The sequence below is a fragment of the Nocardia sp. JCM 34519.1 genome, from assembly GCF_020361265.1.
Lineage (GTDB): Bacteria > Actinomycetota > Actinomycetes > Mycobacteriales > Mycobacteriaceae > Nocardia > Nocardia arthritidis_A.
In genome coordinates this window covers 115,344-230,686 of record NZ_JAIRBR010000008.1, presented here as the reverse complement: position 1 = coordinate 230,686, position 115,343 = coordinate 115,344, and the positions used below count along the sequence as shown (strand labels likewise).

107 protein-coding genes (2 of these 107 cut by a window edge) are annotated in these 115,343 nt (G+C 66.8%); 53 read left to right on the top strand and 54 right to left on the bottom strand.

The window, feature by feature from the left end:
• The 4 genes from atpE to LGY53_RS21575 form a co-directional block, all read left to right on the top strand.
• Positions 1-216 carry the 3' portion of an ATP synthase F0 subunit C gene (gene atpE, locus LGY53_RS21590; protein WP_167479065.1) on the top strand. The gene continues 45 nt to the left of window position 1, outside the view, so 216 of the gene's 261 nt are visible here — the last part of the coding sequence; the start codon falls outside the window, past its left edge; it ends in the stop codon at positions 214-216.
• A gap of 4 nt (positions 217-220) precedes the next feature.
• Positions 221-673, top strand: a complete 453-nt coding sequence (locus LGY53_RS21585) for a F0F1 ATP synthase subunit B (protein ID WP_225728503.1) — start codon at positions 221-223, stop codon at positions 671-673.
• Entirely contained in the window at positions 670-1,224 is a 555-nt protein-coding gene (locus LGY53_RS21580) for a hypothetical protein (RefSeq protein ID WP_225728502.1), read from the top strand. The genes LGY53_RS21585 and LGY53_RS21580 overlap by 4 nt, the downstream gene beginning before the upstream one ends.
• Before the next feature lie 109 nt (positions 1,225-1,333).
• A complete protein-coding gene (locus tag LGY53_RS21575; protein WP_225728501.1) occupies positions 1,334-2,041 on the top strand; it encodes a histidine phosphatase family protein in 708 nt (235 codons plus the stop codon).
• On the opposite strand, the gene LGY53_RS21570 is transcribed toward LGY53_RS21575, so the two are convergent.
• Positions 2,038-2,523, bottom strand: coding sequence for a transglycosylase SLT domain-containing protein (locus LGY53_RS21570; protein ID WP_225728500.1), 486 nt, complete (start codon positions 2,521-2,523; stop codon positions 2,038-2,040). The two genes, LGY53_RS21575 and LGY53_RS21570, sit on opposite strands and share 4 nt — an antisense overlap.
• 128 nt (positions 2,524-2,651) lie before the next feature.
• On the opposite strand from LGY53_RS21570, the gene LGY53_RS21565 reads away from it, so the two are divergent.
• Complete coding sequence (locus LGY53_RS21565; protein ID WP_225728499.1) at positions 2,652-3,215, top strand: phospholipase D-like domain-containing protein; 564 nt, start codon at positions 2,652-2,654, stop codon at positions 3,213-3,215.
• 4 nt (positions 3,216-3,219) lie between these two features.
• Here LGY53_RS21565 and LGY53_RS21560 read toward each other — a convergent pair whose 3' ends face one another.
• A complete protein-coding gene (locus LGY53_RS21560) occupies positions 3,220-4,464 on the bottom strand; it encodes a CdaR family transcriptional regulator (RefSeq protein WP_225728498.1) in 1,245 nt (414 codons plus the stop codon).
• Between the two features lie 341 nt (positions 4,465-4,805).
• Between LGY53_RS21560 and LGY53_RS21555 the strand changes: the two genes are divergently transcribed.
• From LGY53_RS21555 to LGY53_RS21540, 4 genes are all read left to right on the top strand, one after another.
• Positions 4,806-5,879: a triacylglycerol lipase gene (locus tag LGY53_RS21555; RefSeq protein ID WP_225728497.1), complete on the top strand. Its 1,074-nt coding sequence runs from the start codon at positions 4,806-4,808 to the stop codon at positions 5,877-5,879.
• A 97-nt stretch (positions 5,880-5,976) separates the two neighbouring features.
• Positions 5,977-7,290 carry a lipase family protein gene (locus LGY53_RS21550; protein WP_225728496.1) on the top strand — a complete coding sequence of 438 codons (1,314 nt, stop codon included), beginning with the start codon at positions 5,977-5,979 and terminating at the stop codon, positions 7,288-7,290.
• 153 nt (positions 7,291-7,443) lie between these two features.
• Entirely contained in the window at positions 7,444-7,872 is a 429-nt protein-coding gene (locus LGY53_RS21545) for a hypothetical protein (RefSeq protein WP_225728495.1), read from the top strand.
• Positions 7,873-7,923: 51 nt separating this feature from the next.
• Complete coding sequence (locus LGY53_RS21540) at positions 7,924-8,415, top strand: hypothetical protein (RefSeq protein ID WP_225728494.1); 492 nt, start codon at positions 7,924-7,926, stop codon at positions 8,413-8,415.
• Here LGY53_RS21540 and LGY53_RS21535 read toward each other — a convergent pair.
• On the bottom strand, positions 8,408-9,856 hold the full coding sequence (locus LGY53_RS21535) for a cytosine permease (protein WP_225728493.1): 1,449 nt from the start codon (positions 9,854-9,856) through the stop codon (positions 8,408-8,410). The two genes, LGY53_RS21540 and LGY53_RS21535, sit on opposite strands and share 8 nt — an antisense overlap.
• A gap of 184 nt (positions 9,857-10,040) precedes the next feature.
• Here LGY53_RS21535 and hutC point away from each other — a divergent pair, with 184 nt between their 5' ends.
• Both hutC and LGY53_RS21525 read left to right on the top strand, forming a co-directional pair.
• The gene (hutC, locus tag LGY53_RS21530; RefSeq protein WP_225728492.1) at positions 10,041-10,781 is read left to right on the top strand and encodes a histidine utilization repressor; all 741 of its coding nucleotides are present in this window, start codon (positions 10,041-10,043) and stop codon (positions 10,779-10,781) included.
• Between the two features lie 49 nt (positions 10,782-10,830).
• Positions 10,831-11,952 (top strand): hypothetical protein, encoded by a 1,122-nt coding sequence (locus LGY53_RS21525; RefSeq protein ID WP_225728491.1) that lies wholly within the window; start codon positions 10,831-10,833, stop codon positions 11,950-11,952.
• Between the two features lie 61 nt (positions 11,953-12,013).
• Here the strand turns inward: LGY53_RS21525 and LGY53_RS21520 are convergent, their stop codons facing one another.
• From LGY53_RS21520 to LGY53_RS21485, 8 genes are all read right to left on the bottom strand, one after another.
• Positions 12,014-12,427 (bottom strand): SCP2 sterol-binding domain-containing protein, encoded by a 414-nt coding sequence (locus tag LGY53_RS21520; protein ID WP_225728490.1) that lies wholly within the window; start codon positions 12,425-12,427, stop codon positions 12,014-12,016.
• Positions 12,424-13,293 carry an SDR family oxidoreductase gene (locus LGY53_RS21515; RefSeq protein ID WP_225728489.1) on the bottom strand — a complete coding sequence of 290 codons (870 nt, stop codon included), beginning with the start codon at positions 13,291-13,293 and terminating at the stop codon, positions 12,424-12,426. The genes LGY53_RS21520 and LGY53_RS21515 overlap by 4 nt, the downstream gene beginning before the upstream one ends.
• Positions 13,290-14,639 (bottom strand): cytochrome P450, encoded by a 1,350-nt coding sequence (locus LGY53_RS21510; RefSeq protein WP_225728488.1) that lies wholly within the window; start codon positions 14,637-14,639, stop codon positions 13,290-13,292. Before LGY53_RS21510 ends, LGY53_RS21515 begins: the two co-directional genes overlap by 4 nt.
• A 14-nt stretch (positions 14,640-14,653) precedes the next feature.
• Positions 14,654-17,323, bottom strand: a complete 2,670-nt coding sequence (locus tag LGY53_RS21505) for an aminotransferase class III-fold pyridoxal phosphate-dependent enzyme (protein ID WP_225728487.1) — start codon at positions 17,321-17,323, stop codon at positions 14,654-14,656.
• 30 nt (positions 17,324-17,353) lie between these two features.
• Positions 17,354-18,235, bottom strand: a complete 882-nt coding sequence (locus tag LGY53_RS21500; RefSeq protein WP_225728486.1) for a hypothetical protein — start codon at positions 18,233-18,235, stop codon at positions 17,354-17,356.
• A 2-nt stretch (positions 18,236-18,237) separates the two neighbouring features.
• Positions 18,238-19,302, bottom strand: coding sequence for a 3-oxoacyl-ACP synthase III family protein (locus LGY53_RS21495; RefSeq protein WP_225728485.1), 1,065 nt, complete (start codon positions 19,300-19,302; stop codon positions 18,238-18,240).
• Between the two features lie 282 nt (positions 19,303-19,584).
• On the bottom strand, positions 19,585-20,424 hold the full coding sequence (locus LGY53_RS21490) for a ParB N-terminal domain-containing protein (RefSeq protein ID WP_225728484.1): 840 nt from the start codon (positions 20,422-20,424) through the stop codon (positions 19,585-19,587).
• A 359-nt stretch (positions 20,425-20,783) separates the two neighbouring features.
• On the bottom strand, positions 20,784-23,057 hold the full coding sequence (locus LGY53_RS21485) for an MMPL family transporter (protein ID WP_225728483.1): 2,274 nt from the start codon (positions 23,055-23,057) through the stop codon (positions 20,784-20,786).
• Positions 23,058-23,169: 112 nt separating this feature from the next.
• On the opposite strand from LGY53_RS21485, the gene LGY53_RS21480 reads away from it, so the two are divergent.
• The 5 genes from LGY53_RS21480 (at position 23,170) to LGY53_RS21460 (ending at position 27,102) form a co-directional block, all read left to right on the top strand.
• Entirely contained in the window at positions 23,170-23,853 is a 684-nt protein-coding gene (locus tag LGY53_RS21480; protein WP_225728482.1) for a TetR/AcrR family transcriptional regulator, read from the top strand.
• 82 nt (positions 23,854-23,935) lie between these two features.
• Positions 23,936-24,454 carry a universal stress protein gene (locus LGY53_RS21475; protein WP_225728481.1) on the top strand — a complete coding sequence of 173 codons (519 nt, stop codon included), beginning with the start codon at positions 23,936-23,938 and terminating at the stop codon, positions 24,452-24,454.
• Positions 24,451-25,662, top strand: coding sequence for a saccharopine dehydrogenase family protein (locus LGY53_RS21470; RefSeq protein WP_225728480.1), 1,212 nt, complete (start codon positions 24,451-24,453; stop codon positions 25,660-25,662). The genes LGY53_RS21475 and LGY53_RS21470 overlap by 4 nt, the downstream gene beginning before the upstream one ends.
• A gap of 105 nt (positions 25,663-25,767) precedes the next feature.
• Positions 25,768-26,325, top strand: coding sequence for a Uma2 family endonuclease (locus tag LGY53_RS21465; RefSeq protein WP_225728479.1), 558 nt, complete (start codon positions 25,768-25,770; stop codon positions 26,323-26,325).
• A gap of 138 nt (positions 26,326-26,463) precedes the next feature.
• On the top strand, positions 26,464-27,102 hold the full coding sequence (locus LGY53_RS21460; RefSeq protein ID WP_225728478.1) for a hypothetical protein: 639 nt from the start codon (positions 26,464-26,466) through the stop codon (positions 27,100-27,102).
• A gap of 49 nt (positions 27,103-27,151) precedes the next feature.
• Here the strand turns inward: LGY53_RS21460 and LGY53_RS21455 are convergent, their stop codons facing one another.
• The 3 genes from LGY53_RS21455 to LGY53_RS21445 all read right to left on the bottom strand — a co-directional run bounded on the left by LGY53_RS21455 (position 27,152) and on the right by LGY53_RS21445 (position 31,293).
• Positions 27,152-28,834 (bottom strand): glycerol-3-phosphate dehydrogenase/oxidase, encoded by a 1,683-nt coding sequence (locus LGY53_RS21455; protein ID WP_225728477.1) that lies wholly within the window; start codon positions 28,832-28,834, stop codon positions 27,152-27,154.
• A 98-nt stretch (positions 28,835-28,932) separates the two neighbouring features.
• Complete coding sequence (gene glpK / locus LGY53_RS21450) at positions 28,933-30,453, bottom strand: glycerol kinase GlpK (protein ID WP_225728476.1); 1,521 nt, start codon at positions 30,451-30,453, stop codon at positions 28,933-28,935.
• A 42-nt stretch (positions 30,454-30,495) separates the two neighbouring features.
• On the bottom strand, positions 30,496-31,293 hold the full coding sequence (locus LGY53_RS21445) for an MIP/aquaporin family protein (RefSeq protein ID WP_225728475.1): 798 nt from the start codon (positions 31,291-31,293) through the stop codon (positions 30,496-30,498).
• A gap of 313 nt (positions 31,294-31,606) precedes the next feature.
• Here LGY53_RS21445 and LGY53_RS21440 point away from each other — a divergent pair, with 313 nt between their 5' ends.
• The 8 genes from LGY53_RS21440 (at position 31,607) to LGY53_RS21405 (ending at position 39,636) form a co-directional block, all read left to right on the top strand.
• Positions 31,607-32,371 carry an IclR family transcriptional regulator gene (locus LGY53_RS21440; protein ID WP_225728474.1) on the top strand — a complete coding sequence of 255 codons (765 nt, stop codon included), beginning with the start codon at positions 31,607-31,609 and terminating at the stop codon, positions 32,369-32,371.
• A gap of 271 nt (positions 32,372-32,642) precedes the next feature.
• Positions 32,643-34,151, top strand: coding sequence for a glycerol kinase GlpK (gene glpK, locus LGY53_RS21435; protein ID WP_225728473.1), 1,509 nt, complete (start codon positions 32,643-32,645; stop codon positions 34,149-34,151).
• A 203-nt stretch (positions 34,152-34,354) separates the two neighbouring features.
• The gene (locus LGY53_RS21430) at positions 34,355-35,722 is read left to right on the top strand and encodes a sensor histidine kinase KdpD (RefSeq protein ID WP_225728472.1); all 1,368 of its coding nucleotides are present in this window, start codon (positions 34,355-34,357) and stop codon (positions 35,720-35,722) included.
• On the top strand, positions 35,719-36,135 hold the full coding sequence (locus tag LGY53_RS21425; RefSeq protein WP_225728471.1) for a roadblock/LC7 domain-containing protein: 417 nt from the start codon (positions 35,719-35,721) through the stop codon (positions 36,133-36,135). The genes LGY53_RS21430 and LGY53_RS21425 overlap by 4 nt, the downstream gene beginning before the upstream one ends.
• 13 nt (positions 36,136-36,148) lie before the next feature.
• A complete protein-coding gene (locus LGY53_RS21420; protein ID WP_167472680.1) occupies positions 36,149-36,526 on the top strand; it encodes a DUF742 domain-containing protein in 378 nt (125 codons plus the stop codon).
• Complete coding sequence (locus LGY53_RS21415; protein ID WP_225728470.1) at positions 36,507-37,127, top strand: ATP/GTP-binding protein; 621 nt, start codon at positions 36,507-36,509, stop codon at positions 37,125-37,127. Before LGY53_RS21420 ends, LGY53_RS21415 begins: the two co-directional genes overlap by 20 nt.
• The gene (locus tag LGY53_RS21410) at positions 37,124-38,404 is read left to right on the top strand and encodes a cytochrome P450 (RefSeq protein WP_225728469.1); all 1,281 of its coding nucleotides are present in this window, start codon (positions 37,124-37,126) and stop codon (positions 38,402-38,404) included. The genes LGY53_RS21415 and LGY53_RS21410 overlap by 4 nt, the downstream gene beginning before the upstream one ends.
• A gap of 41 nt (positions 38,405-38,445) precedes the next feature.
• Positions 38,446-39,636 carry a cytochrome P450 gene (locus LGY53_RS21405; protein ID WP_225728468.1) on the top strand — a complete coding sequence of 397 codons (1,191 nt, stop codon included), beginning with the start codon at positions 38,446-38,448 and terminating at the stop codon, positions 39,634-39,636.
• Positions 39,637-39,697: 61 nt separating this feature from the next.
• Here the strand turns inward: LGY53_RS21405 and LGY53_RS21400 are convergent, their stop codons facing one another.
• A complete protein-coding gene (locus tag LGY53_RS21400; protein ID WP_225728467.1) occupies positions 39,698-40,408 on the bottom strand; it encodes a Mut7-C ubiquitin/RNAse domain-containing protein in 711 nt (236 codons plus the stop codon).
• A 128-nt stretch (positions 40,409-40,536) separates the two neighbouring features.
• Between LGY53_RS21400 and LGY53_RS21395 the strand changes: the two genes are divergently transcribed.
• Positions 40,537-41,919: an amidase gene (locus LGY53_RS21395; RefSeq protein WP_225728466.1), complete on the top strand. Its 1,383-nt coding sequence runs from the start codon at positions 40,537-40,539 to the stop codon at positions 41,917-41,919.
• A gap of 4 nt (positions 41,920-41,923) precedes the next feature.
• Here the strand turns inward: LGY53_RS21395 and LGY53_RS21390 are convergent, their stop codons facing one another.
• Together LGY53_RS21390 and LGY53_RS21385 are read right to left on the bottom strand one after the other, a co-directional pair.
• Positions 41,924-43,237: a hypothetical protein gene (locus LGY53_RS21390; RefSeq protein ID WP_225728465.1), complete on the bottom strand. Its 1,314-nt coding sequence runs from the start codon at positions 43,235-43,237 to the stop codon at positions 41,924-41,926.
• 175 nt (positions 43,238-43,412) lie between these two features.
• Positions 43,413-44,162, bottom strand: a complete 750-nt coding sequence (locus LGY53_RS21385) for a hypothetical protein (protein ID WP_225728464.1) — start codon at positions 44,160-44,162, stop codon at positions 43,413-43,415.
• Between the two features lie 242 nt (positions 44,163-44,404).
• On the opposite strand from LGY53_RS21385, the gene LGY53_RS21380 reads away from it, so the two are divergent.
• Both LGY53_RS21380 and LGY53_RS21375 read left to right on the top strand, forming a co-directional pair.
• On the top strand, positions 44,405-45,010 hold the full coding sequence (locus LGY53_RS21380) for a ClpP family protease (protein ID WP_225728463.1): 606 nt from the start codon (positions 44,405-44,407) through the stop codon (positions 45,008-45,010).
• On the top strand, positions 45,007-45,603 hold the full coding sequence (locus LGY53_RS21375; protein ID WP_225728462.1) for a ClpP family protease: 597 nt from the start codon (positions 45,007-45,009) through the stop codon (positions 45,601-45,603). Before LGY53_RS21380 ends, LGY53_RS21375 begins: the two co-directional genes overlap by 4 nt.
• 40 nt (positions 45,604-45,643) lie before the next feature.
• Here the strand turns inward: LGY53_RS21375 and LGY53_RS21370 are convergent, their stop codons facing one another.
• Positions 45,644-46,057, bottom strand: coding sequence for a helix-turn-helix domain-containing protein (locus LGY53_RS21370; protein ID WP_225728461.1), 414 nt, complete (start codon positions 46,055-46,057; stop codon positions 45,644-45,646).
• Positions 46,058-46,228: 171 nt separating this feature from the next.
• On the opposite strand from LGY53_RS21370, the gene LGY53_RS21365 reads away from it, so the two are divergent.
• A complete protein-coding gene (locus tag LGY53_RS21365) occupies positions 46,229-47,722 on the top strand; it encodes an NAD(P)/FAD-dependent oxidoreductase (protein WP_225728460.1) in 1,494 nt (497 codons plus the stop codon).
• Positions 47,723-47,921: 199 nt separating this feature from the next.
• Here the strand turns inward: LGY53_RS21365 and LGY53_RS21360 are convergent, their stop codons facing one another.
• The gene (locus LGY53_RS21360; RefSeq protein ID WP_225728459.1) at positions 47,922-48,518 is read right to left on the bottom strand and encodes a TetR family transcriptional regulator; all 597 of its coding nucleotides are present in this window, start codon (positions 48,516-48,518) and stop codon (positions 47,922-47,924) included.
• A 77-nt stretch (positions 48,519-48,595) separates the two neighbouring features.
• Here LGY53_RS21360 and LGY53_RS21355 point away from each other — a divergent pair, with 77 nt between their 5' ends.
• Positions 48,596-49,789, top strand: coding sequence for an amidohydrolase family protein (locus tag LGY53_RS21355; protein WP_225728458.1), 1,194 nt, complete (start codon positions 48,596-48,598; stop codon positions 49,787-49,789).
• 26 nt (positions 49,790-49,815) lie between these two features.
• On the opposite strand, the gene LGY53_RS21350 is transcribed toward LGY53_RS21355, so the two are convergent.
• Positions 49,816-50,505 (bottom strand): Uma2 family endonuclease, encoded by a 690-nt coding sequence (locus LGY53_RS21350; RefSeq protein ID WP_308102949.1) that lies wholly within the window; start codon positions 50,503-50,505, stop codon positions 49,816-49,818.
• A gap of 47 nt (positions 50,506-50,552) precedes the next feature.
• Here LGY53_RS21350 and LGY53_RS21345 point away from each other — a divergent pair, with 47 nt between their 5' ends.
• On the top strand, positions 50,553-51,356 hold the full coding sequence (locus LGY53_RS21345) for an MBL fold metallo-hydrolase (RefSeq protein ID WP_225728457.1): 804 nt from the start codon (positions 50,553-50,555) through the stop codon (positions 51,354-51,356).
• 3 nt (positions 51,357-51,359) lie between these two features.
• On the opposite strand, the gene LGY53_RS21340 is transcribed toward LGY53_RS21345, so the two are convergent.
• Positions 51,360-52,280: an LLM class flavin-dependent oxidoreductase gene (locus tag LGY53_RS21340; RefSeq protein WP_225728456.1), complete on the bottom strand. Its 921-nt coding sequence runs from the start codon at positions 52,278-52,280 to the stop codon at positions 51,360-51,362.
• Between the two features lie 237 nt (positions 52,281-52,517).
• On the opposite strand from LGY53_RS21340, the gene LGY53_RS21335 reads away from it, so the two are divergent.
• Positions 52,518-53,825, top strand: coding sequence for a PHB depolymerase family esterase (locus LGY53_RS21335; RefSeq protein WP_225728455.1), 1,308 nt, complete (start codon positions 52,518-52,520; stop codon positions 53,823-53,825).
• A 47-nt stretch (positions 53,826-53,872) separates the two neighbouring features.
• On the opposite strand, the gene LGY53_RS21330 is transcribed toward LGY53_RS21335, so the two are convergent.
• Positions 53,873-55,219 (bottom strand): tannase/feruloyl esterase family alpha/beta hydrolase, encoded by a 1,347-nt coding sequence (locus LGY53_RS21330; RefSeq protein WP_225728454.1) that lies wholly within the window; start codon positions 55,217-55,219, stop codon positions 53,873-53,875.
• A 271-nt stretch (positions 55,220-55,490) separates the two neighbouring features.
• Here LGY53_RS21330 and LGY53_RS21325 point away from each other — a divergent pair, with 271 nt between their 5' ends.
• A complete protein-coding gene (locus LGY53_RS21325; RefSeq protein WP_225728453.1) occupies positions 55,491-57,452 on the top strand; it encodes a helix-turn-helix domain-containing protein in 1,962 nt (653 codons plus the stop codon).
• A gap of 60 nt (positions 57,453-57,512) precedes the next feature.
• The gene (locus tag LGY53_RS21320) at positions 57,513-59,096 is read left to right on the top strand and encodes a carboxylesterase/lipase family protein (protein WP_225728607.1); all 1,584 of its coding nucleotides are present in this window, start codon (positions 57,513-57,515) and stop codon (positions 59,094-59,096) included.
• 143 nt (positions 59,097-59,239) lie between these two features.
• Here LGY53_RS21320 and LGY53_RS21315 read toward each other — a convergent pair whose 3' ends face one another.
• The gene (locus LGY53_RS21315; protein WP_225728452.1) at positions 59,240-60,430 is read right to left on the bottom strand and encodes a S1C family serine protease; all 1,191 of its coding nucleotides are present in this window, start codon (positions 60,428-60,430) and stop codon (positions 59,240-59,242) included.
• Positions 60,431-60,496: 66 nt separating this feature from the next.
• Entirely contained in the window at positions 60,497-61,333 is an 837-nt protein-coding gene (locus tag LGY53_RS21310; RefSeq protein ID WP_225728451.1) for a phosphatidylinositol-specific phospholipase C domain-containing protein, read from the bottom strand.
• 262 nt (positions 61,334-61,595) lie between these two features.
• Here LGY53_RS21310 and LGY53_RS21305 point away from each other — a divergent pair, with 262 nt between their 5' ends.
• From LGY53_RS21305 to LGY53_RS21295, 3 genes are all read left to right on the top strand, one after another.
• Positions 61,596-62,054, top strand: a complete 459-nt coding sequence (locus LGY53_RS21305) for a DUF2231 domain-containing protein (RefSeq protein ID WP_225728450.1) — start codon at positions 61,596-61,598, stop codon at positions 62,052-62,054.
• Between the two features lie 67 nt (positions 62,055-62,121).
• Complete coding sequence (locus LGY53_RS21300; RefSeq protein ID WP_225728449.1) at positions 62,122-62,556, top strand: MarR family winged helix-turn-helix transcriptional regulator; 435 nt, start codon at positions 62,122-62,124, stop codon at positions 62,554-62,556.
• Between the two features lie 14 nt (positions 62,557-62,570).
• On the top strand, positions 62,571-63,548 hold the full coding sequence (locus LGY53_RS21295; protein WP_225728448.1) for a zinc-binding dehydrogenase: 978 nt from the start codon (positions 62,571-62,573) through the stop codon (positions 63,546-63,548).
• Here LGY53_RS21295 and LGY53_RS21290 read toward each other — a convergent pair.
• The 3 genes from LGY53_RS21290 to LGY53_RS21280 form a co-directional block, all read right to left on the bottom strand.
• Complete coding sequence (locus LGY53_RS21290; protein ID WP_225728447.1) at positions 63,545-64,624, bottom strand: S9 family peptidase; 1,080 nt, start codon at positions 64,622-64,624, stop codon at positions 63,545-63,547. The genes LGY53_RS21295 and LGY53_RS21290 overlap by 4 nt on opposite strands.
• A gap of 222 nt (positions 64,625-64,846) precedes the next feature.
• The gene (locus tag LGY53_RS21285; protein ID WP_225728446.1) at positions 64,847-65,593 is read right to left on the bottom strand and encodes an LGFP repeat-containing protein; all 747 of its coding nucleotides are present in this window, start codon (positions 65,591-65,593) and stop codon (positions 64,847-64,849) included.
• 127 nt (positions 65,594-65,720) lie between these two features.
• Positions 65,721-65,990: a hypothetical protein gene (locus LGY53_RS21280; RefSeq protein ID WP_225728445.1), complete on the bottom strand. Its 270-nt coding sequence runs from the start codon at positions 65,988-65,990 to the stop codon at positions 65,721-65,723.
• Positions 65,991-66,214: 224 nt separating this feature from the next.
• Between LGY53_RS21280 and LGY53_RS21275 the strand changes: the two genes are divergently transcribed.
• Complete coding sequence (locus LGY53_RS21275; protein ID WP_225728444.1) at positions 66,215-66,475, top strand: hypothetical protein; 261 nt, start codon at positions 66,215-66,217, stop codon at positions 66,473-66,475.
• Between the two features lie 724 nt (positions 66,476-67,199).
• Here LGY53_RS21275 and LGY53_RS21270 read toward each other — a convergent pair.
• From LGY53_RS21270 to LGY53_RS21240, 7 genes are all read right to left on the bottom strand, one after another.
• Positions 67,200-69,953, bottom strand: coding sequence for a DUF5682 family protein (locus LGY53_RS21270; protein WP_225728443.1), 2,754 nt, complete (start codon positions 69,951-69,953; stop codon positions 67,200-67,202).
• Complete coding sequence (locus LGY53_RS21265; protein ID WP_225728442.1) at positions 69,950-71,062, bottom strand: AAA family ATPase; 1,113 nt, start codon at positions 71,060-71,062, stop codon at positions 69,950-69,952. The genes LGY53_RS21270 and LGY53_RS21265 overlap by 4 nt, the downstream gene beginning before the upstream one ends.
• 10 nt (positions 71,063-71,072) lie before the next feature.
• On the bottom strand, positions 71,073-72,401 hold the full coding sequence (locus tag LGY53_RS21260) for a VWA domain-containing protein (protein WP_225728441.1): 1,329 nt from the start codon (positions 72,399-72,401) through the stop codon (positions 71,073-71,075).
• Complete coding sequence (locus tag LGY53_RS21255; RefSeq protein WP_225728440.1) at positions 72,398-73,780, bottom strand: hypothetical protein; 1,383 nt, start codon at positions 73,778-73,780, stop codon at positions 72,398-72,400. The genes LGY53_RS21260 and LGY53_RS21255 overlap by 4 nt, the downstream gene beginning before the upstream one ends.
• Positions 73,780-74,283: a hypothetical protein gene (locus LGY53_RS21250; RefSeq protein WP_167472708.1), complete on the bottom strand. Its 504-nt coding sequence runs from the start codon at positions 74,281-74,283 to the stop codon at positions 73,780-73,782. The genes LGY53_RS21255 and LGY53_RS21250 overlap by 1 nt, the downstream gene beginning before the upstream one ends.
• A 68-nt stretch (positions 74,284-74,351) precedes the next feature.
• A complete protein-coding gene (locus LGY53_RS21245; protein WP_225728439.1) occupies positions 74,352-74,951 on the bottom strand; it encodes a VC0807 family protein in 600 nt (199 codons plus the stop codon).
• A complete protein-coding gene (locus LGY53_RS21240; RefSeq protein WP_225728438.1) occupies positions 74,948-75,448 on the bottom strand; it encodes an agmatine deiminase family protein in 501 nt (166 codons plus the stop codon). The genes LGY53_RS21245 and LGY53_RS21240 overlap by 4 nt, the downstream gene beginning before the upstream one ends.
• 113 nt (positions 75,449-75,561) lie before the next feature.
• Between LGY53_RS21240 and LGY53_RS21235 the strand changes: the two genes are divergently transcribed.
• Positions 75,562-76,122 carry a TetR/AcrR family transcriptional regulator gene (locus tag LGY53_RS21235; RefSeq protein ID WP_225728437.1) on the top strand — a complete coding sequence of 187 codons (561 nt, stop codon included), beginning with the start codon at positions 75,562-75,564 and terminating at the stop codon, positions 76,120-76,122.
• Positions 76,123-76,128: 6 nt separating this feature from the next.
• Here LGY53_RS21235 and LGY53_RS21230 read toward each other — a convergent pair whose 3' ends face one another.
• Entirely contained in the window at positions 76,129-77,388 is a 1,260-nt protein-coding gene (locus tag LGY53_RS21230; RefSeq protein WP_225728436.1) for a helix-turn-helix domain-containing protein, read from the bottom strand.
• Positions 77,389-77,590: 202 nt separating this feature from the next.
• Between LGY53_RS21230 and LGY53_RS21225 the strand changes: the two genes are divergently transcribed.
• The gene (locus LGY53_RS21225; protein ID WP_225728435.1) at positions 77,591-78,586 is read left to right on the top strand and encodes a DMT family transporter; all 996 of its coding nucleotides are present in this window, start codon (positions 77,591-77,593) and stop codon (positions 78,584-78,586) included.
• A 9-nt stretch (positions 78,587-78,595) separates the two neighbouring features.
• On the opposite strand, the gene LGY53_RS21220 is transcribed toward LGY53_RS21225, so the two are convergent.
• Positions 78,596-79,597 (bottom strand): LLM class flavin-dependent oxidoreductase, encoded by a 1,002-nt coding sequence (locus LGY53_RS21220; RefSeq protein WP_225728434.1) that lies wholly within the window; start codon positions 79,595-79,597, stop codon positions 78,596-78,598.
• Between the two features lie 20 nt (positions 79,598-79,617).
• On the opposite strand from LGY53_RS21220, the gene LGY53_RS21215 reads away from it, so the two are divergent.
• A complete protein-coding gene (locus LGY53_RS21215; protein ID WP_225728433.1) occupies positions 79,618-80,280 on the top strand; it encodes a TetR/AcrR family transcriptional regulator in 663 nt (220 codons plus the stop codon).
• Between the two features lie 9 nt (positions 80,281-80,289).
• On the opposite strand, the gene LGY53_RS21210 is transcribed toward LGY53_RS21215, so the two are convergent.
• Both LGY53_RS21210 and LGY53_RS21205 read right to left on the bottom strand, forming a co-directional pair.
• Positions 80,290-80,799 (bottom strand): dihydrofolate reductase, encoded by a 510-nt coding sequence (locus tag LGY53_RS21210; protein WP_225728432.1) that lies wholly within the window; start codon positions 80,797-80,799, stop codon positions 80,290-80,292.
• 154 nt (positions 80,800-80,953) lie between these two features.
• Positions 80,954-81,481 carry a phosphatase PAP2 family protein gene (locus tag LGY53_RS21205; RefSeq protein ID WP_225728431.1) on the bottom strand — a complete coding sequence of 176 codons (528 nt, stop codon included), beginning with the start codon at positions 81,479-81,481 and terminating at the stop codon, positions 80,954-80,956.
• Positions 81,482-81,710: 229 nt separating this feature from the next.
• On the opposite strand from LGY53_RS21205, the gene LGY53_RS21200 reads away from it, so the two are divergent.
• From LGY53_RS21200 to LGY53_RS21175, 6 genes are all read left to right on the top strand, one after another.
• A complete protein-coding gene (locus tag LGY53_RS21200; protein ID WP_225728430.1) occupies positions 81,711-82,664 on the top strand; it encodes an ABC transporter ATP-binding protein in 954 nt (317 codons plus the stop codon).
• Between the two features lie 138 nt (positions 82,665-82,802).
• Positions 82,803-85,211 (top strand): phosphoketolase, encoded by a 2,409-nt coding sequence (locus LGY53_RS21195; protein ID WP_225728429.1) that lies wholly within the window; start codon positions 82,803-82,805, stop codon positions 85,209-85,211.
• A gap of 76 nt (positions 85,212-85,287) precedes the next feature.
• Positions 85,288-85,872: a phosphotransferase gene (locus LGY53_RS21190; protein ID WP_225728428.1), complete on the top strand. Its 585-nt coding sequence runs from the start codon at positions 85,288-85,290 to the stop codon at positions 85,870-85,872.
• A 226-nt stretch (positions 85,873-86,098) separates the two neighbouring features.
• Positions 86,099-86,623 carry an STAS domain-containing protein gene (locus LGY53_RS44455; RefSeq protein ID WP_374111208.1) on the top strand — a complete coding sequence of 175 codons (525 nt, stop codon included), beginning with the start codon at positions 86,099-86,101 and terminating at the stop codon, positions 86,621-86,623.
• Positions 86,624-86,815: 192 nt separating this feature from the next.
• Positions 86,816-87,571, top strand: coding sequence for an ATP-binding protein (locus LGY53_RS21180; protein WP_225728426.1), 756 nt, complete (start codon positions 86,816-86,818; stop codon positions 87,569-87,571).
• A 62-nt stretch (positions 87,572-87,633) separates the two neighbouring features.
• Positions 87,634-88,140, top strand: a complete 507-nt coding sequence (locus LGY53_RS21175) for a hypothetical protein (RefSeq protein ID WP_225728425.1) — start codon at positions 87,634-87,636, stop codon at positions 88,138-88,140.
• A 27-nt stretch (positions 88,141-88,167) separates the two neighbouring features.
• On the opposite strand, the gene LGY53_RS21170 is transcribed toward LGY53_RS21175, so the two are convergent.
• A complete protein-coding gene (locus LGY53_RS21170) occupies positions 88,168-89,418 on the bottom strand; it encodes a YhgE/Pip domain-containing protein (RefSeq protein ID WP_225728424.1) in 1,251 nt (416 codons plus the stop codon).
• Positions 89,419-89,617: 199 nt separating this feature from the next.
• Here LGY53_RS21170 and LGY53_RS21165 point away from each other — a divergent pair, with 199 nt between their 5' ends.
• Positions 89,618-89,911 (top strand): hypothetical protein, encoded by a 294-nt coding sequence (locus LGY53_RS21165; RefSeq protein ID WP_225728423.1) that lies wholly within the window; start codon positions 89,618-89,620, stop codon positions 89,909-89,911.
• Between the two features lie 125 nt (positions 89,912-90,036).
• Here LGY53_RS21165 and LGY53_RS21160 read toward each other — a convergent pair whose 3' ends face one another.
• The gene (locus tag LGY53_RS21160) at positions 90,037-96,432 is read right to left on the bottom strand and encodes a non-ribosomal peptide synthetase (RefSeq protein ID WP_225728422.1); all 6,396 of its coding nucleotides are present in this window, start codon (positions 96,430-96,432) and stop codon (positions 90,037-90,039) included.
• Between the two features lie 169 nt (positions 96,433-96,601).
• Here LGY53_RS21160 and LGY53_RS21155 point away from each other — a divergent pair, with 169 nt between their 5' ends.
• On the top strand, positions 96,602-97,012 hold the full coding sequence (locus tag LGY53_RS21155; RefSeq protein ID WP_167472728.1) for a MerR family transcriptional regulator: 411 nt from the start codon (positions 96,602-96,604) through the stop codon (positions 97,010-97,012).
• Here the strand turns inward: LGY53_RS21155 and asnB are convergent.
• From asnB to LGY53_RS21140, 3 genes are all read right to left on the bottom strand, one after another.
• Positions 96,991-98,814: an asparagine synthase (glutamine-hydrolyzing) gene (gene asnB, locus LGY53_RS21150; protein WP_225728421.1), complete on the bottom strand. Its 1,824-nt coding sequence runs from the start codon at positions 98,812-98,814 to the stop codon at positions 96,991-96,993. The two genes, LGY53_RS21155 and asnB, sit on opposite strands and share 22 nt — an antisense overlap.
• 82 nt (positions 98,815-98,896) lie before the next feature.
• On the bottom strand, positions 98,897-100,906 hold the full coding sequence (locus LGY53_RS21145; protein WP_225728420.1) for a hypothetical protein: 2,010 nt from the start codon (positions 100,904-100,906) through the stop codon (positions 98,897-98,899).
• 34 nt (positions 100,907-100,940) lie between these two features.
• On the bottom strand, positions 100,941-101,414 hold the full coding sequence (locus tag LGY53_RS21140; RefSeq protein WP_225728419.1) for a Dps family protein: 474 nt from the start codon (positions 101,412-101,414) through the stop codon (positions 100,941-100,943).
• 240 nt (positions 101,415-101,654) lie between these two features.
• Between LGY53_RS21140 and LGY53_RS21135 the strand changes: the two genes are divergently transcribed.
• Complete coding sequence (locus tag LGY53_RS21135; protein WP_225728418.1) at positions 101,655-102,539, top strand: triacylglycerol lipase; 885 nt, start codon at positions 101,655-101,657, stop codon at positions 102,537-102,539.
• A 115-nt stretch (positions 102,540-102,654) separates the two neighbouring features.
• Positions 102,655-103,311, top strand: coding sequence for a DUF4189 domain-containing protein (locus tag LGY53_RS21130; protein ID WP_225728417.1), 657 nt, complete (start codon positions 102,655-102,657; stop codon positions 103,309-103,311).
• Between the two features lies 1 nt (position 103,312).
• Here the strand turns inward: LGY53_RS21130 and LGY53_RS21125 are convergent, their stop codons facing one another.
• Positions 103,313-104,767, bottom strand: a complete 1,455-nt coding sequence (locus LGY53_RS21125; RefSeq protein ID WP_225728416.1) for an MFS transporter — start codon at positions 104,765-104,767, stop codon at positions 103,313-103,315.
• A 148-nt stretch (positions 104,768-104,915) separates the two neighbouring features.
• Here LGY53_RS21125 and LGY53_RS21120 point away from each other — a divergent pair, with 148 nt between their 5' ends.
• From LGY53_RS21120 to LGY53_RS21110, 3 genes are all read left to right on the top strand, one after another.
• Complete coding sequence (locus tag LGY53_RS21120) at positions 104,916-105,422, top strand: Rv3235 family protein (protein ID WP_225728415.1); 507 nt, start codon at positions 104,916-104,918, stop codon at positions 105,420-105,422.
• A gap of 27 nt (positions 105,423-105,449) precedes the next feature.
• Positions 105,450-106,277 (top strand): SDR family NAD(P)-dependent oxidoreductase, encoded by an 828-nt coding sequence (locus LGY53_RS21115; protein ID WP_225728414.1) that lies wholly within the window; start codon positions 105,450-105,452, stop codon positions 106,275-106,277.
• A 613-nt stretch (positions 106,278-106,890) separates the two neighbouring features.
• Positions 106,891-108,351: a cytochrome P450 gene (locus tag LGY53_RS21110; RefSeq protein WP_308102943.1), complete on the top strand. Its 1,461-nt coding sequence runs from the start codon at positions 106,891-106,893 to the stop codon at positions 108,349-108,351.
• 41 nt (positions 108,352-108,392) lie between these two features.
• Here the strand turns inward: LGY53_RS21110 and LGY53_RS21105 are convergent, their stop codons facing one another.
• From LGY53_RS21105 to LGY53_RS21060, 10 genes are all read right to left on the bottom strand, one after another.
• Positions 108,393-109,232, bottom strand: coding sequence for an ABC transporter permease (locus tag LGY53_RS21105; RefSeq protein WP_225728413.1), 840 nt, complete (start codon positions 109,230-109,232; stop codon positions 108,393-108,395).
• Complete coding sequence (locus LGY53_RS21100) at positions 109,229-109,927, bottom strand: ABC transporter ATP-binding protein (RefSeq protein WP_225728412.1); 699 nt, start codon at positions 109,925-109,927, stop codon at positions 109,229-109,231. Before LGY53_RS21100 ends, LGY53_RS21105 begins: the two co-directional genes overlap by 4 nt.
• A 54-nt stretch (positions 109,928-109,981) precedes the next feature.
• Positions 109,982-110,464: a hypothetical protein gene (locus LGY53_RS21095; protein ID WP_225728411.1), complete on the bottom strand. Its 483-nt coding sequence runs from the start codon at positions 110,462-110,464 to the stop codon at positions 109,982-109,984.
• Between the two features lie 138 nt (positions 110,465-110,602).
• Entirely contained in the window at positions 110,603-111,373 is a 771-nt protein-coding gene (locus tag LGY53_RS21090) for an SAM-dependent methyltransferase (protein ID WP_225728605.1), read from the bottom strand.
• A 345-nt stretch (positions 111,374-111,718) separates the two neighbouring features.
• Positions 111,719-112,786 (bottom strand): hypothetical protein, encoded by a 1,068-nt coding sequence (locus tag LGY53_RS21085; protein ID WP_225728410.1) that lies wholly within the window; start codon positions 112,784-112,786, stop codon positions 111,719-111,721.
• A 133-nt stretch (positions 112,787-112,919) separates the two neighbouring features.
• Positions 112,920-113,372, bottom strand: a complete 453-nt coding sequence (locus LGY53_RS21080; RefSeq protein ID WP_225728409.1) for a hypothetical protein — start codon at positions 113,370-113,372, stop codon at positions 112,920-112,922.
• 179 nt (positions 113,373-113,551) lie between these two features.
• A complete protein-coding gene (locus LGY53_RS21075; RefSeq protein WP_225728408.1) occupies positions 113,552-114,007 on the bottom strand; it encodes a hypothetical protein in 456 nt (151 codons plus the stop codon).
• Between the two features lie 13 nt (positions 114,008-114,020).
• Positions 114,021-114,371 (bottom strand): hypothetical protein, encoded by a 351-nt coding sequence (locus LGY53_RS21070; RefSeq protein WP_225728407.1) that lies wholly within the window; start codon positions 114,369-114,371, stop codon positions 114,021-114,023.
• 163 nt (positions 114,372-114,534) lie between these two features.
• Positions 114,535-114,993, bottom strand: coding sequence for a hypothetical protein (locus LGY53_RS21065; RefSeq protein WP_225728406.1), 459 nt, complete (start codon positions 114,991-114,993; stop codon positions 114,535-114,537).
• 91 nt (positions 114,994-115,084) lie between these two features.
• Positions 115,085-115,343, bottom strand: partial view of an alpha/beta fold hydrolase gene (locus LGY53_RS21060; RefSeq protein WP_225728405.1) — the 3' end only. 563 nt of this gene lie beyond the right edge of the window; 259 of the gene's 822 nt are visible here — the last part of the coding sequence; its start codon lies off the right edge, out of view — the gene reads right to left on this strand; it ends in the stop codon at positions 115,085-115,087.

The following is a 115,343-nucleotide window of genomic DNA, read 5'->3' as shown; positions in this document are numbered from 1 at the left end:
CTCGCGGGCGGTTTGATGATGGTCGGCGGCGCGATCGGCGCGGGTTTCGGTAACGGCATGGCCGCCTCGGCGCTCATCAACGGCGTTGCGCGGCAACCGGAATCGGAAGGCAAACTGCGCGGCAACTTCCTGATGTCGGTCAGCCTGGTCGACGCCGTGTACTTCATCAACCTGACGTTCATGGCACTGTTCGCTTTCGCGACACCGGGGAAGTAGCGCCATGGCGACGAACAACCTTGCGGGACAGAACTTCCTGATCCCCAACGGGACCATACTCGTCGAGTTGCTGCTCTTCCTGATCGTGCTCGCGGTCATCTGGTTGTTCGTCGTGCCCCCGATCCGCGAGGTGCTCGCGGATCGGGCGGCGCGGGTCGCCGAGACCGCGGCGGACCGGCTGCGGGCCGCGGAATCGGCTGCGGCGGCGCAGGATCGGTACCGGTCCGAGCTGGCGGACGCACGGGTGACGGCGGCCGAGATCGGGCGGCGGGCGCGGCTGGACGGGCAGGCCGCGGTCGCGGCGGCCCGGCAGGCCGCGCAGGCGGAGGCCGACGAGATGGTCGCCCGCACGGTCGTCGAATTGCGGTCGCGGGCAGCGCGATCCGAGGAGGAACTGCATGCCGTGGTCGAACCGTTGGCCCGGCGCCTGGCCGACCGAGTGGTGGCGGACCGATGACCGAACGGCACGGACTCTACGAAATCACCTGGGATTGGCCGGTTTTCCTCAGCCAGCTGTTCGGCTTCGGGGTGATCGTGCTGGCCGTAGTGAAATGGGTGCTGCCGCCCGCACGGGCGGCGATGGCCCGGGCACAGGCGACGATCCGCACCCAATTGACCGAGAGCGAACAGGCCAAGCTCGAATTGGCAAGTGCGGAACGAGCTTTGGCGGAGTCGGCGATCGGGGCGCCCGCGGCGGCCGAGCGGGTGCGGCGGGACGCGCTCGCCGCCGCGGACCGCGTCGCGGCCCGGTTCGCCGCGCAGGCCGCGGATGAGGCGGACCTGGTTCGCCGCCGAGGCCATGACCGGGTGTCGCGCCTGCGTCGTGAGCTGACCCAGGAACTAGAGAGCGCCATGCGGACCGCGGTATTGGACCGCACCGAACACCTCGTCCGTCAGCGCCTCGCCGCACCGTCGGCGAAAGCGGCGAGCATCGACCGGTTCCTGGACACCCTGGATCGCCGTCCGAGCGATAGCGAGGAGGTGCGTGCCGATCTCGTAATGCCGTAAGGCAGCGACCTTTCGCCGCGGTACCTGGCGTGCCGCGGCGAATGCGGTCCGGCAAGTGGTTGCCGCGTAATAGCCTCGGCGGGCGTGCTGGTCGGTTACGGTGAACGACATGCCGATTGCTCGACGATCGCTCCTGGCGCTCGGTGCCGCCGGGGCTTCGACCCTGCTGCTCGACGCCTGTGGGTCGGACAAGAAGAAGAGTCACGACAAGGCGACGCCCGCGCCCGCAGCGCCCCCGGCGCACGGTGGTGCGATGCCGGATACGGTGATGATCATCCGGCACGGCGAGAAACCGACGGGATCCGGTGCGCCGTACGGAATTACCGAGGCGGGGGAGAAGGACGACAAGTCGTTGACGGTCGTCGGCTGGAATCGAGCGGGTGCGCTCGCGGCGCTGTTCGATCCGCGGGCGGCGGACGGTTCTCCCGCCCCGCTGCGGCCGCATTTGTTCCGGCCGGCAACGATTTTCGCGTCCAATGCGAACGGGGACGGAAGTAAACGGCCGTTGGAGACGATCACGCCGCTCGCCGCCGCGCTGGGGCTGACCCCCAACCAGCAGTACACCAAGGGGCAGGAGGCCGAACTCGTCGCCGGGCTGGCCGGCGCGGCGGGCCCGGTCCTGATCAGCTGGCAGCACGAGAAGATCGGGGCGATTCTCGCGCAGCTCGGCCCCGCCGATCCGACGCCACCCGCGAATTGGCCGGACAACCGTTTCGATATGGTATTCGTGCTCACCCGCAATTCACCCGGTGACCGGTGGACCTTCACTCAGGTGCCGCAGTTGCTGCTCGCCGGCGACCTGCCGACGCCCATCTAATACCAGTGGTGCTGCTGCCAGAATTCCCAGGCCGCGTCGGGGCTGCCGTATCGGTGATTCATATAGTCGTATGCCCAGCGGATCTGGGTCAGTGGATTGACCCGCCAATCGGGCCCGTGCGACGCCATCTTCTCCGGCGGTAGGGCCTGGCCGAGGCCATATGCGCCGCTGACCGGGTTGATCGCGAATGTGTTCCAGCCGCTTTCCCTGGTGATGATGTTGTCGAACGACGGAAATTGACTGGCCGGAACCACCAGTCGTGCCATGGCTCGCGGTGCGGCGCCGAAGATCGGTAGGAAATAGCCGGGACCCGGAATATCGGACAGGCCGGGCAATACCGCCGAAAACGCGAGGGTGACCGGGACATCCGGGTCGTCGTCCGCGTTTGCCACGGGCGCGGAGCTGATCGCGAGCGCGCCGAACAGCGCCGTGACGACGGCGATCCTGGCGGATCGTCGGCCGGGCGGTTTCGAGCGCGACATGGATCAATTTGCCTTTCGCGTCATATGGCGGATTTGTCCAATATGCGGAGCGAAAGACAGCAAACCATTAGTTATCGAAAGGTATGGCGAACCCGCCCGGCGTGTCCGCCATCGATTAGCCTGCGCCCATGCCTTTCGTCATCGATGGCTCCGTGACCTGCTATCTCATGCCCGACGACCATGACGAGGCCGAACGGCGATTCCTGGAATTGGTGGCCGCGCCCGGCGAAACGTGGCTCATCGCCTACAGCTTCACCTTGGCGACGGCGGTGGACGAATTGATCGCCGCACATGGGCGCGGGGTGCGGCTGCACCTATATCTGGATCATTCGCAATCGACGGGAACGGCGGAGCATCCGGTTATTTCCCGGCTGGTGGCGGCGGGTATCGAGGTCACCATCGGGACCAGCACCAGCGGCGCCGGATATATCTGCCACAGCAAAGGGCTGGCCGTCGATACCGCGGCGGGCCCGCAATGCTGGGAAGGGTCGGTCAATTTCAGTAGCACCGGCTGGCTACAGGTGAATACCGCCATGAATTTCGCGGCGACCGACTGGCGCGATCACTTCGTCGCCCAGTTCAATACGCTGCGTCGCTACGCCTGGACGCAGGAACGCGACCTGCAACTGATGCCGCAGCCACCCGCGGATCTGAACACCGCCGCCGCGCTGCCGCTGACCGAGACGGAGTGAAGCACTATGCGGGGGCGGCTTCATCCGGAGCCGGATAGATGCGGTGGATCGTCAAAGCCGCGGCCAGCAGCCGGGATTCGCTCGGATCGGTGGGGTCGAGGTCGGTGAGCTCGGCGACGCGGCGCAGTCGGTAGCTGAAAGTATTGGGATGCACATGGATTTCGGCGGCCGCGGTCTTACGGTCGGCGCCGTGGCGCAGATGTGCGTCGAGTGCCTCGATCAGATGCGGGCTGGATAGCAGCGGGGCGATCCGCTCCGCCAACCGGTCCCGGGCCGGTCCCGGCCTGGTGAGCTGGTATTCCAGGAGCAGATCGTCGAGCCGGTAGAGGCCGGCGGGCCGTCCGGCCAGGCGGGCCAGTTCGGCGAGTCCGGCCGCGTCGTGCGCGGTGGCCGGAATGGATTCCCGAGCGACCCAGCGGCTTTCGGCGACGAAGACGTCGACGCCGAAGTGTCCGGTCAGTTCGGCGGCCAATTCGCGGTGGCGGGCGTCGTCGGCATCGGATTCGGCGGCCGCGGGTAGCAGGGCGATGCCGGTCGAACCGTCGAAGGTGGCCAGCGCGGTGGTGCTCGCCAAACCGTCCAGGCAGCGCTGCAGGATCCGGATGCGCCGCCGCGCAATGAGATTGGCGACCGCGCTCGGCTGATCGGTCGGCGCGGTGCGGATCGCGAGCACCGTGTAGCGCTCGGCGAGCGTGGTGTCGGCGCGGGCGGCGAGCTCGTCGGCGGGCAGGCCGCGCAGCAGCGCCGAGCACAGCTCGCGGCGCGCCTCCCGCTCGACGTTGTAGATGGATTGTTCGACGTCGGTATAGGTTTCGACCACGGTGATGGTGATCTGGCGCAGTAGATCGAGCAGCCTGCTGCCGACCGTGACCAGCTCGTCCAGTTCGGCCGGGGTGGCGAGCGCCGCGGCCTCGGCGAGCACCGATTGCGCCGAACCATGAATGGCCTCCAGCAGCAGCGGCAGCGGAATGCGGTCCTCGGCATGCCGTTCGGCCACCGGTACGACGAACGTCGCCACCTCGGCCCTGGTGAGCGTCCGATGCTGGCCGATGGCCTGCAGCACCGCGCGCCCGCAGGCGTAGATCGCGGGCAGCACCTCGGCGGTGAAATGCTCCTGCGGGAGGTCGGCGGTGGGTTGGGTGGTGCCGAGGCCGGCGGCCAGCATCCGCTCGGCGATCTGCGGCCACCGGGTGAGCAAACGAGCGACAAGTGGCGTGTCCTCGGTCAACTGCGGCGGACTGGTGGACATGCTCCGATTGTTTCCGACCACCGGGTGGCGGACAACAATACCGTCGGATCGGCCGAAATCTTGTCGCCGACAACAAGGTTGCGACGGCAAATCACTCTCCGACGTGCAGTGACGATCCGGCAGGCCGCGCAATAGATTCGAGCGGCGGGCCGATATGGCGGCCGTCACATCGGATTCGCGATGTGAGTTGGGAAACATGTTGCGGTACCGGGCTATTCGACACGTTGCCGCAGCACTCGACGGCAAAGGTTGTGAGCGGAATGTTTGCGAAGAGGCGCAGTCGGCGGATTCGTGCGGTCGCCCGGTACGGGGGTATCGGGGCCGCGATGATGCTGATCGCGATGTCCGGCACGGGCTTCGCTACAGCGGATCCGCCTGCCGCGGAAACCGATTCCGTCGCAACGCGACTCGCGGCCGAACTGGACCAGGGCCTGGTCGCGGCGCAGGACGGCAGGCAGCCGAGGGCGATCGTCGACACCGGCAGCGCCGCGACCAGCCGGGCATCCGACGCCATCGGCGAGGGACCCGAGGTGTCGGCCTACCTGGCGGCATTCGGTTACGGCCTGACCCATCCCGACGCCGCGCCGCCGGGCGCGAACCGCTGGGACTGCAAGCCGAGCGCCGAACATCCCCGCCCCGTTGTGCTGCTGCACGGCACGTGGCTGAACGCCTACGACTCGTTCGCCTACCTCTCGCCGCGATTGATGCGCGCCGGATACTGCGTCTTCGCGGTCAATTACGGTCGCTCGGGTCTTTTGGAGGGCGGCGGGATCGGGCCGATCCTGCCGGGCCGCAACGGAGTCGGCCGGATCGAGGATTCGGCGCGCCAGGTCGGCGGCTTCATCGACCGCGTGCTGGCGGCCACCGGTGCGGACGCGGTGGATATCGTCGCGCACTCGCAGGGTGGCACGGTGGCCGATCAGTATCTGAAATTCGAAGGCGGACAGGGGAAGGTGCGCAAGCTGATCAGCTTCGGCGCGACCTTCCACGGCACCACGCTCGACGGCATCGCCACGCTCGACAGGCTCATCAACAACCTGGGTGTCGACATCATGGGCTTCTACCAACCCGTCATCGGCTACGCGAATGTGCAGCAGGCGGTGGGCTCGGAGTTCTACTCGCGATTGAACGCCTTGGGCGACACCGTTTCCGGCGTCGACTACACCTCGGTCGCATCCCGTTTCGACGAGGTGATGAACCCGTACGAGTGGACCTTCCTGCAGGCCGGTCCCGGCGCGACCGTGGACAACGTCACCCTGCAGGACGGATGCGGGCAGGATATGTCCGACCATTTGACGATCATGTACTCGCCGCGATCGGCATCGATCGCGCTACACGCCCTCGACCCGGCGGTGTATCCGGCGCTGGACTGCGCCTTCAACCCGTGGTTCGTCGGTGGTGGCGGGAGCATCTGACGGCAGATTTGTCGCTGCACGCAGCGGAGAACCCGGAACGGGTGAATTGGCTTCGGTGACAATTCCTTTCGCAATGGAGGCCGCGTTGACTCGAAATATGGGCACAGCATCCGAGGTGGCGCCGGTCCCGCCGGTCGAGGAAATCGCGTCCGGGCGGCCGCAATTGCCGGAATTCGACCCCTTCTACTACCCGCCGGCGGGCATCCGGCACCTGCCGCCGGGTACGACGATTCGCGTCCGCCGGGTGCGGGTGGCGCTGTTCGGCCTTGTCGCGCAGCGAATTCCGGCCTGGCAGCTGCTCTACCGCACCTGTGATCTGCACGGTGTGCCCGAGGTATCGGTGACGACGGTACTATTGCCGCCCGGTGCGGATCCGGCCGAGCCGCGACCGCTGGTCTCGTTCCAGTGTGCGATCGATGCCGTTGCGTCCAAATGCTTTCCGTCGTACGCGCTGCGTCGCGGTGCGCGGGCGCTCGGTTCGATCCCGCAGCTGGAGCTGCCGCTGATCGCCAGTGCGCTCGCGCGCGGCTGGGCCGTCTCGGTGCCCGATCACGGCGGGACCGGCGGGCGGTTCGGGGTGCCGAGGGAACCCGGATATCGGGCGCTGGACGGGATCAGGGCCTGCCTGACCTTCGCGCCGCTCGGCCTGAGCGCGACGACATCCGTTGCGCTGTGGGGTTATTCGGGCGGCGGCCTGGCCACGGCGTGGGCGGCGGAGATGGCCGACGAGTACGCGCCGGAACTGCGGATCGTCGGCGCGGTCGCCGCATCGCCGGTGGGGGATCCGGCCGCGGCATTCGTACGGATGAACGGGACGATGTTCGCCGGATTCGCCGCGGTGTTCACCGCAGGGCTGCGCAAGGCGTATCCGGATCTGGACCGCCTGCTGACGGAATCGCTCGACATGCGATACCTGACCTGGTTGCGGGATATCGAATCGGCCGCGACCTTTCCGCTGCTGTACCGGTTCGCGCGCCGGGATATCAACCGGTACAGCAGTTCCGGGCTGGCCGCGCTATTGGCCGAACCGGGCGTGTGCACCATCCTCGACGATATCCGTCCCGGCGGATGCGCACCGAGTATGCCGATGCTCGTCTTGCAGGGGGTGTACGACGAGGTGATCGCCGTCGCCGATGTGGACGCGCACGTCGAGCGGTACCGGGCCGCCGGCGCGCGGGTCCGGTATCTGCGGGACCGGCTCAGCACTCACCTGCTGCTGCAATACCTGGGGCTGCCGGTGATGGTGGATTGGCTCGCGGACCGCTTCGCCGGGCGCCCGCCCGCGCCGCACGGCACCGAGACGGTCTGGTCGGTGACGTTCGGCAGGCGGGCCTTGCTCGGGCAGCTGAGGTTCGCCGGGTTGCTCGCCCGCATGCTGCTCGGGCGGACGATCCGGGTCGCGCGGCCATAAAGCTACGGAGTGTGGGCGTAATTTCGACCGGTTGATCACCGCGATCTGATCGACATCTCGTGGGTTAACCAGTGGTTTCCGTCACTGGAATCCAGGTGTCGCGGATTCTTCATCTACTATTGATCTCAGTAGATGACGAGGCAAAGGGGCCCCATGACGCGACGATTTCCCCGACCCATAACCGCCACGCCACCGCATCCCCGATCCGGCTCGATCCGGACGGCGACCCGCACCGCGGCGGTCGCGCTGCTGCTCGGCGTGCTCACCGCGGGCACGGTCGCCGCCGCGGGCATCTCGGTCGCCGAATCGTCGGGGCGGTCTCATACCTCGAGCACCGATCCGGGGCTCACGGATTGGAGTGCGCACCTGAGCGACCCGATGGGCGTCAATCACGTCGACTCGAATCCGCTGCTCGCACAGGAGCATCGAAATACGCTGCGCGACTACCACATTCGGGAGAACCGGCGACCGCGGGCCGACGTGCTGACGACGAATCCGAACGCGGACAAGACCTGGACGGCCAATACGCGCCCGGACGGTAGTGCCTGGACGGTGTGCCCGGCGCTCGCCAGCTGGTGCTGACTCGCCGCGGCGAAAATCCCTGTCCCGAAGAACGATCAGGAGTAGATGACGATGAAGTCACTTGCGGTCGCCGCGATCGGCGTCGGTGTGCTCGGCTTGGCCGATGGCGTCGCGGTCGCCGAGCCCGACCCGAAATCCGCTGCCGCGAACTGCCTTTGGGCGGGAGCCGGTTACCGCCAGGGCGACACCGTGCGCGCGGGCGGCTGGAACTTCCACTGCGGCACCGATAACGGCGGCCCGTATTGGTTCCAGGGTGAACGGGTGGCCGGTGCGAGTACTGTCCCCAACCCGGGCGCGCGCACCAACCCCGCCGGGCTTTTCAGCCCCGGTGCGCGTCAACCGGGCACCGCCTACACCGACTATTGTGTCGGTGGCCAGCTGATCGCGGGTACCGAGGACGTGTATCAGGCCGTGGCCCACGGTAATTCGATCTACTGGAAGGCCGCGGCGCCCATCGGGCAGTGGACGTTCGACTCCGCCGCCGAACGTCCCGAGCCGACCTGGCGCACCGGGAGCCTGTGCTACGAGGGCAACCTCACCTGAGCCGGATACCCGCTTCGGCAGGCGATTCGGTGACATCCGCCGGATAGATCATCCGGGCGGGCGGGTTAGCGGTGCGCCGGGCGAGCGGGTAGTAGATCGCGGCCGTCACGACGATGCCGACGATCCAGGAGATATCCGCGCCGCCGAGCAGATCGGTGACCGGCCCGGTGTACAACTTCTGCGCCAGGAACGGGATCTGCGCCAGGATGCCGACGACATAGCAGGCCAGGGCGATGTAGTTCCAGCGTCCGTAGCGCGCCTTCGGATCGTAAAGCGCTGGGATGTCGAAGCGTTCGCGGGAGATCAGGTAGTAGTCGATCAGGTTGATCGCACTCCACGGGGTGAACACGGTCAGCAGCACCAGCACGAAATTCTTGAAGTTGTCGAGGAAGTCGGCGCTGGCGGCCAACGCGATGAGCACGGATACGGCGGTGAACCCGACGATGTAGGCGGTGCGGGCCGCGGTGCTGATGCGGGATCGGCCGGTGAACGCGGTGACCGAGGTGAGCATGGACATGAAACCGCCATATGCGTTGAGGCAGTTGATGGTCAGCTTGCCGACCACGATCACCAGGTAGATCAGCAGCGCCACTGTCGCGGGGCCTGCCAGGTCGCCGATGAACCCCACCTGGTTGCCGAGGAATTTCTTTCCGGCGACCGCAGCCACCAGCGCGCCGAGCGACATCGCCCACTGCGATCCGAGCACGCTGCCGGCGAAGGTGGCCCAGAAGGTGGCCCGCTCGCTGGTCGAGCGCGGCAGGTAGCGCGAATAGTCGGCGACATACGGCCCGAACGTGAGTTGCCAACCGGCGCCGAGGGATACGGCCAGCACGAAGGTGACCGCGTCGAAGGATTTCGCGCCGACCACCGCGGTCACGTCGTATTCGACGAACAGCCGGATGGTGAGGTAGGTGAAGCCGAGGATGCCGATCACCGTCGCGATCCGGCCGACGAGGTGGATCAGGCGATAGCCGGTGACCGCGACAATCGCGGTGAGCACGCCGAATACGACGATGCCGACGGTCGCGTTATCGATGTGCAGGATCTTGTTCACCGCCTGCCCGGCCAGCACGGTGCCCGTCGCGGCGAAGCCGAGATACATCACGACGACGAGCAGCAGCGGTAGCACCGCGCCGAGTACGCCGAATTGTGCCCGGCTGGAGATCATTTGGGGCAGGCCGAGGCGCGGCCCCTGCGCCGAATGCAGCGCCATCACGATGCCGCCGAGGACATTGCCGATGAGCAGGCCGATGATCGCCCACAGCGCGTCGGCGCCGAAGACCACCGCGAGCGCGCCGTCGACGATGGCGGTGATCTGCATATTCGCCCCGAACCATAGGGTGAACTGGCTGCGCGGGGTGCCGTGGCGTTCGGCGTCGGGAATGACCTCGATGGTGCGGCGTTCGATGGTGTGGCCCGCGTCGGGCTCGTTGTGCGGCACGGTTTTCCGCCTTCCGTCGAGAGAAGAGCAGCTACGGAAGTGCGGTTTCGCCGAGAGCCCGGCTCTGCGCCCTCGCTTGTGCTCCGGGTCACTGGAACAACCCGAATGCATAGTCCTGTATATACAAGTCGCTGTCAACCGCTAGTCTCGACAGGCGGCACGACACAGGCGAGAGGCGGTTGCCATGGACCGGTGCGCGAGCGATGCGGACCTGGCCGAGCTGTTCGCGGCCGCGGGCCCGGAATCGACGCCCGCGTACGAGCGGATCAAAAGGCTGATCCGCACCCAGATCGGGGCCGGGCGCTGGCTCCCCGGCGATCAGCTGCCCTCCGAACCGCAAATGGTGCGCGCACTCGGCATCTCCCGGATGACCATCAACCGCGCCTTCCGCGAGCTGACCGCCGCGGGCGTCGTGGTGCGGAATATGGGTGTCGGAACGTTCGTCGCACCGGCGAAGGTGACCTCACCGCTGTTCGAGGTGCGCAATATCGCCGACGAGATCCAGCGGCGCGGACACCGGCACCGCACCGAGGTGGTGTTCCTGCGCAGCGAATCCGCCGATGCCGCGCAGTGGCCCACCGATCGCGTATTCCATTCGCTGCTGGTGCATTTCGACGACGAGTCACCCATTCAGCTGGAGGACCGATTGGTGAATCCCGAAGCGGCGCCGGGCTATCTGGACCAGGACTTCACCGCGATCACCCCGAACCGGTACCTCAGCGAGGTCGCGCCGCTGGTCCGGGGCGAGCATGTGGTGGAGGCCGTACCGGGCAGCGCCGAAGAGTGTGCGCTGCTGCGCATCCGGCGCACCGAGCCGTGCCTGCTGATCTGCCGCCGCACCTGGTCCGCGACGGCACTGGTGAGCTCGGCCCGGCTGCTGCACCCGGGTTCGCGCAGCAGGCTGGAGGGCGCGTTCGAGGTGTGAACCCGGCAATTCGGGCCGCAAACCCGTTTCGCTCTGGCACAGTTGGCGGATGGGCCGATCGCTGGCCGTCGTCTGCACGGCGCTGCTCGCATTCCTGACCGCATGCTCGAAGGCGTCGGACGACGGCAGCCCCTGGGCCGAATTACCGCTGCCCGCAAAGGATGCGCGGATACTGGCGTTCACGTCGATCCCCGGCGGACTGCTCGCGCTCGGTTCGGTGCCGGGACCGGACGGTCGTGCGCCCGCGGCGTGGACGACATCCGATGGCCACCAATGGCGTTCGGTCGCGGTGGAGCCGCACAGTCCCTATGCCTTTCAGACCGAGCTGATCTCGGCCGGAATCGGCGATCGGATCACCGTGCTGGGCCAGGCATTCGGCGGTGCGCACAGTAATCCGCGCATGACCGTATGGGGCGGCGATACCACGAAGCTTGTCGAATTCCCGCAGGCCTTCGAGCTTTTCGGTGGACCGCACTCGATCGCGGTGAGCGCCGCGGCGGCGCTGAGCGGTACGGGGCTGCTGGTGGGCCAGTGGGATGGCAGCAGTCACCGGTACGGCGCGGCGGTGTGGACCTCACCCGACAACGCGAACTGGCAGCGTTCGGCCGACGATCCGGCACTGTCCTCGGCGGTGGGCGAGCAGACGGCCGCAGTGGGAGTGGCCACCGGGCCGCCCGGCTTCCTTGTGGTCGGAAACACCCAGCGCAACGGCGAATTCGAGCCATTGGCCTGGACATCGCGGGACGGCGCCACCTGGCAGCGGATCGCGCTCCAAGGCTCCGGCGCGGTCGCGCAGCGGGCAGGCTGTGGCCTCGACCACTGTGTGCTGCTCGGTCAGACATTCGGGGATCGGCCGCATGCACTTTGCTGGCCGACAATGGATTCGGCTCCGGTAGCCGGGTTGGACGGTCCCAGCCTTGATATTTCGCAGGTACTGGTTCCGGATTTCCGGGCCCCGTTACCGGTCGGGCCGGTTGCGGCTGTCATTCGGATCGACGGCACCGCTCACCTGGTCGAGATGAACTACGACTGCACCCATTGGTATGACCTCCGCATTCCGGTGCGGGCCGCGGAGGCCAGGATCGGTGCACTGCTGAGCGGTTCGGTGCTGCTGGCGACGACGGATCAGGCCGCGAGCCGACTGTGGATCCGGCATCCGCCGACGCTGTAGCCGACGGCCCGCCCGGACGCGTTGCACGGAGCAGGAACGCATCCGGGCCGGTACATCGGGCTCAGTCGAACCACCCATCCATCCGCAGCGCGGTGGACATGCTCCCGCGAATCCCCATCCGGCCGGTGGCCAGCAGCTGTAAACCACTGGCCTGCCTGGTGATGACGCGCAGGAAGGAGACATCGTCGATGGTGACCGTGACATCGGGCGGCAGACCCGCCGGACCCGTTGTCGCGGTGCACGTCCCGTGCGAGACGTGCATATCCCAGATATCCGGGGCCGCGCCGATCTGCCAGCGCAGCACCGAATCCACCCGTCTGGTCTTGCGGACATTGACGCTGGCGCACCAGAGTTCGAATATCCGCTCCAGGATCGCCCGGCGTTGCGCCGGATCGACCATCAGCGCGGTCAGTTCGTCATCGGATGCCTTGGCCACGAATTCGACGAATTCGGCTTCCGTTGTCTCGGGGCTCATTTCACCTCCCTGAGGGTGACGCGCGCCGCCTGCCGCGGCGTGCGGATCTCATCGAGCCAGCGCGCGCCGATCGGTCCGACCACCCGCTGATAGGCGGGCCCGAGCAGCCGGTGCGCCAGCTCGAGGAGCCAGGCGTCCCGGCCGATGAGCACCCGGCCGCGTTCCGCGCGGACACCGGCGAGGATGGTCCGCGCGGCCGAAACCGCCGAAACGCCTGGGTCTTTGTCGAAGGACGCCACCAGCGCGTCGACATCGATATCGCGTGCGGCGGTCGAATTCCGGACGATGCCCGTCTTCACCCCGCCGGGTATGACGCAGGTGACCTTGACCGGCCGGTGCTGCTCGCGCAATTCCATCCGCAGCGCCTCGGTGAACCCGCGCACCGCGAATTTCGATGCGGTATAGGCGCTTTGGCCCGGAAATCCGACCAGTCCGAAGACGCTGGAGACGTTGACGACATGTCCGGCGCCGGAGGCGATCAGGTGCGGCAGGAACGCCTTGGTCCCGTTGACAACACCCCAGAAGTTCACGCGCAGCACACGTTCGAAATCGTCGAGATCCGACTCCTCGACCGATCCGGTGAACGTGGTGCCCGCATTGTTGAACACCACGTGCACCGCATCGAACCGGGATCGAACCTCGTTGGCGTAGGCGAACATTCGATTCCGGTCACCGACATCGACGACGTCGCCGTGCACCTGTGCGCCCAATGCCCGCACCTGGCGCACCGTTTCGGTCAGGCCCGGCTGGTCGATATCGGACAGCGCCAGCCGCGCACCGGACGCGGCCAGCTGTCTGGCCAGCGCCTGTCCGATACCCGAACCCGCACCGGTGACCACCACCGTCTTACCGAGGAATTCGGTCATCGCATCGCCCTGTCTATCTCGGCCAGCGGCGGCGCGCTGATCCTGGCCCCGCGGGCCGGCGCGAAGGCGACGTGCTTGGAGCTGGCCGCCTCCGGTTTGCGCCGGTCGGTGGTGATGGCGCGGCGCGAGAGCAGCACGCGCAGCACCTCGACGGCCTCCATCATCGCGAAATTCGCCCCGACGCAGCGGCGTGCGCCACCGCCGAACGGAATCCAGGTGGACGGCGGAATCTCCGGGCCCAGAAAGCGTTCCGGCCGGAATTCGTCCGGCGCCGGATGATTGGCCGGATCGTTCTGCACGATGCCGATCATCGGCATCAGCGTCGCACCCTTGGGCAGCAGGAATCCGGCCAGCTCGACATCCTCGGTCAGTGTCCAGGTGACCTCGAAGATCACCGGATGCAGCCGCAGCGATTCCTTCACCACCGCATCGAGATACGCGGTGTCGTCGGTGAGCGCCGCCCTGGTCGCCTCCTTGGCCACCCGCGGGTTGCGCGCCAATTCGTGCAGCGCCCAAGCCAATCCGGTGGCCGTCGTCTCGTGTCCGGCGATCAGCAGCGTGATCACCTGATCGCGAATCTCCTTGGGGCTCAGCCGATCATCACCCTCGCCCGCGACGAGCAGCCGGGAGAGCACATCGTCGCGCTGTGCGAGATCCGGTACGCCGCGGCGTTCCTCGATCGTCGCGTAGATCAGCACGTCGATGCTGTGCAGCAGCTCCAGCGCGCGCCGCCACGGACCGTAGCGGCGCGCGGCTGGCACGTTGAGGCCCATCAGTACGGCCAGGTCCATGCTGAGCAGCTTGCCGAGCTGTGCGCGCAATTCGTCGAAGATCCGCCCGTCGGCCATTCCGAAGGTGACCCGCGACATGATGTCGAGGGTGAGCTCGCGCATCCGGTCGTGGCTTTCGAAAGTCGTTGCCAGCGGCCAGGTGTCGACCTCTTTCTCGGTGAGCTCCTGCACCGTTTCCAGATAGCCGCGCACCGCGGTCTTGCCGAACAGCGGCGCCATCAGCCTGCGCAGCCGCCGGTGTTCGGCGCCGTCGGCCATGAACACCGATTGCTCGCCCATCACCGGCGACATCACCCGATTGCCTTCTCCGGCATTGAATCTCGACGGCGGCGAGGTGAACATCGCCCCGATGTGCGCGGGATCGTAGAGCAGGATCACCTTGCGCCACGGGTAGATGTCGAGCGCGATCACGTCGCCGTACTTCTCCCGCAGGCTCTTCGCCCACAGATGCCGCCACCAGGTGAAGATCGCGGTCTGCACCGGCCACGGCAGCCACGGCCCCGGCGGGGCGACCAGACCGCGGCCGCCCCCCGGTTCGATTCGTTCCATCAACATATTTCGCTCCGTGCTCAGGCCAGGAACAGCCCGTGCTCTTCCATCTCACCGACACACTTGGCGAAGGCCTCGGCGATGTGATCGAGGTCGGCCGAGGTGTGCGCGGCGTTCAGGAAGAGTCCGTGCAGTTCCGGGAAGTACACGCCGTGCGGGCGCATGTAGTAGGCGAGCGCGATACTCGCCTTGATATTGGTGCCGGCGATCTTGTCCCGCACCAGCTTCGGCGACGCGTAGTCGAAGGCGATGTTGAACATCGAATGCGAACCCTTGATCTTGCAGGCGATACCGCGCTCGTCGGTGGTCGCCTTCAGGTCGGCGATCAGCCTGCGGGTGTTCGCGTCCAGCTCCGCGTAGATTTCGGTATGGCCGCCAAGGTATTCCAGCACCGCGAGGCCGGCGGCGGTGGTGATCGAATTACCGCTCATGGTGCCGCCGACGAAGGCGCGCTCGTCGATATCGGTGAACGGATCGCCGGTGGTCCGGCCGCGCTCCATCACCTCGGGCCGCCCGACCACCGCACCGCACGGCAGCCCGCCGCCGATGATCTTGCCGAGGCAGGTCAGATCCGGCCGCACACCCGCAAGATGTTGTGCCCCACCGAAATGCACCCGGAATCCGGTGACGACCTCGTCGTAGATCAGCACGATGCCGTTGGCGGTGCAGACATCGCGCAGCTGCTGCAGGAACACCGCATCGTATTCGAGGGTGGCGCCCGGCATCGGCTCGATGATCACCGCGGCCAGTTCGTCCGCGTGCTCGGCGATGGTCTCGAACGCCGACGGGTGCCCGTACTGCAGCAGCACGGTGCGATCGGTGACGGCCCGCTGCGCGCCCGCCGAATTGATCGGCCGCGGCTTGTATTTCTCGCCGCTGAACACGAACCACGAACTGACCGTGCCCTGATCGGTGAAGCCGTGGTAGTGGCCCTCGAATTTGGCGATCCGGTCGCGACGGGTGTGCGCCCGCGCCAGCCGCAGCGCGACCTGCACCGACTCGGTGCCGGAGTTGCACAGGATGACGTTGGTCAGCGGGTCGAAGGCGTCCGAAATCAGTTCCGCCAGATCGAGTTCCCCGCGGTTGCCCATCGCGTTGACCGCGCCCTTGGCCGCCGCCTTCTGAATCGCCTCGACCGCGACCTCGGGTGCGTAGCCGAGGATATGCGGTCCGTAACCGCAAGAGAGGTCGATGTATTCGTTGCCGTCGATATCGCGGACCTTGGAACCCTTTGCCTCCTCGATGATCATCGGGAACTGGCTCGGGAATACGTAGCGGTCCAAATGCGTCGGCGCGATGAGCGCGCGCTCCGGGTTGTCCTTGATCGCGATGGACGCCGGGCTCATCGACCCGATCTCCTCCTCGAAGCGGGCCGCGAGGTCCTCGCTCATATAGGGGGAGTAGCGGTCGTTGAAGCGGCGCGCGTTGGCCCAGATATCGATCTGCGGGTCGACGACGGATACGAAACCCTCACCGGTCAGGAAGGCCAGCGAGAGCAGGGTGAACCGGGTGGTCGGCCGGGCGCCGTACTTGTTGAGCAGCGCGATGGCGTCGTCGAAGAACGACATCGTCGACCACTTGTCGGTCTGCTCGAGGAAATACAGCCGCAGGATCCCCGCCATATCCTCGGCGTAGGCGTCCCAGTGCTTGTCGAGATCGCCGCGCTCCTCGAGGAATGCGTTGGTGAACCGCAGTACGGCCTTGTCCCACTCCTCGCGGGTGCAGGCGAAGTAGAACCCGGCCAGCGCCCACTTGTCGTCCTCGTTCAGCTCGCCGACCAGGCCGAAGTCGAGCAGTACGATCTCGCCGCCCTCGCGGAACATGACATTGCCCGGATGCGGGTCGACGTGGAAAAGGCCGTGAAAGTAGGCCATGGTGTCGAAGGCGTCCTGCATGCGGCGGGCCAGATCCGGGCGCAGTTCCGGCGAGATCAGGTCGACGTCCTCACCGGAGATGCCGTCGATGTACTCCATCACCAGCACCCGGTCGGTGGAGAACTCCTCGAGCACCCGCGGCACCCGCAGGTACGGATGTGAGCTGAAGTTCTCCGCGATGGCGCGCTGCCGCTTGGCCTCCGCGCGCATATCGCACTGCCCGGTGACGAAGGGCCGCAGCTCGTTGAAATTCGCTGGGCCGTCGAGCTTTCGGACCGCGGGAATGAGCGCGTGCGCGGTGTTCAGCAGCGCGCCGAGCACCGTGGCGCTGGCCTGAAGTCGTTCCGCCACACCGCGTTTGACCACCTTGATGGCGACGGTCTCACCGGATTTGAGCACCGCGCGATGCACCTGGGCCACCGAGCCGACCGCGACCGGCTGCCAATCGAAGTGTGCGAAAAGCTGATTCACCGGTGCGCGCAGCTGGGTGCGCAGCGTCTCCTCCAGATCCTTGCGGCTCATCGGCGGCAGGTTGGAGAAGAAGGAACGGAATTCCTCGGTGGCGTCGCGGGGGAGCAGGCCGGTCTGGGTGCCGAGCACCTGTCCGGCCTTGATGTACAGCGGACCCATGTTGAGCAGGTAGCCGCGCAGCAGTTTCGCGGCGGTGACCTGGCCGGTCTCGCCCTTCTTGCGGGCGCCGCTCAGCGCGTAGCGCGCGCCGTAGAATCCGGTCCACCAGAGCAGCCTGCCCGCTTCGACGGCGGCGAGGCCCGGCTTGGTCAGCGCGTCGGATAGTTTCCGCGAATCATTCGACATTGTCGTCTATCTCCTGAAAGTTCAAGCGGTTCAAGGGAGTCGGTAGGGGGCGCAGCCTGCGACGGAGTGACCGTCGGCGGCCAGGAACAGCGCGTGTTCCGCGGTGCCGGGGGCGTCCTCGTCGAGCCAGGCGCGGTAGGCGAAGGGCAATGCCGCACTGTGCGGGTTGCCCGGGGTTTCCGGGGTGAAGTAGCGATCGATACCGACAGCGGCGGCAACGGATTTGGCGAAACCGGGCCGGGGCTCGGCGGACAGCAGCACGGTGCGCGCCGGATCGATCCGCTCCTCGGTCAGGCAGCGCTGCGCCGCATCGATCGCGATCTCGAGCCCGCGCTCCATCGCCGACTCCTCGGGCGGGATCACCGTCACCGTCCTGCGGCCCTCCGTGCCCATCGCGGTGAGCGGGATGAAGCCCAGCGGACGTTGCGGCGCAACGGATCTCGCGCGGTACACCCGTCCGAAGCCGGATTCGTCGGTGCTCGGCTTCACCAGTACGGCCGCCGCTGCGGGCAGATAGGGGAAGTAGACGTCCTGCGGGGTGGTGCGGGCCGGATGCCCGTCGCCGGAGACGATGACGCCCACCCCGGCATCCTTGGCGCCGAATGTCGCGGTGGTCACCTCGATGGCGTCCAGGAATCCGCACGGGCCGTTCATCAGATCGAAGGACAGCGCGGGCGCCGGCTGGCCGACATAGGACAGGTTGATGCCCGCGTGCTTCTGGATCAACGCCGAGATGGCCGGCTCCATCAGGTTGTCGTCGCGATAGATGCCGGTGTTCACCAGCAGATCCACCTCGCTCGGGTCGACACCGGCCCTGGCCAGGCACTGGCGCACGGCCAGCGTCGAGCGGTCGATCGAGCCGAGCGCGTCGGATTCGGGGACGACGGCCGAGGCGAATATGGATATGCGCATGATCAGCTCCTCAGTGCGGAGACTCGCAGGGACATGTGGCCGTACACCATCCCGGACGCGGACGGAATGACCAGAATTTTCGAACCCGGCGCGATGGTGCCCCGTTTCAAATGTTCGTGCAGTGCCACGAAATGGGAGGTAGACGCCGTATTGCCGAAGTCCTCCATGACGGTGAGGCTGGTCGGCGCGGGCACGCCGGATTCCCGCTCCAGCAGCGCGTTGATATAGTCCAGCGCCCGGCTGCTGAATTGGTGATGGAGTATGAAGTCGAATTTCTCTTCTTCTATCTTCGTGCCCCGGGCACGCAGGTAATCGAGATACCAGCGAATCCCCTGCAAATAACGCTCCTCGGTGTGCATCGACTTGTTGTCGGTGTACATCGCGACGCCCTCGGTTTTATCGCTGGGTTTGCCGAGGCAGAATTCCGCGTAACCGGATGAGGTCATCAGGTCGACGTAATCGATGATGTCGGCGTCATCGGTCGCGGTATCGATCACCACGCTCGCGCCCGCGTCGCCGACGCTGAGCGAGGCGAACTGCGGATCGTACTGTTCGGTGATCTCCCGCACGGCGGTCTCGGCGATGGGGGTGATCTGCTCACCGCTCACCACCATCCCGGTGCGGGCAAGGCCCTGGCGAATCATCCGGTCCAGCACCATGACCCCGGTGACCATGCCGGCGCAGGCGTTGCCGATATCGAAGGTCGCCGCCTTTTTCGCGCCGATACCGTCGGCGATCAGGCCGGAGAAGGCGGGTTCGATGCTGAACCGGTCCGGACCCCTGCGGCGGGTTATCGAGGTCGAGATCACTACGTCGAGATCCTCGGCGCGGTACCTGGATCGGGTCAGCGCATCCTCGGCGGCGCGGGTGGCCAGTACGAAAGAATCCTCGTAGCCGTCGGCGGAACGGTCGTAGACCCGGCGCTGCCGGACGCCGGTGAGGGCCTCGATCGGCGGCGCGGCGCGGGTCTCGATTTTGTCCAGGAGTTCGGCGGTCGAGACCGAGGTTGCCGGAAGATAGGTTCCGATCGATTCGATCCTGGTGTTCTTTTCTTTTACCGATGGCATCAGTGCAGCTCCATTCCAGGCTTTTCGATGGCCTTCTGGGCAATCGTTCAACGGGCCCGCGAGAACAGTCAACTTTCGATGTGACAAAAGTCCTTTTCATGGTTCTATACGATGGGTATGCGAAAATGCCGTGCCGACCATCGAGAATTTATGGTCCGCGCACGGCGAATTACCGGATCGCGACGATATTCTCCGCGTCGGACCGGAAAAATTACCGAGAGGCGCGGCCGATCATCGATCGGTCGCGCCTTCGATTAATTGATTCCTATGAGCCGGTGGCCCCTATGAGCCGGTGGCCGGCGCGATCGCGCTGAGCCGGGCCTCCAGCCGGTCACCGATCATGGCCGCGAAACCCTGCCAGCTCTGTGCGTTCTGGCGGGCCATCTCGTGAATCAGGTTCAGGCAGTGCTCGGGCAATTGTCCTGCCAGCTCCACGGATTCGGCCTTGCTGCGCGGTGCGGCGTCGAGCCAGCGCAGCACCTGACGCCCGGTCTCGGACAGGCGCAGCGACGGGTCGCGGCGCAGCCGATCGATGAGCGAGGTGGCCGCGGCATCCGCATCGGATTCGGCGCGTGCCCGGCTCGGGTGATGTCCGCCGGCGCGCCGCTGATCCCCAGATCGGGACGCGCTGGCCTCGCGAAGTCGGCGAACCCGTCCGTCGCGGCCCAACCGGGTAGGTGTTTGGGGAATTTCCCCAGCCGCGCGGCGGCGGATGGCGCCGACGGTCTTGTGATCGAGCCCGGTCACCACGCCGATCCTGCGGTCCGACCACGCCGGGTACATCAGCATGATCCGCAGCGAGGCGACTTTACGGTCGCGCAGTGAGAGCGGCAGTCCGTGCGCGATATTCGACTGGACCGCGAGCACGAACGCCGCCTCCGCGCTGCCCTCGAAGAAGCGCACCGGAATCGCGCGCAGTCCCTTGGATTTCGCGGCCTGCAATCGGTGCAGGCCGTCGATGACGTGCATGGTGTCGCGGTGGACGACGATCGGCGGCAATGGTCCATCGGTTTGCGCGAGCAGCTCCGCGTGACCGCTGTCCACCGCGCGTACCCGCAGAAACTCGCTGCTTTCGATTGCCTCGACGGGAACCTCCACCACCTCGTCGGAGATTCCGTTCACGGTAATCGGAACGGTGTTGCCGATCGCTTGACGATAATCGACGACACCAGCATTTATCCGCCCCGCCGGTTGCCGTCCTCCGGTACCGGCTGACTGTCCATTCATGCTGAATCACCCCTGCGCGGGCGCGCGCAAGCCATTTTCGCCACACGCCCCAGTCGTATCTCATCGAGAGATCGAAAAGACCGAGCTCAAGCACAACGTGGGCACCCCGGTGGGCCGAACCGCTCGTCACTCGCTGTCGTGAAGAATTATTGCATGTTGATTACGGCGACGCCAGGAAACGTGCACAAACGTGACAGTCAGCTCAGGATATGCGAAATGCGCTGGACAACGAACCGTTCCGTATGTGAACAAGATCACACGTGCTCGGATTTCCGTTTCAGCAAGACAACTTTCCGGTTAACGGTTCCACTTGGCAAGAAGAATCCTTTTCTCGGCCGTCGCGGTAGCCACCAATTCCATGGGCCGAACAGCCGCAGCAGCGCCGGCACGAGCACCAGCCGGACCAAGACCGCGTCGATCGCGACCGCGACCGCGAGGGAGAAGCCGATCTGCTTGTCCTCCAACACATGTGCGGTCACGAAGCTGCCGAAGACGACGACCATGATGGCGGCGGCGGTGCTGATCGGCCGGGCCGTGTGGGACAGTCCGGCGGCGACGGCGCGCTCGTTGTCCCGGTCCCTGTCCCATATTTCCTTTATGCGCCCTATGAGGAAAACCTCATAATCCATCGACAGCCCGAAGAGTGTCGCGAAAACAACGGTCGGCAGGAATACCTGGATAAATCCGCGGCTGTGGAAATCGAATAGAGATTCGCCGAGACCCCATTGAAATACGGCGACGGTCGTGCCCATGGCCGCGGCGATGGCGATCAAATTCATCACAATGGCCTCGATGGGCAGCAGCGCGCTGCGGAAAACAATGATCAGAAATATCAGTGACATCGCCAGAACCAGTCCGAATACCAGCGGCGTTTTATCGGTGATTTCCGCGCTGAAGTCGACGTATTCGGCGGTCGCGCCGCCGACCCGCAGTGTCGGCCCGTCGTTATCGGCGACCTTCCGTGCGTCGGCGCGCAGTGATTTCACCAGATTCGTGGCGTCCGGGGAATCGAATGCCGGTCGCAGGATGACGGTGGCCACCGTGCGCCCGTCGGCGGTTTCCGGCAGCACCTGGGCGATGCGCGGATCCGTTGACAATTTGTTGAAGAACGCCTGTGCGCGCTGCGCCTGATCGGCGTTCAGCGGGCCGGTGTCGGCGGTGGTCGCGACGATTTGCAGGGGCGCGAGCAGGCCGCTCGCGAATTTCTGCTCGATCACCTGGGTCGCCTTACCCGACGGCTGCTGGGACAGTGCCTGCACGCCCGCGTCCAGGCCGAACTTCACCCCCGTCAGCGGCAGTGCGAGCACCGCGAGCGCGGCCGTCGCGGCCAGGGCGAAGACCACCGGCCGCCGCATGATGCCGTGCGCCCAGCGCTCCCAGCCGCCGCGTGATTTCCCGTCGCGGGTGTCGGGCGGTTGGAAGGCGGCGGGCAGCGAACCCGCGTTGATTCTGTTGCCGAGCGCCGAGAGCACCGCGGGCAGCAGCGTCAGCGCGACGAGCAGCGAGGCGGCCACGGCGGCGGCGACACCGCCCGCGACGGCGCGGAAAATCGGCACCCGCACCACGAACAGCGCGCCGAGCGAGATCATCACGATCAGTCCGGAGGCGAGGATATTGCGGCCCGTCGTATCGATGGTCACCGCGACGGCGTGCGTGATCTTCGCGCGTTTGTCCGCTATCTCGCTGTGCGCCAACTCTTCTCGGAACCGGCTCACCAGGAACATGGAATAGTCGATGCCGACGCCGGTGCCGATCATGGTGGCGACCGCGAGCACCAGGGTGTCGAAGTGCAGCAGCGTGGACAGCAGGAAGATCAGCCCGTACGCGCCCGCGATACCGGCCACCGCGACACCGACCGGCACCACCGCCGCGACCACCGCACCCATCGCGAGCACGAGCAGCAGCAGCGCGACGGGCATGCCGATGGATTCGGCCTTGGTCGTATCCTCGACGCCCACCTCGATCTGATCGTTCTGCTGCGGGGAGTGCCCGGTGAGTCCGACGTAGATCATGCTGGAGCTGTATTTGCGCAATTTCGAGGTCAGCTCCTCGGCGATCTCGCCGCGGCGCGTCTCGTTGCCGTCGAGGCTGACGATGGCGATGGCGGAGCTGTGATCGTCGGCGATCAGATGCAGCGGCGCGCCGTCGAGCGGCCCGATCGCGTCCGAAACCCCGTGTGTGGTGCGGACCGCGGTGAGCACCCTGGTGATCAGCTCGCGATATTCCGGCGTTTCGACCGCGCGGCCGTGCCCGTCGAAGACGATGACGTCCTGCTCGGCGCCGATACTCGGGAAGTGATCGGTCAGAATCGTGCGCGCGGCCGCCGATTCCGCCGTATCGACGGTGAAATCCGGTGCCCGCAGCCGGTTTTCGAGAATGGGAACGCAAATCGCGCAGGCGACCAGCAGCACCGCCCAAATACCAAGCGCCACACGCCAATGTGCCGCGACGAAGGCGCCCCACCGATATCCGAAGCCCAGCCGGCGTGCCGATTCGGCCCGCTCCAGTACCGAATCCAGTTGTGCCATCGCACATCTCCCGCCTGAAAGCGACTCCCAGCTGTCCGCGAGTCTACGAGCGGTCCGCGGAATCCTGCAAGTCACTTTCTGTTTCGCCGGAGCGCTGGGTAAGCTGTGGCAGGTGACCCGTTCAGAGTTGAACGCGCCCACGTCGAAGGCGACCGGTTCGGTGTGGGAGCGCAAGAAATTGCACGCCATGCGCGAGATCCAGCGCGTCGCCCTCGATCTCTTCGACGAGCACGGTTTTCGCAATGTGACGGTGGAGCAGATCGCCACCGCGTCCAATGTGTCCCCCAGCTCGATCTACCGCTACTTCGGCACGAAGGAGGCGCTGATCCTGTGGGACGAATACGATCCGCAATTCATCGAGCTGCTCGCCCAGGAGGGCGGCGAGGTGGTGACGCCGGCGGAGTTCGTCGGCATGATTCGCGCGGCGGTGCCCGCGCTGGTGCAGGAATTGGCCGCTGACGAGGAGCGCATCCGCCGCCGGATGCGATATGTGGTGAGTCAACCCGATGTGCGCGACGGTCTGGCCCGGCAGACCAGGCAGCTGGAGGGGGTGCTGCGCGCGGTGATCGCGCAGCGCATCGGCCGCGGCGCGGGCGATCTGGATGTCCGGCTGCTCGCGGCCATCGCGGCGTGGGGTTTCGACGCCGCGCTCGACTACTGGGGGGAAACGGGTTTCGAACTGCCGCTCGCGGATGCGCTGACCTATGTGATCGAGGCGCTCACCCGCAGTGCCGAGGCGGTCCTGTCGTTTCCGCCGCCCGAACTGGGGCCGAAGGACACTCCCGGACAATCCTGAAAGTCACTTGCAGGTTACGGTGCCGGAGGCGTAGAGTCACCGGTTACGTGATAGTCACTGTCTAAATTTTTGGGGTGGCGGCATGATTTCAGGGGAATCTTCTAACCCGTACCGCACGATCGTCGTCGGGGCCAACGGCTCCGCGAGTTCGTTCGCGGCACTACGGCGGGCAGCGATATTGGCCAGGGTCGCGCGGGCCGAACTGGTCATCGCCTGCGCGTACGACCGGGCATACGGGGCGGATCGACATTCCCCGATCGGATCGTATAAGGAGGCTGAACATCTACTACAGGTCACCGCGGCCGTCGACACCATCCTTCAGTCGGCGGTCGGGCATGCCGAGGCGCTGGGGGTCGAACGGATAACGCCGTTCGCCGTGCCGGGCACACCCCGTGACGGATTGCTCAGTGTGGCAACGGATTACGAGGCGGACCTGATGGTTATCGGAAATAGGGAAGCGGGCCCGAGCGCGGTCTGCGACTGGGTCGGACCGGTCGGTCACGCCGTCGCAAACCACTCCGAGGCCGACGTGCTGCTGGTCCGGCCCCGCGGGCGCCTCGGCTGTTGTTCGCCGCTGGCCGGAAACGAGGTGGCGCGATGACCAGGATCCTGATGCTCGGCGGGGCCGGGCAGATGGGGCAGTCCGCGGCGCAGATACTCGCCGCCGCGCCGGCGGTCGATCGGCTCGTAGTCACCGATCTTTCTGCTCGGCGTGCTGCGGACTTCGCGAAAACCTTGGGCCCCAAGGCTTCCGGCATCGGGCTCGACGTCACCGACGAACTCGCGCTGCGCGCCGCACTGGCCGACTGCGATCTGGTGCTCAACACAGTCGGCCCGTATTTCCGCTTCGGCGAACCGATTCTGGCCGCGACCATCGCCGCCGGACGCAACTACATCGATATCTGCGACGACTGGGAGCCGACGCTGGCCATGCTGGCGATGGACGAAAAGGCTCGTGCGGCAGGTATTTACGCGCTGGTGGGGATGGGTAGCAGTCCGGGCGTCGCCAATATGCTCGCGGTGAGCGCGGCGCGTGAGCTCGACACCGTGGACAGCATCGTCACCGCGTGGAGCGCCGAGGACGCCCGCACGGCGGTCTCCGACGACGGCACGCCCAGCGCCGCCTTCGTGCACGGCATGCACCAGATCAGCGGCAGCATCAGGGTGGTGCGCGACGGTGTACACGTGGATCGCCCTGCGCTGGAACGGATTCGGATCGACTACCCGGGCATCGGGCGCGGAGTGGCATGGAGCTTCGGGCATCCCGAGGCGGTCACCCTCGACCGGGCCTTCCCGGAACTGCGCGGCAACACCAACGCCATCGTCGCCGACAACCTGTTCATCGGCGTATGTCATCTGCTGCGCTGGGCGGTCGGCGCGAAACTGTTCACGGTCGACCGGGCCGCCGCCGTCGCGCATCGCATCGTCCCCCTACTGCCCGCATCGGGTCTCATCAAACCCGGCGCCCTGCCCCCGCTGTTCGCCGTGGCCACCGGTCTAAAGGGTGGTGAAAAAGCCACTGTCGCAACGGCTCTCGCCCAGGCCCCCGGTGCGGGCATGGCCGAGAACACCGGCGTCCCGCTGGCCGTCGCCGCCCTGCTGCTTGCCGACCGAACCGACGCCAAACCAGGCGTCCACACCCCGGAAACCCTCCTCGACCCCAAGGACTTCTTCGCCGGCTTCGCCCCCTACTGCATCGGCAACCCGCCCCCCGACGCCATGACCGCCACCACCCGCTCCTGGGCCACCCCCGAGGAAAACCGCGAAAGCCTCCGCGTCTCCCTACTCACAGCCTTCTTCGCGGCCTGAACGGCGCGGTCGCAGCTCGAGCAGGCACGGTTCGTGCCTGCTCGAGCTATGTTTAGATGGGTCGTCCATATGGGTTGGGAGTGATCGTCCGTGACAGTTCCTGCTATGCACCCGCGCCCCGGCAATCTGCGCGCAGTCGCCGAGCAGATCGAGCGAGCCACGGGATTGCGTGTGGAGGTTCTGGGAGGAACGCTCGTGATGTCGCCAACGCCGCGTGGCAAGCACGCGGGCACGATCCGAAGACTGCGCAGCCAACTCGAAGCAGAAATACCTACTGGCCTGGGCGCTTACGAAGTCTCGTCGATATCCATGCCCGACGACGAGGACGATTACTGCACACCGGACCTGATCGTCCTTCCCGACGACTGGGAAGAGGATGACGAATGGCTAGCGGATCCCGCCGAGGTCGAACTGGCCGTCGAGGTGATTTCCAAGTCCGAGAAGACCAAGCAGATCACCGGCAAAAACGGTTGGTACAGCGTGGCCGGTGTGCGAATGCTACTTGTTATCGATCCGCGCTACGGGAACTGGACGCTCTACACGCATCCCAAGGACGGGATCTATCAGGGCAAGTTGCACGGGACCTATGGTGACCCGATCGAGTTGCCGTCACCGTTCGGGTTCTCTCTCGATACGGGCTGTTTGCCTCGGTACGGGGAATGATCTCGCAAGATCCCATCGGCGGAACCGAACCGGCTGGTTAACGCGGGTTGGGTGGGGGGCGATACCTGAGCACACGAAGGTCGTGCCGGGTGATCGCTGATGCGGTGGGGACAGTCGGAGTTCGACAGGAGTACAGCTGTGGCCACTACACAGGGCGTGGCGGCGGGGAGCGGCACGCTGCAGACGTTCACGTTGGACGATCTCGCGCAGTACACGCGGGAGGGGGAGTTCGGGGCGACGGCCAGCCCGGATTTCCGGGTCTTCTATGTCGGCCGCGACGATGTGCACGGGGTGCTGGTGCACCTGTTCAGCCGGGTGCGGTTGAGCGTGAAGATGAATATGTTCGGCTACGACGATGACGAGCTGAACGATCTGATCTTCGGGCTGGCGCAGGATCCGACGGTGATGGTTCAGGTCACCCTCGACAAGTCACAGGCCAACGGGGTGCACGAGAAACAGATCCTGGCCTCCGATACGGCGAAGGATCCGGCGGCGTTCGCGGCGGATTTCGCGGTGGGACAGTCGGCGACCCATCAGATCAGCCACACCAAAGGCGGTGTGCTGGACGGGATCGTCGCCTTCGAGGGTTCGACGAACTGGTCGAGCTCCGGCGAGGGCATCGGCATCGGCCTCGGCAAGACGAAGCAGGCGCCGGGATTCAAGGCGCAGAACAATACCCTCGCGGTGTACACGAATCCGTATGAGATAGCGAAGTTTTCGGCCAGGCTCGACTACGAGCACGGGATCGCGGCGCATCAACCGCAACCGCAGATCTGACCGGAAACCGGCCCGATCCCGTTGACCACCAACGGGATCGGGCACGGCGTCAGGCTACCGCGACCAAGCGGGCCTGATTCGCGGTGACGTCGTCGGCCGCCTCGTTGGCGGCCAGCTCGGCCTGCACGCGGTCCCGGTAGCGGGTCACCTCGCGCTCGACATCCGCTGCGTCCCAACCGAGATGCGGCGCGATGAGCTCCGCGATCACCGGCGCGGCGGTGAGACCGCGATCGGCCACCTCGATGGAGATGCGGGTGCGCCGGGTCAGCACATCGTCGAGATGCAGTGCGCCCTCGTGTGTCACGGCGTACACGGCCTCGGCGGCGAGGTATTCCTCGGCGCCGGGCAGCGTTTCGGCCAGCGCCCGATCGCCCTCGATGAGCTCGAAGATGTCGGCGATCGCGGAACCGTAACGGCCGAGCAGATGTTCGACGGTGGCCGTTGGCAGTCCGGCGCGCGCGGCGACACCGGCGACGTCCTCGGCCAGTTCCTGGTAGCCGACGGCGCCGAGCAGCGGCAGCTTATCGGTCACCGACGGCGCGACCGCGCGGCCGAAGCCCTTGACGGCGGCGTCGACGACGTCGGCGGCCATCACCCGGTAGGTGGTGTACTTGCCGCCCGCGATCACGAACAGGCCCGGAGCCGGTTCGGCGACAGCGTGTTCCCGCGACAGCTTGGTGGTGTCGCTGGACGAGGCGCCCGAGAGCAGCGGCCGCAGCCCCGCGTAGGTGCCGACGATATCGGCCTCGGTGAGCGGTTCGCGCAGCAGCGAATTCACGTGATCGAGGATGTAGCGGATATCCGCCTGGCTGGCCGACGGGTGGTTCTTGTCCAGCGCCCAGTCGGTGTCGGTGGTGCCGATGATCCAGTGCGCGCCCCACGGGATCACGAACAGCACGCTCTTCTCGGTCCGCATGATCAGGCCGCTGTCGAGGTCGAGGCGCTCGCGCGGCACCAGGATGTGCACGCCCTTGGAAGTGCGCACGTGGAACGGGAATTCGACGCCCGTCATCCGGTTCATCTCATCGGTCCACACGCCGGTCGCGCTGATCACGCTGCGTGCGCGCACGGTGTATTCGCGGCCGGTCTCCAGATCGGTGACCTGCGCGCCGACCACTCGCTCGCCCTCGCGCAGCAGGCCGGTCACCTTGGTGCGGGTGAGTACGGTCGCGCCGTGCCGTGCGGCAGTGCGGGCGATGGTCATGGTGTGGCGCGCGTCGTCGACCTGCGCGTCGTAGTACCGGATCGCGCCGGTGAGCGCGTCGTGCCGCAGCGCGGGCGCCAATTCCAGTGCGCGCGAACGGGTCAGGTGCCGATGCATGGGCAGGGCCCTGGCGCCGCCCATGGTGTCGTACAGCGCGACGCCCGCGCCGATGTACGCGCGCTCCCACACCCGGTGCTGCAGCGGGAACAGGAACGGCACCGGGCGCACCAGGTGCGGGGCCAGCTTGCGCAGCAGCAGGCCGCGCTCCTGCAGCGCCTCCCGGACCAGCCAGAAGTCGAGCTGTTCCAGGTAGCGCAGGCCGCCGTGGATCAGTTTGCTGGAGCGGCTGGACGTGCCCGCCGCGAAATCCCTTGCCTCGACCATGGTTACGGTCAGGCCGCGGGCCGCCGCGTCGAGTGCGGCGCCGGCGCCGACCACGCCGCCGCCGATCACCAGCACATCGATTTCGTTGTCACCCAGCGCGTTCAGCGCCGCGGCGCGGTAAGTGGAGTCCAATCGTGCGGACACTGTGATCTCCTTGCTTCGTAATCAATAGAACGTTCCGGGCCAGCTCCGCCTACCCACCCCGTCGGCTTCGCCTCCTGCCATCCCCGTGGAATTTCCGGTCAGTCGTCGACGTCCACCCAGTCGAGGGTGCGTTCGACGGCCTTCTTCCAACGGCCGTAGCCCTTTTCGCGCTGCTCCTCGGTGTAGGTGGGCTCCCAGCGCTTGGCTTCCTGCCAGTTCTGTTCCAGCTCATCGGTATTGCGCCAGAACCCGACCGCGAGACCGGCCGCGTACGCGGCGCCGAGCGCGGTGGTTTCGGCGACCACCGGCCGCGATACCGGAACGCCGAGGAAGTCGGCCTGCAACTGCATGCAGAGTTCGTTGGCGGTGACGCCGCCGTCCACCCGCAGCGTCTCGAGTTTCACACCGGAATCGGCCTGCATCGCCTCGACCACGTCGCGGGTCTGGTAGCAGATGGATTCCAGTGTCGCCCTGGCCAAATGGGCGTTGTTGCTGAACCGGGACAGTCCGACGATGACGCCGCGCGCATCCGAGCGCCAGTAGGGCGCGAACAGTCCGGAGAAGGCGGGCACGAAGTAGACGCCGCCGTTGTCCTCGGCCTGCCGGGCCAGCGATTCGCTCTGTGCCGCACCGGAAATGATGCCGAGCTGGTCGCGCAGCCACTGCACGGCCGAACCGGTGACCGCGATCGAACCCTCCAGCGCGTAGACCGGTTTGGCCTCGCCCAACTGGTAGGCGACGGTGGTCAGCAGGCCGTGCTGCGAGCGCACGATTTCGGTTCCGGTGTTGAGCAGCAGGAAGTTTCCGGTGCCGTAGGTGTTCTTCGCCTCGCCGGGCCGGAAGCACACCTGGCCGACGGTGGCCGCCTGCTGATCGCCGAGCACGCCGGCCAGCGGCACCGCGCCGCCGAACGGGCCGTCGGCCCGGGTGGTGCCGAACAGTCCGGGATTCGATGACGGTGCGATGGCGGGCAGCATGGACCGCGGGATCCCGAAGATCGCCAGCAGTTCGTCGTCCCAGTCGCAGGTCTCCAGGTCCATCAGCATGGTGCGGCTGGCATTGGTCGGATCGGTGATGTGCACCCCGCCGTCGACGCCGCCGGTGAGGTTCCACAGCAGCCAGCTGTCGGTGGTGCCGAAGATGGCGTCACCGCGTTCGGCGTCGGCGGCCACGCCGGGGACGTTGTCGAGGATCCAGCGCAGCTTGCCGCCGGAGAAGTAGGTGGCGGGCGGCAAACCGGCCTTGCGCCTGATGGTTTCGCCGTGGCCGGCCCGCTCGAGTTCGGCGGCGATCTTGTCGGTCCTGGTGTCCTGCCAGACGATCGCGTTGCAGTACGGCCGCCCGGTCTTGCGGTTCCACACCACGGTGGTTTCGCGCTGGTTGGTGACGCCGACCGCGGCCAGGTCGCTCGCATCCAAATTCGCCTTGGTCAGGGTGGTTTGGATGACGGCGCGGGTGCGCTCCCAGATCTCGGTGGGGTTGTGCTCGACCCAGCCCGCGCGCGGCAGGATCTGCTCGTGTTCCAGTTGGTGGCGGGCGATTTCGTTGCCGCCGTGATCGAACACCATGAAACGGGTGCTGGTCGTGCCCTGGTCGATGGCACCGACATACCGACTCATGACTCGAGTCCTTTCAGGAAAAGCAAAGGGAGAGAAGGGAAATCAGAAGAAGAAGTGTGCCGCGAGGCCGGCCAGCAGGCCACCGGCCAGCGGGCCGAGGACCGGTACCCAGGCGTAGCCCCAGTCGGAGTCCTTGCGGCCCGGTGCGCCCGGGTTCTCGGGCAGCTCCGCCCCACCCGCGGCGACCGGAACCCGTTGCGGCGCGGTCTTGTTGACGGGCAGGAGGGCGTGCGCGATGCGCGGCCCGAGGTCGCGGGCGGGGTTGATGGCGTAACCGGTGGGTCCGCCGAGCGAGGCGCCGATGCCGACCACCAGCAGTGCGGCGGCGAGCGGGCCGAGACCGGTCTGGGTGTGACCGAAGGCGAGGATGCCGAAGACCAGCACGAAGGTGGCGATCACCTCGGTGAGGAAGTTCCATCCGTACGCCCGGATCTCGGGGCCGGTGGAGAAGACGCCGAGCTTCTTGGCGGCGTCGGGTTCGGCGTCGAAGTGCCGCTTGTAGGCGAGGTAGGCGGCGACCGCGCCGAGGAACGCGCCGAACATTTGCCCGCCGAGATAGGCGACGGTGTTGGCGAATGTGACGTCGATACCCGGTGCGTATTGATCCGCGCCGCTGGCCAGGATGCCGATCGTCAGCGCGGGGTTGAGGTGGCCGCCCGATTTATAGGCGACGTAGGCCCCGGCGAGCACGCCGAACCCCCAGCCGAAATTGATCATCAGCCAGCCGCCGTCGAAACCTTTCGACTTGTTCAGCAACGCGTTCGCGACCACGCCGGCGCCGAGCAGCAGCAGGATTCCCGTGCCTAGTGTTTCGCTCAGGAAGATCGAGCCGAAGTTCACCGTTGAGCCTCCGTTTAAAGCAGCCGCACCATCGCGGCCGAGTCGAGGCTGACGTTACGACCGGATTACCGGTGCGGACAGCGGGCACGTTCGACAATGTCGAACGCTTTCGGTAGAGGTGGGATGTATGGCCCGCTAAAGTCCGGACTCTTGGAGTCGCCTATGGCGTGGCTCACACTGTGTTTGGTGGTATCGAATGTGTTGCTGTGCGGTTACCGCGTGTTCGACATTGTCGAATGAACAGGATCCGGCTATGTTTCCGCACATGCTGTTCGGTTTCGCCTCCTGTCGTATCCGGGGGCACTGACCGCTCATGCCTGGACCGATCCAATCGATCGAACGGGCCGCGGCCGTGCTGCGGCTGCTCGCCCGCGGCTCCGGCCGGCTCGGTGTCGGCGATATCGCCGCCGCGCTCGACCTGGCCAAACCCACGGCCCACGGCATCCTGCGCACCTTGCAGGGTGTCGGCTTCGTCGACCAGGACCCCGGCACCGGAAAATATCGGCTCGGCACCGCCCTGCTGAGCCTGAGCACCAGCTACCTCGATGCCAACGAACTGCGGTCCCGGGCGCTGAACTGGGCCGATGCCCTCGCCTCGCGCACCGGCGAGGCGGTGCGGATCGCCGCGTCGGTGGCCGACGCGGTCGTCGTCGTGCACCATGTCTTCCGGCCGGACAACAGCGAACAGGCGCTGGAGGTGGGGGAGGAGCTTCCGGCGCACGCGACCGCGCTCGGCAAGGTGCTGCTCGCCTACGACACCGAACTGGCCGCCGCGGTCCGCGGCAGCGAACTGGTCCGGCTCACCCGCCGCACCATCGTCGATCGGGCCGGGCTCACGAGGGCGCTCGACGCGGTCCGCCAGTCCGGCTGGGCGGGCGATACCGAGGAATTCCGGCCGGGCGAGGCCGGAATCGCCGCGCCCATCCGCAGCCACGGCGGTCTGGTGGTCGGCGCGATCGGTATCAGTGGAACGGTAGATCGTTTGTGCGACAGTCAATTACGATTCAGACAGCCGCTGATCGGCCAGGTCCGCAGTGCGGCACAGTCGATTTCGCGCGACCTCGGTGCCGGGCAGTGACGGCGCATCGCATCGGCGCAACCACCGTCCTTCCGGCGAATTCGGAGTTACAGGCGAAACCAGTTGGCCAGCAAATAATTTCAGATAGTTCCCAACGAAATCGCCCGGGCCCCTGTGCCCGCACGAACCACGGAATCGTGACAGCTTCGGTATAGCGGAATTTCGGCCGAGTTGGCCGAATTGTGACCAAGCCGACTGGACGACATCCGAACGACGGATCGCCACCGAGCCGGGACGACGGGATCGCCGATAGAGAGGCAGCGAAAAACAGATGGCGCAACAGTATGTGCTGGCGATCGATCAGGGCACCACCTCCACCAGGTGCATCCTGTTCGATCAACGCGCCCGCCTCGCGGGCGTGGCCCAGCGCGAGCATCAGCAGCGCTATCCGCGGCCCGGCTGGGTCGAGCAGGACGCGATGGAGATCTGGCGCAATGTGGAACGCATTGTGCCGCAGGCGCTGCGCGATTCCGGGATCACCGCCGATCAGGTCGCGGCCATCGGTATCGCGAATCAGCGGGAGACCACCGTGGTGTGGGACCGTCGCACCGGCGTCCCGATCCGCCGCGCCATCGTCTGGCAGGACGTGCGCACCGAGGAACTGGTCAGCGAACTCGCGGAAAAACCTGGGGCGCAACGTATCCGGGAGCTATGCGGCCTACCGCTGGCCACCTACTTCGCCGCGCCGCGGCTGCGCTGGCTGCTGGACAACAGCGCGGGGCTGCGGGACCGCGCCGAACGCGGCGAGGTGCTGTTCGGCACCATGGAAACCTGGCTGATCTGGAACCTTACCGGCGGCGTCGACGGCGGCGTCCACCTGACCGATGTCACCAATGCCAGCCGCACGCTGCTGATGAATCTGTCCACCCTCCAGTGGGATTCGGAATTACTGGCGTTCTTCGGAATTCCGGAGGCGATGCTGCCGCGAATCCAGGCCTCCACCGCGCCATACGGAAAGACGAGCACCGTGGTGCCCGGTATCCCGATCGCGGCGGCGCTCGGCGATCAGCACGCCGCGCTGTTCGGGCAAACCTGTTTCGCGCGTGGGGAAACCAAATGCACCTACGGCACCGGCGGCTTCCTGATGATGAACACCGGCAGCGAACTGGTGCGTTCCGAACACGGACTGCTCACCACCATCGGCTATCAGATCGAACGGGAACCGGTGTACGCGCTGGAGGGGCCGATCGCGGTGACCGGCTCACTGGTGCAATGGATCCGGGACAATATCGGTTTGGTGGCCAGCGCGCCGGAGATCGAAACCCTCGCCGCGACGGTCGAAGACAACGGCGGCTGCTATATCGTGCCCGCGTTCTCCGGGCTGTACGCGCCGCACTGGCGCAGCGACGCGCGCGGCGTGATCGTCGGGCTCACCTCCTATATCACCAAGGGGCATCTGGCTCGTGCGGTGCTGGAGGCCACCGCCTGGCAGACCCGCGAGGTGGTCGACGCGATGAACGCCGACTCCGGGCTGCAGGCGCGCACGCTGCGGGTCGACGGCGGGATGACCGCGGACAATCTGCTGATGCGCATCGTCGCCGATGTACTCGATATTCCGGTGGTGCGCCCGTTCGTCGCGGAAACCGTGTCGCTCGGCGCGGCGTACGCGGCCGGACTCGCCGTCGGCTACTGGCCGGATCTGGAGGGGCTGCGCCGCAATTGGCGGCCCGCCGCGCAGTGGACGCCGCGGATGGATCCGCGCGAGCGCGCCGACGAATACGAGAACTGGCAGCGCGCGGTCGCGCTCACCTTCGGCTGGGTGCGTCGCAAGAACCGTTGACGTAAAAGTTGTGCGCCACGCCGGGTGTGGGAAGAACCCAAGTGGCGATGCCGTGTCCGAAACGTTATGCTCTTGCGCGAGATTCGAAACTGCCTGTCGGTCCGCGTATTTGGCGTGGGCTGCCGAGCTGACCCGGGAAATTGGAACGGGCCCAAGGGATTACCCGTTTTCCTTTGGTGCGCGCGAGTGCGGAAGTGCGGAACTTGTCACAGTCATTGAATCCGCCGGATGGCGAATCCGGGGAGCCGGCCGCGCGCCTACCCTATTCGGTGCTGACGACGACGGCGGCCGTCACCGCGGTCATCGTGCTGGTCTCGGTGTTCTTGGCACCGGTCGATTTTCGCCTACCGCTGGCCATCGGTTCGGGGATTGCCGCAATTGTGCTGTGCGCCACCATAACCGCCGCCGTCTATTACCGAGGTGAGGCGGTGCGGGCGAAACAGGTCGCCGCCGCATCGGTCGCGGAGGCCGCCAGCAGCGTCGCGGCCGCCAACGAGACCATCGCCACCGCGAACACCGCGGCCTACGAGGCGATCGCCGCCGCGAACGAGGCGGCCGAGGCGCACGCCTGGGCGGCCAAGGACACCGAAAGCCGAAGGGCCGCCGCAATGGCCGCGTTCGCGGGCGCGGCGGGCCGAATGCAGGCCATGACCACCAGCATGCTCGCCGAACTGCGCGAGATGGAGCACCGGCACGCCGACCCCAAGGTGCTCGCGGATCTGCTGCACCTGGATCACCGCACCGCGCAGGCCGGACGCCTCGCCGACAGCATCGCGGTGCTCAGCGGCGCGCGCTCCGGCCGTCGCTGGGCCAAACCCATTGCGATGGAATCGATTCTGCGCGGCGCGATGGGCCGGGTCGCCGGTTATCAGCGGGTCCGGCTGCGCGCCATCGCCGAGATCGCGATCGCGGGCCACGCCGCCGAGGGCGTCATGCACGCGCTCGCCGAACTCATCGACAACGCGTGCAATTTCTCGCCGCCCACCACCGAGGTGCACGTCTACGCCGCGGAGGTGCCCGCGGGCGTTGTGCTCACCATCGAGGACAGCGGCCTGGTGATGAGCGAATCCGCGCTGCGCCGTGCGGAATCGGCGGTGTCCGGCGGTGGCGCCGCGGCATCGGACCTGTCCTCGCTCACCGGCACTCGGCTCGGGCTCGCGGTGGTCGGCCACCTCGCGCGCAAGCACGGCCTCACCGTTTCCTACCGGCCCTCCGCGATCGGCGGCACCGCGGTGGTCGTCGTCGTGCCGAGGGATCTCACCGCGCGCCTTGATCGTTCGCAGACCGGTCCGATGGCCGCGCTCACCCCGCCGCCGCAGGCGCCCGCCCCCGAACCGGTCGCGGCGCCCGCCCTCGCCACCGCCGAATCGACGCTGCCGAAGCGCCGTCGCGGCAGCACGCTGGCCGCGGTGCACCCCGACGGGCTCGCCACGCCGCGCGCCGTCGCCGACCCGGTCGACGCGCCCGCGAAACCCGCGGCGCTCGGCGCGTTCCAGCGCGCCATGGCGCGCCGCGACGCGGGCGATCCGCCGCCATCCGCCCCGCCCCCGACCGTGGAGAACGATCGATGACAACGTCCGCACCGGCCCAACTCACGTGGCTACTGGAACAACTGCTGACCCGGACTCCGCACGCCCGGCATGCCCTGCTGCTATCCAGCGACGGCCTGAAGATCTGCCACACACCGGAATTGAGCATCGACAAGGCCGACCAACTCGCCGCCATCGCGGCGGGCATCCAGAGCCTCTCGCACGGTGCGTCGGTGGAATTCGGCGACGGCCGCAGCGGCGTCCGCCAATCCATGACCGAGTTCTACGGCGGCATCCTGTTCATCGTCGAGGCCGGTAGGGGCGCGCATATCGCGGTGATCGCCGCGGAGGATGCCGATGCGGGCCTGGTCGGGCACAATATGCGCGAGCTGGTGGAACAGCTCGGCGACCACCTGTCCGCCGCGCCTCGGGTGACCGGCGCGGGTACCCGGTGACCGGGAGTATGCCGTGACCAGGGGCAGACCCGGGCGCGACGACGACCCGGACCGGCTCTACACGCTGACCGGCGGCCGCAGCAGGCCGGACTCCGATGCCTTCGACCTGGTCACCTTGGTGGTCAGCGAATGCGAACCGGTGCCGGGCATGCAATCCGAACATGTCGCCATCCTCGATATGTGCCGGGCCCCGACGGCCGTCGTCGAGATCGCGGCCGAGTTGCGGCTGCCGGTCGGCATCACCACCATCCTGCTGTCGGATCTGCTGCACGCGGGCAAGATCTCCGCCCGCCATCCGCAGGCCCGGGTGAATTCACCGGGCATGCCGTGGGAGACGCTGCCCGACGCATCGACACTCGAGAAGGTGCTCATTGGACTCCGCAGTCTTTGATCCTCGGCCTGCCCGCGCCGACGCACCGCTACACAGCAGCACCAGCAATGGACTGAAGATCGTCATCGTCGGCGGTTTCGGCGTCGGTAAGACGACCATGGTGCGTTCGGTGAGCGAGATCCGGCCGCTGGACACCGAGGCGACGATGACGAATATGGGTGTCGGCGTGGACGATCCGACGGGTGCGCCGGGAAAGAACACCACCACCGTCGCTTTCGACTTCGGCCGCATCACCATCGACGCCGAGAACGTGCTCTACCTGTTCGGCGCGCCCGGGCAGGAACGCTTCTGGTTCCTGTGGGACCGGCTGTTCGCCGGTGCGCTCGGCGCCATCGTGCTGGTGGATCAGCGCCGGATCGCCGACTCCTGGTACGCGATCGACCGGCTGGAGCATCAGCGGACGCGATTCATTGTGGCGTGCAACAACTTCGGCGATACGCACCGGCCGGAGGAGGTGCGCGACGCGCTCGACCTCGATCCGCAGGTGCCGCTGGTGGTGTGCGATGCCAGATCCCGCGAATCCTGCAAAGAGGTACTGATCACCCTGGTCGAACACATCTACGCGGCCCGCACCGACACCCGACCGGAGACGATTTCATGACAACGCCGAGCCCCGCGCAGGCGGGCGCCAAGCAGTGCCCCGTCGCACACGGGAATGCGGTGCCGTTGAGCGGCCCGCGCTTCCACACCGACCCGCATCACCTCTACCGCGAGATGCGCCGCGATCACGGACCCGTTGTCGCCGTAGAACTTCCGGGCGGCATCCCGGCCTGGCTGGTCATCGGATATCGCGAATTGCACCAGGTGACAAGCGATCCCGAGCTGTTCCCGCGCGATGTGGCTCTGTGGAATCAGTGGCCGAACATTCCGGAGGACTGGCCGCTGCTGCCGATGGTCGGCACGCCCCGGCCGTCGATCTACTTCACCGCGGGTGCCGAACATCGCCGACATCTCGCGATGGTGGAGCCCGCGCTGGAATCGGTGGATCCGTTCGAATTGCGGCGCGACTGCGAGGAATTGGCGGATCGGCTGATCGATTCGTTCTGCGGCCGCGGCGAGGCCGACCTGGTTGCCGATTTCGCGGTGCCGCTGCCGGTGCTCACCCTGGCCAGGGTGCTCGGTTTCCCGGACGAGGACGGGCCGGATCTGGCCTGGTCGATGCAGGCGCTCGCCGACGGCGGCGCCGACGCGCACGCCGGTTACCTGCGCTTCACCGAACATATGCAGCGGCTGCTGGCGAGCAAGAAGGCAAGGCCCGGTAACGATCTCACCTCGCGGATGCTCGCCTATCCGGCGCCGTTTACCGACGAGGAGTACATGAACGACCTGCAGGCGATCACCGCCGCCGGTCATCTGCCGACCTCCGACTGGATCGGTAATTCGGTGCGGCTCATGCTCACCGACGATCGGTTCGCGGCCGCGCTCGGCGGCGGCAGGCGCAGCATCGGTGAGGCGATGAACGAGGTGCTGTGGGAGGACACCCCGACCCAGATCCTCGCCGGACGCTGGGCCGCGCGCGATACCCGCTTGGCGGACAAGGTGATTCGCGCCGGCGATCTGCTGCTGCTCGGCCTGGCCGGTGCGAATGCGGATCCACATGTGCGCCAACATCTTTCCGGTAGCGCCGAGGCGATCAGCTCCGGTAACAGCGCGCATTTCGCGTTCAGCTACGGCGAATACCGCTGCCCGTTCCCGGCGCAGCAGATCGCCGAGATCATCGCGCGCACCGGTATCGAGGTGCTGCTGGACCGGCTGCCCGATATCGATCTCGCGGTGCCCGCACAGAATCTGGTCCGGCGGCCGTCGGCCTTCCTCCGCGGTATGACTTCACTTCCCGTTCGTTTCACCCCTGTTCGTGCCGTCGGAGGTACACCGTGACTCAAAGTTGCCCACACGCAGAGCCGATTGCGATCGATCCGATGGTGGGTGATCTGGCGGGGGAGACCGCGCGACTGGTCGCCGCCGGCCCCATCACGCGGATCGATCTGCTCGGCGTCCAGGCCTGGACCATCACCGAAACCGCCTTGGCCAAAGAGCTTTTGGTGGATCCCAGGCTGGTCAAGGACATCAACGCCTGGTCGCTGTGGGCCAGCGGCGAGGTGACCGAGCAGTGGCCGTTGATCGGCATGATCAACGCCGGCCGGTCCATGTTCACCGTCGACGGCCCCGAGCACCGGCGACTACGCATCAAGACCACCCAGGCGCTGACGCCGCGCAGGCTCGAGGACATCCGCCCGGCCATCGAGCGGCTCACCGCCGAACTACTCGACGACCTGGCTGCCGCGGCGGCTGGTGGCGAGGTGGTCGATCTCAAGACGGCATTCGCCTATCCGCTGCCGATGCGGGTGGTCAGCGAGCTGATGGGGGTCGATCGCGCGGACCACCCGATGCTGCTCGACTCGTACAAGAAGTTCTTCTCGCTGCTCACGCCGCAGGACGAGCGGCTGGCGATCATCCAGATGCAGCACGAATATTTCACCGAACTGGTGCGGGCGAAGACCGCCGAACCGACCGACGATCTCACCAGCGCGCTCATCCAGGCCGAGGACGGCGGCGCCCGGTTGACCGAGGAAGAGGTGATCGGCAACCTGAAGGCCATGGTCGCCGCCGGGCACGAGACCACCGTCGGGCTGATCCTCAACGCGGTGCGCGCGCTGCTCGGCGATCCGGCGCAGCTGGCCAAGGTCCGCGCGGGCGATGTCGAATGGAAGCAGGTGGTCGAGGAGACCCTGCGCTTCGATACGCCGACCACCCATCTGCTGATGCGTTTCGCCACCGAGGACATCACCGTCGGCGATACGGTGATCCCGAAGGGGGACGGTGTGGTCATGTCCTACCGCGCGATCGGCCGCGACGTCGCCGTGCACGGCGAGGATGCCGACGAATTCGATGTCACCCGGCCAACGGCCAACCGGCACTTGGCATTCGGCTACGGACCGCATGTCTGCCCCGGCGCGGCGCTGTCCCGGTTGGAGGCGGTCATCGCGCTGCCCGCGCTCTTCGAACGTTTCCCGGACCTGCGCTTGGCGGTGCCGTCCGCGGAACTGCGGAACCTGCCGGTGCTCACGCAGAACGACCTGGCCGCCTTCCCCGTATACCTCGCCCGATAGGCGCTGTCGGCGAAGCCGTCCGCAGCCCGCGCCGGGCCGAGCTCCTGTGCGAGGCACTCGCCTAGTCGCCGTATCTGGCCATGGCGCGTGCCACGATCGAGTCCAGGCTCGCGTGGTGCGCGCCTTTCCAGTAGACGTGGTCGCATTCGACGCATTGTGCGAAGGAGTCGTAGGTCTGGCCGGTTTGGTCGGGCAGTCGCAGGGTGTGTTTGTCGGCGGCGCGCAGGAGTCCGTTGCATGCGGTGCAGCGGGTCCACGGCCGTAGTTCCGGTGCGAATCGGGAGAGTACGTCGTCGAGCTGTTCGTCTGGGCGGTGGCTGTAAACGTATGCGCCCGCGTAGATTTCGCGTCGGCGCAGCAGGCCGCGGTCGCGGGAGAGCAGTATCCGGTGCTGGGCGGCCGAGTGCTGCGCCAGCGCCGCGTCGCCGATATCCGGCTTCTCGTACGCCGCATCGATGCCGAGCAGCCGCAGCCGCCGCGCCAGCGTCCCCAGGTGGATATCGAGCAGGAACCGGATCGGTTCGGTATACCGCTGCGGGCGCGCGACCGCACCGACCGTCACCTTCTGTCCGGCGCGCGGAATATGCGACACCGCGACCGCAGCCCCGTCGACGGCGAGCGCGCCCACCTCGGTGAGCGGCATCCCCAATGCCTCGACGACATGCCCGAGCGTCGAAACCCCGTCCACCCGAGCGCCGAATCGCCCGCCCCGCTGGCCGACGAATACCAGCAACTCGTCCGCCACCTCGACCGTTATCTCCCCGGAGCCCACGCCGCCAGCATGCCAGGTGAGGCGCGCCGTCGCCCAGGCTATTTCGCGGTTGCGGCTGAGGGGAAACGGAAAGACAAGTCTGCGATTTCCGGAAAATCCGTCGTAGCTTCGGGTTGAAGGAGGCGGTGATGTCGGAGTTATGGACATTGGACGCGGTCGAGTTGGTTCGGCTGGTGCGTACGCGTGCGGTGTCGGCGCGCGAGGTCGTCGCCGCGCATCTGGCCCGGATCGACGCGGTGAATCCGGTGGTCAACGCGGTGACATCGGTGCCGAGCGAGTCGGCGCTGCGGGCCGCCGCGGCGATCGATGACGGTGCCGAGGCCGGGCCGCTGTGCGGGGTTCCGATGACGGTGAAGGAAAATATCGATGTCGCAGGTTCGGCGACAACGCATGGAATTGCGATGCTGCGCAACGCGATTGTCGAAGACGACGCTCCACATATCGCGGAATTGCGTGCGGCGGGCGCGATTCCGGTCGGGCGCGGCCATATGCCGGAGTTCGGAATGCGCTGGCACACCGACGGTGACCTGCACGGTCCGACGCGTAACCCGTGGTCGGCGGCGCATACCCCGGGCGCGTCCAGCGGCGGCGACGCCGTCGCGGTGGCTACCGGTATGGTGCCGCTCGGCATGGGCAACGACGGCGCCGGCTCGCTGCGCTGGCCCGCCCAATGCTGCGGGGTCGCCGCATTGAAGACCTCGCTGGGTCGGGTCTCGCGGGTGGGATCGGTTGCGTGGCAACCGGCTCCGTTCGCATTCCAACTGCTCGCCGTGCACGGTCCGATCGCGCGGAGTGTCCGCGACCTACGCCTGGCGTATACGCATATGTGCGGTCGAGATGGGGGCGACAGCTGGTATGTGCCGGTGCCGCTGACGGGCCCACCGCTCGCTCAGCCGATCAAGGTGCTGCTCGCGGTCGAACCCGAGGCGGACCCCACGGTGTGGGCGGCGCTCACCCGCGCCGGTGAATTACTCGATGCCGCAGGGTATGTCGTCGAGGAAGGCCGATTGCCCGCGCTGGATAGGGCAGCCGAGATCTATACCCAGCTCATGCTGGCGCACGGACGGTTGCCCGACGCGAGTCGGCCCATCGAAACCATTGTCTCCCAGGGCTTTATCCAGTTCTGGGCATCCTTCACGCCGCAATGGGAGCGGGCCGAGGGACGGCGGTCCTTCGATCCGATGCTGGAGCGCGCCGAGATCGCCCGCGCCTGGCACGAAATGCTGTCGGCCACACCGTTGATCCTCGCGCCGATCGCCACCGCACCGGCCTTCCCGGTGGCTGCGGAACTCGACCCGGAATGGCTCGCGGGCTGGCCCACCACGATCCGCACGACCGTTGTGGCGAATCTGCTCGGGCTCCCGGCCGTTGCCGTACCGATCGGAACGGATTCCGGCCTGCCGCAGGTGATTCAGCTCATCGGGGCGCGCTTCCGCGAGGATCTCTGTCTGGATGCCGCTACCGTCGTCGAGGCCGGTGTGCCCGCGCTCACCCCGATCGATCCACGCTGATGGATCAATCGCGATAGCGGAGCACCACGATGCCCTGCGCCGGATCCCCGGCGGAGCCGGCCACGACGATGCGGCCGTCCGGCTGGATCGCCACACCGTTACCGTGCTCGGCCCGCCCGCCCGGATCGGTCGAAACTCGGCCGCTGTCACCGAAACTAGTGTCGAGTTTGCCGTCGGTGCTGTAGCGGGCGATGGCGATATTGTCCCCGGCGCCGTGGCTGGTGCCGACGACGACGATCTTGCCGTCCGCCTGGATCGCGACCGCCCGTGCGCTATCGGATTTGCCGCCGAAATCGGTGGTCGCCTTGCCCGCATCGCCGAAGCCGGGGTCGAGCTTTCCGTCCGGGGTGTAGCGCAGCACCGCGAAATCGTCGCCGTGCGCCGGATCCTGGGTGGATCCGGCGACGATGATGCGGCCGTCGGGCTGGACCGCCACCGCGTTGCCGCGATCCGCCTGCGTGTCGAGATCGGTGGAAACCTTTCCGTCGGTACCGAATCCGGTGTCGAGTTTGCCGTCCGGGGTGTAGCGGGCGAGCGCGATATCGTCGCCGGAGGTGGCGCCCTGGGTGGTGCCGACGGCCAGGATCCGGCCGTCGCTAAGCACGGTAACCGCGGCCGCCACATCGGATTTGCCGCCGAAGTCGGTGGAAACCCGGCCACCGTCGCCGAAGCTCGGGTCGAGTTTTCCGTCGGGGGTGTAGCGGACCAGCGCGAAGTTGTCGCCCTGCACCGGATCCCGGGTCGACCCGGCGACCACGATGCGGCCGTCGGGCTGGAGCGCGAGGGCGTTGCCGCGATCGGCCGGTGTGCCGAGATCGGTCCTGACCTTGCCGCCCGCACCGAATCCGGTGTCCGGGTTGCCTTCCGGTGTGTAGCGGGCGAGCGCGATATCTTCGCCGGTGTCGGCGCCCTGGCTGGTGCCCGCCACCAGGATTTTGCCGTCCGGTTGCGAGACCACCGCCGCCGCGGTGTCGGATCGGCCGCCGAAGTCGGTGGATACCTTGCCGCCGTCACCGAAGCTCCGATCGAGATTTCCGCCCGCGGTGTAGCGGACGACGGCGAAGTTGTTGCCGTGCACCGGATCCTGTGTCGACCCGGCGACCACGATGCGGCCGTCGAACTCGATGGCCACCGCGACGGCGCCGTCGGCGGGCGAACCGAAGCCGGTGCCGACCCGGCCGCGATTGCCGAATCCGGGGTCGAGCGTCCCGGCGACGGAGGCGGAATCGGTGGCGCAGGAACATAGGGTCGCCGCGAGAGCTGAGGCAAAGGCTATGTGGCGCAAAGATTTTGCCGTCGACCGTGACGTGCGCAGCATTTGCGCTACCTCATTTCAAAATTTGAAGGGGTAGAACACAATTCGGCGGACCACGAAAAACGATCACAGTATGACCGCGGGTCACGCCCGGCACGCCGATTTGGCGGAGAATCGCGTCATCGATCGCGGCGACGTACCGGGCCGCCGGTTCGTAACGCGGACAATGGGTTTGCCGCTATTTACGCGGCGGCGTGTCGGCGGTGCCGACCGTCCAGCCCGCGGCACGCAGCGTTTCGACACCCGCGTGGATCCGGGGGTGGCCACTGCCGCCGGGCGCCCAGATCGACCAGTGGATCGCGATGCGCAGCGACAGTTCGAAAAACTGCCTGCCGAGCTGGAATTCGATCGGCGCGTCCAGGGTGTTGCGCCGCGGGCCGCACACCCAGTGCGCGCCGTCGAGGTTTTCGACCGGATGGTCCAGGGTCCAGATGCGGTCCTGTACCGAGATCGAGCCGTCCTCGTTCAATCGGCTGGTCGACGGCAGCCGCACCATGCTGGCGCGGACCCACAGGTAGTCCCAGTTCATCCGGACACCTGCCGGATCGGACCCCACCGAGTTCGCGACGAAGGCCGATACCGTGTCGTAGTCCAATTCCTCGGCGACGGTGACCTGCTCGTCGGCCCAAAGCGGGCGGATCTCCAGCCCCTCCGGCGGCCGCGCGCTGCGCAGGACCCGGTACGGTGCAGCGGGTTTGGGTTTGCTCATCGGCCAGTCGAAATCATCCTCCCAATAGGCGGTGGACAGGCCGACGAGCAGCGGGCGGCAGAACAGCTCCGCGAAGTCGAATATCGCGCGCAATGCGATGCGGGTGACCTCGGTATCGTCCGCGGCGTTCTGGGTGTCGTACCGCAGGAAAATCCCGTGTCCGGGTGACTCCAGCAGCCGCGGCAACCCTGCCGCGTCAGCGTTTTGCGCGATGTTCACTCGTCCAGCATGCCAGTGCCGCACGGGGTCCGTCGCCGCGAACAGGTCTACCGACCGGGATGTAACGCGGTCCGACCCCCTGGTCAGCGGTAATAGCTGGGATGACTCGGTAAAAATTGGATCGATTGCGGCACAGGGTGATTGACGAATCGGACCGCGGTCCACCGGATTGCTGCCGTGAGCAGATCTGCTGTGGGCAGCGTGCCGAGATTTTCCAGGTGGAAGTACGGCACGGTAGGGGCATGGCTCAGGAAGATAAGACTCCGCTATTCAGTTGGCGCTCCCGCGAACAGTTGCTCAGCCGCCGCATCCTGGTGCTCGACGGACCGCTCGACGACGACAACGGCACACTGCTGATGACCCAGCTGCTCACGCTCGCCGCCGGGGATCCGGAGGCCGGGATCTCGCTGTGGATCAACTCACCCGGCGGCTCGGTGCCGTCGATGCTGGCGATCCGCGACATCATGCGCCTCATTCCGTGCGAGGTGTCCACGGTGGCGATGGGCACCGCGTACAGCGCCGGGCAGTTCCTGCTCTCCTCCGGCACACCCGGCAGGCGGTTCGCCCTCTCGCACAGCCGGATCCTGATGCATCAGGGTTCGGCGGGCATCGGCGGCGCCGCCGTCGATGTCGAGGTGCAGGCGGATGACCTGCGCCACACCGTGCAGACCGTGCTCGGCCTGATCGCCGCGGACACCGGGCAGACCTATGAGCGGATCTACGAGGATTCGCTGCACGACCGCTACTTCACCGCGGTCGAGGCCAAGGAATACGGCTTCATCGATCACATCGTCGAATCGTTCGGGCAGGTCGTGCCCCAGCGCCACAAGATTGGTATCTCGGCATGAGCACTTACACCATTCCCAATGTCATCGCCCAGCATCGCGGCGGGGAGCGGATCACCGATATCTACTCGCATCTGCTCGCCGAGCGCATCATCTACCTCGGCACCGGTATCGATTCCGGTGTGGCCAACGCGCTGATCGCGCAGCTGCTGCACCTGGAATCGGAGAGCGCGGACCGGGAGATCAACCTCTACATCAACTGCGAGGGCGGCGATCTGTCGGCGGCGCTCGCCGTCTACGACACGATGCAGCACATCCACGCGCCCGTGCTCACCACCTGCGTCGGACAGGCCATCGCGGTCGGCGGCCTGCTGCTGGCCGGCGGCGCGCCCGGACAGCGCGCGATGCTGCCGCACGCGCGGGTCGTGCTGCAGCAGCCCGCGGCCAGTGGGCGCGGCACCATTCCGGATCTGATCCTGGAGGCCGACGAGCTGGTGCGGATGCGCGGTGCGATCGAGGCGGTGCTGTCCAAGCACACCGGTCAGACGGTGGAGCGGCTGCGCCACGACACCGACCGGGACCGGGTGTTCACCGCGCAGGCGGCGGTGGAGTACGGGCTGGTGGATCGGGTGCTCGAGCCGCGGGCACTGGGCTGAGCGCCGACCGAGCGGGTACGGGATCGCTGGGCTCGTCCGATCAGGCGGCCAGCAGCATGAGCGTCGGCGCGGTGCCGGATTGCGGTGTGCGCCGGGCGAATTCACGGTCCGTACCCGCGGCCATCGAGCGGAGCATGGCGGCCCGGCGGCGGGCCCGCAGTTCGTCGGCCACCTGCTCGGTGAGCCCGCCGAGCGAGGTGCCGAGCGCACCCGCCAGCGCAGCGATCATCTCGCTGGACGGTTCCTTGCGGCCGCGCTCCACCTCGGACAGGTATTGCGGCGACACTCCGGCCCGCCCGGCCGTTTCGACCAGCGTTTCCCGCTGCTCCTTCCGCAGCGTCCGCAGCTGGTGCCCGAGTACCTCGCGCCACAGCGGTTCGCCGTCCTGGCTCGTTCGGCTCGGCCGGTCGTCGCGCCCGCCGGGGATCGAATGCAGTCGGGGATGCTCGGTCATGATCCGAGCCTAAAGCCCCGGTCGTGCGGGCGGCCCGCCATTACGCTCTGGGCGTACACGCCGGCCCGGCGTAACCCAACAGCAACTAGACGTTACTGCTGATAACAGGTATTCTGCGAATGTCCGCGGACACCGACGCCCGTGGTGTGACCAGACGAAACGAGTACCTCAATGACGCGGCATGTCGACGTGCTGATCATCGGCGCCGGAATATCCGGTATCGGAATGGCCTGCCATCTCACCCGGGAAAAGACCGGGCGCAGTTACCTGATCCTCGAGCGCCGCACGGCCATCGGGGGTACCTGGGATCTGTTCCGCTATCCCGGAATTCGTTCCGATTCGGATATGTACACCTTCGGCTACGACTTCCGGCCATGGCACGGAACCAAGGTGCTCGCCGATGGACCGAACATCCGGGCGTACATCGCCGATACGGCGGCGGAATACGGTGTCACCGAACATATTCGGTTCGGCCGTAAGGTCACCGGCGCGAGCTGGTCCTCCGCCGAGAACCGCTGGACCGTCGAGGCGCACAACGAGCAGACCGGCGAAATCGAGCACTACACCGCCGATTTCGTCGTCGGCTGCACCGGATACTACGACTACGACAACGGGTACCGTCCGCGATTCCCCGGCGAGGAGAACTTCCGCGGACAGATCGTGCACCCGCAGCACTGGCCGGCGGATCTGAACTACACGGGTAAGCGCGTCGTCGTAATCGGCAGCGGCGCAACGGCTATCACGCTCGTTCCGGCGATGAGCCGGGACGCCGCACACGTGACGATGCTGCAGCGCTCACCCACCTATATCGCCGCGCTGCCCGCCGACGATCCGGTCGCCGTCGGCCTGAAGAAGGCGCGGGTGCCCGCCGCGTTCGCGTACAAGGTGGGTCGCGCGCGCAATATCGCGTTGCAGCGGGCCAGTTTTCAGCTGTCCCGCACCAATCCGGCGCTCTCCCGCAGGCTGCTGCTCGCCGCGGTGCGGGCGCAGGTCGGCCCCGGCATCGATATGCGGCACTTCACGCCGGACTACAACCCGTGGGATCAGCGGCTGTGCGTCGTGCCGAACGGCGACCTGTTCAAGGTGCTGCGCCGCGGTAAGGCCTCGGTCGTCACCGATCGGATCGAGACGTTCACCGAAACCGGTATCCGGCTCGCCTCGGGCGAGGAACTGGACGCCGACATCGTCATCAGCGCGACCGGGCTGACGCTGCAGATGCTCGGCGGCGCGACGCTGACCGTGGACGGCGCACCCGTCACCCTCCGCGACCACATCGCCTACAAGGGCGTCATGCTCGACGGCATCCCGAACGCCATGGTGGTGATCGGCTACACCAACGCCTCCTGGACGCTGAAGGCAGACCTGGCCGCCCAATACTTCTGCCGCATCCTCAACCACATGCGGTCGCGCGGCTACACGAAATTCGTCGCGGTGGCCCAAGACGGCGACCGCTCCGATCAGTCACTGATGGGCGGCGCCCTCACCTCCGGCTACATCAAACGCGGCGAAGACGTGATGCCCCGCCAGGGCGTCCGCGGCCCATGGCAGGTCATCAACAACTACTTCCGCGACCGAACCCTGCTGCGCAAGGGCGCGATCGAGGACGGCGTCCTCGAATTCACCACCGCCCACCACCAGTCACTCGCCGGATCCCGCATCGCTTAGGGACGGTCATGTCCACCGGATCTCTTGTGCGCCCGGTCATTTCGCCGACGCGCTCGGGCCGGACGGACACACCGCCCTCGCCACGCTGAAGCGGCTGGGTCACCGCGATGCGCGGGGCCGGTCTGCCCGACCGCGTCATCTCGGTCACATCGGAATCCGCCACCGCGCCGCCCGTCGGACAGCCGAGGAATGCGTTTGCTCAATGGATTCCGTTGAGTGCGGTGTCGGCCAGTTGGTCGGCGCGCGCTGCGGGTGAGAATAGATCGGTGTTCGCGAACCAGGTCACGATGACGCCGTTGATCTGGGCGACGATCGCCAGCGCGGCGGTATCCGCGTCGACGCCGTCGCGCAGTTCGGCGTCGCTCAGTACCGTCGCGAGCTGAGAGACCCAGCGCCGCATCATATCTCGTTTGCCGCGTAGGCCCGCGTCGAGTTCGGGCAGGGCCTCTACTCGGTAGCTGGTGATCATCAGGATGTCGCGCACCCGGCGATCGCGTTCGAGCGCGGTGTAGAACGCCACCAGATAGCGCCGGATCCGTTCCAGCGGTGGCACATTCGGCTCGTCCAGGTGGGCCCAGATTGGTTCGGCGGCCCGCGTCCACTCCTCTTCGACGGTGGCGAGGAACAGCGCCGCCTTATCCGTGAAGTGGTGATAGGCCGCGCCTCTGGTGACCCCGGCGCGCTCGGAGACCGCCGCCAGCGTGGTCGCCGTGTATCCCCGTTCGGCGAACACCCGCAGGGCCGCATCGATCAGCGCGGCCCGCGTGCGGGCCGCGTCTTCGGTCGAACGTCGCACCGAACCATCTTGTCATACGTACGCGAACGTATGTAAATTTACGTGCGCTGGAGTATGTATAAATTGAGGTTCCTATCTTGTCTGATTTCGTGATCCACGATGTGCGCGTATTCGACGGCGCCCTAGTACTTCCCCCAACATCCGTGCTGGTCAGAGCGGGGCGGATTGCCGAGGTGGGCGCGGATGTCGCCGCGTCGCCGGAAGCCGAACGGATCGATGGCACTGGGCACACCCTGCTGCCCGGCCTGATCGACGCGCACGCCCACGCCTTCCCCGGCAGTCTCGAGCAGGCGCTGAAATTCGGTGTGACAACCGTGCTCGACCTGCTTTCCGATCCGACCGAGTCGGCCAAGCTGCGCGCCGAAGCCGAACGCCGCACCGATCTGGCGGATCTGCGGACGGCCGGTACCGGCGCGACCGTGCCCGGCGGATATCCGTGGTGGTTGGTCGAGGCCGGATATATCGCACCGTTCCCGACCCTGACCGATCCGGACGAGGCGGAGACGTTCGTGGCGGCCCGGGTGGCCGAGGGCTCCGATTACCTGAAAATCCTGATGGACGACGGTATTACGGTCGGGACGTCACGCCCAACCCTGCGCGCCGACACCGTCCGCGCACTGACTGACGCGGCACACGGGCGCGATCTGCTCGCGCTGGCGCACACGCTGACCGAAGCCGATACCCGCACCGCGGTCGCTGCCGGAATCGACGGCCTCGCACACGTTTTCGTCGATCGACAGGCGAGTCCGGAAGTCCCGGAAATGATTGCCGCACAAGGTGTTTTCGTCATCCCGACACTCATCGCTTTGCGGAATCTATTCGAAACGCCGGACGGGGCCGAATTATTGGATGACCCGCGCGTCGCGCCGTACCTCGATGAACAGTCGCGCGCCGGATTAGCCTGGCCCGCTTACACTTTCCCGGAAACGGCCCGTAACGACCTTGCCGCGGCGTCGGATACCGTCGGCCGATTGCGCGCGGCAGGAGTATCATTGCTCGCGGGCAGCGATGCCAACGGATCCCGTCCAGCGCACGGCATCGGCCTACATCGCGAACTGAAACTACTTGTCACCGCGGGACTTTCACCGACAGAAGCGTTACATGCCGCCACCGCCGCGCCCGCGCAGCGCTTCGGTCTGGCGGACCGCGGTCGCATCGCACCCGGCCTGCGCGCCGACCTACTGCTCGTCAGCGGCGATCCGTGCCGAAATATCGACGCCACATTGGACATCGCGGGGATCTGGCGCGGTGGAGAATATTTGTATCGTTGAAGATTCGATGCACCTGGTCCGGACGTTCAGAATGCGAGTTCGGACCACGGGATGTTGATAGGGAAAGGTTCCCCGAACTCGATACCGTTCGGGCGGTCTTCGGGTGTCCATTCGTCTATCAGGATGTAGTTGGTTCGGTGGAGTGGGTGCACGTCAGCCGGAAAGCGGCCCTCGCCGGTTTGCAGGCCGTAGGCACGAATGACCTCGACGGCGCTGACGCCGCTGACCAAGTGGACTTCCCAGTACCACGGGATTCCGGCGTCGGCGTAGCGGCTTTTCTTGGCCTCGATGTCGACCTGCCTATTGCCGGGCGAAAGGACTTCGCCTGCCAAGAACACATCGGTGGCGCGGACGTCCTCGTAGGGGCCGAGGCAGCGGTGGACCAGGAAGTCGGGGGTTACGAAATCGGATTTGCCGGCTGGGTCGAAGTGGATGTTGGTTTCCGTTACGACTCGCCAGCATTGTTCGGTGTCCTCCGACATCACTTTCCGCGAGCAGCGGAGCAATGCCGCCCAGAGCAGGTTCGAGAAGAACTGATGTTCGCCTGGGCCACGTCGTACCCACACCACACGACCGTTCCACAGTTCGATCTGTTCGGCGATCTCTTCCGGGAGTCGTTCGAGTTCCTCCCAGGTCATGTACTCGGGGAGGTCAGGTCGCTCGATGCGTGGGCTGGCCATGCGGCAATCGTAACCGCCGCGATCGTCGTCGAGCATCCGAACACATAGCCGAATGCTCTGGCGAAGTCGACGGATTCTCCTCGGTGAAATCACGGTTCCAGCTGGGTATGGTGACGCGGGTGAAGGTGCATCACCTCAATTGCGGGTCGATGGTTGGTGGGCTTGTCGACCATTGTCTGTTGGTCGAGGCCGATAGGTTTCTGGTGCTGGTGGATACCGGGTACGGGCTGGACTGTGTGCGGCAGCCGGCGCAGTGGCTGGGGTGGACCCGGCATGTGGTTCGGCCGCGGTTGGCCGAGAGTGAGACCGCGGTGCGGCAGGTCGCGGCGCTCGGCTTCGATCCCGCCGATGTGCGGCATATTCTGCTGACCCACCTGGATTACGACCACACCGGAGGGCTGGCCGATTTCCCTTGGGCCACCGTGCACGTGCACGAGCCGGAGTTTCGTGCGGCGATGCGGCCGGATTTCGCCGGGCGCATCCGCTATCAGCCGCGGCACTGGGCGCACGGGCCGAAATGGGAGATGAATTCCGTTGGCGGCGGCGATGATTGGTTCGGCTTCGAATCGGTGCGGGAATTACCCGGCCTGCCTTCGGAATTCCTGGTCGTCCCGCTGATCGGGCACAGCAGAGGTCATGTCGGGGTCGCCGTCGACACCGGCGACGGCTGGTTGTTGGACGCCGGGGACTCCTACTGGTCCGATGACGAAATCGGACCCGCCCCTTCCCGTTTCGACCTGGTCGCGCTGGCGCGGGTGCCGATGGCGGCGCTGCCATCGGTGTACCGGGCGAATATCGCGCGACTCGCGGAGCTGCGGCGGACGCACGGTGGCGAGGTGACGATGTTCTCGGCACACGATGCGGCCGCGTATCACCGGCTGCGCTGAGCCTCAGAGCCGCGGAATAACCTCTGCCGCAAGGCGTTCCATTTGCTCGGCCTGCCGCTCCATCGGGTTGAGCAGGATCAGCTCGGCGCCCGCGTCTGCCACCTCGCGCAGGCCAGCCACCACATCGTCGGGTGTGCCCGCCACCGAGACCGGCGCGAAAGTGCCCGGCGCGGCGAAGGTTCCGTACATGCGGTCCAGCGCGTCGCTGATCCGCCGTCGCGCGACCGACGCGTCGTCGTCGACGGCGATGTACACCCGTTTGGCGGTCGGGAAATCGCGACGCCCGCTGTCCGCGAGCACCTTTCGCAATATTTGGACCTGCTCGGCGAACTTCTCGGTGGTCGTCGAACCCGCACCGAAGAACCCGTCGCCGTAGCGCACCGCGCGCCGGATCGCGTTCGGATGCGAACCACCCATCCACAGCGGCGGGTGCGGCCGCTGGAACGGTTTCGGCTCCTGCATCGCGCCTTGCAGCTGCCAGAATCGTCCATCGAAATCTATCGTCGGCCGCGTCCAGAGCGCCTTCATCAGGTCGATGCCCTCGGTGAACCGGCTGACCAACGTCTCCGGATCCACCCCGAAGGCCGCCAGTGCCCGGCCGCGTCCGCCGACACCGACGCCGACCTCCAACCTGCCGCCGCTCAACTGGTCGACGGTGGCGATGCTCTTGGCCAGATGCACCGGGCTGTGCTGCGAGCTGACGAATACCGCGCAGCCCAACCGCAGCGTGCCGGTGCACGCCGCCGCGTATGCCAGCGTCTCCAGCGGTCCGAAATGCGGCATGCCCCCGAGCGTCTGCTCGGTGGTCCATGCGCTCTCGAATCCGAGTTCCTCTGCGCGCGTGAGATATTCGCGCATCCGCCCGGGCTCGAACTCGCCGTGCGAGAAGTATTGCGGCAATGCTATCGCGAACCGAAGTGCCATGGATCAGAGCGTAGTCGCTGGCATCGACGCCCAGGTCTTGTCAGCGCGACGGATGCGGCACCTGTGGATATTGCGGCGGCCCGCGGCTTCGACTCACCGCGTGCCGGACGAACGCGGCCGGATGGTTGTCGGCGGACACAATTCGAGGCGCGGAAGTGGGCTTGCGGCACGTGGTTTCGCGGGGTGCGGGGGAGCACCATGGCCTCCCATAGCAGCACCGGATGAAAGGCCCATTCGATGAAACGATTTCTACTGGCGGTCGCGGCCCTGTGCTCGGGTATCGCGACCGGCGTCGCATTCGCGGCCGTGCCATCGCCGACTCCGGGGACGTTATCCGGATATCACGTCGGGGCCGTATATGTGGCCGGTGTGTCTTCGGGTGGGTTTATGGCAAACCAATTGCACGTCGCCTATTCGGGCACCTTCAAGGGTGCCGGAATCTTCACCGCGGGACCGTACGACTGCGCGCAGGACTCCGTCTTCACCGCCCAGTACGCGTGCATGGCCACCTATCAGACCCGCAAAACGCCCGCCGAACTGGAACAGGAGACCCGTGATCGCGCGAATTCCGGTGTGCTGGACCCGGTTTCGGGACTATCCGGTTCGAAGGTCTACCTGTACCACGGCACCGGCGACACCACCGTAGCCGCCGCGGTGAACGACGACCTCGCCACCTACTATCGCGATCTCGGCGCGAATGTGGTGTACGACAACGCGACCGGCGCGGGGCATGCGTGGGTTAGTCCGCTCGGCCCGGTGGCCTGCGCGAGTACCGCCGCGCCCTATATCAACAACTGCGGCAACGATCCCGAGCACGATCTGCTCGCGCAGCTGCTCGGCGGCGTACGGGCCCCGAACACCTCGGCCCTCGGCGGGCAGCTGATCGAATTCGATCAGAACCAGTATGTGAGCGGCGGCAGCGCGGCATCGATCAGCATGGACGACCACGGATTCGCCTACGTGCCGTCCGCCTGCGCCGGTGGCACCACGTGCACCTTGCTCGTCACGCTGCACGGCTGCAAACAGGGATACAGCTACGACTCGATCGGTGACACCTTCATGAAGGACGCCTACCTGAACGAATACGCCGACACCAACAATCTGATCGTGCTGTATCCGCAGGCGATAACGCAGTCGTCGAGTAATCCGAACGGCTGCTGGGACTGGTGGGGTTATACCGGCGCCTCCTACGCCGAACATGCGGGCCCGCAGATGAAGGCGGTGATGGCGATGGTCGGCGCGCTGACCTCGACGCCGCCGCCGACGACGACCCCGCCGACGACGACCCCGACCACGACCCCGCCGCCGACCACTACGGTTCCGCCGACCACGACGACGGTTCCGCCGACAACCACCACTCCGGCCCCCGTCTGCGTGACCGCGTCGAACTACGACCATGTTCAGGCAGGCCGCGCCCACGTCACCCTCGGTTCCACCTACGCCAACGGGTCCAATGACGCGATGGGACTGTGGAATACCTTCACAACCCACACCCTGCGCCAAACCGGCCCCGACTACTGGGTGGTCGCCGACGGCCGGTGCTGACAATCAACGGCCCGAAACCCATTGGGTTCCGGGCCATTTCGTCGACTTCAAGAGTTCAGCGCGCAAGTATTGGCGAGATCACCGGTCGCCGGGCGGGGGAGCGTCGCGCTGACCGGCGGTTCCTGCCCCGCGGTGGTCCAGTCCTCCAGCGCGGCGAAAGCCGTTCGGAAGCAGGGCAACAGCGGCCGCAGCAGGTCCCGATGCGCGTCGTACAGCCCGTCGGTGTGATTGCCGCCCTCGACGCGGTAGTACCGGTGCAGATCCGCACGTCCCTGGTCGCGGATCATGCCCGCGTAGACATCGGAGTCGGCGGTGATGGGCAACAGCGCGTCGAGCGTGCCGTGCACCGTGATCAGCGGCCGCTGAATACGTCCGGTCAGCGCGACCTTCGACATCGCCGCGCGCACGCTCGCGGGACGGGACAGATAGTCGTAATCGGCATCGCAGCCGGGAGTCCCCTTTTGGCAGAACGGATTTTCGGTCGCGGTGTAGTCCGGATCGAATTCGCGGCGGTAGATCCGCTGGGTGAGATCCCAATAGTTGCGGTAGTGGTAGTCCCAGAGCGGTTCGGATTCGGCCGGGAAGCCCGCCGCGAGCATTCCGGCGTATGCGGACGGATCATGTTGGCTCCCTGGATAATTCCGTAACGCGGCGGGAAGGAAGGTCAGCACGTTCGGTCCGTCGGCCTGCCACAGCGAACCCTCCCAGTCGATGCCGCCGTCGTAGAGCCACGGCACATTTTCGAGCTGCCAACGAACGAGATAGCCGCCATTGGACTGCCCCGCGACATAGGTGTGCGCCGCGGGCCTACCGTAGCGCTGTGCGACGGTTGTCTGTGCGGCGATCGTCAATTCCGTTACGCGACGGTTCCATTCGGCCACCGCGTCACCCGGTTCGGCCTCGCCCTGGAAGAATGCGGCGCCGGTATTGCCCTTATCGGTGGCGGCATAGGCGTAGCCGCGCGCGAGCACCCAGTCGGCGATGGTGAAATCGTTGGCGTACTGCCTGCGGTTCCCCGGTGTTCCGGCCACGACCAGCCCGCCGTTCCAGCGTTCCGGTAACCGGATCACGAACTGGCTGTCGTGATTCCAGCCGTGATCGGTGTTGGTCGTCGAGTTATCGGGGAAGTAGCCGTCGATCTGGATGCCGGGTACGCCGGTGGGGTTGCGCGTCTCGGCGGGCTGCAGGCCGTCCCACTCGGCCGCGATGGTGTGACCGGAGGCGACGGTGCCCGAGGTGGTGAGATCGGCGAGGCAGGCGGCGACCTGCATTTCGGCACCGATAACCGTTGGCGCGGAACAATTTTCGGGCGGCGGTTCGGCGTTCGCCGGTTCAGCGCCGCAGAGCAGTACGGCGGCGATGGCCAGGGTGGTGATGTGCCGGGACGGCGGCATGACGGCTCCTCGTTATCGGCGGAATGCCGGAATTCTGCGGACTTGCCGCCGGTGGAAACAGGTGATGCACCCACACATTTGCCGACCCGGTGATGGCTCGGCCAGACATCGCGACAGCCGGGTTCGACCCCAGCTCATCGACTCGATATGTGTGCGATACGGATATCGCAGCCCAAAAATATGGCTACACAGCACATCGCCCAGCCGCATCGCGCGGATTTAGTGTTCCACATCACATCTCGGCGTCCCGAGGGAACGGATGGTGGGCAGGATGCGTGTCGACACCGGGACGGCGGCTGGACCGAATGTGGTTGCGCTGCCCACAATGACCGTCATGACCTGCGAGATCTTCCTGCAGCTCCTCGAAAGGGAAGCGCCCGCCGTGGAATTCGAGGCGCCGCTGCTGGAGGCCAGGGCCGCGGGTGCGCCCGCCGCCACCATTGCCGCACTGGAATCGGCCAAACTCGCCGCACTCCGGGTGCGCGCGCTGCTGGAGCGGCGTGCCCGCCGGGAGGCGGAGCTGGCCGCATTGTTCGATACCGCAAGCGATCTCGCCGCGCTGCGCGATGTCGACGCGGTGCTGGCCGCCATCGTGCACCGGGCGCGCAGGCTGCTGCGCGCCGACGTGGCCTACCTGACCGTGCCGGATCCGGCGCGGGGCGATACCTATATGCGGGTCACCGACGGCGCCGGATCGCCGAAGTTCCGGGCCACCAGGCTGGCGATGGGCGACGGCCTCGGCGGGCTGGTCGCCCAGACCGGCGTGCCCTATTCGAGCGCGGATTACTTCGCCGACAACCGCTTCCGGCACACCGCCGAAATCGATTCCGCGGTGCGGGAGGAAGGTCTGGTCGCCATCCTCGGCGTGCCGATGAAACTGGGCGACCGGGTGATCGGCGTGCTGTTCGCCTCGCACCGAGACGCGAAACCCTATGCGCCGGAAGAGATCGCGCTGTTGGTATCGCTGGCCGCGCACGCGACGGTCGCGCTCGACTCCGCCCGCAGACTCACCGAAACCCGTTCCGCGCTGGCCGAACTCAGCGCGGCGAACCGGGCCATGCACGCGCACTACGACACCGTGGAACGCGCGGCCCAGGCGCACGACCGGATGACCGATCTGGTGGTGCGCGGCGGCGGTGTCGCCGATATCGCGGCGGTCGTCGTCGATATCCTCGGCGGCGAACTGCTGGTGCTCGACGCCGACCGCCGCCGCATCGCCGAGCTGCGCGCGCCGAGCCCCGGCCCGGAGGATCCGCTCGACGACGACCGTCTGGTCGCCGAAATCGTCGCCACCGCAGGCAGACTCGGCCGCACCGCCAGAATGAGCGGGCTGTGGGCCGCGCCCGCGGGCACCGGCACCGACCCGCTGTGCACCCTCGTCCTGCGCCATCCGGGGGAGCTGTCGCCGTCGGATCAGCGGATCCTGGAGCGGGCCGCGCTGGTCACCGCGCTGCTGCTGCTCTTCCGGCGCAGTATCGCCGAGGCGGAGGGGCGGGTGCGCGGCGAACTGCTCGACGATCTGATCGGCGGCCGCGTGACGGGCCGGGACGACCTGCGCGGCCGGGGTGCGCTACTCGGCATCGATCTCGATCGCCCGCATGTGCTCGTCGTCGCCGAACACGGCGGGCAGCGCCGCGCCGACGCGTGGACGACGGCATACACCGTGACGAGGCAGGGCCTGGCCGCCACCCGTGGCGACCACGCCTACCTGCTGCTACCCGGCGAAGATGCGTCGGCGGCGGCCAGGCAGGTCGCCGCCGAACTGAACGTCATCCTCGAAAACCCCGCGACCGTAGCCGGTTCCGGGCCGGTCGAGCTGCCGGGCGGTGCGCAGTCCGCGTGCGCGGAGGCCCTGCGGTGCATCGAGGTGCTGCACGCGCTCGGGCGGCGGGGTGCGGCCGCGGGGGCCGCCGATCTCGGATTCGTCGGGCTGCTCGTCGGCCAGGGCGGTGACGTGCTCGCCTTCCTGGACCGGATGCTCGGACCGGTCCTCGAATACGACCGGCGGCGCGGCACGCTGCTGATCCGAACGCTGGAAACCTATTTCGCGACCGGCGCGAGCCTGCGCGACAGCGCGCGGCGGCTGCACATCCACGTCAATACCGTCGCCCAGCGCATCGAGCGGATCACCGGCCTGCTCGGCGCGGGCTGGCAGCAGCCCGACCGCGCGCTGGAAATCCAACTGGCCCTTCGCCTGCACCGACTCCGGGAGACCTCGGTGCTCCTCCGCTGACGTCGTTGCCCGATCCGCCGGTCGAAAACGGTGTAACCCCATACAATCCCTCGCGTGCCGATGAGGACTTTCGGTCCGCACATGCGGGCGTTGGCGTCATTGCTTGTGGTTCTCGGCTGGATGATCGCGCCCGCGGTCGCGCATGCGCGACCGGCGCCGGACGTCGTCGTCACCGACGCCGGTGCGGTGCGCGGGATCGGCAATTCGCAATATCGGCAGTTCCAAGGGATTCCGTATGCCGCACCACCGATCGGCCCGCTGCGGTGGCGGCCACCGGTCGCGCCCGCACCGTGGGACGGGGTGCGCGATGCGACGAGGCCGGGCCCGGACTGTCCGCAGGGCAAGACCGGCAACGAGGACTGTCTCTACCTGAATGTTTGGTCGCCCGTTGATATTCCGGCTCGGCTGCCGGTGCTGGTGTGGATTCACGGCGGCAGCCTGAATATGGGCAGCGGCGCGCAGTACGGTGCGGAGAAGTTCCTGACCAAGGGCAATGGCCCGCTGCTCGTGGTGACCATCAACTACCGGCTCGGCACCCTCGGCTATCTGGCGGACAAATCGCTGGAGGAGCCGAATGGCGATGTCGGCAACTACGGTTTCATGGATCAGCAGCTCGCGCTGGATTGGGTGCATCGCAATATCGCCGCGTTCGGCGGCGATCCGGATCAGGTCACCATCGCGGGCGAATCGGCGGGCGGGCAGTCGGTGTGCACCCAGCTCGCCGCTCCGGGTTCCGATGGGCTGTATCGCGCGGCGATCATGCAGAGCGGCCCGTGCATGTGGTGGAAAACCAAGGCGCAGGCCGAATCCGAGGGCGCCGGCGCGGTGGCGAAGCTCGGCTGCGCCGAAACGCCGAGCCCCGCTGATTGTTTGCGCGCGCTGCCGGTGGAGCGGATTCTGGCGGTGAACGATCAGGTCGGCGGCACCGTCGGCACGCCGTTCCTGCCGGAGAGCCCGTGGGATCGGGCCAGCGGCGCGAAATTGCCGCCGGTGCCGGTGATCTACGGCGCGAACCACGACGAGCGCGCCCTCTGGACCTATCTGCAATACGGCATCCACCCGCTGACTCCCGGCGGATACCGGCAGGCACTCACAACGGCACTGGCCGACCAGGGCAACGGATTTCGGGTGCCCGCCGACCAAATCGATGCCGTGACAGCGCAATACCCGCTGAGCGATTATCCGCAGCCGGTCGAGGCGCTCACCCGGGCGTGGAGCGACCTGACCTCGTGCCTGATCGCGCGGGAAGGTCCGATGCTGGCCCGGCGCGGCCCGGCCTACGTCTACGAATTCGCCGACCCGAATCCGCCCGCGCCGCCGAGTCCCTTCCCGCTCGGCGCATTTCACGCCAGCGAACTGGCCTACCTGTGGAACCTCGGCGGTACTCCGGTGATCGGCCTCGCCATCGACAGCCTGATGATGACCGAGGAACAGCGGGCGCTGTCGGATCAGATGGTGCGTTACTGGAGTCGCTTCGTCATCGCGGGCACACCCGATCCGGCGGACCTGCCCGCAATGCCGGACCGCTCGACCAACTCCTTGATGTCGTTGCGCCCCAACACTTCCGGCCCGATCCAGATCGACGCCTTCAACACCGACCATCGCTGCGACTTCTGGTCGCGGGTGATCCGGATGCCGTACTGATCCCACTCGGTCGAAACGCACCTGCCAGCGCTTGATTCCGTTGATCCAGCCCGACTTCCGCTGCTCGGGCTCGGAGATCTGAGGTGAGCGCGGCGCGCAGCCCGGCCACCGCGCGCGGGGTGAACCCGCGCGAGACGATCCGCTCAGCCGACCGGCCCGGTCCCGAGCGCGACCTGGCCGCTCTGCTGCTGCGACATCTGATCGACCCAGGTGAGGGTGACCGAATCATTCGGATGGTCGCGGTCGAGCAGGTGGGTCAGGTCGGTCGCCGACTCGACGGACTTGCCGTCGACCGCGGTGATCACGTCACCGGCCGTCAGACCCGCCTGATCGGCCGGGCCGTTGCGTACGACGCCGCGGATCAGCGCGCCGGAACCGTTGGTGTCGCTCACCGTGACGCCGAGGAAGGCGGTCGGGCCGATGTGCACGGTGTCGGAGGCGTTGCCCGCGGTGATGTCCTTGGCCACCGCCAGCGCCCGGTTGATCGGGATCGCGAAACCCTCGCCGCTGGTCATACCGGCCTGCTGGAACCGGTAACCGGCCGATGCCGCGGTATCCATGCCGACGACGGTGCCATCGGCCGCGACCAGTGGGCCGCCCGAATCGCCCGGCTGGATATTCGCGGCGACCTGGATGAGCCCCTTCAATTGTTCGGAGCTGCCGCTGGATTCGTCGCTCGCCGTAATGGTGCGCCCGAGCGAGGTGACCCGGCCCGCCGCGACGCTCGGCGCCCCACCGACACCGCCCGCATTGCCGACACCCGCGATGGTGTCGCCGACCGCGACGCGGTCCGAATTGCCGAGCGGCGCGGTGGTCAGGCCGCTCGCGTTCACCAGCTTCAGCACCGCGATATCGTCGGCGCGGTCGTAGCCGACGACCTTCGCGTTATAGGTCTTGCCGTTGCCGATATCGGTGACCGAGATCGCGGTCGCGCCCGCGACGACGTGATTGTTGGTGAGCACCTCGCCGTCGGAGGTCAGCACGATGCCGGTGCCCGCGCCCTGTGCGCCCTGTAAGCCCAGCTCGGTGTTGACATCGACCAGCCCGGGTGCCACCTTCGCCGCCGCGCCCGCGATACTGCCCGGATTGGTCCGCGCGTTCGACACCGGCTGTGCCGAATAGGGTTTGGCGTACGCGCCGGGCTGTTGCGGTGCGCCGTGCGCGACGTAGCCCCAACCGGCGGCGGCCGCGCCGACGGTCAGCGCCAGTGCGGCGACCCCGAACGCCAGGCCCGCGGTGCGGTGACCGCGCTGTTCGAACTGGGATGGCTGTGCTGGTGGCTGCGGCGCACCGGCGTAGTGCCAGTCGTGCCGCGGCCGGTAATCCTCGCTCATATTTCTAGATAACGCGGCATTCCTGAGAACTCGCTGACGGGTCTGTCCGCATTCCCTGATAACGAATCATCGAAGATCGTTGCAGCTCACAACGGCGGTGATCAGTTCGTCGGTCTCCGGTTCGGACAGGCCGAGCCGGTTGACGTAGTCGCAGACGATGACGCCGACGCCTCGGCCGCGCCTGGCGTATTTACCGAGCAGTTCGGGCACATGCGGGTTGAGTTCGTCGGCGTAGGCGAGCGGCGTCCACCGATTCGAAACGGCGCCGGAGGCGCTCACGCTGTTGACGAACAGCTTCGCGGTCGAGCGTGCGCGCTGGCACCGGTCGAGGTGGCGGCGGATGCAGGCCAGCTTCTGTTCCGGTGTCGGATCGTCGTAGTCGTCCTGGAGGTCGACGCGGGTCTTGTCGAACCGGATCCCCTCACCGATATAGGGATCGCCGGACATCAACACCACCTTGCCGCGCGCCTCGGCCATGGTGGGGAAGGTGCTGGCGAGGTGGAACAGTTTGCGGAATCCGCGCCGGTCGAGGTGGTCGCGGAAGGCGGTGCAGAACCGCAGTTCGTCACCGGAACCCTCTTGCCGGATGCGCAGCAGCAGCGTTTCGCTCGGCAGCTGATCCAGGAACGCCGCACAGGTTTCCAGCACATCGGCCAGTGTCTGCCGCTGATCGACCGGGCCGCTCTGCACCTCCAGCCCGCCGCGCGGCAGCACCCGGCAGCGGATATCGAGGTATCGAATGCCGTGTGCCAGTTGCCATCCGATGGATTTCTCCTGGTGCTGGGCATAGCCGAAGGGTTCGCCGTCGCGCAGCGCCGCGGAGCGATCCGAGCCGGGAATGGATACCTCGGTGACGCTGAGCTCGTCGGGGATCGCCGACATCCAGTTCAACAGCTCGACCATGCCGTTCCCCTCTCCCCGGAACCGACAGCCACCGCTTCGAACGCTAGAACGCGCAAAGCCACTGCGCCAGCGGACAATTCGCGGACACTTCGATGCCGTGACGGGTCAGCGGTCGCGCGCCGTTACCGAACCGAGTTCCGCCGCTACCGAACCCCGGTCCGCGACTCGCCGTGATCTCAATGCGAACACGCATCCGATCGACAGGAAGTTCTGAGCGAGCCGGATGAGACTGTTCGGCAGTGGCCATCGGTGAGAGGTTTTCATGACGACGATCAACGGTCTGCCTGCGCATGTTCTGCTGGTGCACGGACTTGTGGTGCTGGTGCCGCTGACCGCGGTACTGCTGATCCTGTGCGCGGTGTGGCGCGCGGCGCGCGAGCGGTTCATCTGGTTGGTCGTCGCGCTGGCGGCGATCTGCGCGGTGCTCACGCCGATCACCACCGAGGCGGGTGACTGGTTGGAGCATCACATCGGCCGCACGCCGGCCATTCGGGATCATGCCGAGCTCGGCGACACGCTGATCTATTTCACGATCGCGCTGCTGATCGCCGCGGTGCTGCTGGCCGTGGTCCATTTGCGGGAGCGGCGCGACAGATCGCTGGGCGCGCCCATCGTGGTCGCCGTCGCGATCCTGGCGATCGTCGCGGGCGTCGCCGCGACCGCCCAGGTCTACCGGATCGGCGATTCGGGTGCGCACGCGGTCTGGGGTACGCAGTCCTGAGCGGCTGTGACTCGTAACACCGGCGATTATATTGCGCACAATATTATTGTTTACTACATTGTAGGACGTGGCTGATCCGCTGACCCTCGACGCGCAGGTGTGCTTCCCGCTCTACGCGGCACTGCGGGCGATCAACGCGGCCTACCGTCCGAAGCTCGACGAGCTCGGCCTCACCTACCCGCAGTACCTGGTGATGCTCGCGCTGTGGGAGCGGGACGGGCGCAGCGTCGGCGAACTCTGCACGGCGCTCGGGCTCGACACCGGAACGCTCTCTCCGCTGCTCAAGCGGCTACAGGGGGCGGGCCTGGTCGAGCGGAGCCGGTCTACGGCCGACGAGCGCCGCGTCGAGATCCACCTGACCGAGGCGGGTCGCGAGCTGCGCGCCGCCGCATGCGGTCTGCCGGAACAGCTGGCCGCGGCCACCGGTCTGTCCATCGAAGAGCTCGGCACGCTGCGCGACCTGCTGCGGCGGATGACCCGGGCGCTCGCCGAACGAAGCTGAAAAAGGAGCCGTCCATGCGTGCAGTCGTCATCGAGCGATTCGGGGAACCCGAGGAGGTTTTGACCACCGCCGAGCGCCCGTTGCCCGAACCCGCACCCGGCGAGGTGCGAATCCGTTTGGCGCTGAGCCCAATTCACAACCACGATCTCGCGATCGTGCGCGGCGTCTACGGTTACAAGCCGCAGCTGCCCGCCATCCCCGGCACCGAGGGCGTCGGCCGGATCGATGCGCTCGGAGATGGCGTGACCGGGCTGGAAATCGGTCAGCGCGTTGCCGTTTCGGGCGCGCAGGCGGTGTGGGCCGAATACTTCGTCGCCAAGGCCGCGCAGCTGGTGCCGGTGCCGGATGCGGTATCGGACGAGACGGCGAGCCAGCTGCTGGCAATGCCGTTGAGCGCCTTGATGTTGCTGGAGGATCTGCGGCTGTCGGCCGGTGACTGGATGGTGATCAACGCGGCCAACGGCGCGGTCGGTCGTCTGGTGAACGTGCTCGCGCGGCAGCGCGGCATCAACGTGCTCAACCTGGTGCGTGGTCCCGCGTCGGTGAAATCGTTGGGGGAGTTGGGTTTCGAGCCGGTGATCGATACCGAGTCGGCCGACTGGCTCGAACAGGCCGCCGCGGCGGGCGGACCGATCACCCGCGCCGTCGATCAGGTCGGCGGGCCCGCCGCCGACGATCTGCTATCCCTGCTCGCACCCGGTGGTGAGCTCATCTCCTTCGGCGCGCTGTCCGGTAAGCCGCTCATCGTCAATCCGGGTGGGCTCATCTTCAAACAGGCCGTGGTGAAAGGCTTTTGGGGATCCAAGCGGGCCGAGGAGATCGGCGCCGACAACCGTCGCAGGCTGATCACCGAACTGGTCGGCCTGGCCGCCCGCGGCGAGCTGCGGCTCGATATCGAGACCAGCTATCCGCTGGAGTCGGCGGGCGAGGCCGCCGCGGCCAGTGAGCGACCCGGCCGTAATGCGAAAATCGCACTGTCCGTGCGTGATTAAGTTGGCCTCGGCAGGACGCGGCCGAGGAAGTCGACGACATCCGGCCAGGCCGCGTCCACCACGCCGTCGTGATCCGCGGCGGGATAGGTGCGGAACGTGAAATCGACTCCGTTCGCTCGTAGCTGGTCGGTCAGCGCCATACTGGCCGCGATCGGAACGGTGATATCCGCCATGCCGTGCGCGATCAGGATCGGCCGCGAATAGCCAGCGGTCGGCACGGATGCGTACCGCCGCAATCGGTCTCGCAGTGGTCCCGCCGACAGTGGTTGCGCGAGTACCGATCCGAGCGTTTCCGTGCCCACCCGCTGTGCCCACTCCGGTCCGCAGCTGAAGGCCATCCGGTCGAGCAGTTCGGCGCCGTCCGCGGTGAGGTAGGGTCCGAGATCGAAATCCGGTGCGCCGACCCGCATTCCATCGAATACCGCGGCCACCAACCCGACCACCGGGGTCAGCACGGGCAGTGCGGGCGCCTGCGGGCCGAACATCGGCAGCACATTCTCCACATTGGATGCGGGCGCCAGTGCGACGATGCCGCGGAAATCCAGTTCCGGTGCGTAACCGTCGGCGAGGTATCCGCTGTTCAGCGCCGCGTGCCCGCCCTGTGAAAGCCCGGCCACCGCCCAGATATTCGACAACCTCGGGTCGGCGTGCCGGGCGGCTCGCACCAGGTCGATCGTCGCCGTCGCCTCGGTGCGCGACTGCAGGTAGGGGTGCGCCGTTTCCGCGCCGGGACCGAGGCCGACATAGTCCGGAGCGACCACCGCGTAACCGAGATCGACCAGGCGGCGCACCAATTCGGCATCGACGCCGGGACGAGCGGTGAGCCCGCAGGCCGGGCCGAGACCGCGGGTGCCGTGATCCCACGCCACCACCGGCCAGCCCTGCCGCGGCACGGGACCGTCCGGTACGGCGATGATGCCGGTGGCGATTATCGTTGCGCCGGTTGGACTTTCGGTGACGTACCGGATTTTCGCGGTGTCGGCGATGCCGCCCCAGTTCGCGCCCGGCGCGTACGAGGCGACCGAACCGGTCTCGGCCGATTCCGCGTGGGCTGTGAATACATTGCCCGCCAACATTATTCCGACCAATGCGATGACCCCGATACATCGCAGCGCGGCGAATCGTATTCCGCTATATCCAATTATCCTGGGGCTCAATCCAACCTCGATCCTCGAGCACGATCGGTGACCGAATTTAGCGCCACTCGACCGCATGTCGCCGAAACCGGCGACATCTAAAGGACCGATCAGTTGAAATGAACTGTTACGACATCATTTTTGGGGGCCTAGGCCGAAACATCAGGGAGTCCAGGTGATTCGGCCGCCCTGGAAGTCCTGCGCCTTGCCGCCGTTGTAGTCGTACTCGTCGCTGGTGGGGAAGCCGTACGAACCGTTCTCGCCGCCGCGCAGTGCCCAGTTGTCGCGGATCGCGCCCCAGACGACGTGCGCGCCGGTGCGGGCCGACCAGTAGATCGCGCCGCCGGGGAAGAGGTTGTACCGGCCCTTGTTATTGGCGGCGGAGGCCTCATCGGAGATGGGGAAGCCGAGCGGACCGCTCTCCCAGCCGTATGCGGCCCACTTGTCCCGGATCGCGCCGCCGATCTGATGCGCGCCGGTACCGACCGACCAGTACACCGAACCGCCCTGGAAATGGTTGTAGCGGCCGGGATTCCTCGGCGTCGACTGCTCGTCGGTCACCGGAAAGCCGAGTACGCCGGATTCGCCGGCGAGGCCGCGCCACTTGTCCTGGATCGCGCCGCCCACCTGATGCGCGTCGACGTCGCCGCGCCAGTAGATCGCGCCGCCGCGCTCGAAGGTCTGGAATCGGCCGCCCGCGGCGGCATCGAGTTCGGCGGAGGTGGGATCGCCGAAGAACGCGCCACCACCGAGCTGGTCGTATTTCACCTCGATTGCGCCGCCGACGTCGAACGGCCCGATCGGGCGCGCCGCCGCGGTACCCGCGACGGTGGTGAGTACGGCGGCCGCCGCCGTCACGGCCAACGCGCCGCGCGCGGTCGAACGGTTTCTCGGACGTAGCGATACCACGGGCTCTCCTCGATCGAAGGTGTTCGGTGGCGCAGGCGGCGGCCCGTGCTCCGCTGCACATCCGGCCGCGCGCCTGGTCGGGCCTGCGGCGCGACCACGCACTGTATCGGCGGTCGTTGCCGAATCGTTACCGTAGTTCTCCGGGCTGTTCCGGCAGTTCCGGATCGCCCAACTCCTCGAGATCCGCGAGCCGGGTATGCACGAACGCCGCGACCCGATGCCGCGCGGCCACTGACAGCCGCTCGATATCAGCACCGGACAATACATTCGGCCCCAACCCGGATCCCGCCCCGGGTTCGCCCGCATCGGGCACCACCGCCAAATGGTCGGCCCGCGGCACCGACATCGGCCGGTCCGGCTCATCCGGATCGGTCGCCGCGACCGCGGTGCGAACCATGCGCCGACCATAACCCCACCCAACCCTCCCGGTCGAGGACCGAATCCGCCAAACCAACCGGTACGACACAACATTGGCTGCGGTCGCGCCCGAAAGCCATGGCTGGTTGTGGCAGTGGGGTGCTATCGTTCCGACGTCGCCGGACTGTCCGGTATGGCCGGTATACATGGGGGGCTTCCGTGTTCAATTGGTATGTAGCGCTTCTCGCGGTCAGTGGCACCGTCATGATCGCGATGGCGCTGGTCAAGGACGGGCAAAGCCCGACTTCGCGCATGCTCAACGGCATCTTCGGGGTCGTGTACCTCGGCTACGCCGCCTATCTCGTCTTCTTCTTCGACGGCGGCTCGTACCTGATCTTCTTCCAGGCCTTCATCCTGCCGGTGCTGATGGTGGTCAACTTCCTTCGAACCCGAACCCCGCGCCCGAAACTGACCGAGACCCAAAAGGCATGGCGCGACCATCAGCGTTCCAACGGGGATCGGTAGACCGGCCCGCGTATCTGCATTACTCGGTCTTGGAGGTGCCTGATGGAGGAGATTCCGGAGAACCCGGTGCCGGACGCACTATCGGACCTGAGTCGGCACCTGCGGATAGTCGGCCCGCGGACGTGGCCGCCCGCATGGTTCGGGAGTATCGAGGGCGACGGTAGGTCCGTTGCCGCGCGAAGCGAAGAGCTGTTCGGCGATGATTTCGGACGGTAGCCGCGATCGCCCGCGACCAGGGACTTCGAGCTCTGCACGGGACACCCATTTGGCCGATCGGTCGCTGTTGGTGCCGACGCCAATGCTCGGCGAGGTGGGATATCTGCTCGGAAAGTTGGGCGGGGCGCGGGTGAGGTCGCGATTCCGCGGTCGGTCGGCGAACGGGATTTCATCACCGTCGATCCGACCGAAGCCGACTTTCGGCGGCGGCGGATTCGATCGAGCGGTGCGCCGATCCTGCCGTCTGGGCGCCTGCGATGCGGTGGTTGTGGCTGGTGCGGAGAGCGAATGGGGTTTGCCGAGGTGGCGACGCTGAATCATCGCCCACCTCGAGGTGGTTCGGCCGTCGCGTGCGCGGGCGTTGACACTGTCGCCGTGATGCGGTTCGACCGGGCGAGTGGCCGCGGGTGCGGCGGCTCGCCAGTGGGTCGGCGGGGTGTGCCAGATGCGGGCGGCCGCCGGTCGGTGAGCCCGGGTTGCGGCCGCTGCGGTGCGGACGGTCGGCCGGTCAGCTCAGGCCGAGGGAGATGGTTAGGGCTTCGGCGGTGGTGGGGTAGGTGGTGAGCAGGGGGTTCGAGGTGATGGGGGTCGGTTGGGACCAGGTGGGTTCGTGGCCCAGCAGGATGGCCAGGGCGTCGCAGGTGGTGGGATGGGTGGTTAAGAGGTCGGTGGCGGGGCCGCGGGGTGCGGGTGGAAGTTGTTCGGGGGGTTCGGGGTTTGCCGACCACGGAGGTGTCCAGGTGTCGATGGCGGTGACGGTGGGTGGGAAGGTGCGGGCCGCTTCGCGGACGAGGGCGGGGACCATATCGGCGGCTTGGTCGCGCAGTGTGGTGATGAGCGTCGGCAGCCATGGGAGGAGCACACGGTCGGGGAGGCGGCCGAAGGCTTTCGAAAGAAGCTCGACGACAAAGGGTTTCAGTGTGGGAGCCGGATCGATGGCCTGAACGAAGCCGCCGATGTACTGCGGGAAGGACGGCAGCACGAGCGGATTGGCCAGCATGGCGTCGCAGCGCTCGCGCAGCTCGGGAAGGGTGAGCAGGCCGAGTTGGAAACGGGCCGCCCAGAGCAGGGCGACCTTGGCCGGAGCCTCCGGATGGGATTGGCGCACCGCGAGTTCCAGCTGCGTGTGGTCGCAGCCGAGGGACAGGGCGAGATGCTCCATGCCGAACAGGAAGCCGAGCATGGCCGCGACCTGACCGGTACCGGTGTCCTCGGCGGTGAAGGCGGTGGGCAGCAGCGTGCAGTAGTGGGCGTACCCCGCGGTGACGAATCTGCCGCACCATTCCGGTAACCCATCGGCGGTGGTGCGGAAGTAGTTGAGCAGCAATCTGATTCGACGCAGCACCAGCGGCGCGTCGTCCACGCTGCGTTCGGCCGCGAGCAATTCGACGGCGCGGGCGCCGAGCTCATCGGCGAGCCGGGGCGAATTCAGGTACAGCAGAGCGTCTTCCACGGCCGAAAGGGCGATGGCGGCGGTCGCGCCGGATTCGTTGACCGCACGCCGCAACCGCTGCTCCAGCACCTGCTCGACGGTGACGCCCTCGTAGCCGAGCTCCACCAGGGAGCGCTGATATTTGCCGAGGCCGAGATCCCAGCTCTCCTGAATGGATTTCTCGCCGAGCGTCCGCGAACCCATGATCGGCCGAATCGAGTCGTCCGGCAACAACTTTCGCAGCAGCCACAGCAGATCCGAGCAGGGTTGCAGCGCCGGATCGGCGCGCAGATCGAGCAGCGCCCGCTGTATGGTCCGCTTGGACAGGTCGAGACCGAGCGGCCGCAGCCGGTCGAGCACATCGCGGGCCAGCGGCGGCAGCGCCGCATAGCCGACCTGGCCGATCCGGTCGCCGCCGAGCAGGATCTCGCACAGGCGCGCTACATCGCGCCTGCCGGGTACCCGGTCCTTCTCGATGCAGGTGACGGCCGCGTCCTGGAAGTCGTACGGGGTCGGCCGGGCGCGGTTGCGCATACCGGCCAGCAGAATCGATGTCTCGAATACCGCGATCGCGTCGGCGGTGCTGGCCAGGTACCCGTTGCGGCGGGCGAGCCGCACGATATCGACCGACCACTCCAGCAGTTCGGCCTCGTCGAGTGGATCGAGAACCGGCGGCCGCGACAGGAATCCGGACAGCCGGTCGCCCGGTTCCGTATCGTTGGCCACCAGGCCGCGCGTGCGCTTGGTCTTCGGCTGTCCGCCGGGCTGCCCGACCAGCTCGAATGGTTGTAATTTATTGCGCCGCAAGGACTTCGTCCAGGTCGCCGCGGCGATCGACACCGCACCGCCGGTCAGCCCGAACTGCGCCTCGATGGCCGAGTGACTGGATGGGATCAGCCCGTAGTGCCATTTCGTCGCCGAGCGCGGCGTGATCTCGAACGGCACGTCGGCGGACAGTCCGAACTGCTCGACCCGGCTGGCGGCATGGGCGGCCCCGCACACATACATGCACCGCGCCGGATCGGTGCCGGTGGCCGCCAGATGTTCGCGCATTCGCGTCCACATGTACCGTTCCCGGTCCTCGTCGACGGCGGTGCTGTCGCGGCGCAGCCTGCGGAACAGGCTGCCGATCAACACCATCACCTGGCGGTAGGTGTGGTAATCGGCGTCGGCCAGTGGTTGTTCGACGTACTGATCCCACCACTCGGACCAGTGCCGAACCTTGCCGTGGTGCAGCAGGTACTGCTCGAGTTCGGCGAATCGCGGTCGCAGATCCCCGATCTCGATGCCCACGGCCTCGCCGTGCAGCCCGCCGTCCTTTGCCGCGGAATCATCCGACTTGTCGTCTTCCCTTGGCGCCCACTGGAATACGTGATCGATCGAACGGTCCACCAGCACCAGTTCGACACCCGGCGAATCCAGCGCGTACGCGATGGCCTGATATTCGGCCGAGGCCTGGGTGATCGGCGCGACTATCGACAGCGGCGACCACGCGGCGGGAAAGCCGTCGAGTTCGGTGGCGAAGGCCTGCAGTGCCACCGGGAGCCGGCAGTTCCGCAGCTCGTCCAGCAGCGGTCGCAGATCCTCGCACAGCTCCAAATAGATTACTGTCGGCCGCTTTTCGTGCAGACGCCGCACCATGGCCAGCGCCGAGGCCGGCGAATGATGGCATACCGGAAAGATTTCCAGCTCCTCGCCGAGCGCCCGGTCCACATCGTCGACCATGCCGAGCAGCAGATCGCCCGGCACACCGGCGAACTCGGCGGCAGCGGCGGTCAGCTGCTCGCGCAGCGCCGCGAACGGGCTCGACCCGGGTGTCGCGGCATTCACGACAGGCTCGCGATCGCCGCGCGCCCGCCATCGAGGAATTCGGTCCACGCCCCGCCCGCGTTCCTGCTGCGCGGTTCGACGACGCCGTGCAGGTATTTGTTCAGGATGGCCAGATCCTCCGGCGTGCGCCGGGCCAGCGATCCGACCAGCGATCCGGCCAGCGTCTCGGCGCGTAGCACCCGGTCGCCGAAGAACTGGCTGTGCAGGATCGCATCCTCGAGCACGCCGATCTGCTCGGCCGTCGAGAGCGCCGATTCCAGCTTGTCGTCGTCGCCGGTGGCGGCCGCGGCGGCGCTGCGCAGATCGGCGAAACTTTCCAGCAGGATATCCAAAAGCGTTGGCGGCAGGTCCAATTCGATCTGATGCCGACGCAGCAGTTCGGCGGTGCGGAAGCGCACGATCTCGGCCTCGCTGCGTTTGTTGGACACCACCGGAATGCGCACGAAATTGAATCGGCGCTTGAGCGCCGACGAGAGGTCGTTCACGCCGCGGTCGCGGCTGTTCGCGGTGGCGATGACGGCGAATCCGGGCTGTGCGAATACCACGTTGTCGTCGTCGAGTTCGGGAATCGACACGTACTTCTCGGACAGGATCGAGATGAGCGCGTCCTGCACATCGCTGGTGGCGCGGGTCAATTCCTCGAAACGGCCGATCACGCCCCGCTCCATCGCGGTCATGATGGGCGAGGGGATCATCGACTCGCGCGACTGCCCTTTAGCGATGACCATCGAGATATTCCACGAGTATTTGATGTGATCCTCGGTGGTGCCCGCGGTGCCCTGGACGACGAGGGTGGAGTTGCGGCTGATCGCGGCGGCGAGCAGTTCGGCGAGCCAGCTCTTGCCGGTGCCGGGATCGCCGATGAGCAGCAGGCCGCGATCGGAGGCCAGGGTGACGATGCTACGTTCCACGAAACTCCGGTCGCCGAACCATTTCTGATCGATCTGCCGGTCCAGGCCGTCGGACCGCTCGGAGCCGAGTATGAACAGCCGCACCATCTTCGGGCTGAGCCGCCAGGCGAACGGTTTGGGGCCGTCGTCGATGGACTCCAGCCAGTCGAGCTCCTCGGCGTACTTGGTTTCGGCGGGTGCGCGCAGGACGTCGTTCATGGTGGCTCTCCTAGTCGAGAAAGTTCTTGAGTTCGTGCACGAGTTTCTGGATGTGTCCCGAAAGCACCGGGGCGCCAAGGTTTTTGAAGCGCTCACGGAACCACGGGTTGACGCTCTGCTGTCCGGAGCTGTTCACCGAGCCCACCGGGATGAGCTTCACCCCGGAGCGGTGCACCGCCTCCATACTTTCGAACAGCTGCTGACACTCCCATTCGTAGAAATCCGAAATCCACACCAGCACGGTATTTTTCGGATCGGTGATCTTCGGCTGGGCGAGTGTCATGGCGACCCGGCCGTCGGTGCCGCCACCGAGCTGCGTGCGCAGCAGCACCTCGAACGGGTCGTGCACCCACGGGGTCAGGTCCAGCGCCTGGGTGTCGTAGGCGACGAGGTGCACGTCCACCTTCGGCAATCCGGCGAAGATCGAGGCCAGGATGGTGCAGTTCACCATGGCGTCCACCATCGAGCCGGACTGGTCGACCACCACGATCATCTTGGCGGGCACGGTGCGTTTCGCGGTCAGGTGGTAGAAGAGCCGGTCCACGTAGAGGCGCTCGTCCTCCGGATTCCAGTTGGTGAGGTTCTTCCAGATGGTGCGGTCGATATCGAGGTTGCGCAGTATCCGCTTGGGCGGCACCGAGCGGTCGATGACACCCGCGCTGGCCTGGCGCACCTGGGTGCGCAGCACCTCGGCGACCTCGTCGACGAAACGCCGGATCAGCGCCTTGGCATTGGCCAGCGCGACGCCGGACAGATTGTGCTTGTCCCGCAGCAGCTGTTCGATCAGCGACATGCTCGGGGTGAGCTGACCGGCCAACCTCGGGTCCGCGAGCACTTCGCGCAGGCGCATTCTATCGACCAGGTCCGCCTCCAAATCGCCCAGCACGCCGTGTATTCCGGCTGCCTTGCCGGATCCGAGCGAGCGCCGCAGCCAGTTCGCATCCGCCTGCCATCCGGACAGCTGGGCGGCGCTCACCGCGCCCGAGCCGGTCGCGAAGATGTTGAGCAGGAGTTTGGTGGTGAGCGCCGCGGTCCGGACATCGGCCGCGCTGCCGCCTGCGGCAACGGACGTCTCCTCCGAGCTGCCTGCTGATTCCGTTGTGGCACCGTCGGTTTCGGTACCACCGGGATCCAGCGACTCGAATTCGGGTCCGAGTTCCGGAAACCGCTGCACCACCGTATCGATGGATACGCTCGGGTCGAGCAGTGCGACGGGCAGTCCGAGATCCTGGATGATGCCCGCGCTCGCCGTGTCGAGGGTGGGCTGTGGGTCACCGGTGAATACGCCTGCCAGCAGGCGCCAGTAGAGGATCTGGCGGCGGGTTTCGTGGCTGTTCATTTCCGCAGCAACCTTCCCGCCCGCTCGCGCAGCACGGCCACCGCGTCACCCGATTTGGCCTGTGCCTTGGCCACTTTCGGGTCGGTCGGCCCGCACGCCCAGTCGCCGCCGTGCAGCGCGACCGGTTGGCCTTTCGCCTTGCGCTGGATCGCGAGCGGACGCAGGCTCCAGCGACCGTCCCAGCGCAGTAGGCCGATGCACGCGGTGGAACCGGTGACCGCCGCGGCGGTGAGCGGCCCGCTCGACGGCAACCTATCCAGCTCGAGCGCGAGCCGATGTTCGTCCAATTCCAGTGCGCCGTCGGCGATTCGGTATCCCGCGACCAGTACCGGCTCGGCGAGGTGCACCGGATCGCGGTCCAGCGGTGCGGCCGCCGGTGCCGTGGCGGCCGCGAGTTGGATCCGCGCCGTCGCGAACGGGTCCGCCGCATCGCCGAGCTGTGCCCGGTCGTCGTGCCAGATCAGGTCGCCGGTGGCCGTCAGCGGCATATCGGTCAGCTCCAGCGCGCGATGTTCGGCCAGCGCGGTGCGCAGATTCCGGTGGGCGCCGAGCAACTGCCAGACGGCGGGCCCGACGATCGTGTCCACCTTGGCGGCCGAGACGCTGATCCGTACCCGGCGCGAATCCGCGCCGCCGGTTTCCAGGACGCCGTATACCTGGGCCTGTACCGCGGTGCCGTGCTCGTGCATATCGACGCCGAGGATGAGCAACCGGCCGGAGACCGCCTCCGCCGCAACGGAATCGCCACTGCGCCACGTCAATAGGAGTGCCCGCGCCCATAGGTCGGCCCAGCGGCGCGCCGGTAGCCGATCCATCGTCGCGATCGGGCAGGAGGCGGCGAGTTCGGCGGCGAATCCGTCGAGCAGCACCGCGAGCCTGTGCCGCGTCGGGTCGGCGAGCAGCGCGGCGACGGTCTGGTCGGCCGACGACACCAGGTCCAGGTCGACACCGCGCCAACCCGTGATGGCCAACTCGCCCAACCACGACCGGCAGCCGATCGCGAGCTGGCTTGGGACACCGCCACTTTCATGATCGGCAGGATCCCAGGCCGCTCTGCTCCGGTTCAGTGCGGTATCGAACCGGTCCAGCAGCGCGTCGTGCGTCGCACCGAGCAGGGCGGCGCGCGCGGCGGCCAGCGCGCTCAGCTGATCCGCGCCGATCGCGCCCGCGTTCACCTTCGCCACCGCCTCCGAAACCGGAACGGCCAGTGGGGATCCGGCCACCGCACCGGCCAGCGCATGCAGTGCCGCCGCCTGCCGATCGCCGACTCTGGCGAGCCCGTCGGCCAGCGCGTCGTCGAATCCGGCCAGCACATCCTGGGCGGCGGACACACCCTCCGGCGAGTCGCCGAGCAGTTCGCCCAATTGCGCACCGAACATCAGCGCACCCCCGCGGCCGGGAACCAATGCAGTTCGGGGATGGGTGTGACAGCGCCGGGCAGCTCCAGATAGGCCAGATGCCGCAGGAACCGGTCGAATACCGCGGCCGCCGGTGCCGGTTCGCGAGTTCCGTTGAGGCAGTTGGCAAGCCGAGCGCCCTCGGGCACCTCGACCCGCAGGTATTTCGCCACCCGGTCCAACCCGTACTGCAGCACCGCCTCGTCGCACAGGGCGTCGAGATGTTTGCAGGTGTAGGAGCCGGACAGACCGCCACACGGCCGATTGTTGTTGGTGCTACAGCTCAACCCGTGGGTGCTCGCGGTCACCGAGGCCACGTAGACCCGTGAGATATCGGACCCGCTGGACACGACGCCCTGCAGCCTGCCGTCGGCGAGCTCGACGAACGGAACCTTCGCCAACTTGCGCGGCGCGACGGCGGGCAGCACCGCCACCACCGCCGCACGTGCCCAATCCGCTTCGGCATCACTCGAATTCGAGACCATCGTTTCCCTCCCGTTCGGTCGCGATGCCGTTGAACGTAGGCGATGCCACCGACAAGTTTCGTCGAGCGTCAGCGATACCGCCGTTCGACGACCCGTTCCCGCGCGCGCCGCCGCCGGTACCAGACCGTCCAGACGATCAGCACCGCGATCAGCACCAGCTCCACTGCGGGCGAGAGGCCGGCGCTGAGCGGGATGGGCAGCAGGAAGATCAGTGCGACGCGCACCAGCGACTCCGTCGTCAGCGCGCAGCCCCATACCGTGGTCTGCACTCGGTGGTCGATCAATTGGCTTGGGCTGGTGGAGGTTTCGCCGTGTAGTCGGCGGGCGAGATAGGCGGTGGCGGGTTGGGCGGTCAGGCAGCTGCCGAGGAAGGCGAGGCCCGCCGCGGCGCTGACGATCGGGTCGCGCAGCAGCACCAGGCGCGGATCATCGGTGGCCGCGGCCAGCGCGAGCATCAATGCGTAGGTGGCCATCATGATGGAGGCGAGCGCATCCACCTTGCGGGTGCGGACCATGCCGACGCCGAGCCATAGGCCGGCGGTCACCGTCGCGATGACGAGCGAGCGGACCACCTCGACACCCGCCGCCTGGGTGAGGTAGAAGGCTGCCGGTGAAACGCCGAGATCCAAAGCGAGCCAGGCGATCCTGCGCAACCCCGCCGGTTTCACCGCGGGCTGCCGACCAGAGCCGCAGGCAATTGCCTTGTCGCGCAATGGATATTGCCGCCGCCGAGTAACAGGTCGCGGGTCGGGATCGGGACGGTGTCCCGCTCCGGGAACAGCCTGCCGAGGATGGCGACGGCCTCGTCGTCGGTCGCCGGATCGAGCTGCGGAACCAGTACCGCGCCATTGGCGAGATAGAAGTTGCAGTAGGAGCCCGCCAGCCGATTCCCGGTCTGGTTCCGCGAGGTACCGATATCGGTGCCCGAATTCTCCTCGGCGGTCATATGGAGCGGGCCGGGAATCGGAATCTTGGTGACGGTCAACGGGTTTCCGTTCGCATCGGTCTCGCGTTCGAGAATTTCCAGTGCCGCCGTGCTGCGGGCAACCGTCGACATCGAGCATTCCACCCTCGAACACCACCGGCGCCCGGTACTGGTCGAGCCGTTCCAGGCGGGCATCCGGAAGCCGTCGGCGGCCGGTGTGCCGGTGAGTTCGGTTCGCATCGGTTCTCCTCCTGGTTCATACACACGTATGACAATTTGACGGTAGGAGATGTGACCGGCTAATACGATCGTATGAAAGGAGGACGCGGCACCCTACCGGCGGAGGAGGCGCGATGACCGATCGACGCGGCCAACTGCTGGACCGCTTCGCCGACGCCATCGCCGACGGCGGCATCGAGGGCGTCAGCATCCGCGACCTCGCCGCTCGCGCGCAGGTCTCGATCGGCACCGTGCAGTACTACTTCGCCACCAAGGCCGATCTGCTCATGGCCGCCTGGCAGCACATGCGCGACCAGGCCGACGCGCGCTTGCGCCGATCCGGGATCGCCGACCTCGAACCCGGCGAAATGCTGTTCGGCCTCGCCGAATTCCTGTTGCCGCCGACGCGGGAGGACCGGCTTTCCCGGGTGTGGCTGGCGCTGGTCGCCCGCGCCGCGCACGACCGGCGGATCGCCGAGGTGCACCGGGAGCAGTGGCGGGAGACCGAGGATCTGCTCGCCAGGGTGTTGGCCCGCGCCAACCCGGCCCGCGAAGCCGAATCACGCGATGCCGCAGCGGAATTGCTGGCGCTGCTGGACGGGTTGGCCATCGCGGTGCTCACCGAGCCCGCGCGGGTCGCGCCCGAACGGGCCCGGCGCATCGCCCGCGGCTGGGTCCGCGCCTGGCTCGGCTGAACCGGGTCAGTGCTCGAAGATGCCGTCCCGCATGCTCGGCGGCAATCCGATGATCAACTGCGACACCTGCCTGCGCACCTGGCCGACCCGCAGTTCGGTCGGCAGCGACTGCCAGACCCGGCGGATCAGCTCGCGGGCGTGATCGAGTTGTCCCTGGCGTTCCAGCAGTGCGGCCAGATCCAGATCCAGCAGCGAGCGCCCGACCTGATCCTTCTGCGCCATCGGCAATTCCAGCACCCGGTTGCGCAATTCCTCGGCGGCGCGCCAATCGCCGATCGAACTCAGCGCGTGCGACTGATGCCAGCGCAGGATGTATTCGGAGGTGCCGAGGTTGTCGTCGGCGGTGGACTCCGAGGGCAGCGCGGCGAACAGCCGGTCGGCGTTGGAGATCGCGACGAAGGTCTCCCGGCGTCTGCCGATCCTGGCCTGGATGCCCGCCTCGGCCAGCAGTCCGAAAACCGTTGCCGGAGTTGGTTCGGACCCGCTCGCCGCCTGCGCCGAGCGGGCCGCGGCCAGGCCCTGGTCGAGCGCGTGCCGGTAACACTCGTGCCCGTGCGCCAGATGCCCGTCCAACCAGGCCTCCAGTAGCGGATCTCCGGCGCGGCGGGCGGCCCGGCGCGATTTGTAGAACCACGGGAAGGTGTCGTGGATATCGGCGACATCGTTGAGCCGGAAGGCGACGAATCCGGCGAGAATGGATTCCACCCTGCGCAGCCGCCGCTGCACCTCGGGAGTTTGATCGGACAGCAGCAGCTGCTGAATCCTGGCCAATTCCCGGATCCGCGCCGGAATGTATTCCGAAGGCGGCAGCACGTACACGAGATAACCGCTGCGCTCCGCGCTCTCCTCCAGGGTGCGCAGCGATTCGGTCGTGCTGGTGATCGCCTGGGACCGTTCGGGTTTCGACAGCGGCGGCGTATCCGGTTCGGAGTAATCGCTGCCGAAGCCGAGCCGGTCCGGGCGGGTCCGGTACAAACGGCACAGCGCGTCCAGGAATTGGTAGGACGGCATATCGAGGCCGGTCTCCCAGCGCGAAACGCTTTGATGAGATAAGCAGCGTCCCGCCGCACCGCCCGCGATGAGCAGCGGTTGCAATCGTTCAGCGACCTCGACGAGGGTGTAGCCGTGCGCTATGCGGTGCGCGCGCAACAGCGAAACCCCGCAATGTGATCGAACCGCCTGTACCGTTTCCCAGGTCGAACCTCCGGCGGCGGCTTGTTCCCGCGCGACCTTGCGGCCGCACGCGAAACTGTGCTGGCTCCTCACGGCATCTCCAGATCATGGGCCTGTTCCCCTTTTGGCTGGACGCGCACCCTCGTCCGCTACTCGACGGTATCCCGGTAGCGGTCCCGCGTCGATGCCCGTACTGTTCTGCGCGCCATGCGTGCAAGTAAGTGGTGCCAGCTGGACTTGACAGCCACTGTCGGCTTACGGTGCACTGGCGGGTCCCTGTCTCGCGCGCCTGTCCGTGGGTACCCTGAGTGGCATAGACGGGACCGCGATCAGTAGCAAGGTCGTCGACCTGCGGGGCGTCGGGGCGTTGGTGTTGCTGACAGCGTCGTTCGCGATGAATACGGTGTTCGCGCGCTTTCTCGACAGCGGTTTCACCGTCGCCCAGCAGGTCTATCTACGCTCGTGCGTCGCCTTCCTGCTCGCGCTGCTCGCCTTCTGCCGCTGGATCCGCTGGCGCACCGTGCTGCGCTCGGGCAAACGGGAATGGGGGGTGCTGGCCGTTCGCGCGATCCTGCTGTATGTCGTTGGCACCACGCTGTTTTCGAAGGCGGCGACGCTCACCACCGTCGGTGACGTCTCGTTCATCGCCGCCCTGCCGCTGGTGGCGGCGTTGGGACTGCTGCTGCGGCGGGTGCGGGTGACACCGCCGCGGGTGATCTTCCTGCTCGGTTCGGCGGCGGGGGTCGCGATCCTGTCCGGGGTCGGCGTCGGCGCGGGGTCGTGGAACATCGGCAACCTGATCGCGCTGATCGCCATGCTGGCCATGTCGTTCAGCTACCTGGGGCGCGACTGGCACGACGGCACCCTCAACAATCACGAGATCACCGCGCTCACCGTCGGATTGGGCGCAGCGGGTGTCGCGCTCACCTCGGTGTTGCAGGGCGATGGCATGCCGCACGTCCACACGCACGCCTCCGCGGCCGTCCTCTGGGCCGCCATCGCCTGCGCCGGACTGCTGAACGTACTCAACGTATTCCTGATGAATTACGGCTTCGAGCGCGTCGACCCGGTGCAGGGCGGCAATCTGCTGACCCTGGAATGCGTCTGGGGTCTGCTGTTCGGATTGATCTTCTACCAACAGATTCCGACGATCAGCGGCCTGATCGGCGGCGCGGTCATCGTCGGCTGCGCGGTGGGTTTGAATATGGCCGATCGATCGCCCGCTCCGGACAGACCGCCTCCCGAAATCGGATCGGTCGAAGAGATTTCGGAGCTCACCCGGGTCGAATAGCTTCAGACGTTATGCGCGGATCGCGGCGGGCATGCGAATCAGCGGAAGTACGTCCTCGATGAGGCGGGTGAGTTGGGTGCGCTGATCCCACGAGGTCAGCCGGAGCACGAGGGTGACGGGGCCGAGGCCGGCGGCGGTGTCCACCAGGGCTTGCAGGTCGGCGGCGCAGCGCTCGGGTGGGCCCGCGGCGGTCCACGCCTCGACCATCTCCGCTGGAGTGCCCTCGTATTCCTCGTGCTCGGCTATGAAACGCGCTGCGCCGTCGAGACATTCGGCTCGGTGGGGGCCGACGGCGACATTGTGCAGGAAGGCTACCGGGAAGGTTTCCGGCGCGCGTCCCGCGTCGATCAGCGCGGTGCGCAGCAGCGGCGCCAGTCCCGCGACGAGACCCGGCCAGGAACTGGCCGTCATCCAGCCGTCGGCGAGATCGGCCACTCGGCGCAGCGCGCGCTCGGCGAACTTCGGCTGCCATGGATTGGCGGCGATGAACACCGGGCACGGGGCTTGCACGGGAGTTGGCTGTATACGAATCCCGTTGTACTGCAAGAACTTTCCGTCGAAGTCGAGCTCGTCGCCGGTCCACAGCCTGCGGCAGAGCCGCAGATTCTCACCCATTCGCGCGGCCCGTTCGCGGTCGGGAACGCCCCAGTGCGCGCCCTCGCGGGCGCTGGCGCCGTCGCCGACCAGACCCGTGCAGACGGCTAGGGTCATCCGGCCACCGGAGAGCCGGTCCAGACTCGCCCACTGGTAGGCGAATACGGCCGGATCGCGCACCGGGAAGCTGGCCATACACGCCACCCCGAGCCGGACCCGGCGGGTGCGGCCCGCGAGTGCGCCGAGCAGGGTGAGCGAATCCGCGCGCGGCTGCGCGGTGAGGCTGTCGCCGACCCAGATCGAGTCCAAACCCCTTGTGGTGTCGATGGTTTCAGCCAGCATCAGCAGGTCGTCGGTGGACAGGCGGTCGAGCAGCACGCCGCGCTGGGGGAGTAGGACTCCAACATTATCCAACATGGTTGGATAAACTAACCGCCATGCCGAGACCTCGCAAGGAAAATCAGCTGGAACTCGCCGCCGTCGCCGCGGCCGCGCGGCAGGTGTTCGACGCATCCGGGCTCGCGGGGACCACCATGCGCCGCGTCGCCGAAGCCCTCGGCGTCGACGCGTCGTCGCTGTACTGGCATGTCCGCGACAAGGAAGAACTGCTGGATCTGGTCGCCGACGAACTGCTGCGCGATCTCCCGCTGCCCGATCGGAGCCTGCCGTGGCGGACCCGGCTGGAGCAGTTGCTCACCGGCTATCGAAAGTGGTTGCTGCGCAACCCCGATGCCGCGCGCCTGCTCGCCGGACGGCTGGTACTCGGTCCGAATACGCTGCGAGCGCTCGAGTTCATCTGCGGTTCACTGCTCTCCGCTGGGTTGAAACCCGAAGCGGCGGCGCAGTCTTCACATCTCGTCGTCGCATATGTGCTCGGGTTCGTACTTCAGGAAGTCGGGCCGATGAACGCGGCGGAGGCGCGCGGCGCGGCACCGGAGACCGTATTGACGGAGACCGCTGCCGTGCTGAGATCCCTTCCACCCGAGGAGTTTCCGTCGGTGGTCGCGCTCGCCGCACATCTGGTGGCGCCGACCATGGACGAACGTTTCGACCGTGGTCTGCGGGCGCTGCTCGGCGGTCTCACCGTCGAGAATTCGTAATGCGGCAGCCTATTTATGGGCGTAACTGCGGAACATGTAGGTGTCTTTGCCATTTGCGGAGAGCTTCGGGGCCGTGGTGAAGCTCATCAGGAATTCGCCCGCCGGAATCTCCGGCGCGCGCACCGTGCCGTCGACCTTCGCGCCGACCTCGGTGACGGCCAGTACGCTCGCGAAAGGCATTGCCTCGCGCAGTATTTCGCCGCCGCCCATAATCCACACCTCGGCCGGATCGGTCAGCGCCAGCGCCTCCTCGACGGATCCGGCGCGCTCGGCGCCCTGCTGGAACCAGTCCGGATCGCGGGTGATGACGATCGTGCGCCTACCCGGCAGCGGGCGGTCGTCGGCGGGCAGCGAATCCCAGGTCTTGCGGCCCATGACGACGATCTGGCCGCTGGTCACCTCGTCGAAATGGGTGATGATCTCGGGCACCTGCCATGGAATCCGGCCGCCCGCGGCGATCACTCGATCGCGGGTCTGCGACCAGATCAATCCGATGATTCGTTTGCTGGGTTCGGTCATGGGCGAACCACCACCTTCCACTCGCCAATAGCTTACCTTCGCTAAAGAGTTCGCGCACCCTTCCAGCTAACGCGTCCGGTGGTGTGCATCACACTGTTCGGTTGGTGCCCAAGGGATCCGAGTCCGATGTGGCCGACTCGATGACAGTATGGACCTAATGCGTTGCGCGCCTGAGGGTTCGGGTCACCTGGACTACTGCCGCGCCGACGACGAGGCCGAGGGGCCAACCGGCCAGCACATCGGTCGGCCAGTGCGCACCGAGGTAGACCATGGCGACGCCGATCAGCGCGAGGCCCGCCGCCAATGCGGCGACGGCCCAGCCTCGGTAACCCGGCGGCCACGGCAGCACGGCGTAGAGGGCCACCGCGAGCGCGGCCGTCATCGCGGCGACCGTCGACGGCATCGAGAAGGCGCCGACGTTGGCGACGGCGAGGTCCGCCGGTGGCCGCGGCCGGGCGATCAACAGTTTCAGCGCCCGGGCCAGCGCCTGTGCGAGCAGTACCGAGGCGCCGATCGTCATCCCCTGCCACCACCAGCGTTTGGCGGCCACCACCGCGAGCCCGACCAACCCGGTGAGCGCCTGGATCGCGTCATTGGTTCCGAAATCCATCGCCCACCGCGCGAGGGCGGTCAACGCGGGAACGCGATGCTGGGCAAGGAACGTCACGATGGTGAGGTCCACGTTTCGATTGTGCCGCGACAGCGCGACGCGGGTTCGGCGCGGCGAACCGCTCGGGATGACGAATTGCCCTTTCCGGATCGCCGCGCCCTGCATAGCATGTGCGCAGCAAGTGTTTTCTCCCGTTGCGTCTTATCCGGGATGCCGGCCGAGCCGACGGCCGTCGAATGCGACTCGCTCCGGTGGTCTCGGGCTACCTCCATAGCTGAACCCAGAATCGCGGTGTGAGCAGATGACAGCATTCCAAGATCGTCGCGGCGGATCGGACGACGACGAGGTCGTCAAGGTGCACGGATTGGTCAAGAGCATCGGGCGGGCCCGAGTGCTGGACGATGTGGGGCTGCGGGTGCACCGCGGCGAGATCCACGCCGTCCTCGGTCCCGACGGTGCCGGCAAGACCACCCTGTTGCGCATTCTGGCGGGCCAGTTGTCCTCGGATGCGGGCACGGTCCTGGTTTTCGGGGTTCAGCCGTGGCGGGAACCGAGCCTGGTGCATCGGCGTACCGCGATGGTGCTCGGCGAGGTGGCGCTGTGGCCGGCGCTCTCCGGCGGCGCGGCGATCGAGCGGCTCGCCGCACAACACGGCGGGGTCGATCCGGAGCGGCGCGACAGCCTGCTCGCCCTGCTCGGCCTCGACCCGTCCCGTTCGGTGCACCGCCATCACGGCTCGGAACGCCGGAAGCTGGCGCTGGTCGCGGCCCTGTCCGGCCGGGCCGAACTGGTGCTGCTCGATGAGCCGATGGCCGGACTCACCGAGCCGCAGAAGGATTCGCTGCGCCTGTGGCTGCGCACCCGACGCGCCACCGATCAGACGGTGCTGCTCGCCGGACATGTGCTGTCCGAGCTGGAATCGGCCGCCGACCGGATCACCATCATGCAGCGCGGCCGGGTGGTCGACTCGGGCTCGCCCGCCGAGGTGCGACAACTCACCAGAACCTTCGTCAGCGCCGAATTGGATTGTCCCGCGCCGGATCTCGAGGATCTCGCGGAGGTGCACAATTTCGTCCGGTATCGCAATACCGTGCACTGCGAGGTGGACACCGACCATCTGGACCAGGTGCTGCGCCGGTTGCTCGACTGCGGGCTGCGCAGCCTGACCAGCCGCCCCGCCACCCTGCAGGACCTGCTGCAGGGCGAACGGATGTCGGTGGGCCGGGTGCTGGCCGAACACGGTTCCGGCAGTTGAGTTTCCGGCGCGGAATATCCCGGTGATTCGCGGGTAACCCGCCGCAGGTGACCAACGGATGGACAGAAGACCCTGTCACGTTCCGTCGTCGACCGGAAGTCTTGATCCGTACCCGACGGTTGTCAGGAGGAATCGCATATGACCGATGGCGCCGCACGAACCGCGACGGCAACGCAACCGCTCACCCCGCGCCAACTCGACGATCTCCACGCCTGGTGGCGGGCGGCGAATTACCTTTCGGTGGGGCAGATCTTCCTGATGGACAACCCGCTGCTGCGGGAACCGCTGCGCCCCGAGCACATCAAACCGCGCCTGCTCGGCCACTGGGGTACCACGCCGGGCCTGAATTTCATCTACGCCCACCTGAACCGAGTGATCACCGCGCGCGACCTGGACATGATCTATGTGATGGGTCCCGGGCACGGCGGTCCCGGCCCGGTGGCCTCGGCCTGGTTGGAGGGCACCTACAGCGAGGTGTATCCGGAGATCTCGCAGGACGAGGCCGGGATGCGGCGGCTGTTCACCCAATTCTCCTTTCCCGGCGGCATTCCCAGTCATGTCGCGCCCGAGACGCCCGGATCCATTCACGAGGGCGGTGAGCTCGGCTATTCGCTGTCACACGCGTACGGCGCGACCTTCGACAATCCGGATCTGATCGTCGCCGCCGTCGTCGGTGACGGTGAGGCCGAGACCGGCCCGCTCGCCGCCAGCTGGCATTCCACCAAATTCGTCGATCCGCGCCGGGACGGGGCGGTGCTGCCGATCCTGCACCTCAACGGTTACAAGATCGCCAATCCGACGGTGCTCGCCCGGATCGAGCGCACGGAACTGGATCAGCTGCTGCGCGGCTACGGGTACACCCCCTACTTTGTGGAGGGTTCCGATCCGGAGCCGATGCATCAGGCGTTCGCCGCGACTCTGGACCACTGCCTCGACGAGATCGCGGCCATCCAGCACCGCGCCCGCCACGAAGGCGATCCGGCCCGGCCGCGCTGGCCGATGATCGTGCTCAGCTCGCCGAAGGGCTGGACGGGGCCGAAGACGGTCGACGGCAAACAGGTCGAAAACTATTGGCGCGCACACCAGGTGCCGTTCGGCGACGCCCGCGCCGACGCGCACCGGGCGGTGCTGGAACATTGGCTGCGCAGTTATCGGCCCGAGGAGCTCTTCGACGCGAACGGCGCCCCGATGCCGCGCATCCGGGACCTGCATCCAGTGGGCGATCGGCGGATGAGCGCGAACCCGCACACCAATGGCGGCGCCCTGGTGCGCGGCCTGGATCTGCCGGATTTCCGCGACTACGCGGTCGAGGTGAGTCAACCGGGCGCGACGCTGGCCGAGGCCACCCGCGTGCTCGGCGGCTTCCTACGCGATGTGATGCGCGCGAATTCGACGACCTTCCGCATGTTCGCCCCCGACGAGAACAATTCGAATCGGCTCGATGCCGTCCTCGACGTCACCGATCGGGCCTGGAATGCCGAAACCCTGCCCACCGACGACCATCTCGCGCCCGACGGCCGGGTGATGGAGATACTGTCCGAGCACACCTGCCAGGGCTGGCTGGAAGGCTATCTGCTCACCGGACGGCACGGCCTGTTCTCCTGCTACGAGGCGTTCATCCACATCGTCGACTCGATGTTCAACCAGCACGCCAAATGGCTGCGCACCACCAATCGCATCCCGTGGCGCAGGCCGATACCCTCGCTGAATTACCTTCTGACATCGCATGTTTGGCGACAGGATCACAACGGCTTCTCACATCAGGATCCGGGCTTCATCGATCACGTCGTCAACAAGAAGGCCGACGTGATCCGGGTGTACCTGCCGCCGGACGCGAATACCCTGCTCTCGGTGGCCGATCACTGCCTGCGCAGCCGCCAGTACGTGAACGTGATCGTCGCGGGTAAGCAGCCCGCGCCGCAGTTCCTCAGCATGCCGGACGCGATTGTCCACTGCACCAAGGGGATCGGCATCTGGGAGTGGGCGAGCAGCGATGCGGGCGAGCGGCCCGACGTGATCATGGGCTGCGCGGGCGACGTGCCGACCATGGAAACGCTCGCCGCCGTCGACATTCTGCGAGACCTGTTCCCGGACATCAAGATTCGCGTGGTGAACGTGGTGGACCTGATGCGGTTGCAGGACGATCGGGAGCATCCGCACGGGCTGTCCGACCGCGCCTTCGACGCGCTGTTCACCCCCGATGTCCCGGTGGTATTCGCCTATCACGGATATCCGTGGCTGATCCACCGGCTCACCTATCGTCGCGCGAACCATCACAACTTCCACGTCCGCGGTTATAAGGAAGAAGGCACCACCACAACGCCTTTCGATATGTGCGTGCTGAACCAGATCGACCGCTACGATCTCTCGATCGATGTGATCGATCGGGTTGCGCGCCTGCAGCCTACGGCCGCGCATGCCCGGGATCACCTGGAGAACAAGCTCATTCAGCACCGCGTCTACATTCGCGAGCACGGCGAGGATCCGCCCGAAATCGTCCGGTGGCGCTGGCGCAGCGCCGACCACCGGCCCGGCGACGGCGGGTAATTCGCTTGGCCGGCGCCGACCGGCGGCCCTAACGTTCGTCGAATGGATATGAGCGGCCATACCGAATTGCCCGACGGTGCGCTGGCTGCGGCGCGGCCTGCCGGATTCCGCCGTCATCGCCGGGCAGATCGCGGAATTCCTCGACCGGTCGCATGCGTTCTCGGTGCCGCGGGCCGAACAGCTGGGTGTCGAAATCCGGGATATGCGAACTGATTTCACCGAAGATCTGGATCTGGTCCGGGATCAGGTGCTGCCGCTGCTCGCGCCCGCGTCCGCGCGGGAACTGGAGCGGTCGTGGACGAACTACCTCGGTGACGACCGCAACTTCGACTATCGGCCGACGCTGACGCACGCGGATATCAGCCCGGATCATCTGCTCGTCACCGGGGACCGGATCAGCGGCGTCATCGATTTCGGCGACCTCACGATCGGCGATCCGGACTACGATCTGGTCTACCTGTGGGCCGATCTCGGCCCGGATTTCGTCGCGAAGGTGCAGCGCCATCGGGGGCTGCCGCTCGACGACCGGCTCGCGGCGAAACTCGGTTTCTGGACAAAAGCGGATATGGCGATCGACGTATTGCACGGTTTGGAAAACGCGATGCCCGAATTCACCGAGTTGAGCCTGCGGAACCTTGCCGGGGTTCTCGAACGCTTATGACGCCGAACGGTTTGTACGTTAGATGAATTCGCCGGAGCGCAATATTGCGAACACCATGATCGGGTAAGTGCCCTATATGGAGCTCGTAGCGATTTTCGGCCATACCCGCCCCGGTCGCGATCGTCGTGCTGTGCCGCAAAGTGGCTGGGCGGCAACCACATTCACCGTACCCGCCCGGTGGCAACGGACGGTAGCCCACAGACGGACTCGATAATTCGGCGGATCAATGCGCCGACTGTGGCTAGACTGCTTCGTGTCCACGGTTGAGCAGGCAGCCGTACGGGCATTTCTCGTCGCGAGCGGCGCGGCTGGGGCGGGTTGCGGTTCTCGTCCGAGTGATCGGAGCGATGACATGGGTGAAAGCTTCACCTACTGTGGGCCGGGTTTGACGGTCGTCACGAAGCTTTCCGAGGCTGGTGTGCAGGTTTGTCGGGTACGAGGGGAAGTTGATGTAAGCAACGACCGGCTCCTACGGGATGCGCTGCGATCCATGGCGGTCGCGCCGATCGTCGTCGATCTGACCAGGGTGAGCTTCCTATCACTGTGCGGTGTGGACGTACTGCTCGCCGCCGCGCTGCCGGGGCGGCGGGTGGAGCTGGTGGTGACCGCCCGTCCGCTGCTGCGAATCCTGGAACTGTCCGGCGCCACCGCGCATCTGCGGGTCTACAAATGCCTGCAAGGCGCGCTGACGGCGCAATCGGTCGGCGGCGTGCCGCTGCTCGCGCTCGATGCCGTCGACGAAAGATGTTGACCGGCACACCATTCCGCCGGTACGCCGGCGCCGCCTCGGATATTCGTGCACAGGTTCGGGACGGCGATGAGGGGGTACCGCGCACGTGTGGACAGCAGCCGAGCAGGGCCGGGGGCCACGACGGTTTCGCTCCCGGCCGTACGTGAGCCGTCGGACGCCTTCGCCGACAGCGCTGGTTAGGTTTGATCGGACGTGTTGAACAGCCCGATACGGTGGGAACTGACCGATCTGGCGGACTGTGCGGTCGTGCGGCCGCGCGGCACGCTGGACATGGAGAGTTATCGGTCGTTCCGTGACGATCTGCTGAAGTTCGCGTCGGATCAGCCGCGCGCGATCATCGTGCTGGTCGACGAACTCGACGTGCGTTCCGAACCGCTGTTGACCGCGTTCACCAGCGCCTGGATGCGGATCGGTGACTGGCCCTCGGTGCCGATCGTCGTCGTCGCCGAGGGCGACCGGCTGCGCGGTTGTCTGCAGGCCAGCGCCATTCAGCGTTTCATCGCGATATACGCGGATATGGATGCCGCACTGGATGCGCTGGAACGGCCGCCGCGCCGCAGGCGCACGGTGGTGCCGATGGTGTTGGCCGCCGACACCGCGGCACGGGCGCGGTACCTGGTGCGGGAGATCTGCGACCATTGGAACATTCCGGATGTCCGGATCGACGCGCAGTTGATCGTCACCGAATTGGTCGAGAACGTCATGCGGCACACCGAGGCCGCCGAGATCGTCGTGCGGTTGGAACTGCGGACGCAGCTGTTGACCGTCGCCGTCGCCGATCGGGATCCGCGGGAGGCGGTGCTGATCGAGCCGGATCCGGGCCGGAGGCGGCACGGTCTGCACGTGGTGGCCGGGATGGCCCGCGCGTGGGGCTGCCTGCCGCAGTGGCCGACCGGCAAGGTGGTGTGGGCGACGCTGCCGACCGGCCCGCGGCGTCACCTCATCTGAGCCGCCGCCGGTCGATGAAGATCCTTTCGTCGGCGTAGCGGCGTCGGCCCTATGATCGCGCCATGAGCAACGGGGGGACCCCAGCCTCTGGTCAGGACCTTTCGGTGGTGCCCGAGAAGGTTCGTGGGGTCGGAAATTACGAAGTATCGATACGGGCCGCATTTGCGGAGAACGAGCTCGGCGAGCTGGCGTCTTGCCGCCATGAGGTGAACGAGTTCCGATCTTTCGGCACGCTCGATCTTCTTGTCAGTTGGGCGTTGCATGTCGACAAAATTGATACCGATCGGTTCAGGAGTGCGGACGATCGGCGTGTTTGGGGTGGTTACGATCTCGTGGCGGCCATGTCCATGCGCGACTTCTTGGCGGGGTGTATCGATCGTCTGCCGGAGCCGTTGCGCGCCAAGGTGATCGCGGTCGCCGACACGTATGATCAGCGATTTCTTGCGGTTACCGTCGCTGATGACGATGGGTTGATGAGGCGATTCACGGATGGTGAATTGTCCTCGGCTCCGTGGTGGTGGCATCGGATTCCGGACCGGGGGCCCACGTTCGAAGAGTTGATGAAATGAGGCGGGGAGGCTTCGGTGTCGGGTGATTCATGATTGATCGGGTGATGGTGCCTTGCGGAGGTGGTCGTAGCCGATGGTCGCTAGGAGGCCGATTGCGAGGGCTATGGCCAGGCCGATCGCGCACATGGTGAGGGCGCGGGTGAGGCCTGCGGTCATTCGTGCGTCGAAGTAGAGGATTGCGCGGATGCCCAGGAAGACCTGGTGCATGGGTTCGAATTGGGCCAGTGCGCCGTAGAGGCGGGGGGTGGCTTGGATGGGCATGATGCCGCCGGAGGACGGTAGGCCGAGCGCGATGAACAGGATCATGTTGATCGGCATGCCGATGGTGTTCAGTACCGGGGCGCGCAGCATGGTCGCGATGGTGGACACCAGGGTCAGGTTCGCTATCGCGGTCATGCCGATGGCCAGTGAGGCGAGCGCGCTGTAAAGGTAGAGCGTCAGACGGTGGTCGATCGGCATGCCGAGCGCGGTCGCTATCAGCTGGTACAGGCCCGCCATGGTCAGCGCCATCACCGCGGCCAGCGCCCATTTGTAGAGCAGCACTCGCCAGCGGGAGATGTCGGGGCGGTTGGCGACGGCGGCGTCGATGCCGAGGTTGATCATCATGCTGCCGGTGAATCCGGCGAACACCACCAGCAGGGTGTAGTAGAAGGCGGATATGCCGTTCGCCGTGCCCGCGGGCAGCGGGCGGTATTGGGTGGTCGCGATCTGAACCGGGTTGGTGAGGGCGGTCAGCGCCGCGTCGGACGGTTGGACCCCGTTCGCGATGGCGTTGGCGCGCACCCCGATGCCGAGTAGTCGGCTGGCATGGTCGAGCGCCGGGGTGACCAACTGGGTCGCCAAGGTGACCGCCGTGGTGCCCGCGCGAGGGTTGGTGCGGAACTCGACGGTCGGGGGTGGGCCGCCGTCGGATATCGGATTCTCCAGTGCGGTCGCGCGGGCGGTGAAGTCGTCGGCGATGACGATCGCGGCATATACCTCGCCGCATGACATCAGCGAATCCGCTTGCGCCGCATCGGTTTGCCGCAGCCATACCTGCTCGTCGGGCAGTGCGGCGGCGACGGCTTCGGTGAATTGCTTGCCGTACTCGCCGTGGTCGGTGTCGACCAGGACCAGTGGGAAGTCGTGCAGATTGCGCTGCGGGTCGAGGATGCTGGCGAGATAGGATAGGGCGAGGAGACTCAGCAATCCCATGGCGACGACCAATGGGACGGCCCACAGCGTGTGCTGGCTGCCGTTTTTCCCGCTAGAGATCGTATTGTCGGTCGTCGACGCCACGTCGAGAGATTATCAGCACACTTGTCGCAATCATGGTGCGCGCGGGTTGAGCCGACATCCGGTGTGCGTCGAGTATGCGCGGTGGCCGGGTAGTTGCCGCCTCGGGTGCGCGGCGGACTCGAGCGGATGCGCCTGAATCGGGTTGCGGTTTGACGGCTCGGATATAGAAACCGCCCAGCTGTTGTCCGCAGACCCGCGCGTGGCCGGAGCGAATGCGGAGATACACCTGGTGGCGCTGTGGGCGAAGCCGTCCGCAGACCCGCGCATGGCCGGAGCGAATGCCGAGGTACGCCTGGTGGGCGTTCTCGGTGAAGCCATCGTCAGACCGCGCGTGGCCGGACCGGATGCCGAGCTACGCGTGGTGAGCGTTGTCGGTGACGCCGTCATCAGACCGCGCATGGCCGGAGCGGATGCCGAGGCCTGGTGGGCGTTGTCGGTGAAGCCATCGTCAGACCGTGCATGGCCGGACCGGATGCCGAGCTACGCGTGGTGAGCGTTGACGGTGACGCCGTCATCAGACCGCGCATGGCCCGACCGAATGCCGAGGTACGCCTGGTGGACGCTGTGGGCGACGCTGTCATCAGATCGCGCATGGCCGGAGTGGATGCGGAGGTACACCTAATCCGGATGAGGTAAGAAGCCGGTGTCCCTGAACACGGTGAGGTAGGTGTCGAGCGTCGCGCGGTCGATCGGCGGACATTCGATACCGTTGTCCGCCAATGCGTTTCGGGTGTTGGTGTCGGCCCAGGCGCGATGTCCGGCGAGGATGGCTGCGTTCGGGCTCAGTAGTGCGGCGCGGGTCAGGGAGTCGTCGCCGGTGGCGCCGCGGTGCGCGGATTGGCGGTCGAGTTCGCTACGTACCGTATCGAGATCGACTGTGGCGATGGGATATCCGTGTGCGGTGAGTGCGGTGAGCACGTCGCCGATCCGTGTCGGGGTGTGGGTTATCAAGTGGTACACGGTATTCCGGCAAGGATGGGTGGCGATTTCGGCGATCGCGCCGGCCGCGTAACAGACGGGGACCAGCGCGACCGTCGCATCGCCGACCTCGGGCGCCATGCCGAGTATCGTTGCGGCGCGAATCATGTTCCAGAACGAATCATCCGCGCTGTTGACGCCGGTCCTCGGGTCGCCGCAGAGGGTTCCGGGCCGGTAGACGGCGACCGGCAGTCCGCGCTCACCCGCCTGTCGGACGAGTTCCTCGGCGACCCACTTCGAGGTGAGATAGCCATTGTCCTGCAACTGATCCGGACGGAGGCGAACATCCTCGGTGATCTCGCCGGTGACCGGTGCGGCCGGGACGCTCGTGCCGATGGTGGAGATATAGTGCACCGGTTTGATCCGGTTCGTCGTTGCCAGGCAAAGGATTTCGTGGGTGCCCAGCACGTTCACCGGGCGCAGGCGCGCGTACGGATCGATATGGTTGACGTGCGCACCGTTGTGCACGATCGTATCGACGCGGTCGGCGAGCTCCGCGTAGACGTCGTCGGCGAGGCCCAAACGCGGTTGCCCGAGGTCGCCGTTGACGATCACGAGCCGTTCGCCCGGCAATTCTGGGAGACGGAAATGCCGCTGTGCCAGCCGGATTCGAGCCAGTCCCGCCGCCGGGTCGGTGGCTCGGACCAGACACCAGATGCGGGCGTCGGTCCGGGTCAGCAGCTCGTGCAGCAGGTGCACGCCCAGGAAGCCGGTCGCTCCGGTCAGGAGCACCTCACGCATCGGGCCATCCGGCAGCGGACCCATGACCGTGATAGCGGGGTCGAGAATCGCATCCGCGGCGTAGTCGACTGTATGGGTTGGTACCTCCGCACCGGTGAGGTGGGCGGCCAGCGCGCCGACCGTCGGGGCGGCCAGCAATGCCGCCATCGGAACCTTGCGGTTCAGCTTCGCCGAAAGTCGTTGGTGCAGTGTGAAAGCCAGTAGCGACGAGCCGCCGAGCTCGAAGAAGTCGTCCGCGACGCCCACCGATGGCAGCCCGAGCACTTCTGCGAAGACCTCGGCGATCATCCGTTCGAGCGGGGTTTCCGGCGCGGCGGCGGCCCGCGCGGCGAAGACCGGTTGCGGCAGCGCGGCACGGTCCAGTTTGCCGCTGGTGTTCAGCGGGAACTCGGTGAGCGGTACGACCGCGGCGGGCACCATATAACCCGGGATTGAGCGGGATACGTTGCGCCGCAACGTATCCGGATCGCCGGTTGCACCCGGCGCGGCAACCACGTACGCGACCAGCCGGTCACCGGTCGCGGACGGTTTGACCGCGACCGCCGCCTGGCCGACCCCAGGTTCGGCGAGCAGCGCCGTCTCGATCTCGCCGAGTTCGATCCGGTGGCCGCGCACCTTGACCTGAAAATCGGTGCGGCCCAGGTAATCCAGTGTGCCGCGCGAATTCCAGCGGACCAGATCACCGGTCCGGTACATGCGCGCACCCGGCCCGCCGAACGGATTCGCGACGAATCGGCCCGCGGTGATCGCGGGCGCACCGTGGTAGCCGCGGGCCAACTGCACACCGGCCAAATACAATTCGCCGACAGCGCCGACGGGCGCCAGCCGCAGTCGGTCGTCGAGGATCAAGCAGCGCGAATTCCATTCCGGCACACCGATCGGTACACAGGTGCCGCCGAGATCGTCGGCGGTCACCTGATGTTCGGTGATGCTCACTGCCGCCTCGGTGGGGCCGTAGAGGTTGTGCACCTGCGCGGCGCTGACAGCGGCGAAAGCGCGCGCGGTCTCCGGTGGCAGCGCCTCGCCGATCACGAAAACGGCACGCAGAGAAGGCAGTTCGGCGCCAGGGCCAGGCGTGGCCTCTGGAAGAGAAATCTCGTCGGCCCCGACAGTTGTCCTTAGCGATGTCGGGCTGGGCGTGGAAGTAGCAGGCGGGGACGGTAACCGTGGCGCTTCGCCGATTGTGGTTGCGGTGTGTGGGACTTCCCGCGGCAATGTCCCGCTGGGTGCGGATGCAGTGCGCAGCACAGCCAATTCGGCCGCGAATACCGCCAGCATGGACGGGACGAAATCGGTGAGCGTCACCCGGTGCTGGGAAATCAACCCGCACAATGCGGCGGGATCGCGGTGGTCGTCCGGACCGGCGAGGATCAGCCGGGCGCCGGTGCGCAGCGGCAGAAAGTAGCCCCACAGCGATACGTCGAAGGTCGCCGGGGTCTTCTGCAGGTAGACGTCCTCGGTGGTGACCGCATAGCGTTCGCGCATCCAGTCGAGCTGGTTGACGATCGAAATATGGCTCACCACAACGCCTTTTGGGCGTCCGGTGGAGCCGGAGGTATAGATGAGGTAGGCGGGATGCGCGCCACGCAGCGGCACCGTGCGGTCGGCATCGGTGATCGGCGCCGGGTCGAATGCCGAAAGATCGAGGGTATCGATGGCATCGGCCTCGGACAGCACGCCATGATCCCGCAGGGCGAGCGCATCGGCGCGCGTGGTGAGCATCCGGCGGGGCCGGGCGGATTCCAGCACGTAGCCGATGCGGGTCGCCGGATGCGCCGGATCGATCGGTACCCACGCCCCGCCCGCCTCCGCGATCGCGTACAGCGCCAGAACCTGGGCGATACCGCGCCGCATCGCGACGGCCACCACCGTCTCCGGCCCGACACCCTGCCGGATCAGCCAGCGCGCCAGCCGGTTTCCGCGATCACACAGTTGTCGGTAGGTCAGAACGGCCGCACCGCAGCGGACCGCGACGGCATCCGGGGTGGTAACGGCCCACCTGCCGATGGCGGCCGTAAGCGATTCGGCGGCAACGGCATGTTCGGCGCCGCTGGACCAGGACCGCAGCAGTTCGCGCTGGGCCGGATCGATCAGCTCGAGATCGCCGACCGCGCGCCGGGCGTCGGCGGCCACCTGTTCGAGGACGCGCAGGTAGCTGTCGAGGAATCGGCCCACCGTCGCCTCATCGAAAAGGTCGGTGCTGTAACCGAATCGGATGACGATCTGATCGGGCGAGCCGTCGGCGGCGCGGGTGTCGACAACGCCGATATGCAGATCCGTCTTCACCGTATCGGCGTCGACGTCCAGTACCGCGAAATCCGAACCGGCAAGTTCCAGTTGGGCTTTCGCGAAGTTCTGGAAGGCGAACCCGACCTGGTACAGCGGATGCCTGCCCGGTGAGCGCACCGGGTTCACCGCATCCACCACATGCTCGAACGGCACTTCGGCGTGCGCGAAATTCGCCAGATCGCGTTCCCTGGTCCGGTCCAGCAGGTCCGCGAAGCTCTCACCGGGGACGATGCCGGTGCGTGAGACGGTGGTGTTGACGAACATGCCGACCACCCCGTCGAGTGCGGGTTCGGCGCGGTTGGTCATCGGGACGCCGATGGCGATATCGGCGCTGCCCGCCAGCCGGGCCAGCAGCACCGCCAGCGCCGTGCGCATCACCATGAACAGGGTGGCACGGTGCGCGCCGGCCAGCGTCAGCAGCGCGGCGTGCACGGCCGGGGAGACCGAGCGCTGGATGGCCGCCCCGCGCAGCGATGCGGTGGCCGGTCGCGGCCGGTCGCCGGGCAGGTCGAGTTGGTCGGGCAGACCGGCGAGTTCCCGGGTCCAATAGGAGAGTTGCTGGGACAGCAGGGAATTCGGATCGTCGCGGGAGCCGAGCAGTTCCTGCTGCCAGAGCGCGTAATCGGCGTACTGCACCGGCGGCGGCTGCCAGGCGGGCGGGTGGCCCGCGCAGCGCGCCGCGTATGCCACGGCCACATCCTTGGCCAGCGGCGCGAGTGAGGAGCCGTCGGCGCAGATGTGGTGCAGGGCGCACACCAGCACATGGTCGGCGCTCGGCGACGAAAGGGATTCCGGTGCGACGACTCTCAGCAGCCGAACCCGCAGCGGCACCTCGGCGGCGACGTCGAAGCCGCGCCGCAGAATGGCGTGCACCCGGTCGGTGAGCGTATCGGCGGCCACCTCCTCGACCGCGAAATCGCCTATCACGGCTTCGGGTTCGTGAATCAGCTGTCGCGGCCCCGACTCGTCGGCGGGGTAGCTGGTGCGCAGCGCCTCGTGGCGAGCGACGGTATCGCGATAGGCGGCGCGCAGCGCCTCCACGTCAAGGTCGGTCAGCCGCAGCGCGAATCCGATGTTGTCGACCGATGATTCGGTGTCGAACTGGTTGCGCAGCCAAAACCGCAGCTGGGCGGGGGAGAGCGGGATGCGGGCGGGGCGCTGCCGGGCGAGCAGCGGCGGGCGCGCGGTGTCGAACCGCTCGGACCGGATCGCCTTGGCCAGCATCGCGACCGTCGGATGGTCGAACAGCAGCCGGGTGGGGATCCGCGCGCCCCACGACTCGGCCAATCGCGCGGCGGCCTGTGTGGCGAGCAGCGAATTACCGCCCGCCACAAAGAAATCGGTATCCGCCCCACACTGCTGAATGCCGAGCACCTTGGCGAATACCTCGGCGACCAGTTCCTCGCCGATATCGGCGGGCGGCCGGTAGGAATTCTGGTCCTCCGGTCGTTCACGCAGGGCTCGGCGATCGGCTTTGCCATTGTGCGTCATCGGGATTCGGTCGATGACGGTGATCGACGACGGCAGCATATATCTGGGCAGCAGCCCGGCGAGCGCGTCGGCCAGGTCGGCCGGGTCCGGTGCGAAGCCGGGTTCGGCTTGTACGAAGGAGGCGAGCGTCGTTGTGCCCGACGCGGTTCGCCGGTCGATGGTGACGGCGTACCGGACGCCGGGCAGCGTCGAGAGCAGGGTGTCGATCTCGCCGAGTTCGATGCGGAAGCCGCGGATCTTCACCTGATCGTCGGTGCGCCCGAGGTATTCGATGGCGCCGTCGCCGCCGGTGCGCACCAGGTCTCCGGTGCGGTACATCCTGCCGCCGGGAACGCCGTACGGGTCGGGCACGAAACGCGCTGCGGTGGTGCCGGATCGGCGATGGTAGCCGCGCGCCAGCCCGGGACCGGACACATACAGTTCGCCGATCACTCCGGCACCGACGGGACGCAGGGCGGCGTCGAGCACTCGGCAGCACATGCCGGGTATCGCGGTGCCGATGGTGACCGGCCGGTCCGCCGTAAGGGGTCCGCTCAGGGTGACCGCGATGGTGGACTCGGTTGGGCCATAAACATTTCCGAAGTGGCGTGCCGGATTTTCCCAGCGCCGCACCAGGCCGGGCGGGCAGGCCTCGCCGCCGACGAGCACCACCCGCAGCGCCTCGAGCCCGGCCGGTTCGATCGTCGCCAGCGCCGACGGTGTCAGGAATGCGTGTGTGATCGACTGTCCGCCAAGGAGTTCCGCCAGCGCGGTGCCGCCGTACACATCCGGCGGCGCGATCACCAGCGTGGCCGCCGCCCCGAGCGCGAGCAGCAATTCCAGCACCGCGGCATCGAAACTCGGCGCGGCGAAGTGCAGGGTGCGCGCCTCGCGGGTGACCGCGTAACGGGCGGTGAGCTCGGCGCACAGCGCGGCCAACCCGCCGTGGGTCACGGCGACGCCCTTCGGCCTGCCGGTGGAGCCGGAGGTGTAGATGAGATACGCGGTATTGGCGGCGCGCAGCAGCGCGGGGCGGTCGAGATAGGAGATCGGCGTCGCGGGCTCGGCCGCCGTCTCGGCGGCGATATCCGGGTCGTCGAGCGCGAGCCACTCCACCGTCCCCGGGAGTGCGTCGCGGTGGGCGCGGTCGGTGAGTCCCAACCGCACGCCCGCATCGGAGGTCTGAAAGACGATGCGGGACATGGGGAATGCGGGATCCACCGGGACGAATGCCGCGCCGGTCTTGGCGACGGCCCACACCGCGAGCACGGATTCGATGGATCGAGGCAGCGCGATGGCGACCATGGTCTCCGGCCCGGCGCCCCGGCGCAGCAATACCCGCGCCAGTCGCGCGGAGCGTGCGTCCAGCTCCCGGTAGGTGAGCGAGCGGTCGCCGCAGCGCAGCGCGATACCGTCGGGGTTGCCTTCGACCGCGGCCGTGAGCAGCCCGGCGAGCGTGCCGGTGCGGCTTCGGGATCGCGAGCGGTCCCGGACGCCGCGACGGGACGAAGGTGCCTGGCCTATAACACTTTTCACGTAGTTGTCCCGCCGCGAGTGCCATTGGAGCGGGCTGATGCTAACCCTGTTCCGGCGGTCCTGCCACCGATCGCTCACTATTGCGGGGAAGAACCTGTGCGGTTCGCCGGTGGCCGGACCCGGCGAGAGCGGATCTAATTGGGATATGCCGGACACAGCGGATGGTTCGATGACGATTGGTGAAGTGTCGGAGCTGCTCGGGGTCGCCCCGTCGACGCTGCGCTGGTGGGAGCGGCAGGGCTTGATCGCACCGGCGCAGCGCCGATCGGGACGGCGGCTCTACTCCCGCGCCGAGATTCGCACGCTGGCGATAATCCGGATCTGGCAGGCCAGTGGGCAGTTGAGCCTGGACGATATCGCGGTGATGCTGGCGGGCCGGGATGGCTCGCTGCACTGGCACGATGTGGTGCGGGCCAAGATCGCCGACTGCGAGGCGCAGATGGAGCGCCTCGCGGCAGCCAAGCGATATCTGGAGTTCGCGCTGCCGTGCCACCGGGACAATCCGGTGGCCGACTGCCCTTGTCTCGCCGAGGAAGTCGACAAGTACCTCGTCGAGCGTCAGACCAGTTCGACGCGGTAGGCGCGCAGCCAGCACGCGATATGCGCCAGCCAGGCGACGGTGTCGGTCGAGCGCCAGAACCCGCCGGATTCGAGATCGGTGTCCAGCAGTTTGCGTACCGCGGTGACGTCGATGATCGGAAGCAGCGGCGAATTCGGGTCCGCGAGCTCATCGCGCAGCAGTGTGCGCACCCCGCTGTCGAATTCGGGATTCTGCGCGATCGGGAACGAGGTTTTGCGCCGGTCGAGCACCGCCGCGGGCAGCAGATCGGCGACCGCCGCCCGCAGCAGTCCCTTATTCCTGCCGTCCATGGTCTTCAACTCCCACGGCACATTCCAGACGTATTCGACCAGCCGGTGGTCGCAGAAGGGCACCCGCGCCTCCAGCCCGTTGCGCATGCTGGTGCGGTCCTTGCTGTCCAGCAGGATCGGTAGCCAGCGAGTCATGGTGAGGTAGAACAACTCCCGGGTCCGCGCCGCCTCCGGCGCCTCGCCGGGCAGCCGGGGAACCTCGGTGAGCGCCTGGGCATAGCGGTCCGCGAGGTATTCGTGGGAGCGCAGGCGCGCCACCAGATCCCGGTCGAGCACCGGCAGATACGAGTCGATGGCCACCGCCCATGGAAAGCCCGGCGTGTTACGCAGCTCGGGCCGGTGGAACCACGGGTATCCGCCGAATACCTCATCCGCCGATTCACCCGAGAGGGCCACCGTCACAGCCGATTTCACCTCACGGAAGAGCAGGTACTGTGCGGCGACGAGGTCGGGGAAGCCGGGCAGGTCGCGGGCGCGCACCACCTCCGGCAGCGCGTCGAGCACCGCCGGGGTATCCAGCATCACCTCGGTGTGCGCGGTGCCGATATGTGCCGCGGCGGCCCTGGCGAACGGTGTGTCCAGCTCGGGCCTGGCCACGCTCGGCTGGAAATGCACGTCGTTGCCGACGAAGTCGAAGGCGAAGCTGTGCACCGCCGGGGCGCCCTCACCCGCGAGCGTCCGAGCCGAGAGCGCGGTCACCGCGCTGGAGTCGAGTCCGCCGGAGAGCAGCGTGCCGACCGAAACATCGGCGACCAGCTGCCGTTTCACCGTGTCGGCGAGCAGATCCCGCACGGTTGCAACGGTTTCGGCCGGGCCGTCGGTATGCGGCCGCGACGTGAGCCCCCAGTAGCGGTGCTCATGCACGCCATTGCGATCGACGAGCGCGATATGCCCCGGCGGCAGCGACGCGATATTCCGGAACACCGCGTTACCGGGAGTCTGTATGACACAGAGCAATTCGTTGAAGCCCTCGATATCCACCTCGGGGCGCACCAGCGGATGTGCCAGCAGCGCCTTGTGCTCGGAGCCGAAGACCACCCCGCCGTCGTATGCGTGGTAGAGCAGCGGTTTGATGCCGAGGCGATCGCGGGCCAGCAGCACGGTCTCCCGATCCGGATCCCAGATCGCGAAGGCGAACATGCCGTTCAATCGCGTCACGCATTCGGCGCCCCATTCGAGGTAGCAGTGCAGCAGCACCTCGGTATCGGAGCGAGTGCGGAATTGATGTCCGCGCCTGCGCAATTCGTCGCGCAGCTCGGTGAAGTTATAGATCTCCCCGGCGAAGACCATCGCGCACTCCGCGGCACCCGCTCGCTCGAAGGTCATCGGCTGCGCACCGCCGTCGATATCGATGATCGCGAGCCTACGATGTCCGAAAACGGCTGTGGCGCTTGCCCAAACCCCGCCCGCGTCCGGGCCGCGCGGCGTCAGCGTCTCGGTCATCTCCTCGACGATATGCCGCTGATCCCGCAGATCTCGCGCCCAGTCGACCCAACCGGCGAATCCACACATCGACCTCTCCTCAGCATCGGTGACCCCTGCACCGAAACGGTCCCAGTTGAAGTCGACTTCATGTCAAATGAGTAGGTCCGCGCTACGAGGTGGGCGGTTTGACCGCGAGATACACGCTGCTCCACAGCTGTGCGGCATTGGCCTCGGTGACATCGGTGCCGGTACCGAACGGCGCGACGCGGAAACCGTTGTCGTAGCGCCAACTCCACAATTCGGAGCTCTGCATCGCGGTCGCGGCATCGATACCGCGCCAGAGTGTGCGCTGCGCGGCGAGCAGGTGATCGCGGACGGGTTGCGGAAGGTCGGTGCGGGCCAGCTGACGTTCCAACCCACTGGCGTACGCGGCCTGCACCCAGGACCAGATCACCGTGCCGTGATAGTCGTGGTTGGTGAAGCGCGCCTGCAGCTGCGGGTCGGCGAAAACCGGGTCGGCGACGACCATTCCGGCGCCGGTCTGCAAGCCGAGCGGGAACGGCCGGGCCAGATCCGCCACCTCGCCGTCGAGGACGTCGGGCGGCGACTCGCCGAACAGCAGGTCGAAGACGGCATCGGAGTGGACGATGGGTATCGGCGCACCCGCGGCATCCAGCGCGACGGCGGGGAAGGTGACCGGGGTGGCGCCGAGCGCGTTGATCGCATCCTGGGCCGGGACGCCGGTCTTCGCGGCGTACGCGGTGATATCGGCGGCGGCGCTGGCATTGTCGACGGTGACGGTGAACAGCCGTGGCGCCTCGGCGTGCCAAACCTTGGCCGCGGCAGCCGCATTGGACAGCAGGGTGCGGTCATCGGGGCTCAGGAACGGGTCGAGCAGATGGCTGTCGAGCAGGCGCGCGGTGGCATCGAGGGCCGCGGGTATCAGCACGGCGTTCACGTCGTACGGGTAGCGGCCGCCGCCGATGCCGTTGGTGCTGTCCCGCCATTCACCGGCGTTGTGGCCCGGCTTCAGCCCGATCAGGTGCTCGTACCTGGGATCGTCGGCGAAGGCGGTCGCGCTGGCCGCTACCAGGCGCAGGTTGCGGACGAGCGCTTGACCATCGGAAGCCGTTGTGCCGCTGAAAGATCCGGAATCGGCGGCCAGATAGCCCGCGGCGCGCTGCGCGCCCGCGTGATCGTCCAGTAGGTAGGCGGCGGCCACCGGCGCGAGCAGATAACTCTCGTCGATCATGCCGTAGTCGAAAACCGGTGCGTCGCTACGAGCTCCGTTCTCCCGCAGATGGGTGAGCACGGCGAATTCGGAGATCGCCTCCTCATGCGCCACCGACCCGTCCTGACCGAGCCTGGCCAGCACCGAGCGCAGGCCCGCCTCCACCGCATCGGGCGCGAGCACCGGCAGCAGCAGTCGCAGCGAAAGCAGCGTGTCGCGGCCGAAATACGTGTTGAAACGCCATGATCCGGCGAGGAACTTCTCCCGGTAGCTCAGGAAGGTCAATGTGTTCTTCGCGCTGTCGTCGGGCCGCTCGGCGCCGTTCAACAGCGAGCGTCCGGTCAGCGGGGTCAGCGGTGTGTCGCCGGACAGCGCGGTGACGTGCAGTCCGATCCTGCCGTCGGGCCCCGCGGTGATGCTGCCACCCGCCACCGCGCCGTCGGTGACCTCCAGCGCGAGCCGATAACCGGCCGCGCCGTCCAGACGGTCGCGCTCCCAGGTGATGGAATTCCCGGAAACCTTCGGCGGAGTCGCGATTTCGACGGGTGCATAGCCGTACTGGTCGTAATCGCGCAGCACCCGGACATTGGACAGCACCGCGCGGCGGGGGGCCATGGCCGCGGCCGCGATGGATACCGCGAATTTGATGCCGTGCAGCTCGCGATCGCGAGCGTCCTTGGCCGCCTTGGCTTCCGGCGGCCGGTCGAGCACCCATTCGGTGTTTGTCGCCGCGGGTTCGAACCAGAGTCCGGTGCCGCTGTTGCCGGCCGGAAATGCCACCACCAGCCGCGGATTCGCGCCCGAACGCAACAGCAGATGCGCGGCGCTGGCACCGTCGCGCAGGAAGTAGTTGAGGTTCAACCCATCTCGCACCGTGAAGTGGAATGCGCTCGCGCGCACCGGATTACCGCAGCCCACACACAGTGCAAGCACGAGCGAAACGGCCACCAGGCACCTGCCCAGTGGCCCGAATCGCAATCCGCTATGCGCCACGGTTTTCCGCGCTCATCATCCATGCCTGCTGTTCGATCTCGGTGATGATGGTGTGCAGCAGATCGGAGGTGGACGGATCCTCGGCGTCGACCTCGTCGTGCACCTCGCGCACCACCGCGGCCAGCTTGCGCAGTTGCTCGGTCATCGCGTGCACGGTCGCCGAGGTGTCCTGTTCGCCCGGGGCGAGCACGGGCTGGTCGGTGCCCGCGACGATCGCGGGGCGGCCGTCGGGCACCGCGTCCAGCGCCCGCATCCGCTCGGCGATGGTGTCACCGGCCGTGCGGGCGATGCCGACGATCTCGTCGAGTTGCAGGTGCAGATCCCGGAAGTTGTGACCGACCACATTCCAGTGCGCCTGTTTGGCATTGAGCTGCAATGCGATCAGATCGACCAGAATCCGCTGCAGATGCCCGGCGAGAGTGGTGGACGCGCGATAACCGACGGAGGTGTCGAGGGTGGACATACCGCTCCTTTCACCGTGAAAGTGGTTTCCGACGGCTTTCCCGGATATTTTCCGCCGAAACCCGGCGCTCAGTCAGCGGTTCCGGCAAGTGCGTGCACCGCGGGGAGCAGCGCGGCCACCGCGATGCGGGCGCTGGAGCAACTGCGGGGCAATCTCGCGGGATAACTCGATCACTTCGGGGTGCGGATCGGTTCGCCAGCGGACATCATGGGATGACCTGCGCGGAAGGGATCAGGGCTGATGGTTGGTTCGAGGTGGCGGCGGCTCACCGCCGGTGTCGTGCTCGCCCTGCTGGTCGGCGGCGCGCCCGAGGCGGCGGCCGTGCCGTTCGGCAAGAATCCGGATGGCGGCGTGCCGCCCGCCGGGTCCGACTACTGGACCTGTGCGCCGACGGCCGCGCATCCGGAGCCGGTGGTGCTGATCCACGGCACCTGGGATAACCAGAACGCCTGGGACGTACTCGCGCCTCAGCTGAAATCCGTTGGCTACTGCGTCTTTTCGCTGAACTACGGCCGCGACACGTCGAGCGTGCTCGGCGCGATCCCGGGGGTGTACGCGACCGGGGACATCCGGACATCCGCGCGGGAGGTCGGCGCCTTCGTCGACCGGGTGCGCGCCGCGACCGGTGCGGCGAAGGTCGCGCTCGTCGGCCATTCGCAGGGTGCGCTGGTCGCGCGGCAATTCGTCCGATTCGACGGTGGCCGCGACAAGGTCGGCACGCTCATCACGCTGGTGGGCACCAATCACGGCTCCACTCAGCATGGTCTGGTCAGCGCCGATCGGGTGGAGACCCCGTCGAGCCCCGAACTCGTTGCCGCGCCGTTGGTCGGCGAGGCCGCGGTGCAGCAGTTGGTCGGCAGCGAATTTCTGCGCACGCTCAACGCGGCGGGCGATACCGACCCGGGCATCGATTACACCGCGATCGCCAGCCGCCGCGACGATGCCTCCAGCCCGCCGGAGGCGACGTTCCTGGCGGCCGGGCCGGGTGCGACGGTGCACAACGTGATGGTGCAGGATCTCTGCCCCGCCGATGCCTACGACCACGCCGGACTGCCGAGGTCGCCGGCGGTCGCCTACCTCGTCAACCGGGCGCTCGACCCGGACTACCAGGGGATACCCTGCTGAACGCCGCCCGGATATCGCACGGGCGCGCCGGCCGATACGATTGACGGACAACCGGGGAGTGCATGGCGGCTCCGAGAGCGCCACAAGGAGTTTCACTGATGAGGTCGGACAGGCGATGAGCTATCCGCCGCAGGATCCCAACGATCCGCGATTCCAGAGCGGTCCGCATTATCAGCCGGGTCCGTACCAGCCGCCGCCGAATCCGCCGTACGGCTACGGTCCCGGGCAGCCACCGCCCGGATCCGGTGGCGGCAGAACCGTTTTGATCATCGTCGCGGCCGTCGTCGGCGTGCTGATCGTCGGTACGGCGGTGGCGCTCGGGGTGCTGGTCGCCACCCGGCACGACAGCACCGACGCACAAGGCACCGATACCGCGAGCGCGACAACCGAATCGTCGGCGAGACCGACCACCTCGTATTCGTTGCCGCCGCTGCCGACGACCACCGTTCCCGCGCCGCCACCGCCCACGACCCAGAGCACATTCTGGATCGCCGCCACCTACAACCCGGCGACCAACAAGATCTCCTGGGCGCGCAGCTCCGTCAGCAGCGACGACGCCACCGCGCGGGCGCTGAGCCAGTGCGGCGACTGCCAGAACCCCACCTGGGCCAGGGAGGGTTGTGTCGCAGTGGTTTTCGGCCAGAACAACGGCTGGGCCGCCGACTGGGGCCCCACCGCGGCGGAGGCCGAGAACAAGGCCATCAGCACCGCACAAAATACCTACGGCGTCTCCGGCCCGTTCAACCGCTGGTCCAAGTGCGCCAGGGAATGAGTCAGACCGCCTGCTCCGCGGGTTCGCTTCCGGCGCTGAGCGGGCGGGCCAGATCTTCCAGTGAACGTCCTTCCGCGCGAACGCCGAAGGCGAGTTCCACCAGCCCCGCCAGCAGCATGGCCAGCGCGCCGATGACGAAGGCCAGCGCGGTGCGTCCCGGATCGCCGTCCGCGGCCAGCTTGGCGAAGACCAGCGGCCCCGCGACTCCGCCCGCCACGGTGCCGATCGCGTAGAAGAACGCGATCGCCATCGCCCGCGTTTCCATCGGGAAGATCTCGCTGACCGTGAGATAGGCGGCGCTCGCTCCGCAGGACGCGAGGAAGAGCACGGCGGTCCAGCATGCGGTGAGCGTGCCCGCGGAGAGCTGCCCGCCCGCGAAAAGCCATGCGGTACCGAGCAATAGCAGCGCCGAACCGATATAGGAACCCGCGATCATCGGCTTGCGGCCGACCGTGTCGAACAGCCTGCCCAGCAGCAGCGGGCCGAGGAAATTGCCGAGGCACAGCACGGCGAAGTAGTAGCCGACCCGGTCGTCGGGCACGTGGAACGCCTTCGACAGGATCAGCGCGTAATTGAAGGTGATCGCGTTGTACAGGAACGCCTGCCCGACGAACAGCGCGAAGCCGAGTACGGTGCGGCGGGGATACGAGCGCACCACCACGGCGGCGATCTCACCGAAGCCGATGGTGTGGCGCTGATGGATCTCGATTCGCTTGTTCGAGACATCCGCCAGCTCGGCGCCGGTGTCGGCGCGCACCCGTTCCTCGATCTCGGTGACGGTGCGGTCGGCCTGTTTCTCCTTGCCGTGGATGAACATCCAGCGCGGGCTTTCCGGAATATGCCTGCGCACAACCAGAATGATCAGGCCGAAGACGGCGCCGAGTGCGAAGGTCAAGCGCCAGCCGACATTCGGCGGGAAGTACGCGGTGTTCAACGCGACGATGGACAGCAGCGCACCGGCCGCGGCCCCGAGCCAGTAGGTGCCGTTGACGACGATATCGATCCGCCCGCGGTACGCGCGCGGAATCAGTTCGTCGATCGCGGAATTGATGGCCGCATATTCGCCGCCGATGCCGAAACCGGTGAGGAAGCGGAAGATCACGAACCACCACATCGAAAACGACAGCGCGGTAAGCGCCGTCGCGGCGAGGTAGAGCGCCAGCGTCACCAGGAACAGCCGTTTGCGCCCGAATCTGTCGGTGAGCCAACCGAAGAACAGCGCACCCGATCCGGCGCCCGCCACGTAGAGCGTCGCCGCCAGTCCGGAAACCTGTGCGGCCGTGATGGTTACGCCGCTGCCCGGCTCCGACAGCCGGCTCGCCACGCTGCCGACCACCGTGACCTCCAGACCGTCCAGTATCCACACCGATCCGAGGCCGACGATCACCATCCAGTGCCACCGCGACCACGGCAGCCGGTCCAGCCGCGCGGGCACATCGGTCGAAATCGTTCGCAACGCCGTTCCGTCTCGCACCCCGGGCGACTACCCGTTCGCCGGTGACCCAATCGCCGGACCGGTGACCTGCGTCTTTACTCGAGGCGGTGGTCCGTGCGATGCTGTGCCGCATTCGGTAGGGGAGGAATTCGTCGGAGGGGGTTTTCGCATGTCCGAGCAGGTGCCCGCGCTGCGGTTGGCTCCGTTGAGCGAGCCGCCCGCGGTCGAATACCGGGTCGCGCCGCGGTATCCCGCCCGGCCCGCGGCGGTACGGCAATGCCACGGGCGGCCTCCCGGTTCGCGGCGCGAGCCCGCCGCCGCGCCCGCAACCGATGCGGACGATACCGCCGACACGTCGATGAAATCGTTCGTCGATCAGGCGCTGCGCCTGGTGCTCGAGGTACTCGACCACCGCCGCCCGGTCCGCCATCTCGCCCTGGTCGCCGACGTCTCCGTGGTGTCGGCCATCCAGACCCTGGTCCGCATGGAGTTGGTCCCCGGCCGCCAGCTCGGCATCGCGATCCTGTATCGGGCGGGCCTGCAGCTCGTCACCCCGACGGCCGCGGAGATCAGCGCCTCCTACGACCGCGGCGAACGGCATTTCGCACTCGCGGCCCGGATGGAGCGCACGCGACCCACCGGTAACTGGCGGTTGACCACGGTTCGCATCCTCTGACGGTGTAGAGGCAGTAGGGTTGCGCCAATGAGCGGCAAGATCGTGCTGATCACCGGCACGTCCTCGGGTATCGGTCTGGCCACCGCGGTCGCGGCCGCCCAGCACGGCTGGCGGGTGATCGCCACGATGCGCGATACCGGCAAGGCGGGCGCTTTGCGGGATGCCGCCGCGCGGGCCGGGGTCTCCGTCGAGGTCCAGGCCCTCGACGTGACCGATCCGGCCTCGATCGCGACCTGCCTGTCCGGACTCGACCGGCTCGACGCGCTGGTCAACAATGCGGGTGCGGGACATGTCGGCACGCTCGAGCAGGAGAGCGTCGACGATGTGCGCGCCGTCATGGAGGTGAACTTCTTCGGCGTGCTGAATGCCACCAAGGCGGCGCTGCCGCTGCTGCGGGCGAGCAAGGGCAGGCTGGTGACCGTCACCAGCGTCGGCGGTGTGGTCGGTCAGCCGTTCAACGAGGCGTACTGTGCCGCCAAGTTCGCCGTCGAGGGCTTCATGGAATCCCTTGCGCCCGTTGCCGCGACGACCGGTGTCGCGGTCAGCGTCGTCGAACCGGGTGCGGTGGCAAGCGAATTCGTCAGCAATGTCGGCGGCGTCGACGCCGCACTCGAGCAGGCGGGCCCGTACGCGTCCACCTTCGCCGCGTACGTGTCGCGCACCCGCGAGGCCTTCGCCGCGGCCCAGAGCTCCGAGGAGGTGGCGGAGCGGATCGCCGAACTGCTCGACGCCGAGCGCCCCGCCTTCCGCCTGCTCACCTCGGACGCCGCCCGTGCCTTCGCCGGTGTGAAGCTCGCGGATCTCGACGGCTCTGTCGTGCAGGCGCTCACCGCGCAGTGGGTCGCCGAATCCTGAAGTGCCGAATGAGCGGGCCGTCGACGAAGCGGTACTCGACCGTATGCGGAGGTACGCCTTAGTGCTTGGGTGCAACTGATCGCTGGCGCGTAGGGGGCTTGCGTCGAGCTTGCTGAACGGCTCTGCGTGTCGGCCGACCGGGTGGGGCCTGCTGTAGCAAGTGGAGTTTCCGAATCACCGCTTGTCCCATAAGGTCCCGTACGTCTGTTCGATCCCCTACGGCATGATCGATTCGCACACCAACTGCGCGATCGCAATCGACATCGCCAGTAAAAGATGGCCTCTGCTGAATGGCGTTCGGGCCGTTGGTGGTTCGGCAGAAAAGTCCTGGCGGTTCAAAATCTCGGCTAATGTAACGTGCTGACTGGCAACAGGCCTCGGCGATTCACCTCGGTTGTCACCTATTCGTACAGGAGTCCCTGTGTGAATGATGGGAGAAGTCTGGGACCGAGGCAGGCTTGTCGAGAGTCGCGAGGAGTTCGTTGCTCGACACGCTGATCCAGGAGTTGACTGTTACTGACCCTAGTCGGAAGGACCGCTTCTCGCAGCCGGGCGCCAGCGATATCGGCCCGGCCATCGCCCAGCGTCGTGCCGCAGACGGGGTTGGTGGTGCATGACAAGAGCTGTGACCGGCGGTGCGGGTTGGTCAGCGACCTCGCCAACGGTCATGAGGGAAGGAGCGGGATCGCTGCTGTCTCGGTTGTGGACCGATCACCCGAAGTCTCCGGCCTCGAACCTGCTGAAAGAAAGGCAACATGTAGTGGATCTTCGTGACGTCCCGTGTGCGCCCGGACGTTTGCCGGTTCTCGGACACGGTTGGAAGATGTGGCGTGGTCCGGTCCAGTTCATGGTGGATCTGGCCGGCGTCGGGAAAATAGTACGTGTCGATATCGCCAATCTTGTTGTCTACGTCATTACCGATATCGAACTACTCCACAGCGTGTTGGTGGAGAACTCCGATGCCTATGAGCGAGGGCTCCTCTTCAAACGCATTCGTCTCATATTCGGAGAATCGCTGATCGTCACGGATGGCGAGCAACACAGGTATCTTCGTCGTCTGCTCCAACCAGCGTTCCATCGGACACAGTTGGAAAGCTACGTGCACACCATGAAGCGTAATGCGGATGCGTTGGCGAGTTCGTGGCGGCCGGGCCAGATTGTCGAGGTCCGTTCCGCAGTATTCGGGGTGGTGATCGCCAATCTGCTCGAGTCGATGTTCTCCCACGAACCGGATGCCGAGGAGGTGCGACTCATCTCGGGTCTGATCACGGACATAGGCGCAGGTGCCATAGTGGGCAGTCTGCTGCCGAAGAAGCTGGAGAGCCTGCCATTGCCGGTGAACCGCAAATTCACCTCGGCTGGAATGCAACTGCGAGACTACTGCCGAGAACTGATCGCCGCCCGCCGGGCCAGCGGTGACCGCCGCAACGACCTGATCGATATCCTGCTGGATTCGGCAGATGAGGAACATCGTAGTGACGAGTTCCTGGTAGAGCAGGCCATGACTATCCTCTTCGGCGGGATCGACGCCTCGACCGCCACGCTGACCTGGGCTCTGTACGAGTTGTCGCGGCATCCGGAGGTGGCCGCCAAACTCACGAAAGAGATCTCCGCCGCGGGAGATATCAGCCCCCGAAATCTCGACGAACTCGATTACCTGAACCGGTTCCTGAACGAGGTCACGCGGATGCATGCGGCACTGCTGCAGACGAGACGTAGCATCACCACGGTCGAACTCGACGGATTCACATTTCCGGCGGGGACCAATATCGGCTACAGCATTACAGCTATTCACCGCAACCCGAACATTTTCCCCGAGCCGAACACCTTCGACCCTGATCGGTGGCCGGCCTCGGGCTCTGGGGCGAAATGCAGGAGCTTGGTTCCGTTCAGCAAGGGTAATCAGATGTGTCTCGGTAACAATTATGCCTGGATTGCCCTGCAGACAACTCTCTACAGCCTGCTGTCGAAGTGGGAATTCCGGCCGGTGGCCACCAAGAAAATCCGGCGCGCCATGGGTCCGATCCCGGTGATGGAAAAGCTTCCGCTCGAGGTTCAACCGATCTCGGTGTAGTCGCGCCGATTATTCGCCTACGGACGAATAATCGGCGCCGCTCAGGTTGTGCCCGATCTGGCGAGCGTCGTTCTGCGATATCCGGACAACCGGCGAACGAGAATCGGTAGGACGGCTGTGGTGATGAAGAGGGCGGCAGTGACGAGGACGAAATAGAGCAGAGATCCGTTGCGGCCGAAGCGAGGGATGAAGGCGACTTCCTGGCCGGTTGCGGCGACGGCGTTGAGGAACGGTGCGTATGCCTGCAGGGTGTACCCGTGGGGCAGCAGATTGATGGAGTTCTCGGCCACATAGACCCAGAACAGCAGGACCGCGACGGCGGCGGACGGAGTCCGGATCAATGACCCGACCGCGACACCCACCCCGCATGCGACGAACGCGTAGCTCGGAACGGTCCAGAGAAACCGGATACCGGCGGAGTCGGTGATGTCCACGGCCCCATAGATTCGGGGGAACTGGTGTGGCAGCGTAACCATGACGACGGTGAGCAGAACGGCTGTCGAGATTGCCGCGATGGTGCCGTAATAGATCCACCGGGCCAACGCGACCGTCCAGGACCGGGGGAACAGGAAGGCATTGAGATCGCTTGTCTGACCACGCCATTGGGTGGCATGGGCGTAGGCGGTGGCGACCATCATGACCGACACGGACAAGGTGATCACCCAGTACACGGAATTGGTGGTGGCGACCGCGGCTACGAACTTCTGTCCGGGAAGGTTGGCGAGTCGTTCTGCGACGGCGGCGATTACGAAGGTGATGACCAGCGGCAGCGCGAAGGTGAGGGGAACGGCGACGGTCCACAGGAAGCTGCGTCCGGCGGTGCGGGTCCATTCGGCGGCGACGCCGCGGCGGATCAGAGTGACCAGGCCGGGGCCGTTCATGGGGCCACGCCGAACGCGAGATCGGTAGGCAGGCCGGCGATTCGCAGGTAGGCGTCTTCGAGGCTGGTCTCGCCGGGACCCAGGGTGTTCATGAGGTGTGCGAATGGCTGGTCGGTCAGAATACGCCCGTTTCCGAGGATGACGATGTGGTCGGCGTTGCGTTCGACCTCATCGAGCAGGTGGGTGGCAACCAGGACACAGGTCCCGGTATCGGCGAGGTGGCGCAGCAATTCGCGGATCCAGCGGATGCCCGCGATGTCGAGGCCGTTGAGAGGTTCGTCGAGCAGCAGGGTTCGAGGTTCGCAGAGCAGTGCGGCGGCGATGCCGACACGTTGGAGCATGCCGAGCGAATAGTGCCCCAGCCGACGATCGGCGACCCGGACGAGGTCGACGATCTCGAGGACCTCGCCGACCCGGCCGGTGGGTAGTCCACGGGCACGGGCGATCCAGCGCAGGTGCCGACGTGCGGTATGACGTGGGTCGAAGGCTCGGTAGTTCAGGTGCATTCCGAGAGTGGCCGGTGTGGTGTGATGGGCTCGGACGGGGGTGTTGTCGACCCGGACCGTGCCGGTGGCAGGCGCGATGATGCCGCAGATACACCGCAGCAGCGTGGTTTTGCCGGTGCCGTTGAGACCGATCAGGTAGGTGAGTGTCGCGTCTGCCACCGTCAGTTCGGGAACTTCGAGGACGGTCACGCCTGGGTAAGCCAGGGTGAGGTCACGGATTTCGATCACTGTGCTCGCAGCCGGTCAGAAATCGCAGGCCATCGACAGTCCCACGGCCTTGATGCCCTCGCACACGGAACTGTTGGACAACTTCCAGACACCGTCGATGCGTTTCCAGACCACGCGCGCAACCAAATCCGGTCGCCCCGCTGACTTGCTGCGCAGCATGGCGGTGTGCACGTTGCCGTCATGGGTTTCGGGACCGCTGATCTGATTCGACCCGATCGGGGGCCGGAACAGGCCGGAGTTGTAGAGGGTCTGTGCAACCACGACCGCCCGCATACCGCCTTCCATATTGGCGGCCTTGGCCTCGTCGGAGGCGGGTGTTTCGATCAGGAACACGACCTGGTCGTGCAGATCGTCCAGGGTGGGAACATCTTTGGTGATGAGGAATTCGCCGGGAGCGGCGGAGGCGACAGGGGGATTGACAACCGAGGCACCGGTCGTGACCATGGTGACAGCTGTGATCGACGACACGACACCAGCGACAATGTTCAAGGACTTCATCTTTTCATCCTTTGATCGACTGGGACAGCGCCTGATGCACGCACGAAATGTGCAGATGGCAACCAAAAATTAGCGTGTTTGGGCGTCTTCGAGGGTGATTTGCAAATTTTCCTGCCCGGCCTTGTTCATACCGGGCACTCAGGGTTTGCGGCCGATGCCACCGAGCATGACCATTCGAGTCTCCGGCAAGCCGGGGCGAAGCCACTGCTGCACCGGCACCACACCAGGTTCGAGCAATTCGAAGCCGGCGAAGAATGACTCCGTTTGTGCCGTGGACCGGAAGGAGACCTGGGCTGAGGTGTCGTGGGTGCTGGCAATCACCTGGAGTACCTCTGGGGTGGAATCAAGGGAGCCATGGGTGATCGCCAGGTAACTGCCCGATGCCATCTGATCGCGGAAGGCGGCGATGATCTCAGCGGGGTGTTCGTCGTCCATCACGTAATGCAGCACGCTGATGAGCGTGATAGCCACCGGCTCGTCGAGGTCGATCAGGTCGTGTTTCTTCAGCTGATCGAGGATGTCGCCGGGGCGGCGAACGTCGCCCAGTAGTGCTGCGATGCCCTGTGGTTTGGCCAGCAGCGCGTCACAATGGGCGTGCACGACCGGGTCGTAATCGACATAGACCACCCGCGCCGACGGCTCGATCTTCCGAGCCACCTCGTGCACGTTGGGCGAACTCGGGATACCCGAGCCGAGATCGAGGAACTGTCGGATACCGGCCTCCGCTGCCATCTCGACCGCTTTGAGCCCGAAAGATCGGGTGAACCAGGCCAAGGTCCGGAGTTCGGGTGCGCGACAGAGCATTTGATCGCCCAGATCCCGATCTATCTCACGATTGTCCTTTCCGCCCAACAGGTAGTCATATACCCGGGCAGAGTTGAAATCACCGAAGCTGAACGGTTGTGGCATTCGGTCGTTCTCCGACACTGGCCCCTCAGTTCCTTCGACCACAGGTCAACGGTAGCCGACCGCTACCTCGGGCGGGTGCTCCTCCGGAGATCTGTCTCCGGCGATTTCGCGGAGTACGCGTTGCCGAACGAGGCTCAGCTCCGCCCGCCAGAACCGAGCCATCGACGAATCATGCTCCGACACAACATGATCCAACACTCAACGATAGATCTACCAGCATCAACTCCCAACCGCCGTCCCCAGTCGTGCTCAGATGTGTGCACGGCACCGTCGAGGAGCTCGTCGTCACCGACGTACATGCCACTGTCGAGCCCGGTCGACGATCTTCCAGAGCCGATGGCCGTTTCACAAATCTGTTTCAGCCAAGGCGACCGCGTGTGCTACCGCGGACCGCGCCTGGTCGACGGTCATAGTGCGGCCCAGACCGCATGGGGCCGCGACGTCCAACCGGCCGCCGTAGGCCGATTCCGCCGCCGCCAGACCCTGTCGTGCTTGCGCGAGCGGCTGCGCCGGATGCGCAAGCCCGGCGATAACACGGGTATCGGCAGGCAATTCGAGGCGTGCCAGGGGCGCGTAATAACGCGGCCGAACCGGCGCCTGTTTGCCGTTGCCGATGGGCAGGTGGACGAAATCGAGATGTCGCCCCGCGGGCCAGTATCGCGCTATCGCGTTGGCCAGCGCGACGACCGGGGCCGCCGATCTCGGTGCCACGACCGGTTTGTCCTCGATGCTCCCGTAGCACAGGTGTACTCCGAAACGGGAATCATGGGGCGCCCGTGCGACGAGGCGTGCGATCGCCCGACCCGCCACGATGGCCGGCCCCTGCCGCAGGACCCCGGGCGCCCCTCCACAGAGGAGCGTCTCCGCTGCCAGTTCGAGTTGGAATACGACATTGTCCCGCAACGCCTCATGGATACGGACGATCTCCCTGACAGTGGCGTCGAAAATCGGGCGGTAGTAGGGGAAGCTTCGGTCACCACGGCCGACCGAGCCGCGACGCAACATGAGCATCCGTGCCTCGAAGGCGATGAAACCGATGACAAAGGGCGTCGGTATGCCTACCTGCAAGCGAAGTCCGGGATCGGCTCGGCGCATGTCGGCCAACGCGTCCCAGGCACGCCCGGCCTCCTCCGCATAGCCGAGCGCGGCGTCGATATCGGCTTCGGCCAGCGATCGGCCCGGCAGTAGCCGAAAGGTGTCGCGGGAACGCAGCGTCGACCAATCACCGCGGCGCACGGGCGCCAGCTCCGGGAACTTGCCTAGCCGGTCGATGATGGGTCTGATGTACCACTTGGCGCGATATGGATCCGCTTCACCGCCCGGAACCATGCCGTCCAGGAATTCACCGGCCGTGTCGACGGCGAATGCCATTGCCTTCTCTGGACTGTCCAACTCCGCGGGCAAGCTGCCCACGAAGTGAATCCTGCGCTTGGGCTGCACAGCGTCAGTGTCGCATATCGGCCGTCCCGAAACCGGGGCGTTTCTCGCTATTCCGGCGGCACCGGACCGATGCGGCAGCACGCCGGGCCATCACCACGGATTCTCGCTAAGGCATTACGGCGCATCCGGAGCCGGTGGGGAAGCCCGTTCCGGCCAGCAGGTCGACGGAGGCTATCGAGCCCTGGCTCTGATAGGCGACGATGTGATGCCATTCGGCCGCCGTCGGTGTCCACTGGACGCTGACACTGGTCGCGCCCGCCGGATCGACGAAATCGCTTGGCGCGAAAGTGGATCTGCCGGTGGTGTCGTAGAAGAAGACCGGGAAGGCGCCCGTGCTGAGGTCGGCGGTGAGCGTGTAGGTGCAGCCGGTTCCGTACTGGCTCGCCGGACCCCAACTCGCGCCCGGTTCGGCGCGCAGGTCGATGACGGCCGCACCGGCATCGGGCGCCGCCGCGATGGTCAGTGCCACCGCGGCAAGCGATGCGGCGGCCGGTCCGACGACCGCGCGCCGAATCACCTTCCGGCCGCGGGTATTCGAGAATGCAGAGGTTTCCGACATCGGATGAATTCCCTTCTCTACCGGATGTCACGGTCCTCCGCTGACGGCCCCGGCGGCAGGGTCGAAGGTCACTCGGTCTGTTCATCGAGTCGGCCGGAGCCGAGGGCGGTGCGGTCCGACTCTACCGCCGAACCTGTTCCCCGTTCCTCGAATAAAAATTCCCCAGTTGCCAACGGAATTCAGTCCAGCACAGCCCGATTCCGGTACTGATCGACAAGGTGCTGGTAGGAGGCCGGAGCCTCGGCTCTGCTCTCGATGTCGCGCAGGCCGACGGTGACCGTGCGGGCCGCGGCGGTCGAATAGTTGTGCTCGTCGATGCCGAGGTCCGCCACGATCGCGGGCAACAGCTCGTCCAGCTCGTCATCGGTCGCGTAGACGGTGAGGGTGCATTCGACCGGCACGGTTGCCGGGTCGTATGCGTCGCCGCGCACCCGCTCGGCGAAGTCGGCGATCTCGAAGACCTGACCGAATTCGGTATAGCACGGGATGCGGTTCACGCCGCGGATCCGGTGTGCGCTCTCCTCCAGCATCAGCGCGATCGGATGGATCTCCTCGCTGTCCAGGGATCCCGGGCCGGTCGGGTCGGGTAGACCCAATCCGACCGCGACCTGCCAAATGCGCCGCTCGTCGTCCATTTTCACCTCTCTGTCAGCGCCGCGACGTGACGTTCACGGTGCGGCAATGCTTCAGTTTCTTGCCCGAGGGCACCGCGGCCTGCGCCTTGTTCTTGGCGTCGTTCACCGCCGCGTCCTTAGTCTTTCCGGTGCCGTTGAACTGGAACGGTCCGGTGGCGTCGGTCCGGTTCAGATTCTCGAAGTAGCAGGACACCGTCGCATAGAAGGTCGCGGTGAACTGGAACTGCGGCTGCACCGCATCCACGGCTCGGACGGCGACGGTCGGTGGCTGCGCCGCAGCGATACCAGCTCCGGCACCCGCGGTGCCCGCGGCGGCTACCAGCACCGCGGCGATGAATCGGTGGCCGGACATGACGGTCTGCATTGGTGATCCCTCCCATTGAAGCTCTCTCACCATGCTTCGACGCCACTGCGGCGCAATGGGTTCCATTCGATTCGGGTGATCGGCCTCACAGGGCGGTGTGGGAACCGTTGCCGATCAATGAAACTGGCTCGCCGTGATCCGAAGATGTTGCGGCACAGCGCATTCAGGATACGAAGGTCGCCGAGGTGACGGTGACGTCGGCGAAGCTGACATACCATCCGTTCCAGGTGTCGGCGACGTTCACCTGGATACCGTGCCCGGCCGCGCGACCGCCGGTGATTAGCCACAGCCCGTTGCCGTATCCGGTCGCCGTGCTGACACTGCCATCCGACCAGGCGAACTCGGCCGTACTCTGCGCACCGGGCGTATTCCACGGGATGATGGCCGTGAACTGTGCGGAGTCGATTCCCGGTAGCAGCGGGCCGCCGCAGTCGCGCAGCGTGGCCGAGCGCCGGATGTTCTGCCCCGCGCTTCCGCTGCCCGCGACCAGCACACCGGTCATCAAGCCGCCCTGCCGACAGCCCCCACCGCCGCCCGGCGGAAGTGCCTGCGCCTGCGGCACACTCAGCACCGGCGCCGCGCAAAGAGCCGCCGCCAGCAACGCAATTCGACAACCAGACACGCCACCTCCCTGTCCGGGGACAGCAACCGAAACGGCCTCGCCGAGCAGTCTAGCGCCGTGGCCGGTTCGAATCGCGATCTCGCCCGGCGGTTCAGCTCTTGATGAATTCGATCAGGTCGGCGGTCAGCTCCGCCATATGAGTGAGGTACAGGCCGTGCGGCGCGTTGTCGTACACCTTCAGGCGGCTGTCGGGGATCAGGTCGGCGGTGGGTTCGCCGCACAGCTCCAGCGGGTTGAATTCGTCCGCACCGCCGTGGATCACGAGTGCGGGGACATCGATGCGGCGCAGGTCCGCCCGGTGGTCGGTCTCGGACACCGCGTGGCTGAGGTCGAGCATGGCCTTGACGGAT

Bases quoted from the DNA above. Each gene is read 5' to 3' on its own strand.
- LGY53_RS21210 (WP_225728432.1), bottom strand. From the start codon at position 80,799: ATGACCGAACCCAGCAAACGAATCATCGGATTGATCTGGTCGCAGACC.
- LGY53_RS21315 (WP_225728452.1), bottom strand. From the start codon at position 60,430: ATGAGCGAGGATTACCGGCCGCGGCACGACTGGCACTACGCCGGTGCG.
- LGY53_RS21105 (WP_225728413.1), bottom strand. From the start codon at position 109,232: ATGAACGGCCCCGGCCTGGTCACTCTGATCCGCCGCGGCGTCGCCGCC.
- LGY53_RS21465 (WP_225728479.1), top strand. From the start codon at position 25,768: ATGCACCCGCGCCCCGGCAATCTGCGCGCAGTCGCCGAGCAGATCGAG.
- LGY53_RS21550 (WP_225728496.1), top strand. From the start codon at position 5,977: ATGGGCACAGCATCCGAGGTGGCGCCGGTCCCGCCGGTCGAGGAAATC.
- LGY53_RS21370 (WP_225728461.1), bottom strand. From the start codon at position 46,057: ATGACCGAGCATCCCCGACTGCATTCGATCCCCGGCGGGCGCGACGAC.
- LGY53_RS21365 (WP_225728460.1), top strand. From the start codon at position 46,229: ATGACGCGGCATGTCGACGTGCTGATCATCGGCGCCGGAATATCCGGT.
- LGY53_RS21585 (WP_225728503.1), top strand. From the start codon at position 221: ATGGCGACGAACAACCTTGCGGGACAGAACTTCCTGATCCCCAACGGG.
- LGY53_RS21495 (WP_225728485.1), bottom strand. From the start codon at position 19,302: ATGCCATCGGTAAAAGAAAAGAACACCAGGATCGAATCGATCGGAACC.
- LGY53_RS21200 (WP_225728430.1), top strand. From the start codon at position 81,711: ATGACAGCATTCCAAGATCGTCGCGGCGGATCGGACGACGACGAGGTC.
- LGY53_RS21390 (WP_225728465.1), bottom strand. From the start codon at position 43,237: ATGCTGCGCACGTCACGGTCGACGGCAAAATCTTTGCGCCACATAGCC.
- LGY53_RS21330 (WP_225728454.1), bottom strand. From the start codon at position 55,219: ATGCCGCCGTCCCGGCACATCACCACCCTGGCCATCGCCGCCGTACTG.
- LGY53_RS21560 (WP_225728498.1), bottom strand. From the start codon at position 4,464: ATGTCCACCAGTCCGCCGCAGTTGACCGAGGACACGCCACTTGTCGCT.
- LGY53_RS21140 (WP_225728419.1), bottom strand. From the start codon at position 101,414: ATGTCCACCCTCGACACCTCCGTCGGTTATCGCGCGTCCACCACTCTC.
- LGY53_RS21240 (WP_225728438.1), bottom strand. From the start codon at position 75,448: ATGCGAACCGAACTCACCGGCACACCGGCCGCCGACGGCTTCCGGATG.
- LGY53_RS21275 (WP_225728444.1), top strand. From the start codon at position 66,215: ATGATCGCGATGGCGCTGGTCAAGGACGGGCAAAGCCCGACTTCGCGC.
- asnB (WP_225728421.1), bottom strand. From the start codon at position 98,814: ATGTGTGGATTCGCCGGTTGGGTCGACTGGGCGCGAGATCTGCGGGAT.
- LGY53_RS21095 (WP_225728411.1), bottom strand. From the start codon at position 110,464: ATGAAGTCCTTGAACATTGTCGCTGGTGTCGTGTCGTCGATCACAGCT.
- LGY53_RS21440 (WP_225728474.1), top strand. From the start codon at position 31,607: ATGCCTGGACCGATCCAATCGATCGAACGGGCCGCGGCCGTGCTGCGG.
- LGY53_RS21350 (WP_308102949.1), bottom strand. From the start codon at position 50,505: ATGCTCGACGACGATCGCGGCGGTTACGATTGCCGCATGGCCAGCCCA.
- LGY53_RS21090 (WP_225728605.1), bottom strand. From the start codon at position 111,373: ATGCCACAACCGTTCAGCTTCGGTGATTTCAACTCTGCCCGGGTATAT.
- LGY53_RS44455 (WP_374111208.1), top strand. From the start codon at position 86,099: ATGCGCCGACTGTGGCTAGACTGCTTCGTGTCCACGGTTGAGCAGGCA.
- LGY53_RS21580 (WP_225728502.1), top strand. From the start codon at position 670: ATGACCGAACGGCACGGACTCTACGAAATCACCTGGGATTGGCCGGTT.
- LGY53_RS21525 (WP_225728491.1), top strand. From the start codon at position 10,831: ATGGGCCGATCGCTGGCCGTCGTCTGCACGGCGCTGCTCGCATTCCTG.
- LGY53_RS21130 (WP_225728417.1), top strand. From the start codon at position 102,655: ATGAGCTATCCGCCGCAGGATCCCAACGATCCGCGATTCCAGAGCGGT.
- LGY53_RS21265 (WP_225728442.1), bottom strand. From the start codon at position 71,062: ATGAACGACGTCCTGCGCGCACCCGCCGAAACCAAGTACGCCGAGGAG.
- LGY53_RS21325 (WP_225728453.1), top strand. From the start codon at position 55,491: ATGCGTGTCGACACCGGGACGGCGGCTGGACCGAATGTGGTTGCGCTG.
- LGY53_RS21155 (WP_167472728.1), top strand. From the start codon at position 96,602: ATGACGATTGGTGAAGTGTCGGAGCTGCTCGGGGTCGCCCCGTCGACG.
- LGY53_RS21295 (WP_225728448.1), top strand. From the start codon at position 62,571: ATGCGTGCAGTCGTCATCGAGCGATTCGGGGAACCCGAGGAGGTTTTG.
- LGY53_RS21375 (WP_225728462.1), top strand. From the start codon at position 45,007: ATGAGCACTTACACCATTCCCAATGTCATCGCCCAGCATCGCGGCGGG.
- LGY53_RS21520 (WP_225728490.1), bottom strand. From the start codon at position 12,427: ATGAGCCCCGAGACAACGGAAGCCGAATTCGTCGAATTCGTGGCCAAG.
- LGY53_RS21235 (WP_225728437.1), top strand. From the start codon at position 75,562: ATGACCGATCGACGCGGCCAACTGCTGGACCGCTTCGCCGACGCCATC.
- LGY53_RS21565 (WP_225728499.1), top strand. From the start codon at position 2,652: ATGCCTTTCGTCATCGATGGCTCCGTGACCTGCTATCTCATGCCCGAC.
- LGY53_RS21575 (WP_225728501.1), top strand. From the start codon at position 1,334: ATGCCGATTGCTCGACGATCGCTCCTGGCGCTCGGTGCCGCCGGGGCT.
- LGY53_RS21290 (WP_225728447.1), bottom strand. From the start codon at position 64,624: ATGTTGGCGGGCAATGTATTCACAGCCCACGCGGAATCGGCCGAGACC.
- LGY53_RS21305 (WP_225728450.1), top strand. From the start codon at position 61,596: ATGACGACGATCAACGGTCTGCCTGCGCATGTTCTGCTGGTGCACGGA.
- LGY53_RS21410 (WP_225728469.1), top strand. From the start codon at position 37,124: ATGACAACGCCGAGCCCCGCGCAGGCGGGCGCCAAGCAGTGCCCCGTC.
- glpK (WP_225728476.1), bottom strand. From the start codon at position 30,453: ATGAGTCGGTATGTCGGTGCCATCGACCAGGGCACGACCAGCACCCGT.
- LGY53_RS21120 (WP_225728415.1), top strand. From the start codon at position 104,916: ATGTCCGAGCAGGTGCCCGCGCTGCGGTTGGCTCCGTTGAGCGAGCCG.
- LGY53_RS21080 (WP_225728409.1), bottom strand. From the start codon at position 113,372: ATGTCGGAAACCTCTGCATTCTCGAATACCCGCGGCCGGAAGGTGATT.
- LGY53_RS21220 (WP_225728434.1), bottom strand. From the start codon at position 79,597: ATGTTGGATAATGTTGGAGTCCTACTCCCCCAGCGCGGCGTGCTGCTC.
- LGY53_RS21135 (WP_225728418.1), top strand. From the start codon at position 101,655: ATGGTTGGTTCGAGGTGGCGGCGGCTCACCGCCGGTGTCGTGCTCGCC.
- LGY53_RS21505 (WP_225728487.1), bottom strand. From the start codon at position 17,323: ATGTCGAATGATTCGCGGAAACTATCCGACGCGCTGACCAAGCCGGGC.
- glpK (WP_225728473.1), top strand. From the start codon at position 32,643: ATGGCGCAACAGTATGTGCTGGCGATCGATCAGGGCACCACCTCCACC.
- LGY53_RS21175 (WP_225728425.1), top strand. From the start codon at position 87,634: ATGAGCAACGGGGGGACCCCAGCCTCTGGTCAGGACCTTTCGGTGGTG.
- LGY53_RS21250 (WP_167472708.1), bottom strand. From the start codon at position 74,283: ATGGTCTCGAATTCGAGTGATGCCGAAGCGGATTGGGCACGTGCGGCG.
- LGY53_RS21540 (WP_225728494.1), top strand. From the start codon at position 7,924: ATGAAGTCACTTGCGGTCGCCGCGATCGGCGTCGGTGTGCTCGGCTTG.
- LGY53_RS21310 (WP_225728451.1), bottom strand. From the start codon at position 61,333: ATGGTCGAGCTGTTGAACTGGATGTCGGCGATCCCCGACGAGCTCAGC.
- LGY53_RS21485 (WP_225728483.1), bottom strand. From the start codon at position 23,057: ATGGCACAACTGGATTCGGTACTGGAGCGGGCCGAATCGGCACGCCGG.
- LGY53_RS21320 (WP_225728607.1), top strand. From the start codon at position 57,513: ATGAGGACTTTCGGTCCGCACATGCGGGCGTTGGCGTCATTGCTTGTG.
- LGY53_RS21260 (WP_225728441.1), bottom strand. From the start codon at position 72,401: ATGAACAGCCACGAAACCCGCCGCCAGATCCTCTACTGGCGCCTGCTG.
- LGY53_RS21340 (WP_225728456.1), bottom strand. From the start codon at position 52,280: ATGGCACTTCGGTTCGCGATAGCATTGCCGCAATACTTCTCGCACGGC.
- LGY53_RS21515 (WP_225728489.1), bottom strand. From the start codon at position 13,293: ATGACCGAATTCCTCGGTAAGACGGTGGTGGTCACCGGTGCGGGTTCG.
- LGY53_RS21570 (WP_225728500.1), bottom strand. From the start codon at position 2,523: ATGTCGCGCTCGAAACCGCCCGGCCGACGATCCGCCAGGATCGCCGTC.
- LGY53_RS21110 (WP_308102943.1), top strand. From the start codon at position 106,891: ATGACAAGAGCTGTGACCGGCGGTGCGGGTTGGTCAGCGACCTCGCCA.
- LGY53_RS21255 (WP_225728440.1), bottom strand. From the start codon at position 73,780: ATGTTCGGTGCGCAATTGGGCGAACTGCTCGGCGACTCGCCGGAGGGT.
- LGY53_RS21335 (WP_225728455.1), top strand. From the start codon at position 52,518: ATGAAACGATTTCTACTGGCGGTCGCGGCCCTGTGCTCGGGTATCGCG.
- hutC (WP_225728492.1), top strand. From the start codon at position 10,041: ATGGACCGGTGCGCGAGCGATGCGGACCTGGCCGAGCTGTTCGCGGCC.
- LGY53_RS21070 (WP_225728407.1), bottom strand. From the start codon at position 114,371: ATGCAGACCGTCATGTCCGGCCACCGATTCATCGCCGCGGTGCTGGTA.
- LGY53_RS21425 (WP_225728471.1), top strand. From the start codon at position 35,719: ATGACAACGTCCGCACCGGCCCAACTCACGTGGCTACTGGAACAACTG.
- LGY53_RS21555 (WP_225728497.1), top strand. From the start codon at position 4,806: ATGTCCGGCACGGGCTTCGCTACAGCGGATCCGCCTGCCGCGGAAACC.
- LGY53_RS21075 (WP_225728408.1), bottom strand. From the start codon at position 114,007: ATGGACGACGAGCGGCGCATTTGGCAGGTCGCGGTCGGATTGGGTCTA.
- LGY53_RS21470 (WP_225728480.1), top strand. From the start codon at position 24,451: ATGACCAGGATCCTGATGCTCGGCGGGGCCGGGCAGATGGGGCAGTCC.
- LGY53_RS21215 (WP_225728433.1), top strand. From the start codon at position 79,618: ATGCCGAGACCTCGCAAGGAAAATCAGCTGGAACTCGCCGCCGTCGCC.
- LGY53_RS21195 (WP_225728429.1), top strand. From the start codon at position 82,803: ATGACCGATGGCGCCGCACGAACCGCGACGGCAACGCAACCGCTCACC.
- LGY53_RS21115 (WP_225728414.1), top strand. From the start codon at position 105,450: ATGAGCGGCAAGATCGTGCTGATCACCGGCACGTCCTCGGGTATCGGT.
- LGY53_RS21380 (WP_225728463.1), top strand. From the start codon at position 44,405: ATGGCTCAGGAAGATAAGACTCCGCTATTCAGTTGGCGCTCCCGCGAA.
- LGY53_RS21500 (WP_225728486.1), bottom strand. From the start codon at position 18,235: ATGCGCATATCCATATTCGCCTCGGCCGTCGTCCCCGAATCCGACGCG.
- LGY53_RS21280 (WP_225728445.1), bottom strand. From the start codon at position 65,990: ATGGTTCGCACCGCGGTCGCGGCGACCGATCCGGATGAGCCGGACCGG.
- LGY53_RS21395 (WP_225728466.1), top strand. From the start codon at position 40,537: ATGTCGGAGTTATGGACATTGGACGCGGTCGAGTTGGTTCGGCTGGTG.
- LGY53_RS21545 (WP_225728495.1), top strand. From the start codon at position 7,444: ATGACGCGACGATTTCCCCGACCCATAACCGCCACGCCACCGCATCCC.
- LGY53_RS21475 (WP_225728481.1), top strand. From the start codon at position 23,936: ATGATTTCAGGGGAATCTTCTAACCCGTACCGCACGATCGTCGTCGGG.
- LGY53_RS21405 (WP_225728468.1), top strand. From the start codon at position 38,446: ATGGTGGGTGATCTGGCGGGGGAGACCGCGCGACTGGTCGCCGCCGGC.
- LGY53_RS21510 (WP_225728488.1), bottom strand. From the start codon at position 14,639: ATGTTGATGGAACGAATCGAACCGGGGGGCGGCCGCGGTCTGGTCGCC.